The sequence below is a fragment of the Aliiroseovarius sediminilitoris genome (assembly GCF_900109955.1).
Taxonomy (GTDB): Bacteria; Pseudomonadota; Alphaproteobacteria; order Rhodobacterales; family Rhodobacteraceae; genus Aliiroseovarius; species Aliiroseovarius sediminilitoris.
Window position 1 is genome coordinate 228,440 of the sequence record NZ_FOJB01000001.1, and the last position, 114,124, is coordinate 342,563.

The 114,124-nt window shown below is 58.3% G+C and carries 111 protein-coding genes (1 of these 111 only partly in view); 56 read left to right on the forward strand and 55 right to left on the reverse strand.

The window, feature by feature from the left end; translation table 11 throughout:
- Positions 1–16 precede the first annotated feature (16 nt).
- The 4 genes from BMY55_RS16705 to BMY55_RS01095 all read left to right on the forward strand — a co-directional run bounded on the left by BMY55_RS16705 (position 17) and on the right by BMY55_RS01095 (position 3,265).
- Positions 17–496, forward strand: a complete 480-nt coding sequence (locus BMY55_RS16705) for a hypothetical protein (RefSeq protein ID WP_143064265.1) — start codon at positions 17–19, stop codon at positions 494–496.
- Positions 497–513: 17 nt separating this feature from the next.
- Entirely contained in the window at positions 514–1,251 is a 738-nt protein-coding gene (locus tag BMY55_RS01085) for a ribonuclease HII (RefSeq protein WP_407638986.1), read from the forward strand.
- 112 nt (positions 1,252–1,363) lie between these two features.
- Positions 1,364–2,464 carry a site-specific DNA-methyltransferase gene (locus BMY55_RS01090; RefSeq protein WP_091431906.1) on the forward strand — a complete coding sequence of 367 codons (1,101 nt, stop codon included), beginning with the start codon at positions 1,364–1,366 and terminating at the stop codon, positions 2,462–2,464.
- Positions 2,465–2,641: 177 nt separating this feature from the next.
- Complete coding sequence (locus BMY55_RS01095) at positions 2,642–3,265, forward strand: glutathione S-transferase (RefSeq protein WP_091427522.1); 624 nt, start codon at positions 2,642–2,644, stop codon at positions 3,263–3,265.
- On the opposite strand, the gene BMY55_RS01100 is transcribed toward BMY55_RS01095, so the two are convergent.
- Both BMY55_RS01100 and BMY55_RS01105 read right to left on the reverse strand, forming a co-directional pair.
- A complete protein-coding gene (locus BMY55_RS01100) occupies positions 3,262–4,401 on the reverse strand; it encodes an alkane 1-monooxygenase (RefSeq protein WP_091427523.1) in 1,140 nt (379 codons plus the stop codon). The two genes, BMY55_RS01095 and BMY55_RS01100, sit on opposite strands and share 4 nt — an antisense overlap.
- A 53-nt stretch (positions 4,402–4,454) precedes the next feature.
- Positions 4,455–5,495 (reverse strand): A/G-specific adenine glycosylase, encoded by a 1,041-nt coding sequence (locus tag BMY55_RS01105; protein WP_091427525.1) that lies wholly within the window; start codon positions 5,493–5,495, stop codon positions 4,455–4,457.
- A gap of 81 nt (positions 5,496–5,576) precedes the next feature.
- Between BMY55_RS01105 and BMY55_RS01110 the strand changes: the two genes are divergently transcribed.
- Complete coding sequence (locus tag BMY55_RS01110; protein WP_091427527.1) at positions 5,577–6,098, forward strand: DUF721 domain-containing protein; 522 nt, start codon at positions 5,577–5,579, stop codon at positions 6,096–6,098.
- Between the two features lie 8 nt (positions 6,099–6,106).
- Positions 6,107–6,766: a DsbA family protein gene (locus BMY55_RS01115; protein ID WP_091427528.1), complete on the forward strand. Its 660-nt coding sequence runs from the start codon at positions 6,107–6,109 to the stop codon at positions 6,764–6,766.
- 27 nt (positions 6,767–6,793) lie between these two features.
- Here the strand turns inward: BMY55_RS01115 and lpxK are convergent, their stop codons facing one another.
- From lpxK to BMY55_RS01130, 3 genes are all read right to left on the reverse strand, one after another.
- On the reverse strand, positions 6,794–7,789 hold the full coding sequence (lpxK, locus tag BMY55_RS01120) for a tetraacyldisaccharide 4'-kinase (protein WP_091427530.1): 996 nt from the start codon (positions 7,787–7,789) through the stop codon (positions 6,794–6,796).
- A 9-nt stretch (positions 7,790–7,798) separates the two neighbouring features.
- A complete protein-coding gene (locus BMY55_RS01125) occupies positions 7,799–9,073 on the reverse strand; it encodes a 3-deoxy-D-manno-octulosonic acid transferase (RefSeq protein WP_091427532.1) in 1,275 nt (424 codons plus the stop codon).
- 88 nt (positions 9,074–9,161) lie between these two features.
- A complete protein-coding gene (locus tag BMY55_RS01130) occupies positions 9,162–10,079 on the reverse strand; it encodes an alpha/beta hydrolase fold domain-containing protein (RefSeq protein ID WP_091427533.1) in 918 nt (305 codons plus the stop codon).
- 213 nt (positions 10,080–10,292) lie between these two features.
- Here BMY55_RS01130 and BMY55_RS01135 point away from each other — a divergent pair, with 213 nt between their 5' ends.
- From BMY55_RS01135 to BMY55_RS01175, 9 genes are all read left to right on the forward strand, one after another.
- The gene (locus BMY55_RS01135; protein ID WP_091427535.1) at positions 10,293–13,118 is read left to right on the forward strand and encodes a molybdopterin-dependent oxidoreductase; all 2,826 of its coding nucleotides are present in this window, start codon (positions 10,293–10,295) and stop codon (positions 13,116–13,118) included.
- The gene (locus BMY55_RS01140; protein WP_091427537.1) at positions 13,118–13,849 is read left to right on the forward strand and encodes a 4Fe-4S dicluster domain-containing protein; all 732 of its coding nucleotides are present in this window, start codon (positions 13,118–13,120) and stop codon (positions 13,847–13,849) included. The genes BMY55_RS01135 and BMY55_RS01140 overlap by 1 nt, the downstream gene beginning before the upstream one ends.
- Positions 13,850–13,861: 12 nt before the next feature.
- Positions 13,862–14,731, forward strand: a complete 870-nt coding sequence (locus BMY55_RS01145; RefSeq protein WP_091427539.1) for a dimethyl sulfoxide reductase anchor subunit family protein — start codon at positions 13,862–13,864, stop codon at positions 14,729–14,731.
- Positions 14,732–14,796: 65 nt separating this feature from the next.
- Complete coding sequence (locus BMY55_RS01150) at positions 14,797–15,408, forward strand: ribonuclease D (RefSeq protein ID WP_091427541.1); 612 nt, start codon at positions 14,797–14,799, stop codon at positions 15,406–15,408.
- A 78-nt stretch (positions 15,409–15,486) separates the two neighbouring features.
- Positions 15,487–16,110: an LPS export ABC transporter periplasmic protein LptC gene (locus BMY55_RS01155; RefSeq protein ID WP_091427544.1), complete on the forward strand. Its 624-nt coding sequence runs from the start codon at positions 15,487–15,489 to the stop codon at positions 16,108–16,110.
- Complete coding sequence (locus tag BMY55_RS01160; protein WP_091427545.1) at positions 16,110–16,604, forward strand: LptA/OstA family protein; 495 nt, start codon at positions 16,110–16,112, stop codon at positions 16,602–16,604. The genes BMY55_RS01155 and BMY55_RS01160 overlap by 1 nt, the downstream gene beginning before the upstream one ends.
- A complete protein-coding gene (gene lptB, locus BMY55_RS01165) occupies positions 16,604–17,365 on the forward strand; it encodes an LPS export ABC transporter ATP-binding protein (protein ID WP_091427547.1) in 762 nt (253 codons plus the stop codon). Before BMY55_RS01160 ends, lptB begins: the two co-directional genes overlap by 1 nt.
- 246 nt (positions 17,366–17,611) lie before the next feature.
- The gene (gene hpf, locus BMY55_RS01170) at positions 17,612–18,187 is read left to right on the forward strand and encodes a ribosome hibernation-promoting factor, HPF/YfiA family (RefSeq protein ID WP_091427549.1); all 576 of its coding nucleotides are present in this window, start codon (positions 17,612–17,614) and stop codon (positions 18,185–18,187) included.
- Between the two features lie 39 nt (positions 18,188–18,226).
- The gene (locus BMY55_RS01175; protein WP_091427551.1) at positions 18,227–18,691 is read left to right on the forward strand and encodes a PTS sugar transporter subunit IIA; all 465 of its coding nucleotides are present in this window, start codon (positions 18,227–18,229) and stop codon (positions 18,689–18,691) included.
- A 7-nt stretch (positions 18,692–18,698) separates the two neighbouring features.
- Here BMY55_RS01175 and BMY55_RS01180 read toward each other — a convergent pair whose 3' ends face one another.
- The 7 genes from BMY55_RS01180 to cysQ all read right to left on the reverse strand — a co-directional run bounded on the left by BMY55_RS01180 (position 18,699) and on the right by cysQ (position 26,651).
- Positions 18,699–20,117 carry a sulfotransferase family 2 domain-containing protein gene (locus BMY55_RS01180; protein ID WP_091427553.1) on the reverse strand — a complete coding sequence of 473 codons (1,419 nt, stop codon included), beginning with the start codon at positions 20,115–20,117 and terminating at the stop codon, positions 18,699–18,701.
- A 4-nt stretch (positions 20,118–20,121) separates the two neighbouring features.
- The gene (locus tag BMY55_RS01185; RefSeq protein ID WP_091427555.1) at positions 20,122–21,819 is read right to left on the reverse strand and encodes a DUF5927 domain-containing protein; all 1,698 of its coding nucleotides are present in this window, start codon (positions 21,817–21,819) and stop codon (positions 20,122–20,124) included.
- A complete protein-coding gene (locus tag BMY55_RS01190) occupies positions 21,816–22,826 on the reverse strand; it encodes a glycosyltransferase family 2 protein (RefSeq protein ID WP_091427558.1) in 1,011 nt (336 codons plus the stop codon). Before BMY55_RS01190 ends, BMY55_RS01185 begins: the two co-directional genes overlap by 4 nt.
- 40 nt (positions 22,827–22,866) lie before the next feature.
- The gene (locus BMY55_RS01195) at positions 22,867–23,904 is read right to left on the reverse strand and encodes a glycosyltransferase family 2 protein (RefSeq protein ID WP_322787708.1); all 1,038 of its coding nucleotides are present in this window, start codon (positions 23,902–23,904) and stop codon (positions 22,867–22,869) included.
- Positions 23,905–23,910: 6 nt separating this feature from the next.
- Entirely contained in the window at positions 23,911–24,807 is an 897-nt protein-coding gene (galU, locus tag BMY55_RS01200) for a UTP--glucose-1-phosphate uridylyltransferase GalU (protein ID WP_091427563.1), read from the reverse strand.
- A 239-nt stretch (positions 24,808–25,046) separates the two neighbouring features.
- Positions 25,047–25,850, reverse strand: a complete 804-nt coding sequence (locus BMY55_RS01205; RefSeq protein WP_091427566.1) for a 3-deoxy-manno-octulosonate cytidylyltransferase — start codon at positions 25,848–25,850, stop codon at positions 25,047–25,049.
- A gap of 3 nt (positions 25,851–25,853) precedes the next feature.
- A complete protein-coding gene (cysQ, locus tag BMY55_RS01210) occupies positions 25,854–26,651 on the reverse strand; it encodes a 3'(2'),5'-bisphosphate nucleotidase CysQ (protein WP_091427569.1) in 798 nt (265 codons plus the stop codon).
- 132 nt (positions 26,652–26,783) lie between these two features.
- On the opposite strand from cysQ, the gene BMY55_RS01215 reads away from it, so the two are divergent.
- On the forward strand, positions 26,784–27,605 hold the full coding sequence (locus tag BMY55_RS01215) for an ABC transporter permease (protein WP_091427572.1): 822 nt from the start codon (positions 26,784–26,786) through the stop codon (positions 27,603–27,605).
- On the opposite strand, the gene BMY55_RS01220 is transcribed toward BMY55_RS01215, so the two are convergent.
- On the reverse strand, positions 27,602–28,246 hold the full coding sequence (locus tag BMY55_RS01220) for an alpha-ketoglutarate-dependent dioxygenase AlkB family protein (protein ID WP_091427575.1): 645 nt from the start codon (positions 28,244–28,246) through the stop codon (positions 27,602–27,604). The genes BMY55_RS01215 and BMY55_RS01220 overlap by 4 nt on opposite strands.
- Positions 28,247–28,438: 192 nt before the next feature.
- Here BMY55_RS01220 and dnaK point away from each other — a divergent pair, with 192 nt between their 5' ends.
- From dnaK to radC, 3 genes are all read left to right on the forward strand, one after another.
- On the forward strand, positions 28,439–30,352 hold the full coding sequence (dnaK, locus tag BMY55_RS01225; RefSeq protein WP_091427578.1) for a molecular chaperone DnaK: 1,914 nt from the start codon (positions 28,439–28,441) through the stop codon (positions 30,350–30,352).
- Between the two features lie 63 nt (positions 30,353–30,415).
- Positions 30,416–31,558, forward strand: a complete 1,143-nt coding sequence (dnaJ, locus tag BMY55_RS01230; RefSeq protein WP_091427580.1) for a molecular chaperone DnaJ — start codon at positions 30,416–30,418, stop codon at positions 31,556–31,558.
- Between the two features lie 85 nt (positions 31,559–31,643).
- Complete coding sequence (gene radC, locus BMY55_RS01235) at positions 31,644–32,384, forward strand: RadC family protein (RefSeq protein ID WP_091431908.1); 741 nt, start codon at positions 31,644–31,646, stop codon at positions 32,382–32,384.
- A 2-nt stretch (positions 32,385–32,386) separates the two neighbouring features.
- Here radC and BMY55_RS01240 read toward each other — a convergent pair whose 3' ends face one another.
- Complete coding sequence (locus BMY55_RS01240; protein ID WP_091427582.1) at positions 32,387–33,946, reverse strand: phosphate ABC transporter substrate-binding/OmpA family protein; 1,560 nt, start codon at positions 33,944–33,946, stop codon at positions 32,387–32,389.
- 87 nt (positions 33,947–34,033) lie between these two features.
- Complete coding sequence (secA, locus tag BMY55_RS01245) at positions 34,034–36,706, reverse strand: preprotein translocase subunit SecA (protein WP_091427584.1); 2,673 nt, start codon at positions 36,704–36,706, stop codon at positions 34,034–34,036.
- A gap of 179 nt (positions 36,707–36,885) precedes the next feature.
- Between secA and BMY55_RS01250 the strand changes: the two genes are divergently transcribed.
- From BMY55_RS01250 to BMY55_RS16855, 4 genes are all read left to right on the forward strand, one after another.
- Positions 36,886–37,782: a peptidylprolyl isomerase gene (locus tag BMY55_RS01250; RefSeq protein WP_091427586.1), complete on the forward strand. Its 897-nt coding sequence runs from the start codon at positions 36,886–36,888 to the stop codon at positions 37,780–37,782.
- An 18-nt stretch (positions 37,783–37,800) separates the two neighbouring features.
- Entirely contained in the window at positions 37,801–39,102 is a 1,302-nt protein-coding gene (gene argJ, locus BMY55_RS01255; RefSeq protein ID WP_091427588.1) for a bifunctional glutamate N-acetyltransferase/amino-acid acetyltransferase ArgJ, read from the forward strand.
- 19 nt (positions 39,103–39,121) lie between these two features.
- Complete coding sequence (gene mutT, locus BMY55_RS01260) at positions 39,122–39,520, forward strand: 8-oxo-dGTP diphosphatase MutT (RefSeq protein ID WP_091427590.1); 399 nt, start codon at positions 39,122–39,124, stop codon at positions 39,518–39,520.
- 89 nt (positions 39,521–39,609) lie between these two features.
- Positions 39,610–39,750 (forward strand): hypothetical protein, encoded by a 141-nt coding sequence (locus BMY55_RS16855; RefSeq protein WP_091427591.1) that lies wholly within the window; start codon positions 39,610–39,612, stop codon positions 39,748–39,750.
- An 84-nt stretch (positions 39,751–39,834) separates the two neighbouring features.
- Here the strand turns inward: BMY55_RS16855 and infB are convergent, their stop codons facing one another.
- From infB to pip, 5 genes are all read right to left on the reverse strand, one after another.
- Positions 39,835–42,336, reverse strand: a complete 2,502-nt coding sequence (infB, locus tag BMY55_RS01270) for a translation initiation factor IF-2 (protein WP_091427593.1) — start codon at positions 42,334–42,336, stop codon at positions 39,835–39,837.
- Positions 42,333–42,971: an RNA-binding protein gene (locus BMY55_RS01275; RefSeq protein WP_091427594.1), complete on the reverse strand. Its 639-nt coding sequence runs from the start codon at positions 42,969–42,971 to the stop codon at positions 42,333–42,335. The genes infB and BMY55_RS01275 overlap by 4 nt, the downstream gene beginning before the upstream one ends.
- 22 nt (positions 42,972–42,993) lie before the next feature.
- The gene (gene nusA, locus BMY55_RS01280; RefSeq protein WP_091427596.1) at positions 42,994–44,610 is read right to left on the reverse strand and encodes a transcription termination factor NusA; all 1,617 of its coding nucleotides are present in this window, start codon (positions 44,608–44,610) and stop codon (positions 42,994–42,996) included.
- Between the two features lie 4 nt (positions 44,611–44,614).
- Positions 44,615–45,199: a ribosome maturation factor RimP gene (gene rimP, locus BMY55_RS01285; protein ID WP_091431911.1), complete on the reverse strand. Its 585-nt coding sequence runs from the start codon at positions 45,197–45,199 to the stop codon at positions 44,615–44,617.
- A gap of 133 nt (positions 45,200–45,332) precedes the next feature.
- A complete protein-coding gene (gene pip, locus BMY55_RS01290) occupies positions 45,333–46,322 on the reverse strand; it encodes a prolyl aminopeptidase (RefSeq protein WP_091427598.1) in 990 nt (329 codons plus the stop codon).
- A gap of 56 nt (positions 46,323–46,378) precedes the next feature.
- Here pip and ubiG point away from each other — a divergent pair, with 56 nt between their 5' ends.
- Positions 46,379–47,131 (forward strand): bifunctional 2-polyprenyl-6-hydroxyphenol methylase/3-demethylubiquinol 3-O-methyltransferase UbiG, encoded by a 753-nt coding sequence (ubiG, locus tag BMY55_RS01295; RefSeq protein ID WP_091427601.1) that lies wholly within the window; start codon positions 46,379–46,381, stop codon positions 47,129–47,131.
- A gap of 50 nt (positions 47,132–47,181) precedes the next feature.
- On the opposite strand, the gene BMY55_RS01300 is transcribed toward ubiG, so the two are convergent.
- The 4 genes from BMY55_RS01300 to BMY55_RS01315 are packed head-to-tail and all read right to left on the reverse strand — an operon-like array spanning position 47,182 to position 49,472.
- Positions 47,182–47,628, reverse strand: a complete 447-nt coding sequence (locus BMY55_RS01300) for a MarR family winged helix-turn-helix transcriptional regulator (RefSeq protein WP_091427603.1) — start codon at positions 47,626–47,628, stop codon at positions 47,182–47,184.
- Positions 47,628–48,446: a carbon-nitrogen hydrolase family protein gene (locus tag BMY55_RS01305; RefSeq protein ID WP_091427605.1), complete on the reverse strand. Its 819-nt coding sequence runs from the start codon at positions 48,444–48,446 to the stop codon at positions 47,628–47,630. The genes BMY55_RS01300 and BMY55_RS01305 overlap by 1 nt, the downstream gene beginning before the upstream one ends.
- Positions 48,447–48,449: 3 nt before the next feature.
- Entirely contained in the window at positions 48,450–48,707 is a 258-nt protein-coding gene (gene grxC / locus BMY55_RS01310; RefSeq protein ID WP_091427607.1) for a glutaredoxin 3, read from the reverse strand.
- Between the two features lie 48 nt (positions 48,708–48,755).
- The gene (locus BMY55_RS01315) at positions 48,756–49,472 is read right to left on the reverse strand and encodes a double zinc ribbon domain-containing protein (RefSeq protein ID WP_091427608.1); all 717 of its coding nucleotides are present in this window, start codon (positions 49,470–49,472) and stop codon (positions 48,756–48,758) included.
- 30 nt (positions 49,473–49,502) lie between these two features.
- Here BMY55_RS01315 and BMY55_RS01320 point away from each other — a divergent pair, with 30 nt between their 5' ends.
- Complete coding sequence (locus BMY55_RS01320; RefSeq protein WP_091427610.1) at positions 49,503–50,336, forward strand: methyltransferase domain-containing protein; 834 nt, start codon at positions 49,503–49,505, stop codon at positions 50,334–50,336.
- Between the two features lie 51 nt (positions 50,337–50,387).
- Positions 50,388–51,422, forward strand: a complete 1,035-nt coding sequence (gene hemH / locus BMY55_RS01325; protein WP_091427611.1) for a ferrochelatase — start codon at positions 50,388–50,390, stop codon at positions 51,420–51,422.
- Between the two features lie 3 nt (positions 51,423–51,425).
- On the opposite strand, the gene BMY55_RS01330 is transcribed toward hemH, so the two are convergent.
- On the reverse strand, positions 51,426–52,346 hold the full coding sequence (locus tag BMY55_RS01330) for a glycosyltransferase family protein (RefSeq protein ID WP_091427613.1): 921 nt from the start codon (positions 52,344–52,346) through the stop codon (positions 51,426–51,428).
- A gap of 97 nt (positions 52,347–52,443) precedes the next feature.
- Between BMY55_RS01330 and hslV the strand changes: the two genes are divergently transcribed.
- From hslV to BMY55_RS01345, 3 genes are read left to right on the forward strand one after another with little or no spacing between them, the layout of a single operon-like run.
- Positions 52,444–53,001 (forward strand): ATP-dependent protease subunit HslV, encoded by a 558-nt coding sequence (gene hslV, locus BMY55_RS01335; protein ID WP_091427615.1) that lies wholly within the window; start codon positions 52,444–52,446, stop codon positions 52,999–53,001.
- Positions 52,998–54,305, forward strand: a complete 1,308-nt coding sequence (gene hslU / locus BMY55_RS01340) for an ATP-dependent protease ATPase subunit HslU (RefSeq protein ID WP_091427616.1) — start codon at positions 52,998–53,000, stop codon at positions 54,303–54,305. The genes hslV and hslU overlap by 4 nt, the downstream gene beginning before the upstream one ends.
- A 57-nt stretch (positions 54,306–54,362) precedes the next feature.
- The gene (locus tag BMY55_RS01345; protein WP_143064266.1) at positions 54,363–55,457 is read left to right on the forward strand and encodes an alpha/beta hydrolase; all 1,095 of its coding nucleotides are present in this window, start codon (positions 54,363–54,365) and stop codon (positions 55,455–55,457) included.
- 3 nt (positions 55,458–55,460) lie between these two features.
- Here the strand turns inward: BMY55_RS01345 and BMY55_RS01350 are convergent, their stop codons facing one another.
- The 3 genes from BMY55_RS01350 to BMY55_RS01360 are packed head-to-tail and all read right to left on the reverse strand — an operon-like array spanning position 55,461 to position 57,750.
- On the reverse strand, positions 55,461–56,060 hold the full coding sequence (locus BMY55_RS01350; protein WP_091427619.1) for a Smr/MutS family protein: 600 nt from the start codon (positions 56,058–56,060) through the stop codon (positions 55,461–55,463).
- A gap of 2 nt (positions 56,061–56,062) precedes the next feature.
- Positions 56,063–57,091, reverse strand: a complete 1,029-nt coding sequence (gene mltA, locus BMY55_RS01355) for a murein transglycosylase A (RefSeq protein ID WP_407639072.1) — start codon at positions 57,089–57,091, stop codon at positions 56,063–56,065.
- Complete coding sequence (locus BMY55_RS01360) at positions 57,091–57,750, reverse strand: Tim44/TimA family putative adaptor protein (RefSeq protein ID WP_091427622.1); 660 nt, start codon at positions 57,748–57,750, stop codon at positions 57,091–57,093. The genes mltA and BMY55_RS01360 overlap by 1 nt, the downstream gene beginning before the upstream one ends.
- A 105-nt stretch (positions 57,751–57,855) precedes the next feature.
- Here BMY55_RS01360 and BMY55_RS01365 point away from each other — a divergent pair, with 105 nt between their 5' ends.
- Positions 57,856–58,365 (forward strand): FxsA family protein, encoded by a 510-nt coding sequence (locus tag BMY55_RS01365; protein ID WP_091427624.1) that lies wholly within the window; start codon positions 57,856–57,858, stop codon positions 58,363–58,365.
- Here BMY55_RS01365 and idi read toward each other — a convergent pair.
- Positions 58,345–58,866 (reverse strand): isopentenyl-diphosphate delta-isomerase, encoded by a 522-nt coding sequence (idi, locus tag BMY55_RS01370; RefSeq protein ID WP_091427626.1) that lies wholly within the window; start codon positions 58,864–58,866, stop codon positions 58,345–58,347. The genes BMY55_RS01365 and idi overlap by 21 nt on opposite strands.
- 103 nt (positions 58,867–58,969) lie before the next feature.
- On the opposite strand from idi, the gene secB reads away from it, so the two are divergent.
- On the forward strand, positions 58,970–59,461 hold the full coding sequence (secB, locus tag BMY55_RS01375; RefSeq protein WP_091427628.1) for a protein-export chaperone SecB: 492 nt from the start codon (positions 58,970–58,972) through the stop codon (positions 59,459–59,461).
- Between the two features lie 15 nt (positions 59,462–59,476).
- Here secB and dnaQ read toward each other — a convergent pair whose 3' ends face one another.
- From dnaQ to BMY55_RS01395, 4 genes are read right to left on the reverse strand one after another with little or no spacing between them, the layout of a single operon-like run.
- Entirely contained in the window at positions 59,477–60,208 is a 732-nt protein-coding gene (gene dnaQ / locus BMY55_RS01380) for a DNA polymerase III subunit epsilon (protein ID WP_091427630.1), read from the reverse strand.
- Positions 60,201–60,800, reverse strand: a complete 600-nt coding sequence (coaE, locus tag BMY55_RS01385; RefSeq protein ID WP_091427632.1) for a dephospho-CoA kinase — start codon at positions 60,798–60,800, stop codon at positions 60,201–60,203. Before coaE ends, dnaQ begins: the two co-directional genes overlap by 8 nt.
- Complete coding sequence (locus tag BMY55_RS01390; RefSeq protein WP_091427633.1) at positions 60,797–61,633, reverse strand: shikimate dehydrogenase; 837 nt, start codon at positions 61,631–61,633, stop codon at positions 60,797–60,799. Before BMY55_RS01390 ends, coaE begins: the two co-directional genes overlap by 4 nt.
- Positions 61,630–62,229 (reverse strand): Maf family nucleotide pyrophosphatase, encoded by a 600-nt coding sequence (locus tag BMY55_RS01395; protein WP_091427635.1) that lies wholly within the window; start codon positions 62,227–62,229, stop codon positions 61,630–61,632. The genes BMY55_RS01390 and BMY55_RS01395 overlap by 4 nt, the downstream gene beginning before the upstream one ends.
- Positions 62,230–62,625: 396 nt before the next feature.
- Here BMY55_RS01395 and BMY55_RS01400 point away from each other — a divergent pair, with 396 nt between their 5' ends.
- The 7 genes from BMY55_RS01400 to BMY55_RS01430 all read left to right on the forward strand — a co-directional run bounded on the left by BMY55_RS01400 (position 62,626) and on the right by BMY55_RS01430 (position 69,992).
- The gene (locus BMY55_RS01400; RefSeq protein ID WP_091431913.1) at positions 62,626–63,075 is read left to right on the forward strand and encodes a CopD family protein; all 450 of its coding nucleotides are present in this window, start codon (positions 62,626–62,628) and stop codon (positions 63,073–63,075) included.
- Positions 63,076–63,207: 132 nt separating this feature from the next.
- Positions 63,208–64,479, forward strand: a complete 1,272-nt coding sequence (rho, locus tag BMY55_RS01405; protein WP_091427636.1) for a transcription termination factor Rho — start codon at positions 63,208–63,210, stop codon at positions 64,477–64,479.
- Positions 64,480–64,507: 28 nt separating this feature from the next.
- Positions 64,508–65,797 carry a tRNA uridine-5-carboxymethylaminomethyl(34) synthesis GTPase MnmE gene (gene mnmE, locus BMY55_RS01410; protein ID WP_091427638.1) on the forward strand — a complete coding sequence of 430 codons (1,290 nt, stop codon included), beginning with the start codon at positions 64,508–64,510 and terminating at the stop codon, positions 65,795–65,797.
- A gap of 21 nt (positions 65,798–65,818) precedes the next feature.
- Complete coding sequence (gene mnmG, locus BMY55_RS01415) at positions 65,819–67,696, forward strand: tRNA uridine-5-carboxymethylaminomethyl(34) synthesis enzyme MnmG (RefSeq protein WP_091427640.1); 1,878 nt, start codon at positions 65,819–65,821, stop codon at positions 67,694–67,696.
- The gene (gene rsmG, locus BMY55_RS01420; RefSeq protein WP_091427641.1) at positions 67,693–68,313 is read left to right on the forward strand and encodes a 16S rRNA (guanine(527)-N(7))-methyltransferase RsmG; all 621 of its coding nucleotides are present in this window, start codon (positions 67,693–67,695) and stop codon (positions 68,311–68,313) included. Before mnmG ends, rsmG begins: the two co-directional genes overlap by 4 nt.
- Positions 68,306–69,109, forward strand: a complete 804-nt coding sequence (locus BMY55_RS01425; protein ID WP_091427643.1) for a ParA family protein — start codon at positions 68,306–68,308, stop codon at positions 69,107–69,109. Before rsmG ends, BMY55_RS01425 begins: the two co-directional genes overlap by 8 nt.
- Before the next feature lies 1 nt (position 69,110).
- A complete protein-coding gene (locus tag BMY55_RS01430; RefSeq protein WP_091427644.1) occupies positions 69,111–69,992 on the forward strand; it encodes a ParB/RepB/Spo0J family partition protein in 882 nt (293 codons plus the stop codon).
- Here the strand turns inward: BMY55_RS01430 and hemW are convergent.
- Genes hemW through rph form a run of 3 tightly spaced genes read right to left on the reverse strand, consistent with a single transcriptional unit; the run spans position 69,989 to position 72,457 of the window.
- Complete coding sequence (gene hemW, locus BMY55_RS01435; RefSeq protein WP_091427646.1) at positions 69,989–71,146, reverse strand: radical SAM family heme chaperone HemW; 1,158 nt, start codon at positions 71,144–71,146, stop codon at positions 69,989–69,991. The genes BMY55_RS01430 and hemW overlap by 4 nt on opposite strands.
- Positions 71,139–71,747, reverse strand: coding sequence for an RdgB/HAM1 family non-canonical purine NTP pyrophosphatase (rdgB, locus tag BMY55_RS01440; RefSeq protein ID WP_091427648.1), 609 nt, complete (start codon positions 71,745–71,747; stop codon positions 71,139–71,141). The genes hemW and rdgB overlap by 8 nt, the downstream gene beginning before the upstream one ends.
- Positions 71,747–72,457 (reverse strand): ribonuclease PH, encoded by a 711-nt coding sequence (gene rph / locus BMY55_RS01445; RefSeq protein ID WP_091431915.1) that lies wholly within the window; start codon positions 72,455–72,457, stop codon positions 71,747–71,749. Before rph ends, rdgB begins: the two co-directional genes overlap by 1 nt.
- A gap of 72 nt (positions 72,458–72,529) precedes the next feature.
- Here rph and hrcA point away from each other — a divergent pair, with 72 nt between their 5' ends.
- Positions 72,530–73,594, forward strand: a complete 1,065-nt coding sequence (gene hrcA / locus BMY55_RS01450; RefSeq protein ID WP_091427650.1) for a heat-inducible transcriptional repressor HrcA — start codon at positions 72,530–72,532, stop codon at positions 73,592–73,594.
- A gap of 10 nt (positions 73,595–73,604) precedes the next feature.
- Positions 73,605–74,168, forward strand: a complete 564-nt coding sequence (locus BMY55_RS01455) for a nucleotide exchange factor GrpE (protein WP_091427652.1) — start codon at positions 73,605–73,607, stop codon at positions 74,166–74,168.
- A gap of 52 nt (positions 74,169–74,220) precedes the next feature.
- Here the strand turns inward: BMY55_RS01455 and mutS are convergent, their stop codons facing one another.
- Both mutS and galE read right to left on the reverse strand, forming a co-directional pair.
- Complete coding sequence (gene mutS / locus BMY55_RS01460) at positions 74,221–76,839, reverse strand: DNA mismatch repair protein MutS (protein WP_091431917.1); 2,619 nt, start codon at positions 76,837–76,839, stop codon at positions 74,221–74,223.
- A 94-nt stretch (positions 76,840–76,933) separates the two neighbouring features.
- Positions 76,934–77,944 (reverse strand): UDP-glucose 4-epimerase GalE, encoded by a 1,011-nt coding sequence (galE, locus tag BMY55_RS01465; RefSeq protein WP_245744619.1) that lies wholly within the window; start codon positions 77,942–77,944, stop codon positions 76,934–76,936.
- A gap of 252 nt (positions 77,945–78,196) precedes the next feature.
- Here galE and BMY55_RS01470 point away from each other — a divergent pair, with 252 nt between their 5' ends.
- Positions 78,197–80,458 carry an NADP-dependent malic enzyme gene (locus BMY55_RS01470; RefSeq protein WP_091427655.1) on the forward strand — a complete coding sequence of 754 codons (2,262 nt, stop codon included), beginning with the start codon at positions 78,197–78,199 and terminating at the stop codon, positions 80,456–80,458.
- A 45-nt stretch (positions 80,459–80,503) separates the two neighbouring features.
- On the forward strand, positions 80,504–81,379 hold the full coding sequence (locus BMY55_RS01475; protein WP_091427657.1) for a COG3904 family protein: 876 nt from the start codon (positions 80,504–80,506) through the stop codon (positions 81,377–81,379).
- A 51-nt stretch (positions 81,380–81,430) separates the two neighbouring features.
- On the opposite strand, the gene BMY55_RS01480 is transcribed toward BMY55_RS01475, so the two are convergent.
- Both BMY55_RS01480 and BMY55_RS01485 read right to left on the reverse strand, forming a co-directional pair.
- On the reverse strand, positions 81,431–83,644 hold the full coding sequence (locus BMY55_RS01480) for an NADP-dependent isocitrate dehydrogenase (protein WP_091427659.1): 2,214 nt from the start codon (positions 83,642–83,644) through the stop codon (positions 81,431–81,433).
- Positions 83,645–83,825: 181 nt separating this feature from the next.
- Entirely contained in the window at positions 83,826–84,845 is a 1,020-nt protein-coding gene (locus BMY55_RS01485) for an isocitrate/isopropylmalate dehydrogenase family protein (RefSeq protein WP_091431919.1), read from the reverse strand.
- A 175-nt stretch (positions 84,846–85,020) separates the two neighbouring features.
- Between BMY55_RS01485 and BMY55_RS01490 the strand changes: the two genes are divergently transcribed.
- A complete protein-coding gene (locus tag BMY55_RS01490) occupies positions 85,021–85,908 on the forward strand; it encodes a ribokinase (protein WP_091427661.1) in 888 nt (295 codons plus the stop codon).
- On the opposite strand, the gene BMY55_RS01495 is transcribed toward BMY55_RS01490, so the two are convergent.
- Positions 85,905–86,192: an SCP2 sterol-binding domain-containing protein gene (locus BMY55_RS01495; protein WP_091427663.1), complete on the reverse strand. Its 288-nt coding sequence runs from the start codon at positions 86,190–86,192 to the stop codon at positions 85,905–85,907. The genes BMY55_RS01490 and BMY55_RS01495 overlap by 4 nt on opposite strands.
- A gap of 77 nt (positions 86,193–86,269) precedes the next feature.
- Entirely contained in the window at positions 86,270–87,493 is a 1,224-nt protein-coding gene (locus BMY55_RS01500; RefSeq protein ID WP_091427665.1) for an argininosuccinate synthase, read from the reverse strand.
- A 138-nt stretch (positions 87,494–87,631) separates the two neighbouring features.
- Between BMY55_RS01500 and ilvA the strand changes: the two genes are divergently transcribed.
- On the forward strand, positions 87,632–88,879 hold the full coding sequence (ilvA, locus tag BMY55_RS01505; protein WP_091427667.1) for a threonine ammonia-lyase IlvA: 1,248 nt from the start codon (positions 87,632–87,634) through the stop codon (positions 88,877–88,879).
- On the opposite strand, the gene BMY55_RS01510 is transcribed toward ilvA, so the two are convergent.
- Entirely contained in the window at positions 88,876–89,190 is a 315-nt protein-coding gene (locus BMY55_RS01510; RefSeq protein ID WP_091427669.1) for an Hpt domain-containing protein, read from the reverse strand. The genes ilvA and BMY55_RS01510 overlap by 4 nt on opposite strands.
- Before the next feature lie 150 nt (positions 89,191–89,340).
- On the opposite strand from BMY55_RS01510, the gene BMY55_RS01515 reads away from it, so the two are divergent.
- Positions 89,341–90,639: a PP2C family protein-serine/threonine phosphatase gene (locus BMY55_RS01515; protein ID WP_245744620.1), complete on the forward strand. Its 1,299-nt coding sequence runs from the start codon at positions 89,341–89,343 to the stop codon at positions 90,637–90,639.
- On the opposite strand, the gene BMY55_RS01520 is transcribed toward BMY55_RS01515, so the two are convergent.
- Entirely contained in the window at positions 90,618–91,061 is a 444-nt protein-coding gene (locus BMY55_RS01520; protein ID WP_091427672.1) for an NUDIX hydrolase, read from the reverse strand. The two genes, BMY55_RS01515 and BMY55_RS01520, sit on opposite strands and share 22 nt — an antisense overlap.
- Before the next feature lie 72 nt (positions 91,062–91,133).
- Here BMY55_RS01520 and hslO point away from each other — a divergent pair, with 72 nt between their 5' ends.
- From hslO to BMY55_RS01545, 5 genes are all read left to right on the forward strand, one after another.
- Positions 91,134–92,126: an Hsp33 family molecular chaperone HslO gene (gene hslO, locus BMY55_RS01525; protein WP_091427674.1), complete on the forward strand. Its 993-nt coding sequence runs from the start codon at positions 91,134–91,136 to the stop codon at positions 92,124–92,126.
- Positions 92,104–92,715 (forward strand): CoA pyrophosphatase, encoded by a 612-nt coding sequence (locus BMY55_RS01530; RefSeq protein ID WP_091427676.1) that lies wholly within the window; start codon positions 92,104–92,106, stop codon positions 92,713–92,715. The genes hslO and BMY55_RS01530 overlap by 23 nt, the downstream gene beginning before the upstream one ends.
- The gene (locus BMY55_RS01535; protein WP_091427678.1) at positions 92,712–93,857 is read left to right on the forward strand and encodes a CCA tRNA nucleotidyltransferase; all 1,146 of its coding nucleotides are present in this window, start codon (positions 92,712–92,714) and stop codon (positions 93,855–93,857) included. Before BMY55_RS01530 ends, BMY55_RS01535 begins: the two co-directional genes overlap by 4 nt.
- Complete coding sequence (locus BMY55_RS01540; protein ID WP_091427679.1) at positions 93,854–95,074, forward strand: class I SAM-dependent RNA methyltransferase; 1,221 nt, start codon at positions 93,854–93,856, stop codon at positions 95,072–95,074. The genes BMY55_RS01535 and BMY55_RS01540 overlap by 4 nt, the downstream gene beginning before the upstream one ends.
- 105 nt (positions 95,075–95,179) lie before the next feature.
- Positions 95,180–95,674, forward strand: coding sequence for a L,D-transpeptidase family protein (locus BMY55_RS01545; protein WP_091427680.1), 495 nt, complete (start codon positions 95,180–95,182; stop codon positions 95,672–95,674).
- 20 nt (positions 95,675–95,694) lie between these two features.
- Here BMY55_RS01545 and dalA read toward each other — a convergent pair whose 3' ends face one another.
- Entirely contained in the window at positions 95,695–96,189 is a 495-nt protein-coding gene (gene dalA, locus BMY55_RS01550; RefSeq protein WP_091427682.1) for a divisome-associated lipoprotein DalA, read from the reverse strand.
- 172 nt (positions 96,190–96,361) lie between these two features.
- On the opposite strand from dalA, the gene BMY55_RS01555 reads away from it, so the two are divergent.
- Positions 96,362–96,964: a L,D-transpeptidase gene (locus BMY55_RS01555; RefSeq protein ID WP_091427683.1), complete on the forward strand. Its 603-nt coding sequence runs from the start codon at positions 96,362–96,364 to the stop codon at positions 96,962–96,964.
- Between the two features lie 77 nt (positions 96,965–97,041).
- Here BMY55_RS01555 and trxA read toward each other — a convergent pair whose 3' ends face one another.
- The 8 genes from trxA to regB all read right to left on the reverse strand — a co-directional run bounded on the left by trxA (position 97,042) and on the right by regB (position 108,984).
- Entirely contained in the window at positions 97,042–97,362 is a 321-nt protein-coding gene (trxA, locus tag BMY55_RS01560; RefSeq protein WP_091427685.1) for a thioredoxin, read from the reverse strand.
- Between the two features lie 36 nt (positions 97,363–97,398).
- Complete coding sequence (gene addA / locus BMY55_RS01565) at positions 97,399–100,770, reverse strand: double-strand break repair helicase AddA (RefSeq protein ID WP_091427687.1); 3,372 nt, start codon at positions 100,768–100,770, stop codon at positions 97,399–97,401.
- The gene (gene addB / locus BMY55_RS01570) at positions 100,767–103,712 is read right to left on the reverse strand and encodes a double-strand break repair protein AddB (protein ID WP_091427688.1); all 2,946 of its coding nucleotides are present in this window, start codon (positions 103,710–103,712) and stop codon (positions 100,767–100,769) included. Before addB ends, addA begins: the two co-directional genes overlap by 4 nt.
- Complete coding sequence (locus BMY55_RS01575; protein WP_091427690.1) at positions 103,696–104,388, reverse strand: nucleotidyltransferase family protein; 693 nt, start codon at positions 104,386–104,388, stop codon at positions 103,696–103,698. Before BMY55_RS01575 ends, addB begins: the two co-directional genes overlap by 17 nt.
- A complete protein-coding gene (locus BMY55_RS01580; RefSeq protein WP_091427691.1) occupies positions 104,370–105,383 on the reverse strand; it encodes an aminoglycoside phosphotransferase family protein in 1,014 nt (337 codons plus the stop codon). Before BMY55_RS01580 ends, BMY55_RS01575 begins: the two co-directional genes overlap by 19 nt.
- Positions 105,380–105,877, reverse strand: coding sequence for a tRNA (adenosine(37)-N6)-threonylcarbamoyltransferase complex ATPase subunit type 1 TsaE (gene tsaE, locus BMY55_RS01585; RefSeq protein ID WP_091427693.1), 498 nt, complete (start codon positions 105,875–105,877; stop codon positions 105,380–105,382). The genes BMY55_RS01580 and tsaE overlap by 4 nt, the downstream gene beginning before the upstream one ends.
- A gap of 41 nt (positions 105,878–105,918) precedes the next feature.
- On the reverse strand, positions 105,919–107,502 hold the full coding sequence (locus BMY55_RS01590) for a PAS-domain containing protein (protein WP_091427697.1): 1,584 nt from the start codon (positions 107,500–107,502) through the stop codon (positions 105,919–105,921).
- Positions 107,503–107,601: 99 nt separating this feature from the next.
- Complete coding sequence (gene regB, locus BMY55_RS01595; RefSeq protein WP_091427700.1) at positions 107,602–108,984, reverse strand: sensor histidine kinase RegB; 1,383 nt, start codon at positions 108,982–108,984, stop codon at positions 107,602–107,604.
- Between the two features lie 137 nt (positions 108,985–109,121).
- Between regB and BMY55_RS01600 the strand changes: the two genes are divergently transcribed.
- From BMY55_RS01600 to BMY55_RS01610, 3 genes are all read left to right on the forward strand, one after another.
- On the forward strand, positions 109,122–109,751 hold the full coding sequence (locus tag BMY55_RS01600) for an SCO family protein (RefSeq protein ID WP_091427703.1): 630 nt from the start codon (positions 109,122–109,124) through the stop codon (positions 109,749–109,751).
- Positions 109,752–109,834: 83 nt separating this feature from the next.
- On the forward strand, positions 109,835–110,389 hold the full coding sequence (locus BMY55_RS01605; protein WP_091427707.1) for an ActR/PrrA/RegA family redox response regulator transcription factor: 555 nt from the start codon (positions 109,835–109,837) through the stop codon (positions 110,387–110,389).
- Positions 110,389–110,724, forward strand: a complete 336-nt coding sequence (locus BMY55_RS01610) for a hypothetical protein (RefSeq protein WP_091427710.1) — start codon at positions 110,389–110,391, stop codon at positions 110,722–110,724. The genes BMY55_RS01605 and BMY55_RS01610 overlap by 1 nt, the downstream gene beginning before the upstream one ends.
- A 123-nt stretch (positions 110,725–110,847) precedes the next feature.
- Here the strand turns inward: BMY55_RS01610 and BMY55_RS01615 are convergent, their stop codons facing one another.
- The gene (locus tag BMY55_RS01615) at positions 110,848–111,444 is read right to left on the reverse strand and encodes an HD domain-containing protein (protein WP_091431921.1); all 597 of its coding nucleotides are present in this window, start codon (positions 111,442–111,444) and stop codon (positions 110,848–110,850) included.
- A 137-nt stretch (positions 111,445–111,581) separates the two neighbouring features.
- Between BMY55_RS01615 and ahcY the strand changes: the two genes are divergently transcribed.
- Both ahcY and BMY55_RS01625 read left to right on the forward strand, forming a co-directional pair.
- Positions 111,582–112,973, forward strand: a complete 1,392-nt coding sequence (ahcY, locus tag BMY55_RS01620; RefSeq protein WP_091427713.1) for an adenosylhomocysteinase — start codon at positions 111,582–111,584, stop codon at positions 112,971–112,973.
- Positions 112,974–113,131: 158 nt separating this feature from the next.
- Positions 113,132–113,746: a hypothetical protein gene (locus BMY55_RS01625; RefSeq protein ID WP_143064267.1), complete on the forward strand. Its 615-nt coding sequence runs from the start codon at positions 113,132–113,134 to the stop codon at positions 113,744–113,746.
- Positions 113,747–113,813: 67 nt separating this feature from the next.
- On the opposite strand, the gene trpB is transcribed toward BMY55_RS01625, so the two are convergent.
- A protein-coding gene (gene trpB, locus BMY55_RS01630) for a tryptophan synthase subunit beta (protein ID WP_091427719.1) crosses the window boundary here: on the reverse strand, positions 113,814–114,124 show its end. It continues 898 nt past the right edge of the window; only the last 311 of its 1,209 coding nucleotides appear in the window; the start codon falls outside the window, past its right edge; it ends in the stop codon at positions 113,814–113,816.

The window sequence follows — 114,124 nt, forward strand, 5'->3', positions numbered from 1 at the left end:
GCCGAAAGGACACAAGATGAAACGCCATTTGACAACCTCGCCTTTGAAGCTCGCGCTTAGTGCCACACTTGCTTTGGCCTTATCGGTCGCCCCCGTTTCTGCTGACAATTACGGTTCGCGATCAGACAGCCAGGATGCGACAACGGTGATTGGAATATTGCTTGGTCTGGCAACTGTGGGTGCATTGCTATCCAGTCAGAAGAACTGGAAAGAGGACAAGGACAAACCCAGTCGTCCGCATAAACGTGTACGCCGCGTGCCGGATCATCTGCAACTGCCTGCCAATTGCTTGCGCACTTATCGAACGCAGCAGGGCAAACAGAAATTCTTTGCTCCGCGGTGCCTGAAGCGGAACTTCTCATATGCATCTGATCTTCCGCGCGCTTGTCGGGACACGATCGTCGCGCGCAACAAGAATGGCATTTATGTCGCTCGAAAAGTGTATCGCAGCGGATGCCTGAACAATCGCGGATACCGCACGAAGACCACCTATTAACCCAACATCGAGCAGCGGTGCGGCGTCCCCTAACCCATCGCACCGCCAAACTTGCGAGAGCTTCGGCTCTCGCTTTTTTTGCTTGCGGGCGGGCCAGCGATCGGCGACGCAGGGACATGACCAAGCTCGTTCCCGATTACACATTCGAAACAGCGGCGATGACGCGCGGCTTTGCGCGGATCGCCGGTGTGGACGAGGTCGGTCGCGGACCCTTGGCTGGGCCGGTCACGGCGGCGGCGGTCGTGCTGGACCCCTCAAACATTCCCGACGGGTTGAATGATTCCAAGGTTTTGACTTCCAAGAAGCGTGAAGGTCTGTTTGACATCATCCTCTCATGCGCTGACGTATCAATTGCCCACGCGACCGTGGACGAGATTGATGAACTGAACATCCTGCGCGCCAGCCATCTGGCGATGGAACGAGCGGTGGCAGGGCTGGCAACCCCGCCCGACCACGTGCTGATCGACGGCAACATGACACCGCGCGGTTTGACCCTGCCATCCGAGACCATCATCAAAGGCGATGCCCGGTCGGTGTCGATTTCCGCCGCCTCGATCATCGCCAAAATCACCCGCGACCGGATCATGGTGGATTTGGCGCAACAGTTTCCCGGCTATGGGTGGGAGACGAACGCGGGATACCCGTCAAAAAGCCACAGGTTGGCGCTTCAAAATCTTGGTGTGACCCCACACCATAGACGTTCGTTTAAGCCGGTGCACAATATCTTGTATCAACAAGAAAATGTAAGTGACTGATTCAAAAAAGAATTTGACGGCGAATCGCCTTTGACTCATGCTGACCACATCAAAACGAGCGCAAAAATGCGCCACCGATAAGCGCAAAATGCGCCGGGTACATGAGGCAGAAATGAAAACGAAAACCACAACAAAAGCGGCTGTCGATCTGCCGCTGAACCAGATTATTGACGGTGACTGCATCAAGGTGATGAACAGTCTGCCGGAAAACTCAGTCGATCTTATTTTTGCCGACCCGCCCTATAATTTGCAGTTAAAAGGCGATCTTCATCGACCCGACAACTCCAAGGTCGATGCGGTCGACGATGATTGGGACCAGTTCGACAGCTTCAAGGCCTATGACCAGTTCACCCGCGCCTGGCTGAAAGCCGCGCGCCGCATCCTGAAACCGGATGGTGCGATCTGGGTGATCGGTTCATATCACAACGTCTTTCGCATGGGCGCCGAGCTTCAGAACCAAGGCTATTGGATCCTGAATGATGTGGTCTGGCGCAAGTCGAATCCGATGCCGAATTTCCGCGGCAAGCGTTTCACCAATGCGCATGAAACGATGATCTGGGCTTCGAAATCCGAGGGCGCGAAATACACGTTCAACTATGAAGCGCTCAAGGCGTTGAACGAAGGCATTCAAATGCGGTCAGACTGGGTTCTGCCGATCTGCACCGGCCATGAGCGCCTGAAAGACGAAAACGGTGACAAGGCCCACCCGACCCAGAAACCGGAATCGCTTCTGCATCGTGTTCTGGTCGGATCGACCAATCCTGGCGACGTCATCCTTGATCCGTTCTTCGGCACCGGCACCACCGGGGCCGTGGCCAAGATGTTGGGCCGCGATTTCATCGGGATCGAGCGCGAAGAAGCCTATCGCAAAGTGGCTGAGAAACGTATTTCGAAAATCCGCAAGTTCGACAAAGAGGCGTTGATCACCACACCGTCAAAACGCGCCGAACCACGCGTGCCCTTCGGCCAACTGGTCGAACGCGGCATGTTGCGCCCCGGTGAGGTGCTGACCAGCCCCCGTGGCCAAACCGCCAAGGTGCGCGCCGATGGCACGCTGATCTCTGGCGACGCGCGCGGCTCGATCCACCAGGTCGGCGCGGCACTGGAAAGCGCGCCAAGCTGCAATGGTTGGACCTATTGGTTCTTCAAGCAAGACGGCAAGAACGTCCCGATTGACCTGCTGCGCCAGCAAATCCGCGCAGAGATGAACTAGCCTTCCCGATTTTTGCAGAACGCAGATACATGCGCCTGCAACACGGTGTACCGCCGGTGCCTGTGGTCTGTTCCATGGCACTTTAACTGACCCCACCCTGCAAAGGGTGGGGTTTTTTTTGATCTGCACAGGGTTGCCCACTTGCACCTCTTGTGTCGGATCAGGCAGGAATAGACCATGTTACCGATCCTTTATTCCTTCCGCCGTTGCCCCTATGCGATCCGCGCGCGGCTTGCGATTGCCAGCAGCGGTGTGCAAGTCGAACTGCGCGAGATCCTGTTGCGCGACAAGCCACAAGCGTTTCTCGACGCCTCACCCACGGCGACCGTGCCGTGTCTGGTGACGGCTAAGGGTGTGCTGGATGAAAGCTACGACATCATGCGCTGGGCCTTGGCGCAGAACGATCCCGAGGGGCTGTGCGACATGCCGGACGCCGGGTTTGACCTGATCGAATCATTTGACGGCCCGTTCAAACGCGCGCTTGATCTTACGAAATACGCCGTGCGCCACCCCGACAGCGACCCCGAGGTTACACGCGCCGAGGCCATGGCGATGCTGACCGGGCTTGAGGCGCAACTGGCCAATGGTTGGCTATATGGGCGCACCCCAACTCTGGCCGATTTCGCCACCCTGCCCTTCGTCCGTCAGTTCGCAATGATTGACAAGCCGCGCTTCGACACCCAGGCAACACCGCGCATTTCCGCATGGCTAGAGACGTTTTTGGCCAGCGACCGCCTTGCGGACGTCATGCAGAAATACCCTCCATGGCAGACCGGTGACACACCAACAGTCTTCCGCTAACGGACCCCCGGCGGCGGCAGGGTTCCGGCCTTGTAGGCGCTCCAATCCGTGATCTCGGGGTAATGCAGCTTGCGCCAGGCCCGCACACGCGGGTTCATCACGCGCCGCCACACCGGCGGGATCAATGCGGCGACGGTCATCACCGGATAGCCAAAGGGCAGTTGTGGCGCGTCACTGTCGGGATAGGTCTGCAACAACGGAAATCGCCGCGCGGGTTTATAGTGATGATCGGAATGGCGTTGCAGGTTGATCAACAGCCAATTCGACGCGCGGTGATCGGCGTTCCAGCTGTGATGCGGCATCACACTTTCATATTTTCCATCGCCCAGATGTTTGCGGGTCAGGCCGTAATGCTCGACATAATTGGTCAGCTCCAACTGCCAGATGGCGATGAAGCCCTGAAAGGCAAAAAGTGCCAGACCAAGCCAGCCGCCAATCAGCACAGCCAGAATACACGCCGTCAGTTGCAAGGCCCCATAGCGCCAAAACGGGTTCGACCCGTCCATGACCGACAAACCCCTGCGCGCCAGCATCGCTTTTTCCGCCTTCCATGCCGACACAGGCGTTTCATGCAGCACGCGCAGGAAATAGCGGTGAAAGCCTTCGTTGTATCGCGCCGTCACGGCATCGCGGGTGGTGCCGACATAGGGGTGATGAACCAACAGGTGTTCGGTGCGGAAATGGCTGTAGAGCACAGTGGCCAGCAACAGATCGGCCAACCACCGCTCCAACCGGTTGGATTGGTGCATCAGTTCATGGGCATACACGATCCCAACCGAGCCCGACAGAACGCCCACGCCGAAGAACACCAGGAATTTTTCAAGCAGCGACAGGTGGTCCGCGCCGGTGACATACCAGACCATCCCAAAGATCATCACGAACTGAATCGGAAACCAGATCAGCGTGATCAGTCGATACCAGAAAAGGTCTTTTTCAGCCGTGTTAGGGTCTGCATTGTCAGTGTATCGTCCGATCGCCGCGTCGAGAAGCGCGTAAAGCCACCATGTCCCCAAAGGCGGCAAAAGCACATACCACCCGCCCTTCACAGCCGCGATGCAGACCAAAATGGGCAACAAGAGCGAAACCCCGAAGGGTGCTGCATTTCGCACCCGGGATACTGTCGAAGCTGGAACCATGGCGATGTCCTTATCTGTTCCAATCAAATGTATAGCCCCAGCACCTGTGCGGCTCAATCCGGCAACGCGGCTTTCGCCACGTCAAAGGCCTTGCGCATCACGGTGGGCAGTTCGGTGGGTCGTATCTTCTGAAACTGGCCAACCGATGCCTGTGCGGCGTTGGAAACCGTGGCCAGGCGCAGCGACAGAATTAGATGAAAGTGCGTAAAGGTGTGGCGCACTTCGACACCCGGATCGCACCAATCTGCCTGCAAGGGCTCTGCTTCAATTGCCGTGTCGCCCCACGCAGCCCCCGGCCAGCCCAGCATCCCGCCCAGCAGTCCCTTTTCAGGGCGACGTTCGACCAGCCACGCCCCATCCGCGCGCCGCGCTAGATAGGCGATGCCGTATCGCGTGGGTTTGGGGGTTTTCGGTTTGCGGGCGGGCAGCGAGACCTGCACCCCTGCCCTGCGGGCGCGGCAATTTCTGATCCATGGGCAAATCCCGCAAGCGGGCGACTTGGGTGTGCAGATCGTGGCCCCCAGATCCATCACGGCTTGCGCATAATCACCGGGCCGCGCACTGGGCGTCAGGCTGGCGGCGCGCTGCTTCATTTCGGGCTTGGCGTCTGGCAGCGGCGTTTCGATCTGAAACACCCGCGCCATGACGCGTTCAACATTTCCGTCCACCACCGTTTCCGGCAGATCATAGGCGATCGCAGCAATCGCAGCTGACGTATAGGGGCCGACACCCGGCAAATCCTCAAGCGCCGAGCGGGTCCGGGGAAATCCGCCCATCTGCGTGACCACGCGCGCGCATTTCAGCAAGTTGCGTGCGCGGGCGTAGTATCCAAGCCCCGCCCATTCGCCCATGACACGGTCGTCTTCTGCGGTGGCCAGATCCTCGACCGTCGGCCACAAGTCCATGAATCGGGTGAAATAGTCTCTGACGGCCGCCACAGTTGTCTGTTGCAACATGATTTCGGACAGCCATACGGCATAGGGGTCCGGCACAACGCCGGCTGCTCGATCGAAGGGGCCGACACGCCAGGGCAGATCGCGGGCATGGCGGTCATACCAGGCCAAAAGGTCGGCGGGCTGTGGTGCGATACACAAGTGTTATTCCCTATCATTGCTTTGCACTGGCATAGCATCCTCAACCGCATAGAATAGGGGCAAAACCGGGATGTGCCAGACGTGAGTCAACCGAAGAACAAACAACGCCGCAGAAAGGGCTTTGAGCGGACATCAAGCCTGCTATCGACGCGCATTCGCAAGACGGGCGAAGCGCGTGGCTTTGCGGTAACGCGTGTGCTGACACATTGGGCCGAGATCGTCGGCGAAGACATTGCCGCCATCGCAAAACCTGTCGAGGTGTCTTATGCCCGGGGCGGCATGGGGGCGACCCTGACCGTGCTGACCACCGGCGCGCAGGCGCCGATGCTGGAAATGCAGAAAGAGCAACTGCGCGAAAAGGTCAACGCGGTCTATGGATATAACGCCATCGCGCGGGTAAGGATCACCCAGACCGCTCCGACTGGCTTTTCCGAAGGACAGGCGCAATTCACCCCGGCACCGAAAAAGGCACCGGTGATCGACGAGACAACCTGCACCCGCGCAGCCGAGGTGACGGAAGATGTCACTGACGCAGGCTTGCGCGAAGCGCTTGAAACGCTCGCACGTAATGTGCTGATGAAACAAAAACACGATAGAGGCTGACACTTATCATGATCCGATTCCACTCCTTCCTGCTTGCCGCAGTTCTGCTGATTGGCGGTGGTGCATATTATATGAGCCAGAACAACGGTTCGTTCCCCGGCGTTTCCATCGCCGAGGCGCAAGACGCAAACACCGAAATTGAACTGGCCCCTGATATGGTCATGGGGGACGAGAACGCGCCGCTGACGGTGATCGAATATGCATCCTTCACCTGCCCGCATTGCGCCAACTTCCATGAAAATGTCTTTAAGGATCTGAAGAAAAACTACATCGACACCGGCAAGATAAAATTCGTTTATCGCGAGGTATATTTTGACCGCTTTGGCCTGTGGGCGGCTATGATCGCCCGCTGCGGTGGGGAATCGCGGTATTTCGGCATGACAGATCTGCTCTACTCGGGACAGAAAGAGTGGATTGGCGATGGCGACCCCGGCAACATTCTGGATAACCTCCGCAAGATCGGCCGCACCGCCGGGATGAATGACGAACAGATGGATGCCTGCCTGCAAGACGAAGCAATGGTGCAAAGCATGGTGGCTGCATACCAGAAAAATGCCGCTGCGGACGAGATCAACTCGACTCCATCCTTTGTGATCGACGGCGAAACCTATCCCAACATGTCTTATGACGACTTCGCCAAGCTGATCGACGAAAAACTGGAAAGCTGACGGCGCGGGCTAGGGTTGATACAGGCTCTAGCCCAGCCCAATTCGCTTCAATTCGACATCAACTGTCGACCAGTCCGACAGCTTCAGCCGCACGGGCACGGTGAGCACCTGCCGTTTGAACGCGGCGGGCAGGCGCACCGCGTCCTTTTCGGTGGTGACAAGCTGGGCGCCCAGTGCCGTCGCTTCGATCTGTAGCCGTTTCATCAACGCATCGGTCAATGGCTGGTGATCCGCCAGCGACTCGGCTCTGACAAGATCTGCGCCCAGGTTCCTGACGGTGCCAAAGAACTTCTCGGGCAGGCCGATCCCGGCAAAGGCCAGCACCTTCATTCCCTGCCAGTCCATGCCGGTCTGAAGCGGCACAAGCTGACCCATGGCATGCGGGCAAGGGATTGCGTCTTTCCACTCTTGCAAAAACCGCTTCTGTGCCCCGTCGGGACCGATCGACAACAGCAGGTCAGCGCGGCGCAGTCCTGCCCAAACGGATTCACGCAGCGGACCGGCCGGGATGCAGCGCGCATTGCCGAAACCTTTCACTGCGTCGACCACAACAATCGACAGGGTTTTCTGAACAGACGGGTTCTGAAACCCATCGTCCATCAGGATCACATCGGCCCCGGCGGCTTCGGCAGCCTTCACACCCGCCGCCCGGTCGCGCGCGACCCAAACCTTGGTGAATGCGGCCATCAAAAGGGGTTCGTCGCCAACATCTGCGGCAGTGTAAGTTCGTTCTTCCACCAGAACTGGGCCTTCGACCGTGCCTTTGTGCCCGCGCGAGACGACGTGCACATCAAGACCGCGCACCATCAAACGCTGCGCCAGAGCAATCGTGGTCGGCGTCTTGCCTGTACCGCCTGCGTTGATATTGCCGATACAGATCACTGGAACTTGCGCACGATACCCATCCTTCAAAGCCACGCGCCGCGCGGTTGCTGCGGCATAGATCCAACCAAGCGGTGCAAGAATGCGCGCGCGCCAATCAGGTTGTGACGGTGATGTGAACCAGAACCGGGGTGTCTTCATTGCAACCCCCTAGGTGCGGCGCATTTCCAGCGCGTCGGTCAGCTTACCACGCAAGAGGTCGCTGACCTCGGCTCCGCTGGTGGTCACATCCCAAGCTGCCATCGCCATATTGGCAGCTTCCTCGGGGGACAACAAATGCTCGACCGCTTTGGTCAGGCTGTTTCCGTCACTGATCTTGGTCGCAGCCCCCGCGCGTTCAAGCCGTCGATAGGATTCGAAGAACCCATTCACGTTCGGGCCAAACAGGACGACTGACCCCAATGCAGCGGGCTGAAGGGGGTTCAGATCGGTACCCACGCCCATGCTTCCACCCGCATAGGTGATCGGCGCAAGGTGCATCCACAGACCGGACTCTCCTGCCTGATCTGCGATGAACACCTGGATATCCGGGGTGGGATCTTCGTCGCGCGACCGGCAGGCAACACCCCAGCCATCCGCCTCAAGCTCGGCGGCCAGTTCGGGGCCACGCTCTGCTTCGCGCGGCTCGATGATCAGCAAGAGCCGATGCGATTTGCGCACGAGTTGCTTGTGCGCGTCCAACAACGCTTGCTCCTCAATCTCACACACTCCGGAAGCAAGCCATACCGGGCGCGCCGCCAATGTCGCGGCGATCGCATCCCGTTCGGACATATTGCAGCTGGGAGGGACCACCTGAATCTGCAACGGACCCGATGTCACGATGCGATCCTTGGACGCACCGAACCTACGCAGTTCACGCGCTGCGGTGTCATTTTCCGCCATAATCGTGTCGAATCCATTCATCAACGACTTGATCGAGCCGGGCAACCAGCGCCATTGGCTTTGCACTTCTTTCGGGACATGTGCATTGACCCAATGTGCGGGAATCTTGCGGTCGAAAACGGCCGGCAGCAACGTCACATCCAGCTTGTCATCCATCCATAGCAGCACATCCGGCCGCCAGTGTTCCAGAAATGCCGTGACAGGCGCATTGGCCGAGTAGGGCGCATATTGATGGACAAAGCTGGACCCGTTCGGCGGGGTGCCATCATGGTGGGTCGTGGTAATCAGGATTGTCAGATCTTCGTGATCGGCCTGGAAATGCTGCACAAGCCCCAGAACCTTCTCTAACCCATCCGAGTTTTTCAGATGAATCCAGGCCAGCGCACCATCTGGTCGCCTGGCAAGCCCACGCCCCAACCGTTCCGCCCCACGCGTGGGGTGTTCCGTGCCGTCCTCGACACCGCGCCGCAAACGACGCTCAAGCCCCGCAGCGCCCTGCATGTTTTGCAGGCCCCGGAACAGTGAAATCCCAATGGGCGGCATTCTTACTGCACTTCCTCATTCCGCGATGCGTTGTCCGCTCGCATTATTATGACCTTAGATTATGGCATATTCGGCAATGAGGGAAGCGTCACTCGCGCCATTCGCCCGTTGCGAGCATCTTTGTTGCGGCGACGATACGATCGAAACTGGCGCGCGCACGCTGAACGCTGTGACGCGCGCGCAGATATCCATGCACCAACCCGGTCTCGTTGATCCAAACGGCCTGACCGCCTGCGGCTAGGATCGCGTCACGATAGTCGCGACCGTCATCCGCCAATGGATCACATTCGGCAGAGAAAATCACAGTTGGCGGCAGGCCCGTGAAATCCTTATCCGCAAGCGGTGTGGCGGTTGGGTCGTTTTGCGGCATTGCCCTGTCAAAACGCATCGATTGATAGAATTTCAAATCGTCCAATGTCAGCATCGGCGCCTGAGCATGATCACGATACGACCCGCGCATCATGTCGCCACCCAAACCCGGATAAATCAGAACTTGTCCGGAAAAATGCAGCGTCCCACGGCTTGCATGAGCCACTGCGGCCGCCAGGTTGCCGCCGGCACTGTCCCCGGCAAGAATATGCGATCCAGCCCAAGTTAGAGCCACATATTGCGTTGCGTCCCGAGCGTCCTGAAACGCTGCTGGATGCGGGTGTTCAGGGCAAAGGCGATAGTCGACGCTGACGACCCGAACACCAGAGCGCACGCATATCTCGGCGCAGACATCATCATGGCTGTCCAGCCCACCGACCACGAAACCCCCGCCATGAAAATAGATCAGGGTGACGCCATGGGATCCACATTCATAGATACGCAAAGGGATGGTTCCGACACGATCATCTCGTGCCGTCACACCTTCTGGATAGCCGGTGAAAAACGCACGGCACATACGGTTGTAGATTTCCCGCTGCGTGGCAACATCCGCAGAGATCATGTCCGGAGGATAATGGTCTTCCGTTCCGCGTATGAAAGCCCATGTTTCAGCGTCGATAAGCGTGTTGTAATCCATGGCTGGAAAGCTACGCTTCTGCATCTAAGCTGACAAGGAACCACTGGACGTTAATCGGGCCGCTGTCTGGCCATAAACCCATCGCGATCTGGACCTACCGGTGAGCTGGCCTGACTGTTTGGTTCTTGGAACTACAATTTGCGCGCAAACATCTTGTTTCGCCGCACCAAATTGTCTTCAACAAAAAGACCTTGCGACAGGGCGAACAGGTAAATGACGAAACCGGAACACCTTCAGATTGACACCTCGCCACCCGTATCGGACGAGTTGCGCAAGACGACGTGTTACATGTGCGCCTGCCGTTGCGGGATTAACGTGCATATGAAGGGCGGTCAGGTGGCCTATATCGAGGGCAATCGCGACCATCCTGTCAACAAAGGCGTTTTGTGCGGCAAGGGCTCGGCTGGGATCATGCAGCACTATGCCCCGTCACGACTGCGCGCGCCCCTGAAACGTGTGGGACGGCGCGGGTCAGGCGAGTTTGAGGAGATCACCTGGGACGAGGCGCTGGAGATTGCCGCCGGTTGGCTTGCCCCATTACGAGACACAGACCCGAAACGTATGGCGTTCTTCACCGGCCGCGATCAGAGTCAAAGTTTCACGTCTTGGTTCGCACAAGCCTATGGCACTCCGAATTACGCAGCGCATGGCGGGTTTTGTTCGGTCAACATGGCTGCGGCTGGCATCTATACGATAGGCGGCGCTTTTTGGGAGTTCGGGCAACCGGACTGGGACCGAACAAAGCTGTTCATGCTGTTTGGCGTGGCAGAAGATCACGATTCAAACCCGATCAAGATTGGTTTGGGGAAGCTGAAGGAACGTGGCGCACGGATCATCGGCGTGAACCCGATCCGGTCAGGTTATAACGCGATTGCGGATGACTGGGTGGGCATCACGCCGGGCACCGACGGGCTTTTCATTCTGGCGCTGGTCCACGAACTTTTGCGCGCGGGTAAGGTCGATCTTGCCTATCTGTCGCGCTATACCAACGCGGGCTTTATCGTCAATGAAGAGCCTAACTCACCAGAAAACGGCCTGTTCCTGCGTGGCGAGAATGGCAAGCCACAGGTTATGTGTCGTGCGACCGGAAAGTTGGCGGATTACGACACACCCGGCGTGATGCCCGATCTGGCGGCAAACTATCGACATGCCGGAATCTCGCACCGGCCCGTGTTCCAATTGCTGGCAGACCGCTATCTGTCCGACGTATATGCGCCCGACGCCGTGGCCCATCAGACCGGCATTCCCGCCGACCGTATCAGGTCGATCGCCGCGGAGCTGGCGCGGGTTGCCTTCGAGGAAGAGATCGTGCTGGACCAGCCGTGGACCGACTGGAAGGGCCAAAAGCATGACAAGATGATCGGACGGCCGGTCAGCTTCCATGCGATGCGCGGCATCTCGGCGCATTCCAATGGTTTTCAAACCTGTCGCGCGTTGCATATGCTGCAAATCCTGCTCGGCTCGGTCGAGGTGCCGGGCGGGTTCCGGTTCAAGCCGCCCTATCCCAAACCACCCGAAGCGCACCCGAAACCCCATGCGGGGGTCACGCCCGGCCAACCACTGGACGGACCCCATCTTGGTTATCCATTGGGGCCGGAGCATCTGCTGCTCGACAGTGAGGGCAACGCCAAGCGCATCGACAAGGCGTTCACATGGGAAAATCCGATGTCGGCACATGGGCTGATGCATATGGTGATTTCAAACGCCCATGCGGGCGACCCTTACAAGATCGACACGCTGTTCATGTATATGGCCAACATGGCGTGGAACTCGTCGATGAACTCGTCCGAGGTGATGGGAATGCTCACCGACACGGACGAAAACGGTGACTATGTGATCCCGCATATCATCTATTCCGATGCCTACAGTTCGGAAATGGTGGCCTATGCCGACCTGATCCTGCCCGACACGACCTATCTGGAGCGTCACGATTGTATCAGCCTGCTGGACCGTCCGATTTGCGAGGCGGACGGCGCGGCCGATGCGATCCGCTGGCCAGTGGTCGAGCCGGATCGTGATGTGCGTGGGTTCCAGACCGTGTTGATCCAACTGGGGGCCAAGCTGGGTTTGCCCGGTTTCGTCGCGAACGACGGCTCGCCGAAATTCAACGACTACGCCGATTATCTGGTGAATCACGAACGGCGTCCGGGCGTCGGCCCGCTGGCCGGATGGCGCGGAAAAGATGGCGAGGGCAGGGGGCGAGGAGAGCCTAATCCCGCCCAAATCGACCGATACATTGAAAATGGCGGCTTCTGGGTCGATCACATTCCCGAGGAAGCGCGGTTTTATAAACCGTGGAACAAGGCCTATCAGCAATGGGCGGTCGCCCGTGGCATATTCGATGCAGAGGCACCTTATGTGTTCAACCTCTATGTCGAACCGATGCGCAAGTTCCAACTGGCCGCCGAAGGGCATGGCGACATTCAACCACCCGACCATCTGCGCGCCCGCATCGCGCAGACGATGGACCCACTGCCGATCTGGTATCCTCCGTTTGAAGATGCGAATGTCGACCCGGATGAGTTCCCAATTCATGCCCTGACCCAGCGCCCGATGCATATGTATCATTCATGGGGATCGCAAAACGCATGGCTCAGACAGATCACAGGCAAGAATTTCCTCTATCTGCCGACCGATCTTTGGCAGAACCACGGGTTCGCGGACGGCGACTATGCCACCGTGACCTCGGCGCATGGGTCGATCACCGTGCCGGTCGCCCATCACGCGGCGTTGAACCCAAAGACGGTCTGGACCTGGAACGCCATAGGTAAACGCAAAGGCACCTGGGCCTTGGATAATGATGCGACGGAAGCGACGGAAGGGTTTCTGTTAAACCATCTGATTCACGAATTGCAGCCGCCGAAAGGCGATGGGCTTCGTTGGACCAATTCTGACCCGGTGACGGGGCAGGCGGCGTGGTTCGATCTGCGTGTGAAGATCGAGAAAACAGACCCTAAACCAGCGGAAAGCCAGCCGGCACATCCACCCATCACTTCGCCCGTTGGCAAAGGGCCAAATGTCGTGGCAAGGAAAATCTGATGACAGCTCTTCCAGAATCGACCGATAAGAAACTGGGTCTGGTGATCGACCTGGACACCTGCGTCGGATGCCACGGGTGCGTGACCGCATGCAAGGGCTGGAACACGCAAAACTATGGCGCGCCGCTGTCCGATACGGACCCTTACGGCGCGGACCCCGGCGGGACATTCCTGAACCGCGTGTTTTCCTATGAAGCGCAGGCCGAAGGTCGCACCGCACAGACCGTTCACATGCCACGATCCTGCCTGCATTGCGACGACGCGCCTTGCGTGACCGTCTGTCCGACCGGTGCCAGTTACAAGCGATCCGAGGACGGAATCGTGCTGGTCAACGAAGATCGCTGCATCGGCTGCGGCCTCTGCGCCTGGGCTTGTCCCTATGGCGCGCGCGAGCTGGATCGCGAGGCGGGCATCATGAAGAAATGCACCTTGTGCGTGGACCGGATATACAACGAGAACTTGCCTGAAGAAGACCGCGTGCCCGCCTGCGTGCGCACTTGTCCATCAGGCGCGCGACATTTCGGCGATCTTGGCGACCCGAACAGCGATGTGTCGAAGCTGGTGGCAGATCGCGGTGGCTATGACCTGATGCCGGATCTGGGCACGAAACCTGTGAACAAATACCTGCCGCCGCGCGCCAGGGACACCCTGAACACCGTCCCGCTGGACTCCGTCGCAGACGAGCCGAAGGGCTTTCTGGGTTGGCTTGACAAAGCGCTCGAAAAGCTCTGACGGAGGATACGGATGCACCCCGCCCCCAGCGTCATTATCTTCACCACCCTGTCCGGGCTTGGGTTCGGTCTGTTCTTTTGGCTGGGCCTTGGTGTGCCGGATGTCACTGGTGGGACCGCGTTCGCATTCTTCTTCATCGCCTATTCGCTGTCCTGCGCCGGGTTGTTGGCATCGACCTTCCACTTGGGCAACAAGAAGAACGCGGTCTATGCGCTTAGCCAATGGCGAACAAGTTGGCTGAGTCGCGAAGGTATCGCAGCGATCGTCACGCTTATCCTGTTCGCGCTGGTCGCCGTTCCGCGCATCTTCCTTGGCGCAGAGATGGCGATATCTGGCGCAATAGGGTCTATGTTGGCAGTGGTCACTGTTTTCACAACTTCGATGATTTATGCCCAGCTCAAGACTATTCCGCGCTGGAACCAGCCGCTGACTCCGGTGCTGTTCCTGCTGCATACGCTGGGCGGCGGGGCACTGTTGGCGGGTGAGGTGAAGATCGCAGGCTGGCTGCTACTTGCGCTGACACTTGTCTTGTTTGCCGCGTGGCAGGTCGGGGACAAGCGGGCGAACGCGCGTGGAACGACCGGTGATGCGACCGGGTTGGTTCATCTGGGGGAAGTTCGGTTGCTGGAAAGCGGCCACACCGCGCGAAACTATGTTGTGGACGAGATGGTATACCGCGTTGGCCGCAAACATGCCCGGAAGCTCAGATGGATCGCTCTGGTCTTGGCGGGTGCGCTGCCCGCCGCGATCCTTCTGCTGACACCCTCTGGGCATATCACCGCTTTTCTGGCGCTTGCCCTTCATCTTTTCGGCACGATCATCGGGCGCTGGCTGTTCTTCGCCGAAGCCGAGCATGTTGTGGGCCTATATCACGGCAAATGATCCCTTTTCATTGAACCCGATCCCCACTGCGCCTATCAGAGGGAAAACGGAGCATGAGGGCGGATATGGCCAACCATCTATACAAACGTGACCTTCCCGATGGGCTGGACCTTGGGCCGGTCGTTGCAATCGACTGCGAGACGATGGGCCTGAACCCACATCGCGACCGGCTGTGCGTGGTGCAGATGTCATCTGGCGATGGCGAGGCGCATCTGGTGCAGATCGAAAAGGGCCAGACCAGCGCGCCGAACCTGGAGCGGATGTTGACGGACCCGGATATCTTGAAGCTGTTTCACTTCGGCCGCTTCGATATCGCGGCACTGCTGAACGCGTTCGGCGTCGTCACCGCCCCGGTCTATTGCACCAAGATCGCGTCGAAACTGATCCGCACCTATACCGACCGCCACGGGTTGAAGAACCTGTTGGAGCAACTTCTGAAGATCGACATTTCCAAACAACAGCAGATGAGCGACTGGGGCGCGGAAGACCTGACCGCCGCGCAATTGGACTATGCTGCATCGGATGTGCTGTATCTGCACCGCCTGCGCGAAGAACTGAATCAGCGTCTGGACCGTGAAAGCCGGACCGAGATGGCACAGGCCTGTTTCGATTTCCTGCCAATGCGTGCGCAGCTGGATCTTGCCGGCTGGCCCGAGATTGACATTTTCGCGCACTAGAGCGGCCATCGCCTGCCCTGTCCTTGGATCGGGCCGGTTGGTGCCTAAATATGAACAAGACAGAACAGCCGAGGTCACATGCTCCGGTCCGACAACCGTTATTCGCGCTTTATCGCCTGGCTGAAGATACTTCTGCCGGTCAGCGCACTTGCGTTGTTGTCGACGATGTTCCTGATCTCGAAGTCCGTCGATCCGACCACATCGCTGACATATGCCCGCGTCAATCTGGAAGAATTGACCGGCGAACAGCGCATCGACAGCCCCCGGTTTTCCAGCGTGACCGAGGATGGCGCAGCGATCACGTTTTCCGCCAAAAGCGCGGTGCCTGACCCGGAGCAGACAAACATCTTCACCGCCGATGGGTTGGCGGCCCGGATCGAAACACCGGATGGCGGGGCTGTTGACATCAACGCCTCGAAAGCCGTGATCAATGGCAGCTCGAACATCGTTGACCTGTCGGGCGGCGTCACGTTGGTGACATCAACGAATTACCACATCGCAACCAGCGGGCTGTCGACCGCAATGGATGCAACATCGGCCAAGACCCTTGGCCCCGTTGAAGCGGATGGCCCGATGGGGCATTTGACCGCAGGACTGGCAGAGATCACCCGCGAAGGCGAGGGAAGCGACACCTATCTTCTTGTTTTCAAAGGGGGTGTAAAGCTGATATACGATCCCAAGACAGAGGGGACTTACAAGTGATGAGATCTGCACGCATCGCGGCCTGTTTGCTTGCGCTTGGTTTGCCGATCGCGGCCCATGCGCAGGCCCAGGTTGCCTTTGGCGGTCTGAAACATGACAGCACCCTTCCCGTCGAGATTTCAGCAGATCAGTTGCAGGTCGATCAATCGGACGGATCAGCCACATTCAGCGGAAATGTCCAGATCGGACAGGGCGACATGCGCCTGTCTGCGGGCAAGGTTAGGGTCGAATATGCAACCGGCGACGATGCAACCGGAGAGATATCGCGCCTGTTGGCCTCGGATGGTGTCACCCTGGTGAACGGTGCCGAAGCCGCCGAAGCGCGCGAGGCGGTTTACACGATTTCCAGCGGCGTGATCGTGATGACCGGTGGCGTGATCCTGACCCAAGGGCAAAACGCGCTGTCATCCGAAAAACTGACGGTGAACCTTCAGTCTGGCACCGGCACGATGGACGGACGGGTGAAATCAATCATTCAGACGGGCGCGGATTGATGTCAGACACACCTGATCTGACTGTCGAAAACGGCGACGCCGGTCTGCGGATCATCGGATTGCGCAAAAGCTATCGCAAAAAACCCGTCATCCGCGAAGTGAATCTGGAGCTGCACCGGGGCGAGGTTGTGGCGCTGCTAGGCCCGAACGGCTGCGGCAAGACGACCACGTTTTATGCCATCGCCGGGTTGATCACGCCCGAAGCCGGTCAGGTTCTGATTGACGGGCGTGACGTGACGCTTCTACCGATGTATCGCCGGGCGAAATACGGCATCGGCTATCTTCCACAAGAGATGTCGATTTTTCGCGGTATGTCGGTCGAGGATAACATCCTTTCGATTCTGGAAATCTCGACCCCTGACCGTCACAAGCGGCGGGAACGGCTGGAAGAATTGCTGAACGAGTTTTCCATCAGCCACCTGCGTCGCGCCCCAGCGCTGGCCCTGTCCGGCGGCGAACGACGGCGCGTCGAAATCGCGCGCCTGCTGGCATCGAATCCCAAGTATCTGTTGCTTGACGAACCCTTTGCCGGAGTCGATCCGATTGCCGTGGGCGAGATCAGGTCCTTGGTTCACGAGCTTAAGGATCGCGGGATCGGCGTGCTGATCACCGATCACAATGTGCGCGAAACGCTCGAAATCGTGGACCGCGCCTATATTCTGCATGACGGCCACGTTTTGATGAGCGGCACCACCGATGAGGTGATCCGGGATGAGAATGTTCGGCGTGTATATCTGGGGCAGAATTTCTCGATCAAATAGGGACGCCGGGGTCTGATGTGGTTGACAAGCCCCCTCGACTCGTCGCCAAATGATGACAATGCAAGACCACCTGATCCTTTGTTCCTGTCCCCCCGAGTTCGGGAAATGCATGGCGGATCGTCCAAATGAATTTGGACGGGTAAGGTTGTTCAAAGCACTCACAACACTATGTAATTTATATAGGAATTCGCCTTCCCTCGTCCGAGAAAGGCATTTTTGAGGCCTGCACTACCATAGGAGGTATGGATGCAATATCAAATCAGTGGCAAGCAAATCGACATCGGTGATGCCCTTCAGGTTCACGTCAAGGAGGAACTGGGTGGTGTCGTTCAAAAATACGCTGAACGCCCCACGCGGGCCCAAGTGATCTTTTCAAAAAGCGCCCATGAATATGTGTGTGAAACGATCGTGCATCTGTCCACCGGATTGACCGCCCAGGCAAAGGGGGTCGCCACCGAAATCTATGCAGCTTTCGACAATTGCGCCGAGAAAATGGAGAAGCAATTGCGCCGCTACAAGCGTCGATTGAAGGATCACCATAAGGATCGTGTGGACCCGGTTGAAGTTTTCGGCGGGTCCTCGTATATCCTCGCCTCAGAAGAAGGTCAGGACGAAGCAGACGACGCCTCACTCCAGCCCATGATCATCGCCGAGATGGAAACTCAGATTCCATCGCTTTCGGTCGGCGAAGCGGTCATGCAGATGGAGCTGGCACATGCGCCCGTTCTGGTTTTCCGCAACGAGAAAACCGAGGGGATGAATGTGGTCTATCGCCGTGAAGACGGTAATGTGGGCTGGATCGACCCTAAAAATGCAGTGTAAGCCTCCCACCTGACAGGTGGGTGGGGAAAGTTGTTGGCGATGGAACTTTCGAGCATCCTCAAGCCGTCGGCCGTAAAGGTCGTATCGACAGTGTCTTCCAAGAAGCGCCTGTTTCAGGACCTTGGCGACGTTGTGATGGAATGTTACGGCATCAACGGTGGCGAGGCGTTCACCGCACTTCAGCAACGCGAAACCCTGGGGCCCACCGGTGTGGGCCGCGGGGTGGCATTGCCTCATGCCCGCCTGCATGGGCTGGACAAGGTTGTCGGCTGCTTCATGCGGGTAGAGAAGCCGTTTGATTTCGGCGCCGTGGACAAACAACCCGTTGATCTGGTCTTCGCCTTGTTCGCGCCGGAAGATTCTGGTGTCGACCACCTGAAAGCCCTTGCCTTGGTATCGCGCACCATGCGGGATGCCTCGATCTGCACCAAGCTGCGCGCCAATACCGAGGCCGCAACCCTTCATGCGTTGCTGACCGAAAGCCTGTCGAACAAAGCGGCGTGATCGCGGATCAGTCCGACGCGCCCCAGGACCGAAATCCAAACATCATATAATCACGTTGATACGCTTTGCGCACAGCGGTCTCGATCTCGTCTGAATAGACCTGATCCAAGGAAAACGGCGCATCGGGTGACGCAGCGGGCAGGGTGGGCGCGGCACCGGCTTGCACCTCGGCCAGTAAATGACCAAGCGCGGCGGCAAGCTGATCCTCCCGCAAGATGTGATCGGGCAGGGCAAACCCCGCAAACCCATTGACGGTTGCCGCTTGTGATGCCCAGCGCGGATCGACATTGATACCTGTCTGACCACCAAGCGACTCTGCAACAAACGCGATGAACCGCGCAAACGCGTCTTGGTGATCGGTCAGCGTCCAAGGCGCGTCAGGGCTGGTGGGCAACGCCACTCCATGATTATGCCGCAAGGCGTGCTTCAGATCCCAATCCGGGTCATTTTCTTGAAAAGCCACAAGGTCGCAAAACACCGAATGCAACCGCGCCACCGGGTGCCGTAAAACGGTGAAGCTGCGATGCGCCTTGTGCCGCCGCTTCCACTGCCGCAGGGCCTTTTGCGAGAAATCCCGGAGCAAGGGGCCAGCGGCCTCCATCCAGCCTGTGACCTGATCTGACGGCCCCCCTGCAATCGGCAGAAACACCAACTGCAATTCATCTGACGCCAGATATGTTTTCAAGGCGGGCGGGCGACCGGGCTCAAAACTCGGCGACTTGTGAAGATCAAATATATCAATTCGGGCGACCGTTGACGCCAAAAGCTCGAAGTTCTGCACCTTGTCCGAGAGGGGTTCGGGATTCTGTTTCTTGAAGGTGCTGGCGAATTGCGTGATCTCGGTCTGTTCGCCCAGATATTTCGCCAAGCCGTTGATAACGCTTAGACTTTGCGCTTCTTCATAGTCGATGTAGAACGCCACCTGACCAGAGCGTTGTAGACGATCCTTGATCTTCAACTGAAAGCTCTTGAATCGATAAAACAGCTTCTCGAATTCGTCCGGGATGAAACGCGCCGGTTGCTTGCGGGCATCGCTCTGGTCGCTCAACTGCCATTGGTCAGTCGCCATCGCGATTCTGCGGGACACATAGGCGTCGACGGGGTTTCGGGTCAGCACGATCTTGGCGCAGCGCGGATCGTCGATCAGCGCATTGAATACACGCGGGTCATGGTCGTGAAAGAAGCGAAAACCCGGCAGACCGTCTGTTTCGGACTTCATTCGCTCCAACAGCAGCATCGGGTCCGCATCCCGCATCGCCACGGTGATGTCAAACAGCACTTCTGTCTTTGGCGTCACCATGAAATACGGGTTGAACGCCTCGCCATAACATTTGAGGCCGGGAAACTGATCCAGATTGCTTTCCAGAAAGTTTGAACCGGTGCGCATCTCGGCGAAAATGATGAAACAATCAAACGGGCCGGTCATAAGATCACTTCACCAGATAGGGTTTGCGCTGAATGCGGGTGGTGGGCACAAGGTCATGCCCAGCCGGGAAATCACCCATCAGATAGGGATGCATCCCCTGATTCTTCAAATCCTGCAAAAATTGCCCAAAGCCGCGAAGAGGCTTCATTTTTGGCATGCTCTGCAAAGCTCCGGTTTTCCGCGGGCCAATGTCATCCACCACGCTTTGCAGAGGCTCTGATGGATTCAGCACGAAATCGGCCAGCGACCAGATTTGCGTGCGCGCCCGCGCATAGCTGGATCGCAGCGCAGTCAGGTGTTCGCTTTCAATCTTTTGCAAGCGCGCCGCCTCGCACCGGATGTCCGAAAAGTTGCGGTTTGAATGAAACAGTGGCACCGCCCAGGCCCCGGATACGACATAAACGCGTGCGTTCGGGTCTTTGGCCATAACCCAGGACAGGTCTTGATTGTCCTTTGGTCCGTACTGAAAGCACTGGCGCTCGCCTCGCGTGTTCCATATCAGATTGGTCAGAAAGGCTTTGGGGTTATAGTCTCGCAGGCTGGCAGAATCGGTGAGCGCGCCGAAGAAGACCTGCGCACCGCCCGCAAAATGTGCTTTATCTTCGGCAAACAGGTGGCCGTGAACACGGGCGCTGATGGTATCGGCCAACCATTGGTCAAACCCTTCGAACAGTTCGGAAAACCCTTCCAGAACGGTATAGCGCGCGGCGGTTATGTTACCTTCATGCCCGGCCCGTGGAAAACGGCTTGGCATATAAAGGCCAGGCCGTCCCTTCGTGCGCCTTTCGATGGCCTTGGTAAAGATTCGGTCGATCTTGCCGGGGTTGGGTTCGGCGCCGGTGAGGACGATCTTCTGTTCGGATAAAAAGCTGTCATACAACTTGTCTGCGTATCTCCACGCCTTGCGGGCAACAAAGCAATCGGACCGTCGCAACAGTTGCAGATGGTCATCATGAAACACGTGTGGCTTCCCCTGAAAATCAAACTTTGACAGAGTCAGCGACCGGCTCTCGATCCGGGTCGAATGACGGCGGGTCAGGGTCTGATAATAGCTTTCATCAGGGATCCAGACGCGCCTGAAATATCGGTCATAGGCAGGTCGATGCGGATCGTTCAGGATCGCCGTCAGGGTGGCCCGCGTCAAACACCACCACTGGCTGCCCAGATGCGGCACTATCCCATCCGGGATGGGGCGTTTGATCCTGAGCCTGCGCTGAATGCTGACGTATCGGTCGAACAGGCGGCGGTGTCGTTTCCACGAAAACGGAAACCGAAGCGTGAACCGTTCGATGTCCAGCCCGCCGATGGTCCACGGCACATCTTCGGTCGTGACGCTTTCGATAAAGTCGGTTTGCGGACGGTTGCTCAGATAAGACCGCATCTCGGAAACGGGGCGCAACGGCAGACAGCTACCAGATGCCAGCAGGACGTGTTTCACGTCGGGAAATGTCTCTAACATGGCTTCAGCGGCCGTCTGACTGGCCGCGACCAAGGACCATGTGCCCCATTCGCAGTGACGGCGTTTGCAGAACCGGACGTTGTCCAAATCACCCAACGCGGCAGTGAAATTTGCGAAGTCGTCACGCGACACAAAGGCATCGACATGCACGACGACGGGGCAGTCATGCGTCGCCCAATGGCGCACCAACTGCTCGGCGCGATCAAGCGCGTCGTGCACCAGCATGACGATGCCAAGGCTCATGCCCAGTTTCCTTTCGACATCAGGCCCAGCATCTCAAGCTGGCGCCAGTTCAGATACTTCTCGCTCCAGTCGCACCACAGGTCGGTATCCTCGTTGGTGCCATCGTGATAGGCGCGGTATTCGTGACTGTTGGCATAGTGTTGCCCGCGCTTCAGTTCTTCCACCGACTTATCCTTGAATGTGTCCAGGAATTTGGCGTGCAGCAAGCAGCCCGAGGCTTTCTCACCGCCCCATTGATCATAGACAAGGTTCAGGCCCCGCGGCAAAAGCGCGTGGGTTGAACTGACATAGGTGTAGTTTCTGTTCCATTTCACCAGCGGAATCTTGTTCAGGGCGGGGGCCTTCTCGGGCTTGTCCCGAAAAAAGGCGCGGGCGCGGGGGCCGCCTTGTATCCACAGGTTTCCATATTTGGGATTCCTGGTAATGGTGTAGTTGCCGCTGTCAAACCAGTCCGCAACCTCGAACGGGTTTTGCCCGGAGACATAACTGAGACTGTGCATCGGACCTTTGGGATACATGTCCAGAAGCATGACGCCAAATGATCTGACACCCGAATTGTCCAACCAGTCGGTCAGCGCCCGGATCGGACGCGTGTCGCAAAAGGGATAGATCAGGAATTCATCAGGATCGACCACTAGCGACCAATGCCCATGGGCATATTTGCGTTGCAGCCATCCGGTCCAGTTCACGCCGAAATTGGCGTTCTTGTAGCTGGCGTCTGTGGACCACAACGAGACATCGGGCTGGTCTGCCAAATACGTGGGGCCGCCATCCTCCGATCCATTATCGACAAAGAAGAAATGGTTCACGCCAAGGTCGCGATAGTAGTTGAGGAAGAATGGAAGCCGGATACATTCATTGCGGATCGTCGAAAAGCACAGAATATCGTTTGGCGCGATAGCCTCGGTTCGATTGGCAATCTCGGTCAGTTCGCGCCGTTTGCGAAATGCCCGGATCTGGCATTGCTTGCGTTTCAGTCGCAGTCGGTATGATGTCCAGACGCCCAAGATCTTCCCCGTATCAAACTGGTATTACGCTATCACTTGTTTAGGCCCAGCCGCCATTGGAAATAAGCCCCATTTCCATCAGCGGACGCCAGCCTTGATAGGCCACCGACTGGTCGTGCCACAGATCGGGTGCGGATGAGAGCCAGTCGTAATAGGCATCGAAATCTTCGGGCTGTCCGAAATGCTCCTGCCGCATCTTCTCCTCGCGTGACCGGGTCACGACGTCCGGCAGGAACTTTGTGTGCAAAAGCGCGCCTGACAAACGATCGTCGCCCGAAATGCACGCAGGTCCGTCCCAAGCGTGATTCAGGCGCGGCGGCAGCGCCGAATGGGTCGAGTTCAGATAGGCGAAGCGTCTATTCCAGTGCACAAGCGGCAACTTGTTCAGGGTCGGGGCGCGGGCGGGGTGGTCGGCAAAGAAAGCTCGATCACGCGGCCCGCCCTGCACCCACAGATTCTGCGCGGGGAATTGCCGCTGCGCCCGATAAGGAGCGGCATCGAAATACTGCAATATCTCGGTTGGATCCTGACCCGGCGTGTATGTCGCTTGGTCCAGCGGCCCCTTCGGATACATATCCAGCATCAACGCGCCCATCGCGGTAGCATTCGTTTGCGCCAGACGTGCGGTCAGATCGGACAGGGTCCGGGTATCGCTGTGAGGATAGACCAACAGCTCGTCCACATCGACGGTCAGGCACCAGTGACGATTCCCAAAACGAAACTGAAGCCATGTGGTCCAATCGACCCCGAAGCGCGACGCCTTGTAGCTGTCATGGGTACGCCACAAAGACACGTCGGGTTGGTCCGCAAGAAAGCCTTCGGACGCATCGTCGCTGTTGTTCAGAACGAACAGAAAATGCCCGACACCCAAGGTACGGTAATGGGTCAGGAAATGCGGCAACCGCGTGTATTCGTTGCGCGCTGTAGAAAAGGCCAGCACATGGTCGGGATCGATCCGGTCCGTGCGATCCACCACCGATTCAAGGTCGTGGCGCGACCGGACGGATCGCCAGATCAAACGGCGGCGCTTCCACCGCATCCGATAGGCTGACCACAGATCCCGTCCGTCCTCTCGCACAGGGGATTACTCGGCAGCCTTTTGCTGTGTAACGATATCATGGAGATAGTCGGAAAACTCTTCCCGAAGCTCTTCACGCGCCATGCCAAAGGCAACAGTCGCTTGCAAAAAACCCGCTTTGGATCCGCAATCGAACCGCTGGCCACGGAACCGATACCCAAACACATCGCGCCCCCGCTTGATTTCCGAGGCGATGGCGTCGGTCAGTTGAATTTCCCCCCCTGCGCCGCTTTTCATCTTGTTCAGACTGCGCAGAACATCAGGCGTCAGGATATAGCGGCCAATCACTGCCAGGTTCGACGGCGCGTTTTCGATGGCTGGTTTTTCGACCATGCCCTTGACCGACACCATGGTGCCCATGTCCTGCTTCACGTCAAGGACGCCATAGGCGCTGGCCTTCTCGGCGGGCACCTCCATGGCGGCCACCATGCAACCCCCTGTTTCGCGATAGGCTTCAACCATCTGTTGCAGACAGGGTTTTTCGGCGGCGATCACGTCATCAGGCAGGATGACCGCGAATGGTTCGTTGCCGATAAGACGGCGGGCGCACCAGACCGCATGTCCCAGCCCCAACGCCTTGTGCTGGCGTATATAGGCGATCGCGCCGCTTTCCATATTGGTGTCTTTCAGGATTTCCAACAGGGCGTCTTTGCCCTTTTTCCGCAATTCCTGCTCCAGAATGGGTGAATTGTCGAAATAGTCCTCAAGCGCGCCTTTGCCGCGTGATGTCACAAAAAGAAATTCCTTGATCCCCGCCGCGCGCGCTTCGTCGATTGCGTATTGGATCAACGGGCGATCGACCAGCGTCATGATCTCTTTCGGAATCGATTTTGTGGCGGGCAGGAAACGCGTTCCCAACCCTGCGACCGGGAAAATGGCCTTGGTGACCTTTTTGTGCGTCATAAAACACCTCTGTCTTGACCGATCCGTCTGAATATACGTCCGATGGGCCAACAAATAAATTACCTGTGCAGGCTTAAACTATATACCGAACACCAATGGGCGAAAAATCTGACAACTTCATGGCAATTGTTCACGATATTGGGTCAATCAGCGGCTTTTCTCAAGGTAATTCCATTTTTCGGCGAAAAGGTGCGGTCGATTGCCCGCTGCGTATGCGAAGCGTCGGCAATGGCGTCGACCTAGGCCATGCCAAGCTCGCCCAGGATGCGTTCGATTCTCGTGACATCTTCGGGGTTGTTCAATTCCCAGAACTGTTGCCCGCGCGCGTCGACTTCGACACATTGCACGGGGTGATCCCTTTCCAGAAAGCGTAACTGCTCCAATCCTTCCAACTGTTCCAGCGGTCCGGGCGTCCAGCGCGCATAGGCTGCCAAGGCGGCGGGGCGATAGGCATAGACGCCCACATGGTGAAACACCGGGGTCACGGTGTGATCGTCCCATGCGCCGTCTGCGACGTGCGGGATCACCTCTTTCGAAAAATAGAGCGCTTTGCCCTCGGCCCCGAACACCGCCGTTGTCGCCCCAACCCGCCCGGCGCGGCGGTCGTCAAGAAAGCCACCAAGGGCCCGGCCATCACATCGCAGAACCGGTGTCGCCATCTCGGCAATCGGGTGGGCGTTCAACGCAGCAATCAGATCCTCGACAAACCAGGGCGGCGTCAGCGGGGCATCGCCTTGCAGGTTCACCACAATATCAAAGGCACCGCCCAACGCATCCAACGCTTCGGCACAACGCTCGGTGCCATTTCGACAGGTCGCAGATGTCATGACAACTTCGGCTCCGAAGCCTTCAGCCTCGGTGCGGATACGGTGATCATCTGTCGCAATGACAACGCGGTCCACACCGCCTACTGCCTGCGCCGCATCCCAACTGCGCTGGATCAGAGACTTTTCTTGCCCGGTCGCACCGCGCAGTGGCACCAGTGCCTTACCTGGATAACGGACCGAGGCGTAGCGCGCCGGGATGACGATCAGAACACTCATCCATCAGGCTTTCTTCAGGTCGACCCCTGGGGCGTAGGCAATGAAAAACGGGTTGGCATAATCCGGCTTGCCATAGGTCAGCGGCGCATGGTCGTCAAAGCGCACCACATCTCCACCCGCGCCTTTCAGCACCGCATGTCCTGCGGCGGTGTCCCATTCCATCGTGCGGCCGACACGGGGATAGATGTCCGCTTCGCCCGTTGCCACCAGACAGAATTTCAGCGAACTGCCCGCCGACCGCATGTCCTTGACGGCATATTTTCCGATGTAATCATCCGTGGCCTGATCACGGTGCGACTTTGAGGCCACGACCATCAGCGCCGCATTATCCGGCGACGTGACAGAAATCGGGGACAGGGGCCCAACCGCGCCCCTATCGAAAGGGCCTTGTTCCTCGACACTGCTGCCATCGGCGCGGGTGAAGAACATTCGACCTTTTGCGGGGGCATAGACGACACCGCGAACGGGTGTGCCGTCCTCCACATAGGCGATGTTGACGGTGAAATCCCCGCGCCGGTGAATGAATTCCTTGGTGCCGTCCAAAGGATCAACGATCAAAAACGCGTCGGCCTGCTGCCCGTGGCTATCGGCTTGCTCTTCCGTCACCAACAACACGTCTGGAAAGGCGTCTCGCAAACCCGCCGAGATCACGGCGTCAGCCGCTTCGTCGGCAGCCGTCACCGGGCTGTCATCAGACTTCGACCGGACATCAAAATCATCCGAATTGTAGATCTCCATTATCACATCACCAGCCGCAAGCGCCAGTTTGCGCATAACGCTTTCCAAACGGTCAAAATCCAAGGTCTTGCTCCTTACCCGCCAAGCTGTGCGGCCCGGTTGATTACATAATTTCGCCCACTTATGATGATTGAGTAAAGGAACGGCAAGAATTCCCTGCGAGAATCCCCCCATTGCGGGCAAAAAGGCAGCGCCATGTTTGAAGTGAAAGTGAACAGAACCCGGTTGGAGGCTGCGGCCTCAATGGTGTCGGTGATCTATCACGCGACGGTCTATGACCTTCGAAAGTCACACCCAAATGCGATAGTCGGCCTGCTGATCAATATCCTTCAATCGCTTCTGATGGTCGCGATTTTCTTCGTGATGATAAGCGTGTTCGGCCTGAGGACAAGCGCCATTCGCGGGGATTTCCTGCTCTACATCATGTCGGGCATTTTCATCTTCATGACGAACATCAAAACCATGAAATCGGTGGCAACTGCGGCAGGCGCGACATCAACCATGATGCTGCATGGACCGATGAACACGCTCGTATCCATCACCGCAGCCGCCCTGGGGGCACTTTACCTGCAGACCCTGTCCATCGTCGTGGTGCTTACGATTTACAGCCTGGCGTTCAAGCCGGTTGAAATATACGATCCGGGCGGGGCATTCATGATGCTGTTGCTCGGCTGGTTCAACGGCGTTTCAGTCGGCATCGTTTTCATGGCCCTGAAACCATGGTTCCCGCGATTCACGCAGGTCGCCACAACGCTTTACATGCGGGTGAACATGTTTGCATCAGGCAAGATGTTTGTCGCGAACACTTTGCCGTTTTTCATGCTGGCCCTGTTTTCGTGGAACCCGCTGTTTCATATTATTGATCAGGCACGCGGCTATGCCTTCATCAATTATGTTCCGCATTACACAAGCTGGCAGTATGCACTGATCGTGTCGATCGTGTTGGCCTTTCTTGGCCTGCTGGGCGACAGCTACGGCCGCAGGTATGTGTCGGCCAGTTGGGAAGCCCGGCGTTAAACCTCATCAGATGCGGTTGGTGCGATCTCGACCACACGAAGCGTCAGGTTGATCCGCCCACGGTCACGCAGAAGGTCGGAAGACCCAAAGCGCAAACGATCAATCCCGTGATAGGCCAGCCGCGAAGGACCGTCCAGCACCAGAACGTCACCGGAGCCAAGCCAAGCGGACTGCGTCGATCCCTGCCGCTTGATCCCGCCAATCCGAAACAGCGCATCATCGCCAAGGCTGATCGACACGACCGGAAACGAGAAATCACCTTCGTCCCGGTCCTGATGCAGCCCCATCCGCGCACCATCGCCGTAATAGTTGACCAAACAACAGTCGGGCAGCCGATCCGCGCCTGACACAGCACGCCAGACCTCAAGCGCAAGGTCGGGGATTTCGGGCCAAGGCGCACCTGTCGGGTGGCGCGGCTCATAACGATAACCCCGCCGGTCCGACACCCAGCCCAGACGTCCCGCCGATGTCATCCGCACAGACATCTGCTTGCCCCACCGCGTTTCGGGGTGGAAAAAAGGTGCAACAGACACCACATCGCGCAGTGCAGAAACAAGCGCTTCCTGTGTTGGGCGATCCAGCATCCCCTTGAAAAGCCTCGCCCCTGCCAGATCCATCGGGGGAATGTCGTGCGCAATCATAGGCAAAACCCTGAAAATGACTCGTTTTTTGGCCCTTTGCGGCCCCTTGAACGCTTGCAGGCCCCATTTCCCCTACTTATATACGCCCAGACGCCGGACTGGGGTACGCCCATTCGGTCAGAAATCTGGGATCAGGGGCCGATGCTTTGCAAGGTCGGCTCCCACAACATCGCCTAAGAGAGGATTTTGAGCATGGCTAAAGTCATCGGTATCGACCTCGGCACCACCAACTCTTGTGTTGCCATCATGGACGGCTCGCAACCGCGGGTCATTGAAAACGCAGAAGGCGCACGCACGACGCCTTCGATCGTCGCCTTCAAGGACGACGAACGCCTTGTTGGTCAGTCGGCAAAACGTCAGGCTGTCACCAACCCCGACAACACCGTCTTTGCAGTGAAGCGCCTGATCGGTCGCAACATGCAAGACCCGGCTGTCGAGAAAGACAAGAAGCTTGTCCCTTACGCCATCGTAGATGGTGGCAATGGTGACGCATGGGTTGAAGCTGCCGGGCAGAAATATTCGCCCTCGCAAATCTCGGCCTTCATTCTGGGCAAGATGAAAGAGACGGCAGAAAGCTATTTGGGTGAGGAAGTCACTCAGGCCGTGATCACCGTGCCCGCCTATTTCAATGACGCCCAGCGTCAGGCCACCAAAGACGCCGGCAAGATCGCTGGCCTTGAAGTGTTGCGCATCATCAACGAACCGACGGCTGCTGCACTGGCCTATGGCCTGGACAAGTCGGAAACCCACACCATCGCGGTTTATGACCTTGGCGGCGGCACGTTCGACGTGACCATTCTGGAAATCGACGACGGCCTCTTTGAAGTGAAATCCACCAACGGCGACACGTTCCTTGGCGGTGAAGACTTCGACATGCGCATCGTTCAGTATCTGGTCGATGAGTTCAAAAAGGAAAACCAGGTCGATCTGTCGAAAGACAAGATGGCCTTGCAACGCCTGAAAGAAGCCGCCGAAAAAGCCAAGATCGAGCTGTCCAGCTCGTCGCAGACCGAGATCAACCAGCCCTTCATCTCGATGGGGTCGGATGGCTCGCCCTTGCACATGGTCATGAAGCTGACCCGCGCCAAGCTGGAAAGCCTTGTGTCGGACCTGATCAAACGCTCGATGAAGCCCTGCCAGGCTGCGCTGAAAGACGCTGGTCTGTCGAAAGACGACATCGACGAGGTGGTTCTGGTCGGTGGTATGACCCGTATGCCGAAGGTCATCGAAGAAGTGTCGAAATTCTTCGGCAAGGAACCCCACAAAGGTGTGAACCCGGACGAGGTTGTGGCCATGGGTGCCGCCATTCAGGCCGGTGTTCTGCAAGGCGACGTGAAAGACGTTGTGCTTCTGGACGTGACCCCGCTGTCGCTGGGCATCGAAACGCTGGGTGGTGTGTTCACACGCCTGATCGACCGCAACACGACGATCCCGACCAAGAAGTCGCAGATCTTCTCGACCGCGGAAGACAACCAGAACGCCGTGACGCTGCGCGTGTTCCAGGGTGAGCGTGAAATGGCCGCCGATAACAAGATCCTTGGCCAGTTCAATCTGGAAGACATCCCGCCCGCACCGCGTGGCATGCCGCAGATCGAAGTGACCTTCGACATCGACGCCAACGGCATCGTGGAAGTGGGCGCCAAGGACAAAGGCACGGGCAAAGAGCAGAAGATCACCATTCAAGCCTCGGGCGGTCTGTCGGATGACGACATCGAAGCCATGGTGAAAGACGCCGAAGCCAATGCCGAGGCCGATAAGGAGCGCAAAGAGCTTGTCGAAGCCAAGAACCAGGCCGAAAGCCTGATCCATTCGACCGAAAAGGCGATGGAAGAGCATAACGACAAGGTCGACCCGACCACGATCGAAGCGATCGAGCTGGCCATTGCCGCGCTGAAGGATGTGATGGAAGAAGACAATGCCGACAAGATCAAGTCGGGCATCCAGAACGTCACCGAAGCGGCCATGAAGCTGGGTGAAGCGATCTATAAGTCGCAACAAGAAGAAGCGGCTGGCGAAGAGCCCGAAGACGCCGATGGCCCTTCGGCGGTGGATGACGACATTGTCGACGCCGACTTCGAAGACCTTGACGACGAAAACAAGCGTTAAGTCTGAATAGGTAACGGGCGGGGCTGCCCTTGCAGCCCTGCCCCCTCCCAAAGGGAGATTTCCATGTCAAAGCGTGATTATTACGAAGTTCTCGGAGTGTCGAAGGGCGCGTCTGCGGAGGAGCTGAAAAAGGCTTACCGCAAGAAGGCAAAAGAGCTTCACCCTGATCGCAACTCGGACAACCCTGATGCCGAAGCCCAGTTCAAAGAGGCGAACGAGGCTTATGACGTGCTGAAGGATGCCGACAAGAAAGCGGCCTATGACCGGTTTGGGCATGCTGCCTTTGATGGCGGCATGGGCGGCCGTCCCGGTGGCGGGCACCATGGCGGCAATGGCGATTTCGCCAGTGCGTTTTCCGATGTGTTCGACGACCTGTTCGGTGACTTCATGGGCGGCGGTCGTGGCGGCGGCGCGCGCGCGCAACGAGGGTCTGATCTGCGCTATAACCTGCGTGTGACGCTGGAAGAAGCGTTCGCAGGGCTACAAAAGACCATCAACGTGCCGACATCCGTGTCCTGCGACGAATGCAGTGGCACAGGGGCCGAAGCGGGGGCCGAACCAACCGTTTGTCCGACCTGTTCGGGCATGGGAAAAGTGCGTGCCCAGCAAGGGTTCTTTACCGTCGAACGCACCTGCCCAACCTGTCAGGGCACCGGGCAGATGATCCAGAACCCCTGCAAAAGCTGCGGTGGCGCGGGCCGCAAGCACAAGGAACGCTCACTGTCGGTCAACATCCCGGCAGGGGTGGAAACCGGCACGCGGATCCGTTTGTCTGGCGAAGGCGAAGCCGGATTGCGCGGTGGTCCGACGGGGGATCTGTATATCTTCATCGACGTGGCCGAGCACCCGATCTTCGACCGCGAAGGCCCGCATCTTCATTGTCGCGTGCCAGTCTCGATGGCCTCTGCGGCGCTGGGCGGCGATATCGAAGTGCCGACCATCGACGGCGGCCGGTCGCGGGTGAAAATCCCGGCGGGCAGCCAATCGGGGCGGCAGATGCGTCTGCGGTCAAAAGGTATGCCGGGCCTGCGGGGCGGGCCGCGTGGCGATATGTATATCGAACTTGCGGTGGAAACGCCGGTGAACCTGACCGCGAAGCAAAAAGAGCTGTTGCGCGATTTCGAAAAACTGTCGGAAGAGAACAATCCCGAAAGCTCATCCTTCTTCACCAAGGTGAAGAGTTTTTGGGACAGTATGAAAGGCTAACAACCATGCGTTGTTAACCTTTCATTCACCACTTTTGGTGCAGTCTGCTCTCATGACCGAGAGCAGACAATTCCAGTTCGATGAAATGCCACAGGCGCTGTTTGACGCAGACGAAGCGCCTGTTCTTCCGGTGGCGGTCAAGGACGGCAAACTGCCATCCTATATCAAGGACCACCGCAAACGCCTGCGCGATCGGTTCATGGATGGCGGGGCGCAGGCAATGCCGGATTACGAAATGTTAGAGCTTGTGCTGTTCCGCGCCATTCCGCGACGGGATGTGAAGCCGCTGGCGCGCTGTCTGCTGGACACATTCGGCGATTTCAACCGCGTGGTGACGGCGCCCGTGCAGCGCCTGCGCGATGTGCCGGGGATTGGTGACGCTGTGATCACCGAATTGAAGATCGTGGAAGCCGCAGCGCAGCGCATGGCGCGCAGCCGTGTCATTCAGCGGCATGTGATTTCATCCTGGGATGCGGTGCTGGATTATTGCCACACGACCATGGCGCATCGCGACACTGAACAGTTCCGGGTGCTGTTTCTTGATCGTAAAAACGTTCTGATCGCGGACGAGGCGCAGGGGCAGGGCACCGTGGATCATGTGCCGGTCTATCCGCGCGAGGTGGTCAAACGGGCGCTGGAACTGAATGCCTCGGCAATCATCCTTGTGCACAACCACCCTTCAGGCGACCCCACGCCATCTGATAGCGATATTCAGATGACACAGCAGGTGAACGACGCGGCAACCGCGCTGGGTCTGACACTGCATGACCATCTGATCATCGGCAAATCGACAGAGCTTAGCTTTCGCGGGTCGGGGTATCTATAAGATCAGTCAACCCAGATTTCGACCCGACGGTTGACGCGGCGCCCCCATGCGCTGTCGTCACAGGCCATGGGCATCGCTTCACCAAACGCATCGACCTGAAGATCAACCCGGGTATCGTCGAAAGCCTCTAGCTGCGCCAAGACCTGCTTGCGCACGGCCGTGGCGCGTTTGCGGGCCAGATCAAGGTTTTGCGCCGCCGCGCCCTGTCCATCAGAGAACCCGACAAACACCATCTGACGCCCATCAAAACGCCCACTTTCCAAAGCCTTAGCCAGCAGCGCGACGTTGGAACGGGAAGGCGCATCCAACCGGGTTGAACCCCCTTGGAAGCGGAAGCTGATCGACAAGCGGTCCTTGCCGTCGAACATATCCACCATGCGCTTCAACTCGGGCAGGGCCACTTCGTCACCGGCTGCTGAAACGGCGTTGGCCATACGATCCCCCTGATCCTGTATCGGAATACGCGTCAGCGCCTGATCGACAAACCCGGCCCGGCGCGTCACGAACTGCGCGCTGTCGGTGCGAAGATAAGACAGAAACTCGCGCCCCAGAAGCGGCAGACGCCGCTCGGGCAGATACAGATACATTGGCATGGTCAGCGGATAATCTTCCGACTTGATCGACCGGGCCGATGCCTGCACGCGGAAGCCACAGGTGCCGGACAGTTGAACAACCTCGCCATTGCCGGGGCGCATGAAGGACGTGATCGCGATGCCGAACGGATCACGCGCGATGGCATCATTCAACGCTTTGGTCGACGGATGGAAGCGCACCCGATCCGACAGGCTGACACCGCTTGCGGCGATGACTTGTTGCATGAAGGCAGGGCCAAAGCCTTCTTCGATATCCATCAGATAGGGCGTGATGGGGGCGTCTTCGCCGCCAAGCTCGCTCCAATTCCTGATCTTGCCGGCATAGATGGCCGCCAGTTGCGCAATGGACAGTTTGGTAACTGGATTACCCGGTGACACAACCGGCACCAGCGCATCCAGCGCGATCACCCGGCTTTGCCGCGCAATCCGCAGATCGCCCAACCCAGCCTCGCGCGCCATGCTGCGTTCACGGGTCGACGCCTGCCGCATCGACAGAACCATATCAGCCTGCTGCCCCAACAGATCTGCAAACCCTTCGGCGCTCGAGGTCAGCTTGATCGTTATGCGAGCCTGTTCCTGCCCGGAAACCCCATCATAGAGCGTGTAGAGCGTGCCGATCCCCAACACTTCTTCACGTTTGAGCGCATACCCTTCGCGCAGTGCGAAGCCTTCGACCAGGGCAGGAAACAACACCTCGCCCATCGCATAAGCTCCTGAAATGGTCAGTTCCGCCACAAACGGTCCAAGGTTTGGGCAACCCGGTCCCTCGCAGGTGACGCCGGAACTGTCGACGGTCAGGATGCCAAACTCGGTATCCACCCGGTAGAACTCGCCATCGAAGGTCAGAAGGGTGCCGGTCAGCTCGATCTCGCCATCCCGAGAGGTCAGCGTTACATCGCCAGCGACAGCGGCCTGACCAGTTGCCAGCATCACATAGGCCATCGCGACGACCGCGCGCAAAATGTTCATGGCGCCCCCCAACCCGTGCAAATCCCTTGCGCAATCATCCGAATTGGCGTGCGGGATTTCAACCACTGATGTTGTCAGCGCGACCGATCATGCCAATCGACCGTGACAATGTTTGAACTTCTTTCCTGATCCGCAAGGGCAGGGATCGTTGCGTGACGGGTTGCCCCATGTCGCCGGGTTGGTTTCGTCAAACCCGTCCTTCGTATCCTGAGCTTCATCCGCAGCCTGCGCCAACGCCTTCTGCTGCTGGACCATCTGCTGCATCATCGCCTGCTGTTCTTCCTCGGACATCGGGCGAATCTGGGCCAGTTTCTTGGTCACATCGGCACGCAGACCATCCAGCAGGCTTTCGAACAACTGGAACGCTTCATTCTTGTATTCGTTCAGCGGATCACGTTGGGCATAGCCGCGGAACCCGACGACCGAGCGCAGGTGATCCAGCGTCAGAAGATGATCGCGCCACTTGCTGTCGATCGTTTGCAGCACCAGTTGCTTTTCGATGGACCGCATGGTTTCTGGCCCGAAATCTGCGGCTTTCTTGGCCATGAAGGCGTCCGATGCATCGTAAAGCCGTTCGCGAATGCTGTCATCGTCCACGCCTTCCTCGGCGGCCCAGTCAATTACCGGGGCTTCGAAGCCCAGATTCTCGATCACCGCCGCTTGCAAACCCTGGGTATCCCACTGATCCGCATAGGATTTTGGTGGCATATGAACGTCAACCAGATCGTCAATCACCTGATGGCGCATGTCACCCACGATCTCGGACAGGTCTTCGGCTTCCATGATTTCCAGACGCTGACCAAAGATCGCTTTCCGCTGATCATTCATCACGTCGTCAAACTTCAGCAGTTGTTTACGAATGTCGAAGTTGCGGCCTTCGACCTTGGCTTGCGCACGCTCCAGTGACTTGTTCACCCACGGGTGAATGATCGCCTCGCCTTCTTTCATGCCAAGGGTGGACAACACCTTTTCCAACCGCTCGGATCCGAAAATGCGCATCAGGTCATCTTCCAGCGACAGAAAGAACGATGATCGACCCGGGTCGCCCTGACGGCCGGAACGGCCGCGCAACTGGTTGTCGATCCGGCGGCTTTCGTGACGTTCGGTGGCCAGAACGAACAGGCCACCGGCTTCTTTCACGGCTTGTTCATCCGCCTTGTGGGCGGCTTCAATCTCGGCGCGGATTTCGTCGGGGTTGCCATCAGGGTTGGCGGCAATCGCCTCCATCACCTTGAACTCAACGTTTCCGCCCAGCTTGATGTCGGTCCCCCGACCGGCCATATTCGTGGCGATTGTCACGGCGCCCAGCTTACCTGCGTCTGCAACGATCTGCGCTTCACGCTCGTGTTGGCGCGCGTTCAGAACGTCATGCTTGATGCCCGCTTCAGTCAAAAGCTGCGACAGCGTTTCCGATTTCTCAATCGAGGTGGTGCCGACCAGGATCGGCTGCCCTTTTTCGTTGGCGGTGCGGATTTCCTCGACCACTGCGCCATATTTCTCGCCCGTGGTACGATAGACGGCATCGTGCTCGTCCACCCGCGCAATGGGTCGGTTGGTCGGGATCTCTACCACACCCAAGCCATAGATTTCGTCGAATTCATCGGCTTCGGTCAGGGCCGTGCCGGTCATGCCGGACAACTTGTTGTATAAGCGAAAATAGTTCTGGAACGTCACAGATGCCAAGGTCACGTTTTCTGGCTGTGTCTTGCAGCCTTCCTTGGCTTCAATCGCCTGGTGCAGGCCTTCAGACATGCGGCGACCGGCCATCATGCGTCCTGTAAATTCGTCGATCAGCACAACTTCACCGTCGCGCACAATATAGTCCTTGTCGCGCTGGAACAGCTTGTGCGCCCGCAAGCCCTGGTTGACGTGGTGAACGATGGTCGTGCTTTCCGGGTCGTAAAGCGACTGACCTTCAGGCAGCAGGCCGCGCGCATGCAGCACCTCTTCCAGAAACTCGTTGCCTTCCTCGGTAAAAGTGGCGCCACGGTTCTTTTCGTCAATGGTATAATGCTCTTCAGTCAGCTCTGGGATCAGCGCGTCGATGGTCACATAAAGCTCTGAGCGATCTTCGGACGGACCAGAGATGATCAGGGGCGTGCGCGCCTCGTCAATCAGGATCGAGTCAACCTCATCCACGATCGCAAAATTATGACCGCGCTGATACATATCTTTCAGTTCGGATTTCATATTGTCGCGCAGATAGTCGAACCCAAGCTCATTGTTGGTCGCATAGGTCACGTCACAGGCATAGGCGGCGCGTTTTTCGTCATCTGCCTGATGCGGATAGACAACGCCGGTTGTCAGCCCCAACGCGCCATAAACCTTGCCCATCCAATCCGCGTCACGCCTGGCCAGATAGTCGTTCACCGTAACGATATGGACACCGTCGCCCGACAGCGCGTTCAGATAGGCGGGGAAGGTTGCGACAAGGGTTTTCCCTTCGCCGGTCTTCATTTCTGCAATGTTTCCACGGTGCAGGAAAATCCCGCCGATCAACTGCGTATCAAATGCCCGCAAGCCCAGCGCGCGTTTCGCAGCCTCTCGGCAGTTCGCGAAGGCTTCGGGCAGGATCGCATCCAGCTTTTCGCCGTCTGCGATGCGTTTTTTGAACTCTTCGGTCTTGGCGATGATGCCGTCATCCGTCAGGGCGGCAAATTCATCCTCAAGCGCGTTGATTTGTTCGACGATCGGGCGGGTCGTTTTGATCATTCGGTCATTGGGGGTGCCAAAGACCTTGCGCGCGATTTTTCCAAGCATATTTTCTTGCCTCAATGCGGTTCTGACGCTGGTGTGACCAGAGGGAACTTGCCCGTCCCTGCATGGCCCCCTATCTAGGGGCTCAAGAACCAGCGCTCTCAAGCCTTCAAGCGATGTAAGCGCCGGGTGTAAAACTGTCAATGTTGCCGGGGAAACCGGCCTGATTTGAGGATAAAAACATGTTGAAACGCAACGCTCTTCTTTTGAGCTCCGCCTTGTCGGTCTGGCTGGCGCTACCACTGAGTGCCCAAGATACCGGCACGACCGAGGCACAAACGGACATGCCAGAGGTCGAAATGATCGAGCTGACAGGCGACACGGTGATTGCCACCGTCAACGGTGAAGACATCACCATGGCGCATCTGGTTGCTGCGCGGGCCAGCCTTCCCGAGCAGTTTCAGCAATTGCCCGATGATGTGCTGCTGCCGGGCATTGTCGAACAATTGATCCAGCAGGCGGTTTTGGGGCAAGCCATGGGCGAACTGAGCAACCGCGCCGAGATTCGTCTGGAGAACCAGCGTCGTGAACTGGCTGCCAATGAAAAGGTAGAAGAAGTAATCTCGGGTGCCGTGACCGATGAGGCTTTGCAGGCGGCATATGATACGGAATATGCCAATGCCGAACCGACACAGGAATTCAGTGCCGCTCATATCTTGGTCGAAACCGAAGACAAGGCGAAAGAACTGATCGAGGAACTGGACGGCGGGGCGGATTTTGCCGAGCTGGCGAAAGAAAACTCCACCGGCCCCTCGGGTCCAAATGGTGGCGATTTGGGCTGGTTTACTGCCGGTATGATGGTCAAGCCATTTGAAGATGCAGTGATGGGCTTGGAAGCTGGTGCCATTTCGGCCCCTGTCCAAACGCAGTTTGGCTGGCATGTGATCAAGCTGAATGAAACCCGGATGAAAGGCGCGCCGACGCTGGACGAAGTGCGCGACGAACTAAGCGCCAAAGTCGAGAACGACGCTGTCGAAGCTGCGCTGAAGGCGCTGCTGGATGCCGCAAAAATTGACCGCATCGCGCTTGAGGGGATCGACCCGGCCGCGTTGCGTGATATGACGCTTCTGGACAAGTAAACCAAAAAGGGTGTGGGCATGGGAAAGAATGCCAAGATCAAGAAGCTGAAAAAGAAGCTGCGGAAGTTGAAAGCGCGACTTGTCGCCGCACAGACCCATACCCATGCCATCGCACCGCTGGCGCCAAAAACCTTCCCCGACCTGCCGGTGATAGCAGGCGCGCGGTTCGCGGCGGCCAAGGCGGGGATCAAATATGCAGATCGGCTGGACGTCATGCTGGCCGAACTGCAACCCGGCACCTCCATCGCTGGCGTCTTTACCAGGTCGGCAACGCGGTCTGCCCCCGTGTTGGATTGTCAGGCCAAATTGGGGTCCGACACTTCCGAGGGTGCCGCGATTCTGGTCAATGCCGGAAACTCGAACGCGTTTACGGGTGCCGCCGGTGACGGGTCGGTTGACGCCATCACATCCGAGGTGGCCAGGGCGCTGTCGATTCCGAAAAACAGGGTCTATACTGCCTCAACTGGCGTGATTGGCGAGCCTTTGCCCCATGATCGCATTGTCGCACGGATTGATGAGATGGCAGGCACGTTGGTGCCAGACGGGCTGGAACAAGCCGCACAAGCCATTCGCACCACCGATACCTTCGCCAAAGGTGCCAAGGCCGAGGTCAAGATGGGGGATCGCACCGTCCATATTGCCGGGATCGGCAAAGGGTCAGGTATGATCGCACCTGACATGGCAACCATGCTGGTGTTCATCTTTACCGACGCCAAAGTTGCGCAGGACGACCTGCAATCCATGCTGTCGGAGCTGACTGAAACGAGCTTCAACAGCATCACGGTGGACAGTGACACCTCCACATCTGACACGCTTCTTTTGGCGGCCACCGGCGCTTCGGGCGTCGAGGTCAAGAAAGGCAACCAGGCATTCCGCACCGCTTTGCATGGGGTCATGCTGGATCTGGCACATCAGGTCGTGCGCGATGGCGAGGGGGCAACCAAATTCGTCGAGGTGCGCGTCACCGGCGCGAGATCCGACACTGATGCTCGCACTCACGCACTGGCGATCGCAAATTCCCCGCTGGTGAAAACCGCAATTGCGGGCGAAGACCCGAACTGGGGTCGCGTGGTCATGGCGATCGGAAAATCCGGTGCCTATGCCGAACGCGACAAGCTGTCGATCCGGTTCGGGGATGTTCTGGTGGCCGAAGATGGCTGGGTTTCACCGCAGTATCGCGAGGAAGATGGCGCGGACTATATGAAACGGGACGAGCTTGTCATTGCCGTCGATCTGGGTGTTGGTGACGGCACTTCATCTGTCTGGACCTGCGATCTGACCCATGGATACATTCAAATCAACGCTGACTATCGATCATAACGCGGGTTAGGGGCGTGGAATGAAGGTTGTTCTTGTCTCGGCCGTGGCGCTGATCGACCGCGATGGTCGGGTGTTGCTGGCGCAACGACCCGAAGGCAAATCCATGGCGGGGCTGTGGGAGTTTCCCGGCGGCAAGGTTGAGCCCGGCGAGACGCCCGAGCACGCACTGATCCGTGAACTCAAGGAAGAGCTTGATATCGACACCTGGGCCTCTTGCCTTGCGCCGCTGACTTTTGCCAGCCACAGCTATGAGGACTTTCACCTTTTGATGCCGGTCTTTGCGTGTCGAAAATGGGAAGGCCAGCCAAAACCGCAAGAAGGTCAATTGCTTAGCTGGGCGCGTATAGACAAACTTCGAGACTATCCCATGCCACCAGCCGACCTTCCGCTAATCCCCATTTTGCGTGACTGGCTGTAAACCGCGCACATCTTGGCGAGAATATGTTCAAACACAAAATACCTGCTATGGTTGCACCGAATCGTTGTCTATGAATTGGGAGAATTCTGATGTTGCGGACGATTGTGCTTGGAAGTTGCGTAATGGTGCAGGGTCAGTATGTCCGGGATCTTTCAGACGGACGTATCGTCGTTCGGGTCGAAGATCGCTTGTTTTCGGGTCGCCCGGTTGACCAGCGCAAGGCAGCTTAACCCATCACCGGTATTGATTGCCTGTTGGCGAACGAATAAGGGGACGGTCAGACCGTCCCCTTTTTTGCATCCCGGCGCTGGGTGTTAATCCAGCGAGCGTTCGACTTCTTCACGTTCGAAGATCTCGATCACGTCATTGGGTCGGATGTCGTCATAATTCTCGAACGCCATCCCGCATTCCTGACCTGACTGCACCTCTTTCACTTCGTCCTTGAAGCGTTTCAGTGTTTTCAACGTGCCTTCGTGGATCACCACGTTGTCCCGCAGCAAGCGCACACCAGCCGAGCGGCGCGCGACGCCTTCGGTGACAAGACAGCCGGCAACCTTGCCAACGCCTGACACTTTGAAGACTTCACGAATCTCGGCATAGCCGATGAAGTTTTCACGCACTTCGGCGGACAACAGACCCGACGCCGCCGCTTTCACATCATCCACCAGATCATAGATGATCGAGTAATAGCGGATCTCGACGCCCTTCTGGTTGGCCGAATTACGCGCCGATGCGTTCGCACGGACGTTGAAACCAATCACAGGCGCACCCGACGCTTCGGCCAGACCGATGTCGGATTCCGTGATCGCGCCAACACCATAGTGCAGCACGCGTACGCGCACTTCGTCGTTGCCGATTTTCTCCATCGCCTGAACGATGGCTTCGGCGGACCCTTGAACGTCGGCTTTGACCAGAATGGGCAGCTCGGCGACATCTTCGTCGGCCTTCGCCTTTGCCATCATCTGCTCCAGCGTGGTCGCGGCACCTGCTGCTGCACGCTTGTCCTTGGCGGCCTGCTCGCGATATTCAGCGATTTCGCGGGCCTGCGCTTCGGTATCCACAACGTTCAGAACATCGCCCGCTTCGGGTGTGCCGTTCAGGCCAAGCACCTCTACCGGGACAGAAGGCCCGGCTTCCGACACACGATCACCCTGATCGTTCACCAGCGCACGGACCTTGCCGTATTGTTCGCCCACAACGAAGATGTCACCCTGTTTCAGCGTACCGTTCTGCACCAGAACGGTGGCCACAGGTCCGCGACCCACGTCAAGCTGCGCTTCGATCACAGCACCGGATGCGGCACGGTTCGGGTTGGCTTTCAGCTCAAGTATCTCGGCCTGAAGCGCGATGGCTTCCAGCAGTTCATCCAGCCCCTGACCGGTGATGGCCGACACCTCGACATCCTGCACGTCGCCCGACATCTTTTCGACAATCACTTCATGTTGCAAAAGCTCGGCGCGCACCTGATCGGGGTTTGCCGCGGGTTTGTCACATTTGTTGATGGCGACGATCATCGGCACTTTGGCCGCCTTGGCGTGGTTGATCGCTTCGATGGTCTGCGGCATCACCGCATCATCGGCAGCCACAACCAGAACCACGATATCCGTGACCTGCGCCCCACGGGCACGCATCGACGTAAACGCCGCGTGGCCGGGCGTATCAAGGAAGGACAGCACCGCGCCGCTATCGGTTCTGACCTGATAGGCCCCGATATGCTGGGTGATCCCGCCTGCTTCACCCGCCGTCACCTTTGCGTTCCGAATCGCATCCAGAAGCGAGGTTTTACCGTGGTCAACGTGACCCATGATGGTGATGACCGGCGGACGATCGACAAGGTCTTCTTCCTTGTCTTCGACCTGATCAATCACATCCTCAACATCGGCATCCGACACGCGTACGACCTTGTGGCCAAACTCCTCGATAATCAGTTCGGCGGTGTCTGCATCAATGGATTGGTTCTGCGTGACCATCATGCCCATGTTCATCAGCGACTTGACGACATCCGCCACGCGCTCGGCCATGCGAACGGCAAGCTCGGACACCACGATGGCTTCCGGCAGCTGCACGTCACGAATGATCTTTTCGCGATCGACCTGTTCGCCCATCGCTTTCTGACGCGCGCGTTCCTGCTTGCGGCGCATCGAGGCGACCGAGCGGTGACGATCGCCACCACCGCGCAGGGCCTGGTTCAGCGTCAGCTTGCCTGAACGACGGCCATCGTCGCGCGCCGCACCTTTGGTGTTGCGGTTCTGACGATCCGCGGCTCCGCCACGGTCATCTTTCTTGCGCGGGCCTGATGCTGCTTTCCCGGCGCCACGCTGTTCAGCAGCTTGGGCGGCGGCAGGATCAGCGGCAGGCGCCGGTTGCTTGACACTCTTCTTGGCTTCTTCGGCATCGCGCTTCTTGCGATCTTCCTCTTCAGCCTTCGCTTTCAGGGCTTCTTCGCGTTCACGCTCTTCGCGTTCTTTGGCCTCAGTCTCTTCGCGGCGGCGATTGCGTTCTTCCTCGCGCGCCTTTTCCTCGGCGGCGCGGGCTTCGGCTTCTTCCGTCTCGCGGGCCTTGGCGGCCTGCAAGGCTTTCATCCGGCGCTCCAGCTCGGCATCCGAAATGCCGGCGGGGCGTTTCTTTGGATCGCCCGCCGCAGGAGAGGTCGCACCAGCACCCGAAGCCGCACCCGGCTTGGGCACGACAACGCGCTTGCGTTTCGTTTCGACCACGACGTTCTTCGTCCGCCCGTGGCTAAAGCTTTGCTTTACCTGACCGGGGCGTGATCCGCCGCGCAGTCCCAGGGTTTTTTTGCCGTCATTATCGCTCATCTGGTCTTCGTACCTTTCCGGTGACCGTTGCCACCGTCGCTATCTTGCACGCGCATCGCTTGTAGTTTCTTGGCTTCCTCTACAACACGGGATGCCAAACCACCAGACGCAAGCGCGCCATGTATCACATTTTCACGCCCGAAGGCCATTCCCAGCTCATCCGCCGTCAGGCAGGTAAAGAACCGGTCGCGGCCGGGCGGTGGGCGGAGCTTCGACTTGCCCCTCTCGGACCCATCCGACGCCTGGATCAAGACCGCCGCTTGCTCCTTAACAAGCCAGTCTTTCACCTTTTCAAACCCGGCGACCGCACCCCCCGCTTTCCGCGCAAGGCTGATCAGGTGGACCACGCGTGCCGCCAGCGCCTTTTCAAGCATCGGCAGCAAATCACCGGGCACGGTCACTTGCTGTTTGGCCGCGCGGGAAAACAATCCCTTGGTGGCGGCCTTTGTCAGCGCAGCACGGTCAGCAGACACCCAAATCCCACGACCGGGCAGTTTGCCAAGCAGGTCCGGCACAATCGACCCATCCGGCCCGACGACAAATCGGATCAACCCGGCCTTGGGCTGGGTTTCTCCGGTCGCGATACAGCGCCGTTCCGGCTCTTCCGGCCCCTTGTTTTGACCACCGCGCGTCATGCGCCGCCCCCGAGGCCTGAGATCAGGCCTCGGCCTCCTCGGTTGCGTCGTCTTCGTCGGCTTCCTCTTCGGTCACGAGATCGGCGGGATCGACCCAACCCAACAGGATGCGGGCCGTCATCACCATGTCTTGCGCCTGTTCCAGCGTGATGCCGAATTTTTCAAGCGAACCATCGTCCTTTGTCCGCTCGCCATCAACCGTGGTCCAGCCACCGGCCAGTTCCCAGTCGGCGCAGGTGGCAAAGTCTTCGAGCGATTTCACGCCATCTTCGGCCAGCGCTTCGATCATCTGCGGGGTCAGGCCTTCGAAGGCAATCAGGCTGTCTTCGACGCCCAGCGCGCGGGCGTTTTCCAGCGCCTTGGCATTCTGTGCTTCCAGATAGTCGCGGGCGCGGGCTTGAAGCTCTTCTGCCGTCGCGGCGTCGACACCGTCGATCACCAGCAACTCGTCAAGCTCCACATAAGCAACCTCTTCGAGGTTTGCAAATCCCTCGGACACAAGAAGCTGTGCGAAGAATTCGTCCAGATCCAGCGTGTCCATGAACAGCTTGGTGCGTTCGGCGAACTCGGCCTGACGACGTTCGCTTTCCTCGGCCTCGGTCATGATGTCGATGTCCAGACCCGTCAACTGCGAGGCCAGACGCACGTTCTGACCGCGACGGCCAATGGCCAGCGACAATTGCTCGTCAGGCACGACAACTTCGATCTTGCCGGCTTCTTCGTCCAGAACAACCTTCGAAACCTCAGCAGGCTGAAGCGCGTTCACAAGGAAGGTCGGCTGATCTTCGTTCCACGGAATGATGTCGATTTTCTCGCCCTGAAGCTCGTTCACCACGGCCTGAACGCGCGAACCACGCATACCCACACAGGCACCCACGGGATCAATCGAGCCATCATACGAGATCACGGCGATCTTCGCGCGCGAACCGGGGTCACGGGCTACCGCCTTGATCTCGATGATACCGTCATAGATTTCGGGAACTTCCATCTTGAACAGCTCGGCCATGAATTCAGGGGCAGTGCGGCTCAGGAAAATCTGCGGGCCACGGGCTTCGCGGCGCACATCCTTGATGTAGCAGCGGATGCGATCATTCGGGCGATAGGCTTCGCGGCCGATCTTCTCGTTCCGGCGCAGGATGGCTTCGCCAGTGCCCACGTCAACGATGACATTGCCATATTCTTCGCGTTTGACCTGACCATTGATGATCGTGCCGGCGCGGTCCTTGAATTCTTCATACTGGCGATCCCGCTCGGCTTCGCGGACCTTCTGCAAGATCACCTGCTTGGCGGATTGGGCGGCAATTCGACCCATTTCAACCGGCGGCACTTCTTCCACGAATGTGTCACCAACCTTGGGGTCGTCCATGTATTGCCTGGCCTGATCGACGGTGAACTCGGCCTGATAATTCTCAAGCTCGTCATCCTCGACCACGGTGCGCACGCGGGTGAAAGTGGCGCGGCCCGTCTTGCGGTCGATTGCCACGCGAATGTCCATTTCCGCGCCATACCGCGACTTGGCGGCGCGTGCCAGACTTTCTTCCATCGCTTCGATCACCAGCGCCGGGTCGATCATCTTTTCGCGCGCGACAGCCTCGGCGGTCTGGAGCAGCTCCAACTGGTTTGCAGAAGTAATTGCCATGGGTTCAGTCCTCCTCGGAACCGGTGATTTCTTGAATTTCGTCAAATTGCGTTTCGTCGATCTGACCCGTGTCTTTACGCTGGTTCAGAACTTGGCGAATAAGGTCATCTGTCAGGACCAGCTTGGCCTCTGACAGCCAATCAAAATCAAGCCCAATGGTGACTGTTTCGCCTTTATTCTCGATCTCGATCAGCACGTCATTGCCATCGACACCCGCCAATTCGCCCTTGAAGCGCTTGCGGCCGTCGATCAGCTCGGATGTTTCGATCTTGGCAATGTAACCGCTCCAGTCCGCGAAATCTTTCAGGCGGGTCAGGGGGCGGTCAATGCCGGGCGAGCCGACTTCAAGCGTATAGTTATCGTCAATCGGGTCCTCGACATCCAGAACCGCGCTGACGGCGGTCGAAATCTCGGCGCACTGGTCGACTTCGATCCCACCATCGGGGCGTTCGGCCATGATCTGCAATGTGGGCGTATTGCCGCCCATCAGGCGCAGACGCACAAGTTCAAACCCCATCCCTTCGATCACGGGCTGGACGATCTCGGCAAGACGCCGGTCTATGGCTGCTTTGGCAACAAGGTTGCTCACACGCATCTCCAAAACAAAAAAACGGGCCAGCGGGCCCGTCGGAATTTCCGGTGGAGCTTCGGGGGTGGAGGCCGAAGCGCCGCTGTTGAAAGGGGATATAGGTCAGTTATCGGCGGGATGCAAGCCGAGTCTGCTACGCCCCCAACGTATCGCGCTGCCGGGCCAGTTTTTCCATCGTGCGGATCAACTCGTCGGCGATGCCGCGCTCGGACAGTGCATGGCCCGCCATATGGATCATCCGCAGGTCAGAAGATGGCCAGCGTTGGTGCAGCCGATAAGCGGTTGTGGGGGGGCAAATCATGTCGTGGCGACCCTGCACGATGGTGCCGGGAATATGAGCAATCTTCGGCATATCCCGCAGAATCTGGCCATCCGTCTCAAGAAACGCGCCATGGGTGAAATAGTGGTTTTCCAGCCGCGCAAAGGCGCGGGCGTAATCCGCCGGGCTGTCAATCATCGTCCCAGTGTTGTTGATCGAGGCCAGCGCATTTTCCCACCCGGTCCAAGCCTTGGCAAAGCGCGCCTCTTCGCCCGGATTGCCGGAAAACAGGCGCCGGTTATAAGCGGCGATCATGTCGTGGCGCTCGTCCTCGGGAATCAGGCTTTCGAAACGTTCCCACAATTCGGGCCAGAACCGGCCCGCCCCACCGCCATAAAACCAGGTCAATTCCGTCTGCGTGGCCAGAAAGACACCGCGCAGAACCAGCCACGCCACACGGGACGGGTGCGTTTGCGCATAGATCAGCGCCAGCGTCGCCCCCCAACTGCCGCCGAACACGACCCAGCGATCAACGCCAAGGGTCAGCCGGATATGTTCGATGTCCTGCACCAGATGCCATGTGGTGTTGGCCTCGATACTGGCATGGGGGCGCGAGCGCCCGCAGCCGCGCTGATCAAACAGGATAATACGGTAATCATCAGGATCGAAGAACCGGCGCATCGCGGGTGACGACCCACCCCCCGGCCCGCCATGGAACACCACGACGGGGATGCCATGCGGATTTCCGCTTTGCTCGACATAGATGCGATGCCCATCACCCACATCCAACATGCGCCGATCAAACGGGTCGATCGGGGGATGAAGCCTTGCAGTGGCGTTGTTTTTTCCCGCGGCCTTGTCCATATGTCATCTATATATTGGCCGGGCCGCGCCCGCTATCAGAAAGAAAGACGCACGAGATGAGCACTGACGCCCAGACTACCGTTGACCCTGCCGAAGTTGCCAAGTTCGAAGCCATGGCCGCCGAGTGGTGGGATCCGACCGGCAAGTTCAAGCCATTGCACATGATGAACCCTGTGCGTCTGGATTATATCACCAACCAGATTGCCGCAGAGTTCGGGCGTGATCTGGTCGAGGTTGAACCGCTCAAGGGTCTGCGCCTGCTGGACATCGGTTGTGGTGGCGGGTTGCTGTCCGAACCCATGGCGCGGCTGGGGGCCGAGGTTGTCGGTGCAGACGCGGCGGCAGGCAACATTCCGGTTGCACAGGTTCATGCCGAACAGATGGGTCTCGACATTGATTATCGCCACACCACCGCCGAAGCCTTGGCCGACGCAGGTGAACAGTTCGACGTGGTTCTGAATATGGAGGTGGTGGAACACGTCGCCGACCCGCTGGCCTATCTGACCGCCTGTCAGAGACTGTTGAAGCCCGGCGGGCTGATGGTGGCCTCGACCATCAATCGCAATCCGAAAAGTTTCATGGTCGCCATTGTGGGGGCCGAACATGTCATGCGTTGGTTGCCCAAGGGCACGCATGAATGGTCGAAATTCATCACCCCGGAGGAGCTGGCCGATCTGATCGTCAAGGCAGGCCTGACCGAGGTTGACCGCAAGGGCATGGTGTTCAATCCGCTGAGGTGGAGCTGGTCAATCTCGGACCGCGATCTGTCGGTGAACTACGCGATGACCAGCGTGAAGTCGACAAACTAGCGCGGCGGTCAAAATCTGCACCATCAGGTCGGTCGCAAATTCAACGAACCTCACTCCATATCGCTCAGAATCTGGCGCATCTCGCGCAAGACAGGCAGAACGTTGCGCACCTTGTCCGGACCGATTTTCGTGACCATGTTGCCGATGATCGGTGTGATTGCCTGCAACGCCGCGTCGCGCGCTGCCCGACCAGAGGGTGAGATCGTCACGAACTTGCGCCGCGCATCGTCCCAATCCGGCCGGATATGCACGTGTCCGGCCCATTCGAGCTTGTTCAGCGTGTTGGTCATGGCGCCCCGCGTCACGTGAAACGCCTTCGCCAATTGCGCCGGGCTTTTTTCGTCGTTCAGGCGGGCCAAATGATTCAGCACGGAAAAATGGCTCAGCTCCATCCCTTTCGGCAACGCCTTGGACAAGCGGTTGCGCGCCAGTTGATCGGCCATGAACATTTCACTGAACAGGGCGACCGAAAGGGTATCAACCGAGCTTTCTGACATCAGGGGCCTTCAATTTCGCGATCATGGTCAAGCGACGGCACGCGTCGGCGCGACCTTCCCACGTCCGCAAGGTCAAGATCAACCATTGTGATGCCCGGCGTGTCCCCGCCATCTGCCAATACCTCGCCCCAGGGCGAGACAACCAGCGAGTGCCCGTGTGTGGCACGCGTCGGCCCGTTCTGCCCGCATTGCGCAGGGGCCAGAACAAACACTCCGTTTTCAATTGCACGGGCGCGCAACAGGCTTTCCCAATGCGCCTTGCCCGTCACGGGCGAAAAGGCGGCGGGCGTGGTGATGATCGTTGCGCCCGCTTTGGCGAGTTTACGATAGAGGTGCGGAAAGCGCATGTCATAGCAGATCGTCATACCGAGCTTGCCGAACGGGGTGTCCGCCACAACCGCTTTGCCGCCCGGACGATAGGCCGCGCTTTCGCGATAGGACTCGGTCTCGTCGATCTCGACATCGAACATGTGGATCTTGTCATAGCGGGCGGCGATCTTGCCTTCTGGCGTAATCAGGAAGGACCGGTTGGCAAACCGCCCGTCAGCGTCACCGGTCTTGAGCGCCAGCGACCCGATCAGCAGCCAGACGTCCAGCGCGGCAGCATCCGCCTGTATCGCGCTTAGGAACGGGTCGTCGGCTTCGTGGTGCAACACCGCTTGTTGGTGGCGGCGACTGACCGACAGGATATTACTGACCTCAGGGGTCAAAATGAACGTAGCCCCAGCCTCGGCGGCGTCACGGACCATGCGGCGCACGGTCTTCAGGTTGGCTTCGGGGTCTTCACCTGCGGTAAACTGGATCAGTGCCGTTTTCATACTCTAATCCGCCAGTAAAAGGTCAAGCTTGCCACCGCGCTCCAAGGCGGCCAGATCGTCGTACCCACCAACATGGGTGTCGCCGATGAAGATCTGCGGCACCGTGTGACGCCCGTTCGCACGCTGCATCATTTCCTGCCGCTTGTCCGGGCTCATCACCACGTCGATCTCGTCAAACGACACGCCCTTGCTGTTCAAAAGACGCTTTGCGGCGTGACAATACCCACAAAGCTGCGAGGAATAGATGGTGACAGGCTGCATGAAAGGCTCCGCGTCGTGACAGGCCAAGGTGGCCAGAACGTCCGAAACCTATGCGCCCCGCGTCACGCGGGCAAGGGCCAGCACATTTACGTGATCCGCACCGGCCGCAAGACAGGCCCGTGTGGCGGCATCGAAACTGGCGCCCGAGGTCATCACATCATCCACGAGCAACACGCGACGTCCTTCAAGCGAGCCGCTCTTCTTTGGGCGAGGGCGAATTGCCCCCCGCATGTTTTCGAAGCGTGTATCGACATCCATGCCATCATGGGGGCGTGTTCGCTTTGGCCGCTGCAAGGCATCAGGTATATGCGCGAGGCCTGACGTCTTTGCCAGAAACCGGGCAAGCTCGGCCGATTGGTTATACCGTCGGCGCAGCAGACGCGACCAGTGGATCGGCATCGGCACGATCAGGGTTTCGCGGCAAATCAATGGGGCGGCGGCACGGGCCAGCCAGGGGGCGGCGGCGCGGGCAAGCTCTGGCCGGTCGCCATGTTTAAGCGCCAGAACCAGCCGTCGAGCGTTACCGTCGTATATCATCGCGGCCCGACCCTGTTTCCAGGGCCGTTTCACGGTGAGGCAGGCATCGCAATGGATCGGCGTTCCTTCATCTTCTCCGGGCAAAGGGTCGCCACAAAGGTCGCAGGCAAGCCCCTCGATAAACGGGGTCTCGCGCCAGCACGCGCCGCAGAGTGCGAAATCCGCGTCTGTCGGCGCATCACAACTGATGCATTGCGGGGGATACAGAACGCCAAGCACCGATTGCATTTTCTTGCCTTCCTTCTATGGTCCGCGTCCATGACACAGACCGACCCAAACACGCCCCCGCGCCTGACCGATCGCACGCAGCTGGCCCGCAATCGCCGTCGCGCCGCGCCTGACGGGCTGTTTCTGCAAACCCTTGCCGCAGGCGAGGTGAAGGATCGCCTGACAGAGGTTAACAGAACGTTTACCAAGCCCGCCGTCGTTACAGGTTTCGCCGATATCTGGGCGCACGCGTTCCCAAAGGCGAAAATCGTTGCGGATGACGACACGCTTAACCTTGAGGTCGGCGCACATGATCTGGTGATTCACGGGCTGTCTCTGCACTGGGCGAATGATCCGGTTGGGCAATTGATACAGGCAAAGCGGGCGTTGGTGCCGGACGGGCTGTTCGTCGGTGTGCTGTTCGGTGGTCAAACCCTGGCCGAGTTGCGCGCCGTTCTGGCCGAGATCGAGATCGAGATGACCGGCGGCTTGTCGCCTCGCATCCTGCCGATGGGAGAGATCCGCGACCTTGGCGCGCTGTTGCAGCGGGCGGGCTTCGCGTTGCCGGTGGCTGACAGCGATCTGCGCGAAGTCTCTTATGAAAACGCCACTGCGCTGATCCGCGATCTACGCTTGATGGGCGAACGAAATGCGCTGGATCAGAGACTGAATACGCCGCTCTCCCGCGCGTTTCTGTCCGCTGTGAATAACCGCTATGCCAAACATTTCCCAGCGGGCGGTGGCCGCATCACCGCGAGCTTCGATCTGGTGTTTTTGACCGGCTGGGCACCCGATGACAGCCAGCCCAAACCCCTGCGTCCCGGATCCGCTGCGGCGCGCCTGGCTGAAGCGTTGGGCACGGATGAGACCAAATTGTCCGATTGACACCATTCCCCCAGCCCGCGATTGATCCAAGGTGCGAAACGGAGCGTAGATATGACCATGAAAAAGCCAGCCGACCACCCCTCATTGCCCGCCCGCAAGGTTGGCGTTCTGTTCGCCAATCTGGGCACACCAGATGGCTATGACTACTGGTCCATGCGCCGCTATCTGAACGAGTTTCTGTCCGACAAGCGGGTGATCGACTATCCCGCGTGGAAGTGGCAGCCCATTTTGCAAGGCATCATCCTGACCAAGCGGCCTTTTTCATCGGGCGAAGCGTACAAGTCGATCTGGAACGAGGATCTGGGTGAAAGCCCCTTGATGACAATCACCAAGCAGCAAGTCACCAAGCTACGCGAAGGGTTGGAAAAGCGCTTTGGTGCGGAAATAGTCACAGATTTCTGTATGCGCTACGGCAACCCATCCACCAAATCCAAGGTGCGGGACATGGTCGCGGCTGGCTGTGATCGCATCTTGTTCTTTCCGCTTTATCCACAATATGCGGGGGCAACGATGGGCACCGCGAACGACCAGTTTTTCCGCGCCCTGATGGACGAGCCATGGCAACCTGCCAGCCGCACCATAGAACCCTATTTCGACGACCCGGCCTATATCGACGCGCTGGCCCGGTCGGTCGAACGCGGCTATACGGCGATAAAGAAGAAGCCCGATCTGCTGGTCGTATCCTACCACGGAATGCCCGAACGCTATTTGCAGCAAGGTGATCCGTATCACTGCCAATGCCAGAAAAGCACCCGCCTGTTGAAAGAGCGGTTGGGTTGGGGCGACGACGACATCACCACCACTTTCCAGTCGGTTTTTGGGCCTGAGGAGTGGCTGAAGCCTTACACGGTAAAAGAGGTCGCGCGCCTGGCCGAGAGCGGCAAGAAGAACATCGCCGTGATCGCGCCCGCGTTTTCGGCCGATTGCATAGAAACACTTGAGGAAATTCAGGAAGAGATTCAGGAGGCCTTTGTCGAGGCAGGCGGCGAAAGTTTCACCTATATCCCCTGCCTGAACGATGACGACGCCCACATCGCAGCGCTGCTGGGTGTGGCTGAACGCAATCTGGCAGGCTGGCTTGAATAGTGTCTAATCCACCTGCCAACCGCGTTTTCGCAAGGTGCGCAAGATCTGACCCTCGCAATCCTCTGCATCGGCGCGGATCGCGTTCAGCATCGTGAACCAGTAAAGATAGCGATCGAACTCCGGTGCCATGGTCTGGACCGCATCGAACGCTTCTTGCGCGCCCAAATCATGCACATTGGCGGCGATATGGTGGAAATCTATCCGTCCAAACAGCACGGTGGGCTTGGCAAAGAAGTATCCAAACAATGCGGCGGATGAATTTTGTGATACGACAAACCGGCATGCGGTCAGCGCCTGCTTCATCTCTCCGGTCGTGACAGCCAAGTTGGACTGACGCGCGCGTAGTGTTTCAAGAGCCTCGTTTTCAGCTTGAGTGTAAGCCTCGGACGGATGTAGCCCGACCAGCACGGGTATGTCGGGGAACCGGGTCGCAACCTGCTCAACCATCTCGATTGGGCTGACGGCCTGAAAGCTACGATGGCTCAGCAGCCGGCCCTGCAATGGCACATATATGGGACCATCTTTGGTCACATGTGACGCAGCCCCCTGGAACAACCATCTGCGCCACTTGTCTGCCCAGGCTTTTGCCGTGTCGGGGTCGACCTCGGACGGATCGAACACCTTTTTTGAAACCTCGAACTCCCACCGTTTGGACGAGGCTTCGATCCGCCAGAACGGATAAAAATAGCTGCGCCGCATGGTCAGCGCGTTGGCGTGCAGCGGATCATCCATCAGAAACAGGGAATAGCCGTTGCGGGCGGCAGACGCCAAACGCTCCAAGTCACTATTCTTGCGATACTCGACCCGAAACCCGCGCTTCTCCAGCACCAATGCAATCTTGTTCACAAAGTTGAACTTGCCCTGCCGCGCGCGCTGTAACGGCTCGGGGTCAAGATAGACGCGTAGGATTTTTGCGACCGGCATGTCTGCACGCTAGCCCCCGATCCTGACAAGAACAAGCCGGGGTGCTTGTCTGGCCAGCCACCCACGTCCATATAGGGTGAAGATTAACGGAGGCGACATGGCAGATACGGATTTTCCCGGATGGCACGGCACTACAATCATTGGTGTGCGCAGGGGCGGTAAAGTGGTGATAGCAGGCGACGGACAGGTCAGCCTTGGTCAAACGGTCATCAAGGGAACGGCGCGCAAGGTGCGCAAGCTGTCACCCGGCGGGTTTGACGTGGTGGCGGGGTTCGCCGGGTCCACCGCAGATGCTTTCACCCTGCTGGAGCGTCTGGAAAAGAAGCTGGAAGCAACACCGGGGCAGTTGGCGCGCGCATCTGTTGAGTTGGCGAAAGACTGGCGGACGGACAAATATCTGCAAAAGCTCGAAGCCATGCTGATCGTCACCGACGGTAAAGAGCTTTTGGTGATCACCGGCGCGGGCGACGTGCTGGAACCCGAACATGACGTGGCCGCAATTGGGTCGGGCGGCAACTTCGCGCTCGCCGCCGCACGGGGCCTGATGGAAACCGATCTGGATGCGGAAGGTGTGGCGCGTAAGGCGATGGCGATTGCCGCAGACATCTGTGTTTACACCAACGGCAACCTTACAGTCGAGGAGATCGGCGCATGACCGACCTGACCCCCCGCGAAATCGTCAGCGAACTGGATCGCTATATCATCGGGCAAAAAGACGCCAAGCGCGCGGTGGCCGTGGCGCTGCGCAATCGTTGGCGGCGCAAGCAGCTGACCGACGATTTGCGCGACGAAGTATATCCCAAGAACATCCTGATGATCGGTCCCACCGGCGTCGGCAAGACCGAGATCAGCCGCCGGCTGGCCAAGCTCGCCCGCGCGCCGTTTATCAAGGTTGAAGCAACAAAGTTCACCGAGGTCGGATATGTCGGACGTGATGTCGAACAGATCGTGCGCGATCTGGTGGACGCCGCGATCATGCAAACGCGCGAGCACATGCGCGAGGATGTGAAAGCCCGCGCCGAAGCCGCTGCGGAAGAGCGGGTGATCGAAGCCATCGCCGGCACCGATGCCCGCGACAGCACGCGAGAGATGTTTCGCAAGAAGCTGCACTCGGGCGAGCTGGACGACCACGAGGTCGAATTGGAGATCGCCGACAGTTCAAACCCTATGCAAATGCTCGATGTGCCCGGCCAGCCGGGGCAGGGTATGGGTATGCTGAACCTTGGTGACATGTTTGGCAAAGCCTTCGGTCAGCGCACGGTGAAAAAGAAAATGACGGTGCGTGACAGTTATGACATTCTGATCTCGGACGAGGCCGACAAGCTGCTGGACGATGAAACCGTGACCCGTGCTGCGCTGGAATCTGTCGAACAGAACGGTATCGTTTTTCTGGACGAGATCGACAAGGTTTGCGCCCGCGCCGATGCACGAGGCGCCGATGTCAGCCGCGAGGGCGTGCAACGCGATCTGTTGCCCCTGATCGAAGGCACAACGGTGTCGACCAAGCATGGACCGGTGAAAACCGACCATATCCTGTTCATCGCCTCGGGCGCATTTCACGTGGCCAAGCCATCGGACCTTTTGCCAGAGCTTCAAGGCCGCCTGCCCATTCGGGTCGAGCTGCGTGCGCTGACGGAAGAGGATTTCGTGCGCATTCTGACCGAAACCGACAATGCGCTGACGCGGCAATATACGGCGCTGATGAACACAGAACAGGTGACGGTTGAATTCACGGAAAACGGCATCGCCGCACTGGCGCGGATTGCGGCAGAGGTCAATCAAAGCGTTGAAAATATCGGCGCGCGGCGGCTTTACACTGTACTTGAGCGTGTGTTCGAGGAGCTGAGCTTTACCGCCCCGGATCGGGCGGGCGACAAGATCGTCGTCGACAAGGCTTTCGTGGATCAGAACCTCGGCGAATTGATGACCGCCACAGATGTGAGCCGCTACATGCTTTGATGTCTATGCAGACGCCAAATCCTCGGGTATCCAATAGCGGAACCCGGGGAGCGACGCGTGCGTATTGTTCATCACCTTGTCCTTATCTTGATGCTTGCCTCCTGCGCGCCGCGCGGGAAAATCACTTTGTTCCAGGGGGCGGCCGACACCGGCGACCTGCAACGTATCTATGTGGGCACCACGCGCGAGATGGACGCCCAGGGCTTTCCAAGCGGCGGTCGCAGTCGCGAGTTGATTTTCGGGCAATACAACGTCTCGGTCCCGCCCGAGCGCGAGCCGGGCAGCATCGAATGGCCACGGCGCAAGACACCTGATCCGGCCAGGCACTTCCTGCTGGACAGTTTCCTGCCCCTGACGACAGAGGGCGATTTCCGCACCGCGCTTCGCGGCGAGCTTGCTCATCGGCGGGCCGAACAGCGCACAGCGATCATTTTCGTGCATGGCTTCAACAACAATTTCGCAGAAGGCCTGTATCGGTTTGCGCAGATATCCGAGGATTTGGATCTGCCATTCCTTCCGGTTCATTACTCTTGGCCCAGCGCTGGGCATCCGCTGGGGTATGGGTATGACCGCGATTCGATGTTGATCGCGCGCGACGGGCTTGAGGCAACGATCCGCGCGGTTGCCGCATCCGGTGCGGACGAGATTCTGTTGGTTGGGCATTCAATGGGTGCGCTGCTGGCCATGGAGACCATGCGCCAGATGACCATTGCCGACGGTCAAAACGGATTGCGTAAAATCAGTGGCGTCATCCTGATATCGCCCGACATCGATATTGACGTTTTCCGCGCGCAGGCCGACCGGATCGGTGAACTGCCGCAGCCGTTTTATATCTTTACCTCGACCCGTGACATCGCGCTGCGCCTGTCTGCCGGCCTGACAGGACAAACCGCGCGTTTGGGCAACACAACCGACGTTCAGAAGCTGGCCGAACTTGACGTGACGATGGTTGATATTTCGGCGTTCAGCGATGGCAAGATCGACCACGCGACCGCCTTGGCTTCGCCATCCTTCTTGCGCCTGCTACAGCGCGTGCCAGACCTTGGCACGGCATATGGCGGCGATCCGTCAACGCGCGTTGGGCTTATTCCTGGCACGGTTCTGGTGGTTCAGAACGCAACGCGGCTGATCGTTACGCCCATCACGCAATAGCGGTTAGCGTCGTCGGCGCAGATAGACGTAATACGCCCCTTGCCCACCGTGTTTCAGATGCGCTTCGGATATTTGAAGCACATATTGTTTCAGCGGCATGGTGTTCAGCCAATGTGGCACCTGATGGCGCAACACACCATGGCGTACGGGAATCGGCCCGCCATCGTCGCGATGCTTCCCTTTCCCGGTGATCACCAGAACCAACCGTCGATCGGCAGCAGCAGCATCTAGGATGAACCGCACCAGCACGGGATGGGCCTGCGCAATGGTCATGCCATGCAGATCAATCCGCGCTTCTGGCGACAGACGCCCCTTTTTCATCTTGCCGAAAATCTTGCGATCCATCGACACCGGCTGGCTGGCGACACTGTTGGACAGAGACGGGGCAAGATCATGGGGCTGGGCGTTTGGCTGGGCGCGCTGCCCAATCTGAAACGCCGGAGGTCTGGATTTTGGATGCGGCTTCCGTGACGCTGGCGCGGGCTTTGTGGTGGGAAGCTCGGTCAGCGGGCGGGTCGCCGCGTGCATCCGCTCGGTGCTGTCCGTCACCTTTTTCCACAACGCCCTGTCCTCGGCGCTCAGATGTCTGGGGCGGCGGGCCATTCCTATTCCTCGGGCAGGATGGCAAAGGCGCGCTGGATCGGCAGCAGAACCACCATGCGGCCTTCATCGCGAATCTGTCCTGCCAGACGCCCCGCGCGCTCACCCGTGCCCCAGAATATGTCTGCACGCTGTGCGCCTTTGACCCGAGACCCGGTATCCTGCGCGACCATGAGGCGACTAAAAGGCTCTTTGCCTTTCTTCTCTAACCAGACAGGCGCGCCCAATGCGGTATATTCGGGATCCACCGCCACCGATCGATGCGCCGTGATCGAACGGTTCATCGCTCCTAGCGGTCCGCGATCTGTCGCCACTTTCCCGATCACACGGAAGAACACATAGGACGGGTTGGACAACAGAAGTTCACGCCCCGCCTCGGGATTGCGTTTCACCCAATTCTGAATGACCTGTTGCGAGACCTGATGTTCGTTATAGACACCCTGTCGGACCAATTCATTGCCTAACGACATGAGGTTGTGCCCGTTCGACCCCCCATACCCCAACCGAATGGTGCCCCCTTCGGCCAGTCGAATGCGTCCAGAGCCCTGAATTTGCAGAAACTGAAGCTCAACCGGGTCTTCGACCCAGGCGATCTCTAGCCCGCGACCCTCAAGCGCGCCGCCCTCCTCGATCTCGCGCCGCGACAGCCAGACATCGCCCGATGTCAGTTCTGGCGGCTTTCGATACACCGGATAGCGATAGCGCGGCGATTGCGTGCGCGATCCGCGGATCTCGGGTTCATAATATGCGGTGAACAACGGGTCGTTTCCGTCGCGGATCAGGACGGGGCGAAAGAAAAGTTCGAAGAAGGTTTTGCCATCATCCTGTTGGGCGGCAAGGGCGCAGATGGGTCGCCATTGCGGATCATCCAGGTCGTGACAGGTGTCCAGGAACACTCCCAGCGCCTCTTGATGGTTGTCGCGGTCCCAACCATCAAGATCATCAAAAGAAAGAATTGTGATGTCGGCGTCATCCAGATCCGCCGATGCGGGCGTGCCCAAAAGGGCCAGCGCAAGTGCCAGCCCCCGAAACATCATCCACCTGTGGCGACAAGCTGCCAGTTCGGGTTGTCAGACCCCATGACCCGCGCAAAGGTCCAGACGTCTTTCTGGCGTTTCACTTCGTTGGGGTTGCCTTCGATAATGTCGCCGCCCTTGTCGCGCACGACCGAAGTCAGTTCGCCGATAAACCGCACAGACACTTCGCCTTCGTTTGTGTCGGGGTTGAATTCAGCGTCGACAAGTTTCAGCTCTCGCAGACCAACGAAATTGGCGTCGACCGACAGGCCTTTCTTTTCACGCGCCTCTATGACCGAGGCGAAGGTCTCGTACACATCGTCGGCCAGGAAGGGCTTGATCTGGGCCAGATCTCCGGCTTCGAACCCCATCAGGATCATCTCGTACGCACCACGCGCACCGCCCAGAAATTCGCTGACGTTGAACGACGGTTCGGCACCCTTCATCGCGGCCAGTGCTTGCGCGGCCGAACTGCCTTCGGGAACGTGGTCGGTGATGTCGCTGTCGGGACCGCCTTGGATCACTTCAAGCTGGTCACGGCCAAGGCGGCGATCGTCGTTTCGCGTCACCACGGGCTTTTCGAATCCTTCACGCGTCCCAAGCACATCGCGCAGGCGTAAAATCAGAAACAGGGCAATTCCGGCAAGCACCAGAAGCTGGATCAGGGATGAGCTCATTTATACCTCTTTTCAAGCGCGATATGGAAACGCGTCAACCGGAGACATATGTAGGTGCTGAGCGGGGCCAAGTCCACCGTTCGAAACGAAAAGGAGGCCTGCCTTATGTGGCTTTTTGCGCTGTTCATCGCCGTTCCACTGATCGAGATCGCCCTGTTCATTCAGGTTGGGGGGGCAATCGGCCTGTGGCCAACGCTTGCGATCGTTATTTTGACTGCTGTTGTTGGCACCCAGTTGATGCGCGCGCAAGGGGCTTTGGCGCTGTCACAACTGCGTGAAAGTTTTGGTCAACTGAACGATCCGACCGAACCATTGGCCCATGGCGCGATGATCCTGTTCTCTGGTGCGCTTCTGCTGACGCCCGGTTTCTTTACCGACGTCGTGGGGTTTGCGCTGCTGATCCCTGCTGTGCGCCGCGCGGTTTACAACTGGGCGCGATCGCGCATTCAGGTTCGGACCTTCACAATGGGGCAAGACGGTCCACAACAAGGCCCACGACGTCCACATCACCCCGAGGATGACGTGATTGACGGCGATTTCACCGATGTGACGCCAGAAAAGAAACGCCCGACACATCCGGGCGTGGAGGGCCCCTCAGGCTGGACCAAACACTGAGCTTGCGTGTCTGGACATGTAAATTTTCAGCCAGGGCGTGAAGGCATCAGGCGTCGCGGCGATCTTCTGTTCCAGTGTCGCCCGGTCAAGCCACTGCACCGCTTGTACTTCTGACGGATTCAGCGTGATGCCCGGTGTTTCATCGGTGTGGATAACGAACATGTCGACGACCTCGTGTTCGATCAGCCCGCCGCCAACGTCGGCGCGATATTCCAGCCGCTCGACCCATTTGGGGTGAACCCCCGTGATCCCCAGTTCTTCCTCCAGCCGCCGGATGGCACAATCTCGCGGGTCTTCGTTCCAATGGGGGTGGGTGCAACAAGTGTTCGCCCATTTGTTCGGCGTATGATATTTGCCCGCCGCACGCTGCTGGATCAATACCTTGTCCGCGTGAAACAAAAACACCGACACGGCCTTGTGTTTCATGCCTTCGACATGGGCGTGCAGCTTTTCAACCGGGGTAAGGGTGCCGTCTATCCAGGCGGGGATCATATCAGTCATAGCGCCCAGATACCGCCAAACCGAGCGCGGTAAAACCCTTTGTTGAGGGTGCCGGGGCAAGGTGATAAGCACATGCCAACAGTTTTTCCCGAAGGAGAAGATCATGGCCGAGGAAGCCAAAGCACAAACCCCCCCCGTTCAGCCCAAGATGCAGGTTCTTGGCCAGTTCATCCGCGACCTCTCGTTTGAAAACATTCTGGCCCAGAAGGGCGTGCAGGGCGAAGTTCAGCCCGACATCAATGTTGAAGTCGCGCTGGATGCCAAGAAGCGTCCGGCGGACAACCAGTTCGAAGTGATCTCGAAATACACAATCGGGTCGAAAAACAAGAACGGCGGCGAGCAGTTGTTCCTGATGGAGCTGGAATATGCCGGCATCTTTCAGGTCGAAAACGTGCCGGAAGATCAGATGCACCCGTTCCTGATGATCGAATGCCCGCGCATGTTGTTCCCCTTCGTGCGTCGCATCGTTGCCGACGTGACCCGCGATGGCGGCTTCCCATCTCTGAACCTGGATACCGTTGATTTCCTTGCGCTGTATCGCCACGAGATCGAACGACGTGTGGCTGCCGAACAGGGCGGTGCAAAGGTCAACTGATCCGGACCATCTAACCTAGCGATAGGTTTTCCAGACAGCGCCGTCGCCCAGCTTTTCCACGAAAGCATCATGGGCGACGGCTTCTTCTTTTGTAATCTTTGATGATAGGGGCGTCGGGCGTTGTGTCGCGCGCCATGCGCCAGCGGCGCCCGGCCCTGCCGAGGCATCCTGATCAGGGGCCAGCACAAGATCAGGCTGCCGACCGCCGATCAGTTCCAGATACACCTCGGCCAGAATTTCACTGTCCAACAGCGCGCCGTGCAGGGTTCGGGATGAATTGTCGATGCCGAACCGGCGACACAGCGCATCCAGCGACGCCGGCGCACCAGGAAACTTCTTGCGCGCGATGACCAGCGTGTCGGTGGCCTGTTCCCATGGGATCGCGGGCAGATCCATCCATTTCAGCTCGGCATTCAGGAACTTCATGTCAAAGCTGGCATTGTGGATGACCAACCGGGCGTCGCCAATGAAATCGAGGAAAGCCTGACCGACCGTTTTGAATACCGGTTTATCTTTCAACGTCACCTCGCCCGCCTGCGCCGCGCGGGGGGTCAGAAGCAAATCAGGCCCGATCCCGTGGACGCCAAACGCCTCGTCCGGCATGTCCCGCTCCGGGTTGATATATTGGTGAAAGGTCTTACCGGTTGGCATGTGGTTATAAAGCTCAAGACACCCGATTTCGACGATCCGGTCGCCGCCATCCGGGTCAAACCCCGTGGTTTCCGTATCCAGCACAATCTCACGCATGGGACAAACGCTCCTTCACCTGGGCGACCACCGCTTTCACGGCGGCGCGCGCGTCTTCCAGTGTGTCCGTCGGGATCACCACATCCGCGCGCTTTCGTTTTTCAGCATCCGGCATCTGTTTTGCAAGGATTGCTTTGAACTGTTCCTCGGTCATGGTGCTGCGCGCCAGAACCCGCTCCCGCTGCACATCAACTGGAGCCGAGGCAGCAACGACAAGGTCCACCTGCGCATCCGTGCCGGTTTCGAAAAGCAGGGGAATATCAAGCACCACAATCGGAGCTTCGGCATTGGCAATGAAGTCGGCCCGATCCTCTGCGACCAGCGGATGGACCACGGCTTCGATCCGTTTCAGTGCCGCTGAATCCCTGCCGATCCAGTCTTTCAACACACCCCTGTCCACTGCCCCGGCAACGATTGCCTCTGGGCAGATCGCGCGCAGTGGTTCAACCGCCGCCCCGCCGGGGGCATAGATACGGTGAACCGCCGCATCGGCATCCCAAACGGGCACGCCTTCTTGCGCAAACATGGCCGCGGTTGTGGATTTTCCCATGCCAATCGACCCGGTCAGACCAATGATGAACGGGTCGTTCATGGACCAAGCACCGCATTGCGCAGCGCATCATCGACCACCGGGCGTAGTCCGAACCAGCGTTCAAACCCCGGAACCGCCTGATGTAAAAGCATTCCAAGCCCGTCTACGGTGGCGCATCCGGCTTTCTCTGCCTCCTCCAGAAAATGTGTGCGCAGCGGCGTATAGACCAGATCAGTGACCACAGCTTTGGGGTTGAACCCATCCAAGGGCACGCGGAAATCGGGTTTCCCCACCATACCAAGTGACGTGGTGTTCACAGCCGTCGTCGCTTCATCGAGCATATTGCCGGCTTGCAACCAGTCGAACACCTTGATCCGATTTCCAAACTCGGCCCGAAGTGCGTCGGACCGGGCGCGGGTGCGATTGGCCAGACGGATCTCGGGCACACCGACCTCGATCAGCGACGCGATAACGGCACGGGCAGCGCCACCGGCGCCAAACACGGCTGCCGGGCCCGTTTCCGGAGCCCAATCGGGCGCACCTTGGCGCAAATTTTCGGTAAATCCGTAACCGTCTGTATTATCAGCGTAAATCTTTCCGTCCGGGCGGAAGATCAGTGTATTGGCCGCCCCGATCAACGCGGCACGATCGGTCACAGTATCGGCCATGTTCAGCGCCGTTTCCTTGTGCGGTATCGTCACGTTCACACCGACAAACCCCGCCTTTGGAAGCGTGCGAATGACTTGCGCAAAATCTTCGTTACTGACACGCATTGGAATATAAAACCCTGGTATCAAATTCGTCCGCAGCCAATGCCCATGCAAGCGGGGCGACAATGAATGCTCAATCGGGTCACCAATCACGCCAGCCAATGGGATACGTCGTTCACTCATATTTCAAGATCTCCTCGCAAGATCAGGTATGACAGCAGCTCTGTCAGCGGCAAACCCAGAACATTAAAATAGTCGCCATCCACTTTGGCAAACAGGCGAACGCCCTCTTCTTCCAGCTTGTAAGCCCCGACGGCGTGGCGAATACTGTTCCAATTGCGGGTGACATAACTGTCAATGTAGTCGCGCGACAGCTCTCGCATTCGCAGTCGCACAACACCCACATGTCGCCAGACCGCTTTGCCGTCCTGATACAGAACGGCTGCTGACAACAAGCGATGGGTCTGACCCGACATCATGGCCAGTTGCGCTTTCGCTTCCACTTCGTCCCGTGGTTTAGACAGAACCTCGCCCCCAAGTTCGGCAATTTGATCGCATCCAAGAACCAGACGACCCGGATTCTTCTCGCTGATTTTGCGCGCCTTGAATTCGGCCAGCGCGTCGGCAACGTCACGTGGGCTTGCGCCCTCTGCTTCCAATGACGCGCGGATGGTTTCTTCGTCGATTCGGGCGGGCTGCACGTCGATTTCAACCTCGGCGTTGCGAAGCAATTGCGCCCGAATGTCCGAAGCCGATGCCAGGATCAGGGAAGTGGCCATGTGATAACCCTGTGGAAAAACTCTGTTTGTTCCGGTGTTCGGAAGTTCGGATAACACGTCCCTTACGACACAACTGGATAACTCACCTCTTTCCTAGGACAGTTTTCGGGATTGCTCCACTGGGGAAAGTGGTTTTCGCGAAGGTGAGGTTTTTCGCCCACCCTATCTTTTTATCCTATCGGTTGTCCTCAGCGTGTTATCGAGATTACCGCGATATAATAATGTGTTACACTGTTATTCCCACAAACCAATTTCCTGTTATCCACCTGTTTATAAAAGCAGGGACAACTCAATAATCCCCATTACTCACAACCCCTACATAAACATCATCTTTCTTTCTTCTTCTTTATTAATTTAAGAAGGGCGGGCCGGGTCAAGTAAACAGGGGTGCAAAGAATGGGCGAATTTCTGGCCGATATTTATCCATGGACGAAATCGCTTCACATTATGTCGGTGATTGCATGGATGGCCGGGCTTTTCTATCTGCCACGCCTGTTTGTGTATCATACCGAGGTCGTCGGTTCAGGCAACGAAACGGATGACCTGTTTCAGACCATGGAGCGTCGTCTGCTCAAGGCGATCATGAACCCGTCGATGATAAGCACCTGGCTGTTTGGTCTGCTTCTGGTGTTGACCCCCGGCATTGTCGATTGGTCAATGATCTGGCCATGGGTCAAGGGTCTGTCGGTTATCCTGATGACGTGGTTTCACATGTGGCTTGGCGGGCGGCGAATGGATTTCGTCGCCGGGACCAACACGCTGACCGGTCGGCGCTATCGGTTGATGAACGAGTTTCCGACCGTTCTGATGCTGGTCATCGTCTTCTCGGTTGTTCTGAAGTTCTGAGATCGTTGACTCACATAGCAATCCGCCGTATGTGACGTTCAACGCGGGCCGTCCGGCCACGCATGTTTCCCATTCCTACTTTGACCGCACTGCCGCGCGCATGCTGTCCTGAGGCAATCCCAGAGTATTCCCATGTCCGATAACCGTCTGAACCTTGCAGAGCTGAAAGCCAAAAGCCCGAAAGAGCTTGTCGATATGGCTGAAGAGCTTGAAATCGAAAACGCCTCCACGATGCGTAAGGGCGAGATGATGTTCTCGATCCTGAAAGAACTGGCCGATGATGAGTGGATCATCGGCGGCGACGGCGTGTTGGAGGTGGTCCAGGACGGGTTTGGTTTCCTGCGTTCGCCGGAAGCGAACTATCTGTCTGGGCCAGACGATATCTATGTCTCGCCAGATATGATTCGGCAATATTCGCTGCGCACCGGTGATACGATTGAAGGCATCATTCAGGCACCGGGCGAAAATGAAAACTACTTTGCCATCACATCGGTCGAGAAGATCAATTTCGGAGACCCCGAACTGGCCAAACACAAGGTGGCATTTGACAACCTGACACCGCTTTACCCAGACGAACGTCTGAAGATGGAGATCGAAGATCCCACCATCAAGGACCGGTCGGCCCGGATCATCGACCTTGTGTCCCCGATCGGAAAGGGTCAGCGGGCACTGATTGTTGCCCCGCCCCGGACCGGTAAAACCGTGCTGCTGCAAAACATTGCCCATTCGATCGCGACCAACCATCCCGAATGCTATCTGATCGTTCTTCTGATTGATGAGCGCCCGGAAGAGGTGACGGACATGCAACGGTCTGTGAAGGGCGAGGTCGTGTCTTCGACATTTGACGAACCCGCAACCCGTCACGTTGCCGTTGCTGAAATGGTGATCGAGAAGGCGAAGCGGCTGGTTGAACACAAACGCGATGTGGTGATCTTGCTTGATTCGATCACACGGCTGGGTCGTGCATTCAACACGACCGTCCCGTCGTCCGGTAAGGTTCTGACCGGTGGTGTGGATGCCAACGCGCTGCAACGCCCAAAGCGGTTCTTCGGTGCGGCCCGGAATATCGAGGAAGGTGGATCGCTGACCATCATCTCCACCGCGCTGATCGACACCGGCTCGCGGATGGACGAGGTGATCTTTGAAGAATTCAAAGGCACCGGCAACTCCGAGATTGTTCTGGATCGCAAGGTCGCCGACAAGCGCGTGTATCCGGCCATCGACATCCTGAAATCCGGCACCCGGAAAGAAGAGCTGTTGGTGGACGCAAAAGATTTGCAGAAAAGCTATGTTTTGCGGCGGATTCTGAACCCGATGGGCACCACAGACGCGATTGAATTCCTGATCTCGAAATTGAAGCAAACCAAGACGAACAGTGAGTTCTTCGATTCTATGAACACGTAACTTATTGTTATAAAACAATGGGTTAATTATGGATACGATCTATTCTCTTGCCAGTGCCCGGGGTAAATCGGGTGTCGCCGTGGTCCGGATTTCCGGGCCACATGCGTTTTTGGCTGCGCAAGGCATGGCGGGCGGTCTGCCGGCGATCCGCAAGGCAGGATTGCGCAATCTGAAGACAGCAGATGGGCGCGTTCTGGACGAAGCTATTGTGCTGTGTTTCGATGATGGGGCCAGCTTCACGGGCGAGCCTGTGGTCGAGTTTCAGCTTCATGGCTCCACCGCTGTTGTGCGTGCAGTGCTTGATGAACTGTCAAGCTTCCCCGACCTTCGCCTGGCTGAACCAGGCGAGTTTACCCGACGCGCGCTGGAGAACGAACGTCTGGATCTGGCGCAAGTCGAAGGTCTCGCCGATCTTCTGGATGCGGAAACAGAAGCCCAGCGGCGGCAGGCCTTCAACATCCTGTCCGGCGCGTTGGGGGGGCTGGCAGAAGCCTGGCGCCGCGACCTGATCCGGGCAGCGGCGCTACTGGAAGCGACGATTGATTTTGCTGACGAAGATGTGCCGGTTGATGTGTCACCCGAAGTCGAGGCGCTTTTGGATGGCGTTCTGACGACGCTCCGATCCGAGACCGCCGGCACCCGTATTGCCGAGCGCATCCGCGATGGGTTCGAGGTCGCGATTGTGGGTGCGCCAAATGCGGGGAAATCGACCTTGCTGAATGCGCTTGCCGGACGGGACGCCGCAATCACTTCCGAGGTGGCTGGCACCACGCGTGACGTGATCGAAGTTCAAATGGAGCTTGCAGGTCTTCCGGTGACGGTTCTGGATACGGCTGGCTTGCGCGAAGCTCAAGATGCTGTTGAAGCGATTGGCGTCGAACGGGCGCTTACGCGCGCGAAAGCCGCCGATCTGCGAGTGTTTCTGAAATCCGACATGGATGAGACCATGCCGTTGACGCCCGGAGCCGAGGATATCGTCGTGTATGGGAAGGCCGATCTGCGGAGTTCAAATGAGCTGGCAGTCTCTGGCCTGACCGGCAAGGGCGTTGATAAGCTTGTTGCCCGAATCGCATATTTGTTGGAAGACCGGGTCAAAGGGGCGGGTATCGCGACGCGTGCGCGGCACAGGGTTGCAATGGAACGCGCGCTGGCTGCTTTGGACGACGCTCGAATTGAGCTAGGACACGGTCCAGATCGGGCCGAGTTTGCGGCGGAAGAAATTCGCACCGCCATTCGCGCCCTTGATAGTTTGGTGGGCCGTATCGATGTAGAGCATCTGTTGGATGAAATCTTTGCAAGCTTTTGTCTTGGGAAGTAACGGCGCGAATTTGGACATGGAGTGTTTCACGTGAAACATCTGGATTACGATGTGATCGTTGTTGGCGGAGGTCACGCAGGCGCAGATGCGGCACACGCGTCTGCCCGCCTCGGTGCGCGCACCGCATTGATTACACTTCGCAAAAGCGACCTGGGCGTCATGTCTTGCAATCCCGCCATCGGCGGGCTTGGAAAAGGTCATTTGGTGCGAGAAATTGACGCGATGGACGGGCTGATGGGGCGTGTCGCCGACCGGGCGGGCATTCAGTTTCGCCTGCTGAACCGGCGTAAAGGGCCAGCAGTGCAAGGCCCGCGCGCGCAGGCCGACCGCAAACTGTACCGCGCCGCGATGCAGGCCGAGATTTCGAGGACGCCAAATCTGGTGGTCATCGAAGGCGAAGCGACTGATCTGGTGATGGATGGTCAGCGGGTCGCTGGCGTGGTCTTGCAGGATGGCAGCACGCTAGGATCGCACGCGGTCATCCTGACCACAGGCACCTTTCTGCGCGGCATCATCCATGTAGGGGATCAGCAAAGTGAGGGTGGCCGTATGGGGGATCGACCTTCGGTCAGGCTGGCCGAACGGATCGACGGTTTTGGCCTGCCGCTCGGGCGACTCAAGACCGGGACGCCGCCACGGCTGGACGGGCGCACCATCAACTGGGATATTCTGGACAGCCAACCGGGGGACGACGACCCGGTGGTGTTTTCATTTTTGAACAACAAACCCGACGCCCGGCAGATTTCTTGTGGAATCACGCATACCAATACCCAAACCCATGATATAATTCGTGAAAATCTAAAACGCTCCGCGATGTATGGCGGCCATATCGAAGGGGTAGGCCCACGATACTGCCCCTCAATCGAAGACAAGATCGTCCGGTTTGCTGACAAGGATTCGCATCAGATTTTTCTTGAGCCTGAGGGGCTGGACGATCACACCGTTTATCCTAACGGCATCAGCACATCCTTGCCGGTCGAGGTGCAGGTGGCCTATGTCCGCTCAATCATCGGGCTTGAGAAAGCTGAGATATTACAGCCGGGCTATGCGATTGAATACGACTATGTCGACCCACGATCTTTGACAGAGACGTTGCGGCTTCGCGATGTGCCAGGCTTGTATTTGGCGGGACAAATAAACGGGACAACCGGATACGAAGAAGCCGCCGCCCAAGGTCTGATCGCTGGTCTGAATGCGGCGCTGACCGCCCTGGATCGGGAGCCGGTCGTCTTTTCGCGCGCGAACTCGTATATGGGCGTAATGGTCGATGACCTGATCACCCGTGGTGTGACGGAACCATACCGCATGTTTACGTCGCGGGCAGAATACCGTCTGTCATTGCGAGCGGACAATGCTGACCAGCGCCTGACGCCACTTGCAATTTCACTTGGTTGCGCGGGCGAGCTGCGCCAGAAAGCCTTTGAAAACAAGGCTAAGGGCCTTTCACGGGCAAAAGAGGCGCTGACGGAACGGGCGTTTACACCGCAAGATCTTGAAAAACTGGGAATGACAGTGCGCAAGGACGGCACAAAGCGCACCGCGTTCGAGCTTTTGGCATTCCCGACCGTGGATTATGCGATGATCACGCAACTGGACCCATCGCTTGCAGACATACCGGATGATATCCAAACGCAGATTTCGCGGGACGCCATGTATGCGAATTACATCGAGCGTCAGGCACGCGATGTGGAGGCGTTGCAGCGTGACGAAGCACACCGCATCCCCGATGATTTTCTGTATGAGGACCTCGAAGGGCTTTCGAATGAATTGGCCAGCAAACTAACGCTTGCGCGCCCCAGAACGCTTGCCCAAGCGAGCCGCGTCGAGGGGATGACACCTGCCGCGCTGACCTTGATATTGGCCAGATTGCGTCGCGCAGGCCGAAAGCGGTCGGCATGACGGATCAGAGCGCGCTTGCGGGGCTTGATGTTTCACGTGAAACAATGGATCGGTTGAAGACCTATGCGGCCCTGCTGGAAAAATGGAATCCCGCGATAAATCTTGTCGCCCCGTCAACGCTGTCATCCTTGTGGACCCGCCACTTTCAGGATTCCGCGCAGATATTCGATTTGTCGCCGAAAGAAGTGGGGAAGTGGTGCGATATGGGCGCGGGCGGAGGTTTTCCGGGGCTGATTGTTGCCATTTTGGCCCATGAACGCGATCCTGACCGAAACACGATCTGCATCGAAAGCGATATGCGCAAGGCCACGTTTCTGCGAACGGTCGTGCGCGAAACCGGTGTTAAGGCTTCCATAATCTCTGAACGAATCGAGGCGGTTGCGCCATCAGGGGCGGATGTGGTGTCAGCCCGGGCGTTGGCGTCGCTGGCCGAACTTTTGGGCTATGCGGATCGGCACTTGAAGCCGGGCGGGGTGGGGGTTTTCCTGAAAGGGGAAAATTACCGCGCTGAGGTCGAAGAAGCGCTTGAAAAATGGCAGTTTGAACTTGATACATATCCCAGCAAGACCAACCCGAACGCCGTTGTTTTGAAAATCGGAGATCTAGAACGTGCCTGATATTATCAATGGCCATGGCCCGAAGATCATCGCGATCACAAATCAAAAAGGCGGTGTGGGCAAAACAACGACCACAATCAACCTGGGTGCCGCGCTGGCCGAGACAGGAAGCAAAGTGCTTTTGATCGACCTTGATCCGCAAGGAAATGCCTCAACTGGACTAGGTGTTGAGGTCGCGGATCGGAAGCTCACAACATATGACCTATTGCTGGAAGAGGCGCTGTTGACGGACGTCCTGCAAGAGACCGATGTCGAGAACCTGTTTATCGCGCCTGCAACCACTGATTTGTCCTCGGCGGATATTGAGCTGGTGTCGAATGAAAAACGCAGCCACCTGTTACATGACGCGGTGCGCGCGACGGGTTTAAGCCAGCTGGGTCTGGACTATATCCTGATTGACTGTCCGCCGTCGCTCAACCTTCTGACGGTCAATGCGCTGGTGGCCGCAGACAGCGTTCTGATCCCATTGCAAAGTGAATTTTTTGCGCTGGAAGGTCTTTCACAACTGATGCTGACCATTCGTGAGGTGCGCCAGACGGCCAATTCCAACCTCCGGATCGAGGGGATCGTGCTGACCATGTTCGACACTCGAAACAACCTGTCCCGCCAGGTAGAGGCAGATGCCCGCGACAATCTGGGAGAGCTTGTGTTCGACACCATGATCCCGCGCAATGTTCGGGTCAGCGAAGCGCCGTCTTTCGCGTTGCCGGTTCTGATGTATGATCCCATGTCGAAGGGCAGTCAGGCTTATCGCGATTTGGCATCCGAACTGTCCATACGCAACAGAAGAGGCTGAGATGAGCAGGAACCAAAAACAACGTGGTCTGGGTCGCGGTCTGTCTGCGCTGATGGCCGATGTCACAACCGAAGAAACGCCAAGCACGCAATCCCCGCGGCGCGCCGATCTTGTTGTGCCGGTGGAGAAAATTACGCCCAACCCAGAACAGCCCCGGCGTCAGTTCACTGAAGAGCAGCTGAATGATTTGGCCGCATCCATCCGCGAAAAGGGCGTGATCCAGCCTTTGATCGTCCGCCCCAAGCCTGGTGCGGACGGCGAGTACGAGATCGTCGCCGGCGAGCGGCGCTGGCGGGCGTCGCAAATGGCGCAACTTCACGAACTACCTGTTATCGTTAGAGAATATAGCGATACCGAGGCGTTGGAAGTCGCGATCATTGAAAACATCCAGCGCGCAGACCTGAACGCCATTGAAGAGGCCGCGGGCTATCGTGACCTGATGAATCGGTTTGGCCATACGCAAGAAAAAGTCTCGGAAGCGCTTGGTAAAAGCCGCAGCCACATCGCGAACCTGCTGCGGTTGCTGAACCTGCCTGACGAAGTGCAGGATTTTGTGAGAGATGGGAAGCTAAGCGCCGGACATGCACGCACCTTGGTAACGGCAGACAACCCGGTTGAATTGGCACGCCAGATCATCGCAAAGGGTTTGTCGGTGCGAGCCGCCGAGGCTCTGGCGAAATCACCGAAGCCAAACGCATCGAGACCACCGCGCCAAAAGGCCGAGAAAGATGCGGACACCCGTGCGCTTGAGGGTGACTTGTCCGCCGCCCTGGGAATGAACGTTCAGATTGATCACGCAGCAGGTGGGGAGAGCGGAACCGTTTCGGTGCGTTACGCCTCGCTAGACGATCTGGATACGCTGTGCGGAAAACTGTCGTCCTAGCCGGGAATCAATTCGCGAAGAATACCATTCAATACCGGGAGGCCCTTGTTGGTTGCCAGCAAGCTGTGGCCTTTGACGCGGATCAAGCCAAGATCGCTTAACTCGTTGATCTTGTTTGAATCTAACGTGAAGCCGAGTTGCCTATCAAGGCGATGAAGGTCTAAACCTTCCGTGGTGCGAAGCCCCATCAATAAAAACTCGGTGATCTGTTCATCGCGGGGCAGGGTGGCGCGCTGGCTTTCGCCCTGACCCGACGTTGCCGCCGACAACCATCTTGCCGGGGCCAGCGCCGTTTCAGTGGCAAACCGCGCGCCGCCCAAAGTCAGTCGTCCATGCGCACCGGGACCGATACCCACCCAATCCCCAGATCGCCAGTAAATGCGATTGTGCTGGCTTTCCTGTCCTGGCTTGGCGTGGTTCGATACTTCGTAGGCGGGCAGTCCGGCGGCGTCACACAGCGATTGCGTCAGGAAATACATGTCGGTTGCCAGATCTTCTTCGGGCAATCCGCGCAGTTTTCCCGCCTCAAATCGCGCGCCAAAAGCTGTTCCCGGCTCGACGGTCAGTTGATACAGGGACAGGTGATCGGGGCCGTAATCCAGAGCTTCCTCAAGCTCGGCTTGCCAGGCGGACAGCGTCTGATCCTGTCGCGCATAGATCAGGTCGAAACTGACCCGGTCAAACAGCGATTTCGCCAAGGTTAGAGCCTTTTTTGCCTCGTTGACCGAATGCAGCCTTCCCAGCCGCTTCAGATCCGGATCGTTCAGCGCCTGAATACCAATGGAGATCCGATTGACGCCCACTGCTCTGTAACCTGCGAAATTCTGCGCTTCGATCGAGCCGGGGTTGGCTTCCAACGTGATCTCAATGTCGTTGGCGAAGGTCCAGTGTTGCGCGGCACGCTCAATAATCGCGCCGACCGTTGCGGGGGCCATCAGGCTTGGGGTGCCGCCACCAAAATAAATCGAGCCGAGCACACGATCCGGCGTTTCGGATGCATAGCGGTCGATTTCTGCGACATAAGCCTCAAGCCAGGCATCGTGGTCAATTGATGCGACGACGTGGCTGTTGAAATCGCAATAGGGGCATTTGGATTGGCAGAAGGGCCAGTGGACGTAAAGCCCGAAGCCACCGATCTGCCAATTCTCAAGCAAAGGCGCCCCGCACCAGTTTGGCGAAAGCGTCGGCGCGGTGACTCATCTGATGCTTTTTTGCGGGGGCCATTTCGCCGAACGTGATGTCATGGCCATCCGGGATGAAGATCGGATCGTATCCAAAACCCTTATCACCGCGCATGGGCCAAGTGAGCGATCCATCAACCCTGCCTTCGAAGACCTCGTCATGTCCATCAGGCCAGGCCAGACAAAGGGTGCAGCAAAACTGCGCTTTGCGTGGGTGAGGCGCGTTTTTCTCGTCCAGCAGCGCCCATGTCTTTTCCATTGCCGCCGGGAAATCACGGCCATTGGGGGTTTCGGCCCAATCTGCGGTATAAACGCCAGGCGCGCCGTCCAGTGCATCCACCATGATGCCACTGTCATCGGACAGCGCGGGCAGGCCAGAGGCGTTTGCGGCGAAATGCGCCTTGATCCGGGCGTTCCCGACGAAGGTGTCTTCGGTTTCCTCGGGTTCTTCCAAGCCAAGAGCGCCCGCAGACGTCACCGCGACCCCGAAAGGCTCTAACAAAGCAGAAATCTCGCGCAACTTTCCGTCGTTATGGGTCGCGATGACCAATTCCGTGCCCGTGAACTTGCGCATTAGCCCGTTGCCTCCAGCTGAGCGGCCACAAGCTCGGATACGCCTTTGTCGGCAAGATCCATCAGTTCGTTCATCTGATCGCGCGTGAAGGTGGATCCTTCGGCGGACATCTGCACCTCGATCAGCTTCGGACCGCACAACACGAAATTGCCATCCACGCCGGCTTCTGAATCTTCGGGGTAATCCAGATCAAGCACCGGCTGACCGGCATAGACACCACACGACACGGCGGCCACTGGATCCATCAGCGGGTCGGTGGTGATGTCTTTGGCCTTCAGCAGCTTGTTCACCGCCAGACGCAGGGCCACCCAACCACCGGTGATCGCCGCACAACGCGTGCCACCATCGGCTTGAATGACATCGCAATCCACGGTGATCTGGCGTTCACCAAGCGCCACAAGGTCTATGCCAGCACGCAGCGACCGCCCGATCAGGCGTTGAATTTCAACAGTGCGCCCGCCTTGCTTGCCCGACGCAGCCTCGCGGCGCATCCGAGACCCGGTGGAGCGGGGCAACATCCCATATTCTGCCGTCAGCCAACCCTTGCCGGAATTGCGCAAAAATGGCGGCACGCGTTCTTCAAGCGAGGCGGTGCACAACACATGCGTGTCGCCCACTTTGATCATACAAGACCCCTCTGCATGCTTTGTTACTTCGGTCTCAATTGAAATCGGGCGCATTTGATCTAGATTCCGACCTGACGGGCGCATGGGCTTCCCCCTTTGTTTCATGTTCAAAGGCGTGATACCCATGGCTCTGGCGAAAAGGCAAGGCGATTGCGTATGGAAGACCGTCATGAACTGATGAATGACATGAACGCCCGCTCGCGCGAGGTGTTTCGAAGTGTCGTTGAAAGCTACTTGAGCACGGGCACGCCTGTGGGGTCACGCACGCTGACCCGGTCGCTGACGGAAAAGGTCAGTGCCGCAACCATCCGCAATGTGATGCAGGACTTGGAATTTATGGGTTTGCTGGACAGCCCGCATGTTTCAGCCGGGCGCATTCCGACCGAGCTTGGCTTGCGCATGTTTGTCGACGGGCTGTTGGAGGTTTCCAATCTGGATCAGGGGGATCGTCAGAAGATAGATGAAACCGTCGGTAAAACAGATAACAATATCAACACGATGATGGATCGTGTGGGGTCTGCGCTGTCGGGGATCACCGCCGGGGCCAGCCTGGTGCTGACCCCGAAGCACGAAGCGCCGATCAAACATATCGAGTTTGTGTCTTTGGGTGCGGACCGGGCTTTGGTGGTTCTTGTGTTCGCCGATGGTCGCGTGGAAAACCGTGTGTTCACGCCGCCCGCCGGGCAAACGCCAGCGTCGATGCGCGAGGCTGCGAACTTCCTGAATGCGCTGGCCGAGGGCCGCACAATTTCAGAACTTCAAACCATCGTGACCCGTGAGATCAAGAAGCGGCGGCAGGAGCTGGACGTTCTTACACAGGATCTGGTCGAAAGCGGTGCGGCGTTGTGGGAAAACGAAGGCCAGCCTTACGAGCGGTTGATCGTGCGCGGACGGTCGAATCTGTTGGCGGAAGATGCGGAAGCCGCCGATCTTGAGAAGATCAAAACGCTGTTTGACGACCTTGAACGCAAGCGTGATATCGCGGAATTCCTTGAATTGGCCGATCAAGGCGAGGGTGTGCGCATTTTTATTGGGTCCGAGAACAAACTTTTCTCACTTTCGGGTTCCTCTTTGGTGGTTTCCCCATATATGAACGCTGATCGAAAGATCATTGGTGCGGTCGGGGTCATCGGGCCCACGCGATTGAACTATGGGCGGATCGTGCCCATCGTCGATTACACCGCGCAATTGATCGGCAAGATGATCTCGGATCGAAGGTAAAGGCGAAGAGATGGCTGACGCAAAGAACGACGCAGTAGAGAACTTGGAAACGGCAATCGAAGAGCTGATGACCGAGGAAGTAGAGATTGATTTGACCGAGGAAGAGCCGGTCGATGAATTGGCCGCCTTGCGCGCCGAACGGGATGAATTCAAGGATCGGTTCATGCGGGCGCTGGCGGATGCCGAAAACACGCGCAAACGTGGCGAGCGTGACCGCCGCGAGGCCGAGCAATACGGCGGGTCAAAGCTGGCACGCGATATGCTGCCGGTTTATGACAACATGAAACGTGCGCTGGAAGCTGCGGAAGATGCGGGCGACGGTGCGAAAGCGCTGGTCGAAGGTGTCGAACTGACAATGCGGTCGCTTCTGAACATCTTCGAGAAGCACGGGATCCGTCTTTTGTCGCCCGAGATTGGCGACAGGTTCGACCCCGAAGTGCACGAGGCGATGTTCGAAGCCCCCGCGCCCGGTTCCAAGGCCGGCGATATTATTCAGGTAATGGGCGAAGGCTTCATGCTGCATGATCGGCTGCTACGGCCCGCGCAGGTGGGCGTTTCGTCAACTCCGAAGTAAATTACCCAGAATACAGAATTGAAGAAACGCCCCGAACCTGGGGCGTTTTTCGTCAGGTTTCCAGCTTTTCCCGAAGCTGATACAGAAGGTTCAGCGCCTCGATCGGGCTTAAGCTGTCGGGCTGAATATCGGCCAGAGCCTGCTCGATCTCTGACGGGCCGCTTGCGGCGGTCTGCTTCGGGGCGGGCATGGCGGCGAACAGCGGAAGGTCATCTATCAAGGCCTTTTGCCCGGTGCCTTCACGCTCGCCTTTTTCCAGCGCTTCCAGAACCGTGTTGGCGCGGGCAATCACGCTGTCGGGCAGTCCCGCCAGCTTGGCGACTTGAACCCCATAGGAGCGGTCCGCCGCGCCTTTGTGCACTTCGTGCAGAAAGATGACGTCGCCTTCCCATTCCTTCACGGCAATCGTGGCGTTTTCCACACCGTCCAGCTTGGCGGCAAGCTGTGTCATTTCGTGATAATGCGTGGCGAACAGGGCGCGACACTGGTTTACATCGTGCAAGTGCTCAAGTGTGGCCCAGGCAATCGACAACCCGTCATAGGTCGCGGTGCCGCGTCCGATTTCATCCAGGATCACCAATGCCCGGTCGTTTGCTTGGTTCAAGATCGCAGCGGTTTCGACCATTTCAACCATGAAGGTGGACCGGCCCCGCGCCAGATCATCCGACGCCCCCACGCGGCTGAACAATTGTGACACAATGCCGATATGGGCAGACTTCGCAGGCACATAACTGCCGCTTTGCGCCAGCAGGGCGATCAATGCGTTCTGCCGCAGAAAGGTTGATTTACCGGCCATGTTGGGACCGGTCAGCAGCCAGATATCGGCATCGCGCTCTCCGTTGGACAAACGACAATCATTGGCGACAAATGGATCACCCGACCGCTTCAACGCAGCTTCGACCACGGGGTGACGCCCGGCCTGCACGTCGAAAACGCGACTTTCATCTACTGTCGGGGCGGTCCAGTTTTCGGATCGGGCGAGCGTTGCAAAACCTGCGGCCACATCCAGTTCAGCCAAGGCGCGGGCGGTGTTCGCAATCTCGGCGGCCTGGGTCAAAACTTCCGCAACCAAGGTGGAATAGAGACGCTTTTCGATCTCCAATGCCCGATTGCCCGCATTCAAAATCTTGGTTTCCATATCGCTGAGCGCAACCGTAGTAAACCGCACCGCATTGGCCGTGGTCTGGCGGTGGATGTAGTGTTCTGACAGCGGAGCGCCAAGCATCTTCTGCGCGTGGGTGGCGGTTGTCTCGATGAAATAACCCAACACGTTGTTGTGTTTGATTTTCAGGCTGCTGATGCCGGTATGGTCCGCATATTGGGCTTGCATACCGGCGATCACGCCGCGCCCCTCGTCGCGAAGCTGGCGCGCTTCGTCCAGATCAGCGTCATAGCCCGGTGCGATAAACCCGCCATCGCGGGCCAGAAGGGGCGGCTCGGCAACCAGCGCCTCACCCAGCAGATGCTTCAGGGCGTCATGCCCGGTCAACGCGCTTGCGGCGTCGGAAAGATTGTCGGGCAAATCCCGATCAGAAAGCATTGTGGCGATGTCTTCCGCCGCGGCGATCCCGCTGCGAATGGCTGTCAGATCGCGCGGGCCGCCACGATCCAGACCAAGGCGCGACAAGGCGCGGTCGATGTCGGGCACTTTGCGCAGCGCAGCCCGGACATCTTCGGTCAACCGGGACGCCTCTTTGAAAAACGTCACGCCATCCAGCCGCGCACGGATTTCCGCCAGATCGCAAGAGGGGCTGGACAGTCGCCGTTCGAGCAACCGCCCACCACCCGCCGTCGCGGTCCGGTCGATCACGGACAGCAGCGACCCGTCCCGCCCACCGGACAAGCTGTGGGTCAGCTCCAGATTGCGCCGGGTGGCGGCGTCGATTTGCATCGTGCCATGTGCCATTTCGCGCACCGGCGGGCGCAGCAGCGGCAGCTTCCCTTTCTGGGTAATGTCGAGGTATTCGACGATGGCACCCATCGCGCCCATTTCGGCACGAGAGAATGTGCCAAAGGCGTCCAGCGACCCGACTTTGAACAGATCCAGCAGGCGCTTTTCCCCGCTGGCGCTGTCAAATGCTGCGCGTCCTAAATCGGTGCCGTCTGCGCCGGACTCAGAGACTAATTCACCCAATTCCGCGCTGAGATCGTCGCAGACCACCAATTCGCGCGGCGCTAAGCGCGCCAGTTCGGGGGACAGCCGCGTTCGATTGGATGGCATTACGCGAAACGCCCCGGTCGAGATATCGACCCACGCCAGCGCGGCGTCATCGCGCACTTCGTTATAGGCAGCCAGGAAGTTGTGGCGGCGGGCGTCCAGCAGACTTTCCTCGGTCAAGGTGCCGGGTGTGACCAGCCGAACGACGTCGCGCCTCACCACGGATTTCGATCCGCGCTTCTTGGCTTCGGCGGGGTCCTCCATCTGTTCGCAAACGGCGACCCGAAACCCTTTGCGGATCAGTGTCAGCAGATAGCCTTCGGCGGAATGAACAGGCACACCGCACATCGGGATGTCGTCACCCAGATGTTTACCCCGCTTGGTCAGGGCGATGTCCAGTGCGGCGGCGGCGGCAACGGCGTCGTCGAAGAACAGTTCGTAAAAATCGCCCATGCGATAGAACAAAAGGGCGTCGGGATAGCCATTCTTGATCTCAAGAAATTGCGCCATCATCGGCGTCACTTTGGCCGTCTTGTCGCTCACCTTCGGTCCCCCGTGTTCCGGTTTGCGCCAGACTATGGCCTTCACTTCCCGGACGAAAGGGGCATCAGGTGTTTTTGCGGCGCGAGACCCAGTTCCAGCTTGAGGCGCACATCTCATCCAGACCCAATTCCGCCTTGAAACCCAGGGTTTGCTCGGCCAGCTGCGTATCACCATAGACGCAAGCGACATCCCCGGCGCGGCGCGGGGCTATGCGGTAACGCAGTGTACGACCGGCGGCGCGCTCGTAGGCGCGCAGAACGTCCAGCACGGAATAACCGGTGCCGGTGCCAAGGTTCACCACATGGCCCGCGCCCGATGCCAGCAGCGCATCCAGCGACTGCACATGGCCGCGCGCCAGGTCCATCACATGGATATAGTCGCGAACACCGGTGCCGTCGGGCGTGTCATAGTCGTCGCCCCAGATCGAAAGCTGTTCCAGTTCGCCGGTGGCGACCTTTGCAATATAGGGCACCAGGTTGTTCGGAATGTCGTTGGGATCTTCGCCAATTAACCCGGTTTCATGCGCGCCGACCGGGTTGAAGTATCGAAGAACGCCAAACGCCCAGCGGTCATCCGATGCGGCAATCTGTTCCAGCGATTGTTCGCAGACCAGCTTCGTGAAGCCATAGGGGTTGTTGAAGCTGCGCGGCGCGGTCTCGTCGACCGGAAGGCGGGCAGGCTCACCATACACCGTCGCTGACGACGAAAAGACCAACGAGAATAATTCGGCCCGCTGCATTGCGCCCAGCAGGGAATAAAGCCCAACAATGTTCGTGTTCAGATAGTCCAGCGGCTTGTCAACGCTTTCCCCCACAGCCTTCAGCGCGGCGAAATGGATGACGGCCTGTATAGCGTGTTCGGAAAAGATGCGGTCCAGCAACGCGCCGTCCAAAACGTCGCCGACCACATGTTCGACGGGTGCGCCGGTGATGATCTCAAGCCGGTCAATCACGTCTTGGCGCGCGTTCGAGAAATTGTCGAGGATGACGGCCTCATACCCTGCGGCCTTCAGGGCGACATATGTGTGCGACCCGATGAACCCGGCGCCGCCTGTCAGCAGAATCTTTTGAACCACGTGAAACCTCTTGTCCGTTGAAGCAGGTATAGGCTGGCTGCAAGAAAAAGGCACGCGGGAACCGAAGTGGTGAGGATGGGGGGCCAAGATGGCGCTAACATTCGGGTTATTGCTGGCCAACTCTTCATTGGTTTCTATAAATTGCAACAATCTGGCGTCAAACGACATAAAATTGCTTGGATAGCGGTTGAGGCCACCGCTCACCCCTTGTATGGGTTGGGCGTTCCAACCACTTCAAAAAGGCCGTAATTCATGCCCAAAGCCAAGATCACGTCGGAAGAGGCGCTTGCCTTCCATTTGGACCCCATGCCGGGCAAATTCGAAGTCACCCCCTCGGTCCCCATGACGACCCAGCGCGATCTGTCTTTGGCCTATAGCCCCGGTGTGGCCGTGCCATGCGAAGCCATCGCGGCCGATCCTCAGACGGCTTATGACTATACGAACAAAGGCAACCTTGTCGCGGTGATTTCGAATGGGACGGCGGTTCTGGGGCTGGGCAATCTTGGTGCCTTGGCGTCAAAACCTGTGATGGAAGGCAAGGCGGTGCTGTTCAAGCGGTTCGCCGACGTGAACTCGATCGATATCGAGCTGGATACCGAAGATCCCGAGGCCTTCATCGACGCGGTCAAACTCATGGGGCCGACTTTTGGCGGCATCAATCTTGAAGATATCAAGGCACCGGAATGCTTCATCATCGAGCAACGATTGAAAGAGGATATGGACATTCCGGTCTTTCACGATGACCAACACGGCACGGCGGTGATCTGTGCGGCGGGGTTGATGAACGCGCTGCATCTGTCCGGCAAGAAGATCGAGGATTGCCGGATCGTTCTGAACGGCGCGGGTGCCGCCGGGATTGCCTGCATTGAACTGATCAAGGCCATGGGCGCCAAGCATGACAATTGCATCGTTTGTGACACAAAAGGCGTCATCTATCAGGGTCGCAAGGATGGCATGAACCAATGGAAATCCGCCCACGCCGCCAATACCGACCTGCGCACGCTGGAAGAGGCGATGAAGGGCGCGGATGTGTTTTTGGGCGTGTCGGTCAAGGGGGCGGTGACGCAGGGCATGGTCGCCTCGATGGCCGACAACCCGGTGATATTCGCGATGGCCAACCCGGACCCGGAGATCACGCCCGAAGAAGCGCATGAGGTGCGCAATGATGCCATTGTCGCCACCGGACGGTCGGACTATCCCAACCAGGTGAACAACGTGTTGGGTTTTCCCTATCTGTTTCGTGGGGCGCTGGACATCAACGCCCGCGCGATCAATGACGAGATGAAGATCGCCTGCGCCCGTGCGCTTGCCGAACTGGCGCGCGAGGATGTGCCGGACGAGGTCGCGATGGCTTACGGCAAGAAGCTGACTTTCGGGCGCGATTACATCATCCCGACGCCCTTTGATCCGCGCTTGATTTATGTTGTGCCGCCGGCTGTGGCGCGGGCCGGGATGGTCACGGGCGTTGCGCGTCGTCCGATCATCGACATGGATGGCTATGAACAAAGCCTGAAGGCACGGATGGATCCGACCGCCTCGATCCTGCGCGGGATCACGGCGCGGGCGCGTAAGAATCAGGCTACGATGATCTTTGCCGAAGGTGATACGCCGCAGGTGTTGCGGGCTGCGGTTCAGTACCAGCGCAATGGCTATGGTCGTGCCCTTGTGGTTGGTCGCGAAGAGGATGTGAAAGCCAAGCTGGAAGCTGAAGGGCTGGGCGATGCGGTGCGCGAGCTGCACGTGGTGAACGCGGCGAACACAGATCAAATGCCTCAATACAAAGAGTTCTTGTATGAGCGGCTGCAACGCAATGGTTTTGATCGCCACGACATCAACCGGTTGGCGGCTCGCGACCGGCATGTCTTTGCGGGACTGATGCTGGCGCATGGGCATGGGGACGGGCTGATCACCGGGGCGACGCGCAAATCGGCCTATATTCTGGACCGGATCAACCATGTCTTTGACGCCCGCGCGACGGACGGAGCCGTAGGTGTCACCGCCTTGCTGCACAAAGGGCGGATCGTCCTGATTGCCGATACGCTGGTGCATGAATGGCCCGAGACCGAGGACCTGGCCAATATCGCCGTGCGCGCCGCGGCCGTCGCGCGCGGTCTTGGGCTTGAGCCGCGGGTGGCCTTTGTCAGCTTCTCGACCTTTGGCTATCCCAAGTCCGAGCGGGCCGAGAAAATGCACGAAGCCCCCGCCATTCTGGAAGCGCGCGGGGTCGATTTTGAGTTTGATGGCGAAATGACCGTCGATGTCGCCCTGAACGCAGACGTGATGGCGCATTACCCGTTCTGTCGTCTGTCGGGTCCCGCCAACGTGCTGGTGGTGCCCGCGCGGCATTCGGCGTCAATCTCGGTCAAGATGATGCAGGAGTTGGCGGGTGCGACAGTGATTGGCCCGATCCTGTCGGGCATTGATCAACCGATCCAGATTTGCTCGACCAATTCCACCTCGAACGACATTCTGAACATGGCGGTCTTGGCGGCGGCGCGGTTGGGCGAGAGATAACCTCAGCCGTTTGACCGGAATTGTCTCATGCCTTTATCGTGGGGCATGGGATATGTTAAAACTCATTGGCGTGGACAGCAGCCCCTGAACCGCTCGTTCTGGGTCAATGGTGTTCTGTTGCGCCTGGGTGCCTACGGTGGTCTTGCGTTGTTGACCTGGGCGCAGCCCTTACCCAAAATCTTCCTGTTTGCCGCAGTCGCGGCCGATTTGATCGTGATGATCTGGCAGTCTGTCGGTTACTTTCGTGCGGCAGAGCACAACCTGTCAGGGTCCAGTTCGATGCTGCCGTTGTGGGGCGGAATGGTCGCGTTGATCGTGGCGGTCGCGGTCATGCTGTCACAGTGGTGGGGTCTGGTGCTGGCCGCCAATGCGCCGCCAGCGGAAGAACTTTATTCCGTCAAAATGGAACGGATGCGCGCCGCGCAATATGTGCTGACCGTGGATGATGCCCGCAGCGCGGTGACGTTTAAGGGCGATCTGACACATGGGGTCACGAAGCGGATGGCGGCGATTCTGGCGGAAAACGCCGGGCCTTCTACCGTTTATCTGGACAGTTCAGGCGGCAATATCTTTGAGGCACGCGGGCTGGCAAAGCTGATCACTTCAGCCAGGCTAGACACACATGTCGAAGAAAATTGTAGCTCGGCCTGCACAATCGTGTTTATCGCCGGGGCAACGCGAACCGCTGATCCAGATGCGCAGCTGGGCTTTCATGGCTATGCGCTGATGGACGCGGCAAAGCTGCCCCAGTTCGACATCGCAGAAGAACAAGAGCGTGACCGGTTGTTCTTCGTGCAGCAGGGGGTCAGCGATGAATTCGCCGCGCGCATCTATAACAGCCCGAACCGATCCATCTGGTTTCCCGCGCGTGATGAATTGCTCCGCGCCAATGTGTTGACCCAGGAATCCCAGCGCAAATAAGAACACCCCGCCAAGATATGACGGAGTGTTCTGGCTTTGCAGCGCAGAAGGTTAACCGATGATGGCGTTCAGCGTGGCGCTGGGCCGCATCACTTTCGCCTTTTTCTCAACGCTCGGGTGGTAATAGCCACCGATATCGGCGGCCGGACCCTGAACCGCAGCAAGCTCGGTCAAAATTGCCTGTTCGCCGTCGGCCAAAGCTTTTGCGATGGGGGCAAACTCCGCCGCGATTTCAGCATCGTCGGTTTGCGCCGCCAGCGCCTCGGCCCAGTAGCGGGCAAACCAATAGTGGCTGTCGCGGTTGTCCGGCTCGCCCACCTTGCGCGACGGCGAGCGGTTGTTGTCCAGAATGCCCTGTGTGGCATCTTCGGCTGCACGACCCAGAACACCCGCCTTGGCGTTGCCTTTCGCATCGGCCAGGAAGTTCAGGCTTTCGCCCAGTGCGCAGAATTCACCCATTGAATCCCAACGCAGATGGTTTTCTTCGACCAGTTGCTGAACGTGTTTGGGGGCAGATCCGCCCGCACCGGTTTCAAACAGCCCGCCGCCCTGCATCAGCTTCACGATCGACAGCATCTTGGCCGAGGTGCCAAGCTCCAAAATCGGGAACAGGTCGGTCAGATAGTCACGCAGAACGTTGCCTGTGATGGCGATCGAATCCTTGCCCGCGGTGATGGTTTCCAGCGATTGGCGGGTCGCTTCGCGCGGTGCCATGATCTGGAACTTATCGGCGACCCCGGCTGTTTTCAGCGCGGGTTCGACGTATTTGATCAGCTCGGCGTCATGGGCGCGGTTTGCATCCAGCCAGAAGATCGATTCAGACCCGGTCAGGCGTTGGCGGTCCATCGCAAGCTCGATCCAGTTTTCAATCGGCGCTTTCTTGACGGTGCAGGCGCGCCAGATATCTCCGGCTTCGACATTGTGCGAATGCAGGGTGTCACCGTTGGCCAGAACAATGCGAATGATGCCGTCTGCGGGGGCTTCGAAGGTTGTGGGGTGCGAGCCATATTCTTCGGCTTTCTGCGCCATTAGACCCACATTTGCGACGGCGCCGGCGGTGGTGACATCCAACTTTCCGTTCTCTTTGAAAAAGTTGATCGCTTCGTCATAGACGGTTGCATAACACCGGTCAGGGATCACGCAGTTGGTGTCGCCCTTTTTGCCTGCCGCGTCCCAGCCCTTGCCGCCTGCGCGGATCACGGCGGGCATCGAGGCGTCGATGATCACGTCCGATGGCACATGCAGGTTGGTGATGCCCTTGTCCGAATCGACCATATACATCGCTGGCCGTTCAGCAGTTACAGCCTTAATCGCGGCCATGATTTCGGCATCGTTTTCGACGCGTTCCAGCAAGTCGCCCATACCGGAGTTCGGGTTGACGCCCAGCGCCTCCAACCTACCGCCAAACTTGTCGAACACGGGTGCAAGCCAGGCCTTAACGGCGTGACCAAAGATAATCGGGTCCGAGACCTTCATCATCGTCGCTTTCATGTGAAGCGAGAACATGGTGCCATCTTTTTTGGTGTCTGCAATGGCGTCGGCAAGGAATGAACCCAGCGCGCGGGCCGACATGAACGTGGCGTCTGCAATTGTGCCTTCGTCCAGCGTCCAGCCGTCTTTCAGAACGGTAACGCTTCCGTCTTTGCCAACAAATTCGATCTTTGCATCACCGGCTTGCGTCGCGGTGATGGTCGCGGACTTCTCGTTCGCATAGAAATCATTGCCGGGCATGGACGAGACCTTGGTCTTGCTGTCTGACGACCAGTCACCCATCGAATGCGGGTTTTTCTGGGCGAAGTTCTTTACGGCCTTGGCTGCGCGACGGTCGGAATTGCCTTCGCGCAGAACCGGGTTCACCGCCGAACCCTTGATTGCGTCGTAACGGGCGCGGATGGCTTTCTCTTCGTCGGTCCTGGGTTCTTCGGGATAGTCTGGCAGTTTGTAGCCCTGCGCCTGAAGCTCTTCCACCGCGGCCACAAGTTGCGGCACCGACGCCGAGATGTTGGGCAGCTTGATGACGTTGGCATCAGGCGTTTTCACCAGCTTGCCAAGCTCGGCCAGATCGTCGGGTTGGCGTTGATCTTCGGTCAGGTTTTCCGGGAAAGTCGCGATGATGCGCGCGGCAAGCGAAATGTCTTTGGTGCCAACAGTCACACCCGCTGCGGACGCAAAACGCTTGATGATTGGCAGAAACGAAGCGCTGGCCAGCTCGGGCGCTTCGTCTACAATGGTATACAGAATGTCAGGTTGCGATGTATCGGTCATGTCAGGACACCTCATTTTTCGCGGAGAGTTTCACCGAAGGGCCAACGCCCCAACCGGTGAAAGGTGAAATTTCCCCACCCACATACACAAGATTGATGCAGAAAAAAAGGGTGGGGCGCTAACAGTTGCCACAAATGGGATCGAAGATCAGACCACGCGCCCATTTGCGTGATTGGAAACGCTACAGCCGGTCCATGATCGCGTCGGCAATCGACATGGTATTGCCGGTGCCACCCAGATCTGGGGTGACGCGGTCTTTGGCTTGAACAGTCTCTATCACAGCCTTTTTCAGGCGGCCCGCTTCGTCGTTCAGGCCAACATGTTCCAGCATCAGGCCCGCCGCCATCAGGAAGGCGCAGGGGTTGGCTTTCTGCTGACCGGCAATGTCGGGGGCGGAGCCGTGGACGGCCTCGAAAATCGCGGCGTCTTTACCGATATTGGCTCCGGGGGCCAGCCCCAACCCGCCAACCAGACCGGCGGCCAGGTCGGACAGGATGTCGCCGAACAGGTTGGTGGTGACGATCACGTCAAACGCTTCGGGATACATCACCATCTGCATGGCGCAGGCATCCACGATGCGCTCGTCGCAATCCACGCGTCCTTCGTATTCTTTCGCGACCTCGCGTGCCTCTTCCAGAAACATACCCGACAGCAGCTTCAGGATATTGGCCTTGTGCACGATCGAGACTTTCTTGCGCCCGTTGGCGACGGCATAGTCGAACGCAGCGCGTGTGATCCGGCGCGCTTCTTGCTTGGTGTTATAACCGGTGGAATAGACTTTACCTTGTGGGTCGCCATCATGCTCCATGTATCCTTCGTCGGCGATGTAATAGCCTTCAAGGTTCTCGCGGAAGATCACCATATCGATATTGTCATACCGCCCATCGGTCTTGATCGTCTTGGTGGGGCGCACGTTGGCGAACAGCTCGAACTCCTGACGCAGTTGCAGGTTGATCGACTTGAAGCCACCGCCGACCGGAGTGGTCAATGGGCCTTTCAGCGCCAGTTTGGTGCGGTGGATGCTGTCGATGGTTGCTTGCGGCAGCGGGTCGCCGGACGCATCAATGCCGGCCATACCTGCTTGCTGCACGTCCCACTCAAACGGCTTGCCCATATGGTCAAGGATGGCAGTGACGGCTTGTGTGATTTCGGGGCCGATACCGTCGCCGGGAATCAGGGTTGCTTGGATCTTGGTGGTCATGGTTATCTCCAGGCTTTTTGCGCGTTCCCTGCTCACTTAAACGGTATACAATGGAATACAAGCAGAAAGTCAAATTCACCACCTCGAATAAATCGGGGGTAATCGCAGTCCAGCCTAGCTTTCCCTTGTGATAACTGTCCAGCGCAATAGGCTACCCACAAAACGGGAGGGCACCTTGGCAATCTATAATCTGGGATCCATCAATATCGACCATTTTTACGAGGTGGACCACCTGCCGATGCCGGGCGAGACACTTGCGTCGTCGGGTTATCGTGTGGGGCTGGGCGGCAAGGGCGCGAACCAGTCCATCGCCGCCGCGCTTGCGGGTGCGCCCGTGCACCATATCGGTGCCATTGGAGAGGAAGGCGGATGGTGCAAGACCCGCTTGTCCAACGCGGGTGTTGATACTGATCTCGTCGCCACGGTCCCCACAGCCACAGGGCACGCCAATATCTGTATTGATACGGCTGGGGAGAACTTGATCATTCTCTATTCCGGCGCAAATGCACATATATCAGACACTCAAATCGGTGAAGCGTTGGGCCAGGCTGTGCCGGACGACTATCTTGTTCTGCAAAACGAAACCTGCCTGACATACGAGGCCGCCCTGATCGCGCGCGCGTGTGGCGTATTCGTTGTTTACTCTGCCGCACCCTTCGATGCATCTCGCGCAATCCAGATGCTGCCCGTCGTCGACCTTCTTGTGGTGAACGAGGTTGAGGCCGAACAACTGTCGAGCGCGCTGGGCGTTGAGGTCGATGATATTGAGGTGCCCAACCTGCTAATCACGCGGGGAGCGAATGGCGCTGTCTGGCGGGTTGGTGCAACGGGCGAACACATCTATGCGGACGCGTTCAAGGTCGATCCGGTAGATACAACCGGTGCCGGCGATTGCTTTGTCGGAAATACGGTCGCTGCGCTGGATCATGGGATGACCATCCCTGACGCGATCCGGTTTGGCGCGGCGGCGTCGGCCATTCAGGTCACGCGCCACGGCACGGCGGACGCGATGCCAAACCGGGCCGAGGTTGTTGCGTTCCTGGCAGAAAGAGGCTCTGATTAACCTCTCAGCAATTGGCCCAGACGCATCGCAATCGAGACATCGCCAGACACTTTGATCTTGCCCATAGCAAAGGCGCTGATCGGGTTCAGCTTGCCTGCCATGAGCTTTTCAAGATTATCACGCGTCATCGAAATTGTGCAGGCTGTGTCCGTATCGTCGCGTGACACCGCACCGTCGCGCAATATGATGACACCATCGTCACCGCAATCCAGCTTGAGGCTTTCGTCGAACGGCCGCTTCTTCAGGCCGCGTTCAATCTTTTCGGCAATCGGGGTCAATGGCATCCGGGTCTCCAAGCAAATAAACGCCCCCGCTTGATACGAGGGCGTTCAGTTTCGGTCCACGGTGACGTGGCGCGAGGTTACTTGAAGCGGCGGTTACGCATCGCGATCAGCTTCAGACGCAGCGCATTCAGTTGGATGAAACCTGCCGCGTCTTTCTGGTCATACGCGCCCATGTCTTCCTCGAAGGTCACATGCTCTTCGGAATAAAGCGAATGATCAGACCAGCGACCCACAACGCGGGCCAACCCCTTGTAAAGCTTCATGCGCACCGTGCCGGTCACGTGATCCTGGCTGGCGTCGATGGCAGCTTGCAGCATTTCGCGCTCGGGGCTGAACCAGTATCCATTGTAAATCAGCTCGGCATATTTCGGCATCAGTTCGTCTTTCAGATGCATCGCGCCTCGGTCCATCGTGATCGATTCAATCCCGCGATGGGCGTCCAGCAGGATGGTGCCGCCGGGGGTTTCATAAATCCCGCGCGACTTCATCCCGACATAACGGCCTTCAACCAGATCAAGACGGCCGATGCCATGCTTGCGGCCATATTCGTTCAGTTCGGTCAGGACGGTTGCGGGGGACATGTCCACGCCGTTGATCGACACTGCGTCGCCCTTCTCGAACCCAATTTCGATGAATTCGGGTGTGTCAGGGGCATCTTCTGGATGCACGGAGCGCTGATAGACATAATCAGGTGCGTCCTCGGCGGGATCTTCCAGCACTTTGCCCTCGGACGAGGTGTGCAGAAGGTTCGCGTCAACCGAGAACGGGGCCTCGCCACGTTTGTCTTTGGCCACCGGGATCTGGTGCTGCTCGGCAAATTCCAGAAGACGTGTGCGCGAGCCAAGATCCCACTCACGCCACGGGGCGATTACTTTGATTTCCGGGTTCAGCGCATAGGCCGCCAGCTCAAAGCGCACCTGATCGTTGCCCTTGCCCGTGGCACCGTGGCTGACGGCATCCGCGCCGTGCTCTTCCGCGATCTCAACCAAGCGTTTGGAGATCAGCGGGCGCGCGATGGATGTCCCCAGAAGATACAGACCTTCATACTGCGCGTTGGCGCGGAACATGGGAAACACATAGTCGCGCACGAACTCTTCACGCAGGTCTTCGATGTGGATGTTTTCCGGCTTGATGCCCAGCATCTCGGCCTTCTTGCGTGCCGGCTCCAGCTCTTCGCCCTGACCAAGATCAGCGGTGAAGGTAATCACTTCGCAACCATACTCGGTTTGCAGCCATTTCAGGATGATCGAGGTATCAAGACCTCCGGAATAGGCCAGGACAACTTTCTTGGGCGCGGGCATTGTTTTCTCCTACGTATCGTCTGCGCGCAGTTACCTGTTTTTATTGGTAAGAGCAAGGAGCCTTCCCACAAGCGCGGTGGAGGTATGAACCGTCAGCAAGGGCTTGAACCATTCTGATTTTCAGGTGAAGGCTGTGCCATGACCAAATTCACAGACAAAGCACACAGCGCCGAACATCTGATGCGCACGCTGTTTCCCGCAACACCCTTGCTGCGCAACGATCACCTGTCCGAGATGTATGAAGCTGATATCTGGCTGAAACGCGAGGATCTAAGCCCGGTGCGCAGCTACAAGATCCGGGGTGCGCTGAACGCGATGGCCAAGGTGCGATCGCGCAGCCCAAAGACCAGCGTATTTGTGTGCGCTTCGGCTGGAAATCACGCGCAGGGCGTGGCGTATGTTTGTCGTCATTTCGATGTGAAGGGCGTGATCTTCATGCCGGTCACGACACCGCAGCAGAAGATTGACAAGACGCGCATTTTTGGCGGCGACAACGTTGAAATCCGCCTTGTTGGTGACTATTTCGACGACACGCTGGCCGAGGCGACGCAGTTCTGTTCTGACGCTGGCGGGCATTTCCTGTCGCCCTTTGACGACCTTGATGTGATCGAAGGGCAGGCAAGCGTCGCGGCCGAAATTGTCGAGCAATTGAGCAGCCCGCCAGACATGGTCGTGTTGCCGGTCGGTGGCGGGGGGCTTTCGGCGGGCGTGAGTCGATATTTTCGCGATGTTTCATCGCAAACAGATATCAGGTTTGTTGAGCCCGCCGGGGCCGCAAGTTTGACCGCAGCTCTGGACGTCGGGGCACCGGTCAAACTGGACCGGGTTAACAATTTCGTCGACGGGGCGGCGGTGGCGCAAATCGGACAGCTTACCTTTGACGCGCTGAAAGCCACGCCTGCCGATCACGTTCTGACGGTGCCCGAGGATCGCATCTGTTCGACAATCCTTCAGATGTTGAACGTCGAAGGTGTGGTTCTGGAACCCGCTGGCGCCTTGTCAATTGATGCGCTGAAAGACCTGCGCGCCGAGGTGAAAGGCAGAACCGTAGTCTGCGTGACGTCCGGCGGCAATTTCGATTTCGAACGTTTGCCGGAAGTGAAAGAACGCAGTCAGCGATATGCGGGGGTAAAAAAATATTTCCTTTTGCGACTTCCCCAACGGCCAGGCGCGCTGAGAGACTTTCTTCAAGCGCTCGGGCCAGAGGACGATATCGCACGGTTTGAATACATGAAGAAAAGCGCACGCAACTTCGGGTCGGTTCTGATTGGCATCGAAACCAGCCGATCCGAAAATTTCGAAACGCTATATGCCCGGCTGGACGCGGGCGGTTTTGTCTATTCCGACATCACGAACGATGAAACCATCGCCGAGTTCGTGGTCTAATCACCGCTCAAAAACGCCTGCTTTGATGCGTCATAGGTTTGGAAAACGGGCGCCAGAGGAACGGCGTCATAGTTTCCGGCTGCCGCTTCCCGCTCGCCTTCGCCACACAGTTTTGACAGTTGATCAAACCCCAGATTCAAAGACGAGCTTTTCAGAAAATGCATGTCCTGTTCAAACAGATCCGGTTTCGGTGCGGATTTCAGACGGCATATCACCTCCTCCACTTCTTCCAGAAACAGAACGGCGACTTCGGCGAAGTCGTCTTCCCCGATTTCGGCTTTCAGCTCATTCACGCGAGTCCAATTGATCATTACGGCCTCCTTCTACGCTCCGGCAGTTTAGCCGCAGGCGGTTAACAAGCCGTAAGCCGCGAAGATCACGTAAAATTTTCGCTTTAAATGACTGTTAAACGACAGGCGCTAACCATTTCTGACAAAGCGAATCCTATCCGGGACATAAGTGTGAGCGCCGCAAATGCATATTTAGGTTGTGACGAGCCAACCCCAGCTGCGCCACCTGTTCAGGTGGTTGAAAATCCGGTCCGCCGGATTCTGGTGGTCGATGACAGCCGGGCGCAGCGCCGCATATTGACGTCTTCCCTGACCCGACAAGGCTATGACGTGACCGAAGCCGGAACGGGTGACGAGGCGTTGGACATCCTTGGGCGTGAGCATTTCGACCTGATTCTCAGCGATTGGATGATGCCGGGGATGGATGGGCTTGAGCTGTGCGCGGCGTTTCGCCAGCTGCCGCTTGCGGGCTATGTCTATTTCATTCTGCTGACGTCAAAAACCGACAAGGGCGCCGTCGCGCAGGGGCTGGACGTCGGGGCGGATGACTTTCTTGCAAAACCTGTCAACCCGGACGAGTTGCGCGCGCGTATCAATGCTGGTGGCCGCATCCTGTCGATGGAACGGGAGTTGCAGGATAAGAACCGGCTTGTCACCTCGACCCTTGATGAAATTCAGGCGCTTTATGACTCGCTTGACCGTGACCTTGTTGAGGCGCGGAAGATGCAGCAATCTTTGGTGCGTGAAAAATATCGCGATTTTGGCGCGGCCGAGGTGTCATTGATGCTGAAACCTTGCGGCCATGTGGGTGGCGATCTTGTCGGTTTTTTTGAGGCCGGCCCCGACACGCTTGCGTTCTACTCCATCGACGTGTCCGGGCATGGGATCGCTTCCGCATTGCTGACCGCGCGACTGGCGTCGTATTTCTCGGACGGGTCGCCAACACACAATATCGCGCTTGAGCGAGGGCCGAGCGGCGATTATCGCTGCCGCCCGCCCGAGATTGTTGCAGACGAGCTAAACAAGCTCTTGCTGAACGATCTGCGGTCCGAGCACTATTTTACGATGCTGTTCGGATATCTCGACCTGACAACCGGTGCGGTCGAGATGTCACAGTGCGGCCACCCAAATGCGGTGCGGTTGTCGACGCAGAACCGGGTGAGGTTTTTCGGGGAAGGTGGGATGCCGATTGGTCTGATCACAGATGCTCAGTTCGACCGACAACAGCTATCGCTCTTACCCGGTGAGCGGTTGATCTTCTATTCCGACGGCTTTACCGAATGCACCGACAATTCCGGCGCCATGCTGGATGAGGCTGGGTTGGCGAATATTCTTAGAAAAAACAGCGCGTTGACGAACGAGGCCCTGTTCGATGCGTTGGTCTGGGATCTCGATGCCTTTTCAGGGGGGCAGGATCTGGGGGATGATTTATCTTGCGTGATGGTCACTTACCGACCTGACCGCAGGTGATGGCGGACAAAATGGCGATCACCCTGGTTGCAGAGGATGCGTAAGGCCGTATCGAAATCGGTCCAAATGGCCTGATGATCTGGCTCCAGCGGCGCGCCGACCTGCCGGATCGGGCGGGCCGCGAAGATGTGACAAATTTTTTCCGCCCACAGGTCGTATTCTGGCATAAAGCTGAACCGGCGATACGCCCCCAGCCGTTTTGGCGCGGCGATCTTCCATCCCGTCTCCTCCATCACCTCGCGGTGCAGCGCCACAATCCCCGTTTCGCCGGGATCAATCCCGCCGCCGGGAAGCTGGAATTCGTTGAACGGCTCGGCCTGATGGGTGATCAGCATGTCGTGACCATGAACGAGAATGGCATAGGCGCCAGGCCGCAGCACGTATTTGCGCCCATGTTCCCGCTGTTTGCCAAATCTGCGCATCTGCCCTTTTCCCTTCGGTTGCCGACACCATATAGACGCGGTATGCCAAGCTGAACGCTGATAGGAAACCCCATGACTCTTGGAACCCAAATCGCCTGGGATGACACCATCCTGCCCTTCCAATTGGATCGCAGCGACATTCGCGGGCGGGTGTTGCGGCTGGACGGCACATTGGACACCATTCTATCGCAGCACAACTACCCCCCGGCGATCGAGGCATTGGTTGCCGAAGCCGCCATGCTCACCGCGCTAATTGGGCAGACCATCAAGATGCAGTGGAAACTGTCGCTGCAAGTGCGTGGTGACGGTCCGGCCCGGCTGATTGCCACCGATTATTATGCGCCTGAAAAAGAAGGCGATCCTGCCACGATCCGCGCCTATGCCAGCTTCGACGAAGACCGGTTGGAACCAAACGCGCCGGGTTTTCCGCAGGTTGGCAAGGGGTATCTTGCCGTTCTGATCCATCAGGGCAGCGAACAGAAACCCTATACCGGGATGACGCCGATTGCCGGCCAATCGCTGTCGGATTGCGCGCAAGCCTATTTTGCCCAGTCCGAGCAGTTGCCGACGCGGTTTCACTTGACCTTCGGGAAGTCGACCTGGACGGGCGGCACTGAAAGCTGGCGGGCAGGCGGGGTCATGTTGCAGCACATGCCCAAGGCTTCGCCGCAGGTGACGGGCGAAGGTGGCTCGGGTGAGGGTGGATTGTTGTCCGCGCAGGATCTGCTTTCGGATGATGATGCCGAGAACTGGAACCGTGCCAATATTCTGCTCAGTTCGGTGGAAGAATTGGAACTGGTCGGACCGTCCGTTCAGCCCACCGATCTGCTGGTGCGCCTGTTCCACGAAGAAGCGCCGCGCGTGTTTGACCCGCAAGCCGTCAGCTTCGGCTGTCCTTGTTCGGAAGATCGGGTGCGCGAAAGCCTGTCAATCTACTCCGCCCGCGATATTGGTCACATGACCACGGATGACGGACGTGTCACCGCAGATTGCCAGTTCTGTGGCGCGCATTACGATCTTGATCCGACCACACTGGGCAAAGATGCGGTTGATCCGGGTGACTGATGTGTTGGACAATATCCGGACGGCGGTTGCCCGAGCGGGCGCGGGCAGTTCGGATTTTGATCTGACCCCCGACATAGATCTGCCGGGCAATCGAAAGCTTCGCCCCGCAGGTGTGTTGGTTCCGTTGATCGAGGAGAGGGGCGAGCTACAGCTTATCCTGACCAAACGATCTTCGGCGCTGAAGCATCATCCCGGCCAGATTGCCTTTCCGGGCGGCAAGGTTGATCCGGGCGATGCGGATGTCATTGCCGCGGCGTTGCGGGAGGCGCATGAGGAGATCGGACTGCCGCCGACACAGGTCGAGCTTATTGGACAGATGCCGCCACATGAAACAGTAACCGGATTTTCCGTCACCGCAGTGATCGGTTTCATCTCTCAGCCGTTCGATATCGTTGCCGAAATTGGCGAGGTCGAGGAAGTTTTCGCTGTTCCGTTCAAACATGTCTCTAACCTTGCCAATTATGCTCATCAGGGGCGGATGTGGCAGGGCCGGATGCGCCTGTATGAAACGGTTCCCTTCGGGCCTTATTATATCTGGGGGGCGACAGCACGGATGTTGCGCGCCCTTGCTGAAAGGCTGCCGCAATGACCCGCGTTACAGGTGACTGGATCAATACACCTGCCGCTCAGGCAGTCTGCGAGATGATCGCGAACGCGGGTCATCAGGTGTATTTTGTGGGCGGGTGCGTGCGCAATGACCTTTTGGGAGCAGCTATTTCAGACCTGGATCTGTCCACCGACGCGCGACCAGACCAGGTGGTAAAAATCGCCGAGGATGCCGGGTTGCGCGCAGTGCCGACAGGCATTGACCATGGCACTGTCACCGTGGTGGCCGAGGGGCAGGGGCTGGAGGTTACGACCTTTCGCAAGGATGTCGAAACGGACGGTCGGCGCGCCGTGGTTGCCTTTTCCGACAGGCTTGAGGATGACGCGCATCGGCGCGATTTCACGATGAACGCGCTCTATGCAAAGCCAGACGGTTGGATCGTTGATCCGCTGGGCGGTCTGACGGATCTAGCCGCGCGCCGCGTGCGCTTCATTGATGATCCCGGCGACCGTATCCGCGAAGATTACTTGCGGATATTGCGCTTCTTTCGCTTCCACGCCTGGTATGGCGATCCGTCCGGCGGGATGGATGGTGACGCCTTGGCCGGAATTGCCGCGAACTTGGCTGGGTTAGAGACGCTTTCACGGGAGCGTGTCGGTGTCGAGATGTTGAAACTGCTGGCGGCACCGGACCCATCGGCAGCGGTTGGCACGATGGCACAGGTCGGCGTTCTGGGCGCGGTTCTGCCCGGTGTGGATGCACGCATTTTGCCGGTTCTGATTCATCTGGAAGGCCAGCGCGCGCCTGACCCGCTGCGTCGACTCGCCGTGTTGGGCGGTGTGGACGTTGCCGACCGCCTTCGACTGTCCAAGCGTGATCGCAAAAGGCTTGAGTTGCTGCGGAACGCGATGGGGTCGACGGAAGGGGCAGGAGAGCTTGCCTATCGTCACGGGGCAGACCTTGCCGCGGGCATGATGCTTCTGCGCGCGGCGCAGATGGGCGCGGATATCAACACAGAGGTCTGGGCCGAGATCGAAAAGGGCGCGAAAGCTGTATTCCCCGTTCGACCTGCTGATTTGCTTCCGACATATTCAGGCCCCGCGCTGGGCGATGAATTGCGGCGCCTGGAAAGCCTTTGGATCGCATCGGGCTTCACGCTGCAACGAGAGGACCTGTTGTCGTGACCCAAACCTATGTGATCGAGCGATTGGGCCATCTGGGTGACGGTATTGCGCCCGGTCCGGTTTTCGCACCCCGTTGCCTGCCCGGAGAAGAGATCTCGGGCGAGGTTGCGGACGGGCGCATTGCTGCGCCGCGGATCGTGACGCCATCGCCTGATCGGGTCAAAGCGCCCTGTCCGCATTACAACGCGTGTGGGGGCTGCGCATTGTTGCACGCCTCTGATCAGTTTGTCGCTGACTGGAAGGTGGAGGTGGTCAAAACCGCACTGGCCGCACATGGCCTGACGCCAGATTTTCGACCAATCAGAACTTCGCCTGCTCGTTCGCGCCGCCGGGTTGTTCTGTCTGCAAGGCGGGGCAAGAAAGGCGCGATTGTCGGGTTTCACGGGCGCCGGTCGGACACGATCACCGAAATTTCCAGATGCCAGCTTGTTCACCCCGACATACTGGCCGCCCTTCCGGCCATGGGCGAATTGACCAAACTGGGCGTGTCGCGCAAAGGAGAGTTGTCACTAAATGTTGTGCAATCCGCAGCTGGGCTGGATGTGTCGGTCGCGGACGGAAAGCCGCTTGATCGTGCGTTAGAGACTGATTTGGCCCAAACCCTTCACGCCTATGGATTTGCGCGACTGAGTTGGAATGGCGAGGTGATTGCCACCGAAACGCCACCCGTGCAGATGTTCGGCATCGCAGCGGTCGTGCCGCCGGCCGGCGCATTTCTTCAAGCCACGCGTGAGGGAGAAGAGGCCCTGCTGAATGCGGTGCGCGAGATTGTCGGCGGCACACAATCCGTGATCGACCTGTTTGCCGGATGTGGAACTTTCGCGCTTCCCTTGGCGCAATCCGCAGATGTTCATGCGGTCGAAGGCCACGCTGCTATGACGGATGCCCTTTCCCTTGGGTGGCGCCAGACGCAGGGGTTGCGCCATGTCTCGACCGAAGTGCGCGACTTGTTTCGCAATCCGCTGATCGCCGAGGATCTGGCGCGCTTTGACGCCGCGGTCATTGATCCGCCCCGCGCTGGCGCCGAGGCGCAGATTGAACAGCTTGCAGTGTCCGACATCAAACGGATTGCCATGGTGTCCTGCAACGCGCAAACTTTTGCGCGCGATGCAAAGACCTTGGTGAACGCCGGATACCGCCTTGACTGGGTTCAGGTCATCGATCAGTTCCGTTGGTCCACCCATACCGAGCAAGTCGCGAGTTTCACCAAGGCGTAAAACACCCGGGAATCGCCGATAGGGTGATCTGACGTCAATTTTTCTTGTGTTGTAGTCTATCTGATCTACCATAATCGAAAAAATGCGAGCAGCGTGGGACACCAAATGAGAGCCGTATTAACGATACTTGCCGTCCTGTCTTTGGTCTTTGTCGCCTCCTGCGGCACCAAGCAATATGCATATGATGGGCCGGAAGTGACGCAGATCATCGTCAACAAGGGTGACCGAAAGCTGTATCTGATGCATGGGACCGAGATTTTGAAATCCTATCGGATCGAACTTGGATTCGCCCCGGAAGGCCGAAAGAAATACGAAGGTGATGGCAAAACACCCGAAGGGCGCTATGTCATTGATCGGCGTAATCCGAAAAGCGCCTTCTATCTGTCAATCGGCGTGTCCTATCCCAATCGCCAAGACGTGGAACAGGCCCGCGCCGCCGGACGCAAACCGGGCGGCGAGATTTTCATCCATGGCGGCAGGCGCCCGCAAGACCCTAAACGGGACGATTGGACGGCTGGCTGTATCTCGGTGAAGGATCACGAAATCCGCGAAATCTTTACGATGGTTCGCTTGGGAACTGTGATTGATATCAACCCGTAAGGCGGGGCAGGATGGGTGGATTAACCGCCCATCTCCATCACCCACCAGATTTTGCCATTCCGTTCTTGCAGCCATGCAAAACCAAGATCGCGGGCGTTCGGATCAAGGATGATCCGTCGGGTGTCTGGTTGACTCATCCAGGCCGACAGGGTCTGAAGCTCGGTCTCGAACGTTTCCGAGATGTTTTCACCCAAATAAGTGCCGGTGTATCCAGCGCGGCGAGCGCGATCAATGGGCGAGGATCCGTCCGATCCAAAATGCCAGGGTCGGTTCTGCACCGACATGTCACGGGCATGTGTCAACGCAGCGGCATTCAGTTGTGAATTCAGCTTAACCGGTTGTGCGCCAGCGGCCTGGCGCAGTTGGTTGATGCTGTCCAACATCCGATATTGAACCTTCGACGTCTGTCCAGACGAGATCCGGTATATTTTGACCCCACCACCGGTGCCTTCGCTTGTCGGAGCACACGCAGAAAGGGCGAATATTGCGGCAACAGCCATCAAGAACACGCGCATAGTCAGTCTCTCATCCAAGAAAATCGTTGTATTCGCGCCTGTCTATCGTGAGTATTGGCAAGTAGCAAATGACGGCTTTGCGAGAATAGGCCGATAACACCCGATTGAATTGCGACTGATGCGCAAGCGCAATATAAACCATGCAAACATGCGAGTTTTTTGGAGATGAGCAATGCAGAAGAAACCTGAGGCCCAGTTGGGCAGGCGTGCATTTCTTGGGGGAACGATTGCCGTCGCAAGCGGGTTGGCAACGCCTGCGCTTGCACAGTTCGAGAATACAACCCAGGGCGAACGCGACCTGACAGAGGTTGTTAAACGAAATATCTCCAGCTTCCGCTCGTTGCGGTGGGAGCCTTATTTTGACAATACGCGCAAAGGCGCAATTCTGGTCGATATCAGCTCGCGTTGTTTGCATTATTGGTCCGAGGATCAAGCGATCTATCGCCTGTTCCCGACCTCGGTGCCGATGTCCGAAGACCTGACGCGTCGCGGTCGCACCAGCATTATTCGCAAGGTCGAGGGGCCGTCTTGGGCCCCGACACCTGCAATGCGAAAGCGCAATCCCGAATGGCCGTCCTTCGTGGGTCCGGGGCCGGATAACCCGCTGGGCACCCATGCACTGTATCTAAGTTGGCAATATTATCGCATCCACGGCACACAAGACACGCGCAAGATCGGACGCCAGTCGTCGAACGGGTGTATCGGGCTTTACAACGAGCATATCGCAGAGTTGTTTGGTTACGCCAAGAATGGCACGCAGGTACTGTTGATCTGAGCATTGTGTTGACGAGACAAAGAAAAAGCCCCGCTGAATTGGCGGGGCTTTTTCTGTTTCAGGTCAGGTTATGAGAATCAGACGCTCTCATCGATCCATGATTGAAGTGCGGCTTTTGGTGCGGCGCCAACCTTGTTCGATACAACCTGACCGTCTTTGAACATGAACAAAGCAGGAATGCCGCGAACACCCATTTGGGCGGGCGAATTCGGGTTCTCGTCCACATTGACCTTCACGATCTTGATTTTGCCCTCATACTCGGTCGACAGTTCTTCCAGTGCAGGGCCGATCTGCTTGCAGGGGCCACACCATTCGGCCCAGAAATCCACGATCACGGGAAGGTCTGACTGGCGAACTTCTTGCTCGAATGTGGCATCGGTGACAGCTACAGTTGCCATGTTGTATTCTCCTGATAACTATATGTTGTGGTGAACCTAGGTAGGCAGGCGGGTTGCGTCAAGATGGCTGAAGGCCGCATCCACCAAAGCATTATCGAAACGCATCAATTCACAGCTTTGTGTCCACAAGATCGCGGTGCGCACATGGCGGTCGGGGTAGATCTGGCTTAGCACAGCCCGGTATGCGCCCAGCTGCACAAGCAATCCGCCTGGCGTGTCTTCGGGCGTCGCGGGCACGATACGGTTGGTTTTGAAATCAACTGCAACTACTTCTTCGTCGGATATGATCAGTCGATCAATCACCCCGTGCAGAACACGCCCCGAGAATTGCGACAAACTGGCCGTGACGGGTACTTCGGCCAGATCAGTGCTTGCAAAGATCGGGGTCAGTGCGGGGGTGGTCAGAACGCGCGTGGCTTCCTCCAGCAGCGCGGACTGCTCGGCGTCCGACGCGCGATCTTCTCCCGCTCCAAGCAGGAAGCGTGCCGTTTCCTTCCACTTGGCCTGTGGAATCTGCGGCAGGTGTTCCAGTAACAGATGTATCTGCCGACCGCGTTTCTTGGCGTCACCGCTGGTGCCAAAATGATCCTCGCCGGGAAGCGCCTTTGCACCCCCCAGATCAGAAGGTGAGATGGGTTTGTCGGCCAGCGCGGGCGCTTCCACCCGCGAAGTCAGCCATTTGGGCAGGTCGGGTTGATCGTTCCCGCTTTCGGCGTGTTCATGTAGCTGCGGCGCGGGCCAATTCCCGACGGCAAGCCGCTTGCCCGGCCCGGTTGGAAAATCGCAATCGACAGCCGCCGCCTTGTTCATTGCACCCTCGCAAATGCGATACCAGACATCGGACTCGGATTTGCCGAGAGCGCCCGCCGCCGCCAAAATCAACCAATGTTCTGCCCGTGTCATCGCGACATAAAGCAGCCTTGTTCGCTCTTCGGTTTCGGCGTCTTTGATGTCGCGCGCCACCGCCTCAATCGTTTCGGTGCGATCCTCTTGCTTGGGTGAAAAGAACGCCTGCCCATCCGGAAGTTTTGCCACGGGGGGCATCGACGATGCCTTCTGTTGAGCCAGATCAGGCAAAATCACAATCGGCGCCTCCAGGCCCTTTGAGCCGTGAATGGTCATCACCCGAACCTGGCGCCCCACCGAATCCATCTGACGCTTGATCGTCACATCATCGGTTTGCAGCCAGGTCAGGAACCCGGTCAGGCTGGGCGTGCCTGACCGTTCATACCCGATGGCCTGCGCTAGCAAGGCGTCGATCCCGTCCTCCGCCTCTTGCCCCAACCGCGCCAGAAACTTCTGACGACCGCCATGGCGGGTCAAAGCGCGTTCAAGCAACTCATAGGGTCGTAGGAAGTCAGCGGAATTGCGCAAATCCCGCAACACTCGCATCGTGTCGGGATATTGGCCTGCCTTGTCAGACAGCGCACGCCACAAGAATTTACCTTTGCTGCGCGGGTGCGCCAAACGAAACAGATCGTCCTCGGACCAGCCGAACAGAGGTGAGCGTAGGATGGCGGCCAGCGACAGATCGTCTTCTGGCGTCGCCAGGAACGACAGAAGCGCGGTCAGATCCTTGACCGCCAGTTCGGCGCCGATCTTTAACTGATCCGCCCCGGCAATCGGTATGGCGCGGGTCTTGCAGGCACGGATGATTTCATGGAACAGTTCTTTGCGCGACCGGACAAGCACCAGAATATCACCGGCGTGAACCGGGCGGTGTTCGCCCTTTTCCGCGGGAATAGTCTCGGTTTTGATCATGCGATCAATATCGTCGGCAATGTGTTCGGCCAGTTGCACCCGGTGATCTTGCGGTGACGGGGCATCGACCGGATCATGCCAATCGCGATCCTCGTCATGGTTGACGGGTTCGATTGCAGGCCACAGATCGACTCGACCGGGCAAGTCGCGGAAAAACGCCCGGTGCAGGAAATCGCCACCCAACCCGCCGCGCGCCGTCAACGCGAAATCGACGAATTCCAAAATGGCGCGGGATGACCGGAATGAGTATTCCAGCGGCATCTGCACCATGTTTCGCCCAATCTGGGAAAGGCGGTCGGCAAACGTGGCGCGCATCCGATCAAAAGCGGCAGGCTCGGCCCCTTGGAAGGAATAGATGGATTGCTTCGGGTCGCCGACCACGAAGATTGTGCGGTCCACATCGTCTCGCGCGCCAAAGCCGCTGGTGAACTCGCGCGCGAGATTGTCAATGATGCGCCATTGTGCGGGGCTGGTGTCCTGAGCCTCGTCCACCAGAATATGGTCGATCCCACCATCCAGTCGGAACAGGACCCAGGACGCAATCGCCGGATCGGTCAGGATCGCGCCTGCTTTCAGGATCAGATCGTCGAAATCCAGCCACCCCCGCTCCAACTTCGCGTCTTCGTAAAGGCGCACGAAGTGATGAGCAAATCCGTGCAATGCGGTTGTGCGCCTGACGTTCGAGAGGGCGAGCCGTGCCAGATACGCATCTTCGACCCGCTGCATGAAATCGTCCAGTTGCGGCATGATGGTTGCACAATCACCGGCGCGCATCGCTTTGGTTGGAAAAGACCCTATCTTAGCGGAATATGGTGGCTTTTGATTAATCATGAACCGGGCACACTGGTTCAGAACATCGAAGGACGGGGCGGACAGATCGACGGCTGCCAGATAATCTGCACCCTTTTGTTCGGTGGCGCTTCCGGTTGCCAGAATATCCCGAAGTGTGACCAGCATATGCAGATCACCAGGTTTGAAAAGCGCATTCAGTATGGAATGCTCATCCAGTGCGGGCGATATGCCGAACCATCCGGCTATCTCGGCTTCGGTTGGCTGATCAATGAACAAAGTGCGATTGCCGGTGATTTCGGCGGTCAGCTGCGCCATGTCTTCGCCGGTGAAATGCTGCGATAGGGCGACCACATGCGGTGCAAGCGGTCCTTCGCTCATCCGGTCCAGCAGTTCGGCACGCAGCTCTTTGGCGGTGCGGTCGTCCATTTCTGTGAATTGCGGCGAGACACCGGCCTCCATCGGAAAACGGCGCAGCAAAGACGCGGCGTAGGCGTGGATGGTCTGGATTTTCAGCCCGCCGGGTGTTTCGATCGCGCGGGCGAAAAGTTGGCGCGCCAGTGATAGATCGCGCGTGCCCTCCAACCCCAGATCGTGCAGGGCGGTGGCGAGGGCGTCGTCATCCTTCATCGCCCATTCACCCAGCCGTTTGAACAGACGGTTCTGCATCTCGCTGGCAGCGGCCTTGGTATAGGTCAGGCACAGGATGTTCTGCGGCGAGACGCCATCCAGCAACAACCGCGCCACCCGGTCGGTCAGGACCCGCGTCTTGCCCGACCCGGCATTGGCCGACAACCAGGTGGAGTTGCGCGGGTCCGCGGCCCGGATCTGACTGAGCGTCGCGTCGTCAAATGTCATTGCCCCACCCCTATCGTTACCGGCTCATCGCTGTCATCCCATTCCCCGAACCGGGCGAGGTGATCATAGTCGCCATCAAATCGCTGTTTGTGCACAGCGCGTCGGGCGGTAAACCCCTGCTTCGGTCTATGATAGGCTTGGATCAGGGTCAGAAGTTCGTCTTGGACCACGTCGATGTCCCGCGCGGAAAGCGGCACGGGCTTCGTCTCCTGCGGGGTCAGCCCGATATAGGCAACACTTGCGACGAGGGCGGCGGATATGTCTCTGAACCCGCCCAACTTCGCAATTACGGCTTCCAGCAGCAGTTGCTTGTCGTAATGCGTCTGCATTTTGTCGGTGGGCGGCTGCCCGGATTTATAGTCGTAGATCTCAAGCTGCCCGTCATGTCGTTGATCGATCCGGTCCGCCTTGGCGCGCAGGGTGAAGCCAATATCGTCGAACGTGACCTCGCCCCAAACCTCGTTGGCAAGATTGTCCGCATTGGCGCGCCGCACTCGTTCTTCGTTCACGAACCAATCCGCGACACGCCCGATCCGGGCCTGCCAAAGAATGCGTGTAGCGGGCCAAGGCACGTGGTCTTCCATAACCTCGCGGGCGATGTTCATGAGGCGCGCGGTTTCGGCCTCGTGATCGGCGCATGGCGGGGCTTCTGCAACGAAGCGTTCGAAGACACGGTGCAGAACCGTGCCGCGAATACGCGCGTCAGCAGTTTGGCGCACCGGGTCCAGCGGTCGGAGGTGCAGCACCTTGTCGGCATAAACCGCATAAGGATCACGGATCAGCTTTGTCACACCCGTCACCGAGAGCGCTGTCGGGCGGGCCGACACCGGGGGGGCGGGCGATGGGCGCGGGGCGGGAGAGACCAGCACCGTGGGGGTGTCTAACTGGCCCGCCAGTTTTGACCAGTCCGCCCCACGCGACCGCATGTCCTTCAGCGCTTGCTCTCCGGCCTCTGACATACCGCCCATCAGGTTGCACAACCGATTCAGCCAGCGCGACGGAATGGTCTCGCTGTCCTCATCGCGGGTGGAGCGGGTCAGAAACACCTCGCGCGTCGCTATGGCTTGTTGGAAATCATGTGCAGACAGGCCAATGCGGCGTTCCGGCAATAACAACCCGGCATCCAATCGCATTTTTCGGTTCAGCCACGGATCAGGGCCGGGAAGTTCCGGCCATGTTCCGTCGTTCAATCCGGCCAGAATGACGCGATCCGCGCCTTGAACGCGGGCTTCCAATGTGCCCCAGAACATCACACCGGGATGTGGTGTGATTGGGTCGCGCACAACACCGGCGTTCAGAACCGACGCAAACAGATCGCGATAGGCAGAAGCGGATAGCTTGCCCCCATACTCTGCATTTCCAGCAAGGTCAGAGACTGTTTCGAGCGCTTTCTGCCCCGCGGATTGCTCCCAAAGCTCCCCCGTTCCATCCGGGGCGCAGCCACGGGCTATACGCTCGGTCAGATCAACATGCTGGTTGATAAGGGTCGTTAGTGAATGCTCACCTGCTTGCATCTGGTTCAGAAACGTCTGGCCGACCCAGCTGGCCCACACGTTCCGCGCGGGTTCGTCCGGGAACCTGGCAGCCCAATCCGTCAACGCGTCGATGTTGGGCGGCGCGTAACGGCCTCGCAGCACGTCCAGCTCAAGGTCACGGGTCCAGCGCAGATGATTACCCCGCGTGCCTGCGGTGCTGTGGGTCAGCGGGTGTTTCAATAGCGCCAGCAACGTCTCGCCGGTGGTCTCTTCACACAGAAGCTGTGCGCTTTGGCGCAACAGCCGCCCCGGCGCTGACAGTGCAAGCGGACGCCCGGCGCTGTCATCGGGAACGATCCGCCAGCGGTCCAGCGCGGCCGCCACCTGTCGGGTCAGGTTCCGATCCGGGGTGATCAGGGCAACCGATGCGCCATCTTCCACTGACCGACGCAACACGACGGCGATGGCCAGCGCCTCGTCGCGTGGGGTGCGGGTTTCAATCAAGGTCAGGTTCTGGGTTGCAGCTTTGATGCCTTGAAACGCCTTGCCCTCGACCTGCCATTGATCTGTCACCGGCGCGGGACGCAGGGCGAGTGATACCAACCGATTGCGATTGGGTTCTGGTGGTTCGTCTTGGGTCCAGCGCGGCACATCGGATGGTGTCAGACCAACCCGTTTCAGAAAGCTGGCGAAGCGGTATTGCGGGTGATCCTGCGCCGAGAAATCATTGTCTAACTCTGCCCAGGTCTGGTTCGGCATGTCATAGTCGAACCCCGGCAGGATCACCGCGCCCTGCGGGAGGCGCGCCGCCGCATCCATCAACAATGCGGTGGCCCCGCGCGAGCCGGTCGATCCGGCGATCAACATCGGGTGTTCCGGCGGTTGAGTGTGCCATTTTGCGATGGTCGCTTCGACAACCATGCGCTGGCGGGTTTCGACATCTGGAACATCCAGCGTTTCGTGATTGAAATAGTGTTCGACAAGCGAAATAAACTTCAGACTTCTGGCCCAATGTTCAGACATCTCGCCGACGTCAAGCGAATGCAGGTCCCGCGGGTGGACGCCCTCGCTGTGCATTTCGTCCATCAGATCGGCAAGGCTGTCGGCAAGATCGAAGGCCGCAGCTTTGGGGGCAAGATCTGGTTCGCGCTCTAAGAGCGCTGCGATCAACTGGCGCAACTCCAGCCGTCGCCGAAGTGGGGCCACCGGCAATGGCACCTCGTGCAGCGCCGGATCGCGAGCCAGATCGGTGATCAGGCGGATGCGAGGCAGAAACAGGGGTTGCCCGTCAAACAAGGCGCGGACACGGGCTTGCATCCGGCTTGTGTTCACGAACACCTCCATGCGCGCCAAGGCGTCCGGATTGGACGGCGCGACGCGATCCAGAATACCAGTGACCAGAGCTTGCGGGAAATCGACGCCTGGTGGTGTGCCGAAAATGCGCGGGGTGTCAGATGGGTCGAACATTTGCATCCTTCAGCATGGTTTCGGCAAGTGTGATCCCTTCGGGATGGCCAACATCGCACCAGCGCCCTTGATGTTCGAGCCCGAAAACGCGTCCACCTGCCAGCAACCGGTCCCATACGACGTTGAGCGAGAATACATCGTCCCCAACCGCTGCGACGGGTTCGGTTTTGATGATCTGGCAGCCGGTAAAGGTCAGCCCCGCACCGCGACGAAGCAATCCGTCCTCGGCCATCAGGAAATCCCCCTGACCTGTGTGGCCGACGGCGTTCTGTGGCGCGACGAGCATCAACAACGCGTCCATTCGACCGGGGTCCCAAGTCTTGAGCAAAGGCGGAATTGGGTTCGGTCCCGTCCAGACCGCATCAGAGTTCAGAGTGACGATACTTTCGCTTTTCAGCGACGATAGAGCCTTTTTCAACCCTCCCCCGGTTTCAAGCAGTTGGCTGTCTTCGTGCGAGAACCGGATATCCCGGAGATCAAGATGATCGACGATCTGGTCGCCCAGATGGTGCAGGTTGATGATTATATTCCTGATTGGGCTGTCATCGACAAGCGCGAGCGCATGGTCGATCAACGGTTTGCCCGCCACCGGAATCATCGGCTTGGGAATTGTCTGGGTCAGCGCGCCCATGCGCGTGCCGCGACCGGCTGCAAAGATCATGGCGGTGTCTGGCATGGAGTCCTCAGGATTTGCAGGAAGGCCCGGGTTGGCGGTTCAAGAAGCGGGGTCAACGTCGCCGACAGGTTTGCAAGCGACGGATGTGACAGATCGGTTTGCAAATGTGCCCAAACGCGCGGGATCAGATCGACGTAATGGGGTTTGTTCATCACCCGAGACAAGCGGGCGAAGATACCCAGGATGCGCAGATTGCGTTGGGCCGAGATCAGTGCGGCTTCGGCCCGGAACGATGGTTCGTCATAGCCTTTGATCTGGCAGAACAACGTGATCAGGTGATCGGCAAGTTCGGGCGACACGTCGCGCCGTGCGTCCCGGATCAGCGACATCAGATCATAGGCTGGATGGGTTTGCACCGCGTCCTGGAAATCCAACAGGCCGACGCGCGCAACCCCTGTGCGCTTGGGCAGCCATATCAGGTTCTCGGCATGAAAATCGCGCAGGGATACGCAGGTGAACTCGCCCAGTTGGGCCAGAAGCTCGCGCAGCAAGTCTTTGGCGTGACGCGCATCGTCGCCGGGTTCGGTGGGCAGCGTTGTCTGGTAATGTAGAAACGCCAGATCAGTGGCCTGCGCCATTTCGTTTGGCCCATATTTCGGCAGCGACTGGTTGGGATGGGCGTGCAGATGGCAGATCACGTGAAGGGCGGCTTCGTAGAGATGTTGCTCACGCGCTGCATCATTTGTGATCACATTCGCAAAAAGAGCATCCCCAAGATCTTCTAGCAGCAGAAAGCCAGCCTCCAGATCATGTGCAAATATCTCGGGCGCCGACAGGCCGGATTGTGTCAGGTAGTCGGCAACCATTATAAACGGTGCGGATGAACCGGTGCGATCCGGCGGTGCGTCCATCAAGATGGCCGTTTGATGTGTATCTGGGTGCGTTAGTCTCTGATATGTTCGTGCAGAGGCATCGCCCGCGATGGGTTCCAAGGTGGCGGATTGCCAGCCGGCATCAATCAGGAACTGCGACCTTTGATTTGCGCGGTTACTCATGACGGCAATGCGCCCAGAACGCGGTCTTGCCAGATGTGTTTGGGGCCTGTGAATGTGATCACACGATGATCTTCGCGACCCGGATCTGCGCTGGTATCGAATGACATAAGCAGGGCGCGTTCCGGCCAAAGGTCGCCCAGACGATCCGGCCATTCGACAAGGCAGATGGCGTCGTCAAAGGCTTGCGTAAGCCCCAGCTCCTCGATCTCGTCAGGATGGGACAGGCGGTAAAGATCCGCGTGCCAGATCTCGGATGGGTCGACGTCATAGGTCTGAACCAGCGTGAATGTTGGCGAGGGAACATCTTCCACGCGACATGTTCTGGCTTGCAGCGCCTGGATCAACGATCGGGCAAAATGCGTTTTCCCGGCACCGATCCCGCCTTCCAGCAAGATTACATCGCCGCTGCGTAGATAAGCCGACAGGTTTTCCGCAAATTGCCGGGTGTGATCCGGTGAGGGGAAAAGACCCTGATGAGAAAACGCCTGCGACATGGCAGGAGTTTTATCCCTCTGTCAGGGTGACGCAAGCCCGATCACGCACCGGCGGTCAGGAACTTCTCGGCAGACGCGACGGGTTGGGCTTCGGTCGCTGCAAATCCGAAGCGCACCATCGTGGCGCCGCGCATCATCGGAGCGACCGAGCAAGTCAGCATTCGGCCATCTGACTGCATCACCGAGGTGTCCCAGGGTTCCCGCTCGCCGTTTGTGGCAACAAACTCTTTAAGGTTCTGCCAAAGCGGCGTGTCGTCACAGGCCTTGCGCCACGTCTTGATGGCGTCCCCAAGATTGACGTCGCCCAGACTGACCGACGGATCGTCCTGCCATAATATGCTGTAGGCCTTGTTTGACATCGTCAGCACGCCGCCCGCGTTGAAGATTGCAATGGCATCGTCAATGCCATCCAGTGCGGCCTGCCCCATCTCAAGCTCGGTCCGAAAACGGCGGGTCAGTGATATTTCCGCACTGATATCTTCAAACAGAAACGCAACAGCGCCGTCAGGATGGGGTCGCCCGGTAACACGATAGGTCTGCCCGGTGGGAAGTGCCCATGTTTCTTCATAGGTTCCGTTCACTGCCGCGGCTTCCAGATCGGACATCTGTTGCCGCCATGACATGTAGTCTTTCGGTTCTGGCATCATGCGTTTTTCGCGCAACCGGTCCAGAAAGCTGGACAGGGTCGGCCGACCGACAAGGAAATCCACCGGCAATGCGACCAAATCTGTCAGTGCAGGATTGAACAGGGTCAATTGCCGCTTACGGTCAAAAATAGCAAGGCCAATGGGAAGATGCGCGAAGGTCTTGGTCAGTGTCGTGATGAACTCGTTGCGTGAGGTTTCTGCCTGAACAATCCGATCAGCCGGAACAGCAGTAAAGAGTCTATCATTGCCTAAAACGGCGTCATGCAGGTCAAACCAGTGCCGCGTTTGGTCATCCGGAAGCTGGATCGCAACCCGACCGGGCTGTGTCAGGTCCTTCACCTCCTTCAGCTGTCCCTGCTGAAATATCTTCAACGGTGGCCATGCCGCAAGATCGCCGGTGTCGTTCATCTTTTCGGCCAGATCCAGATAGGATTTGTTGGCCCAGGTGATCGCGCCGCCTTCGTCTTCGCGCCACACCATCAGCGGCAGATGCTCGGACGTGGCGCGCAGGCTTTCAAGTTCGTGCTGCATAGCGTCGAAGCTCAGCCGGTCCATCGCTTTGGAGGTGGTGTGGCTTTCGCTGTCAATAAGTTCGATCCGCGCCAAACCACTGCGCCATTCCGCGACAATCCGGTTGCTTCCATCCGAGGAGGTCAGGGTCAGCGTGCCCAGATCGGCCAATTCGCCCATGTGTTTCGTCAGATCGGGAAAGCGATTTTGAAGCAATTGTGCAAACCGCTGCCAATCCGTGTCAGGACCGTCGGGCCGACCGGCCAACAACATCTGACGCGCCGCTGGCGTCGCGTCGCACAGCGTTTCGTCGTCGAACAGAAACACCATCTGGTCATCCGCTGCATCGGCGTCGTCGCGCAGGCTTTTTCGCCGTCGCGCTTCAACCCAAGACAGGGCAAGCAGCGCTATGAACGCGGCCAGAAATGCGGCAAGGACAACCCCGATTGTAAGCAGTGTGTTAATCATATGCGCACCTCTCTGCCGCTGCGCACCCGTTGCGCCGCGCTGGTCGTGAGGCCACCCTACTCACGGGTTGGTTAATGAAGGTTTAATCGCGGTGCTCGGTCAGCCGAACGGGATGTTTTCACCCAGCCCACCTTCGACTGGTTTGCGTTCGATCCCTCCAGTGGTGCGAGGCCAGACGACCTGCGCAATGGCACCTGACTTTTCGCGCGGGTGCGGCCGGCCGGTATAGGGTTCGGTTCCGTTGGCAAAGCTCAGCCTGGCGCCGGTCCGTTCCAAAAGGGTTTTTGCGATGAACAGACCCAACCCCATCCCCTTGTATTCGCGGCGCCGTCCCTTGTCCTGCGCGGGTTTCTTGCCGCGAATGAACGGATCGCCGATCCAGCCGATCACTTGGGGCGAGTAGCCGCGCCCGTCATCAATGATCCGAAGCTTGATCTCAGTCCGGGTCCAGTCGATCTCGATCCAGACCGTCGTTGTCGCAAAATCGACAGCGTTCTGGATCAGGTTCCGCAGACCATGGATGATCTCGGGGCGGCGCGCGACGACAGGCTCATCGGTCGGGTCGTTGAGGTGCGACACGACCGAGATTTCAAGCGCTTTACCGCGATCTGCGTGGGGCTCGGCGGCTTCTTCCACCAATGTGACAAGAGGCACGCTTTTCATCAGCATGTCATCCTTACCCGCCCGGCCCATCGACTGAAGAATATCGCGGCAGCGGTCAGCCTGCTGACCTATCAGGGCCGCGTCTTCGCGCAGATCGGTCTGATCGTCCAGTTCATCGACAAGTTCGGATGCGACCAACTTGATCGTGGCCAAGGGGGTGCCAAGCTCGTGCGCGGCAGCGGCCACCACGCCGCCAAGATCGGTCAGCTTCTGTTCGCGCGACAGGGCCATTTGGGTTGCCAGAAGCGCCTCGGACATTGACCGCATTTCGGACGAAATTCGGCGGGTATAGAGACCAACAAAGCCAATGGATGTCACCACTGCCACCCAGATGCCGAACACGAACAGATCGGGCATCAGAACCGCCACACCGTCCTGGGTTTGCAGGGAGATGTTGAAATCCGCGACCGCCGTCGTAGCCGCTATCGCGACGCTGCCCACAATGACGGTGGCACGGGTGGACAGCGCGGTCGCGGCGACGGTGACGGGGGCCACGATCAGCACCATGAACGGGTTGTGAAGTCCGCCGGTCAGGAAGACCATGAAGGCCAGTTGAAGCGTGTCGAACAGAAGCATCCCGGTCGCGTCCCGCTCGTTCAGGCGTGCGTTCTTGGGAAACACGGCCAGCGAAACAAGATTGGCGATCACCGCCAGCCCGATGGCCACCGCCGCCAATCCCAGCGGGATTTGCAGCGAGAACACATAGATCGACACGGCAATCGCGGCGACCTGGCCGAAAACAGCGGCCCAACGCAGCACAACCAGCGTGCGTAACCGCACCCAGCGACCCGGCAGGATATCCGCGTCCGCCTGAAACATCCGATGGTTAAGAGGCCCCGTGCTGTTCTCGCTCATGTGATCCATCGCTTGCTGGTCTTGGGTTGTGTCATTCTGACCCCTTGTTAGTCCTGCGCAAAAAGCGGATCAATGTCGACACGTTATCAAGGAGTAAGCCGATGATGCGTCCATATGCAATTACCGGGGCCGTAGCCGTCGCAGCTTTGCTTGGGGCGACCTGGTATGTCACCACCGGCGAAACCGACAAGTTTGCGCAGTGCCGGGCCGGGGCGGTTGGGACTGGGGCGGCTTCCATCGGGGGACCGTTCGAGCTGACCGATGAAACCGGCAAGCCGGTGACAGACAAGGATGTGATCACAAAGCCCACCCTGGTCTATTTCGGATATACGTTTTGCCCGGATGTCTGCCCGCTGGACAGTGCGCGTAATGCCGACGCGATGCGCCTTTTGCAGGATCGCGGCTATGACATTCAGTCCGTGTTCATCTCGATCGACCCGGACCGTGACACGCCCGAGCAACTGGCGGATTTCACCAACTATATGCACGAGGATATGATCGGATTGACTGGCACGCCAGAGCAGGTGAAGGCCGCAAGTCAAGCCTACAAAACCTATTATCGCAAGCAAGAGCCGGAAGAGGGTCAGGAAGAGTATTACCTGATGGACCACTCGACCTTCACATACCTGATGTTCCCGGACAAAGGGTTTGCCGATTTCTTCAAACGCGACGAAACGCCCGAGCAATTGGCCGACCGTGCGGGATGTTTCATTGACGCCTCAGACAAATAGCCGGTTTCGGCGCGTTGAATTTGACCTTACGGTGCGAAATGCATAGGTAAAGTTGAATAAGACGCGAACCGGAGGTTGGTCCGATGACAGCACAGGAACTAGACGCGATCGGCGAGGACGCATCCCTGCTGCTTGTGGATGATGACGAACCTTTTTTGCGTCGTTTGGCGCGTGCGATGGAAAAACGCGGATTTGCACCGGAAACGGCTGGATCCGTTGCTGCGGGCAAGGCGATTGCCACGGCCCGTCCGCCTGCCTATGCCGTTGTTGATTTGCGGCTTGAGGATGGCAACGGACTGGATGTCGTTGAAACCATTCGCGAAAAACGACCCGATGCCCGCATCGTGGTCCTGACGGGCTATGGCGCGATTGCCACGGCGGTGTCGGCGGTCAAGATTGGCGCGAATGATTACCTGTCAAAACCCGCTGATGCGAATGACGTGATGAATGCGTTGCTGGCCAAGTCGGATGCCATGCCGCCGCCGCCGGAAAACCCGATGTCGGCCGATCGTGTGCGATGGGAGCATATTCAGCGGGTTTATGAGCTTTGTGATCGCAACGTGTCGGAAACCGCGCGGCGTCTGAACATGCACCGCCGCACCTTGCAGCGAATTCTGGCCAAGCGTAGCCCCAAGTGATGCGTTTGCTGATCCTTCTTGCGACATTGTCGGGCCTGACGGCCTGTATTGCGCCGACACCGACATCGACGCGCAGCGCGGTGGTCGTTCGCCCGGATGCCGCAGGGCTTCAGGTCGATCCGGTGAACAAGCGCATAGATTTTGGGCGGTCGCCCAAAGGTGTCGTGCCTGCCATGGACCGCGAACTGGGCCGCCATGCGGTGCTGCCACTGGATGGCTGCCCCGCAGGCGTTGTGCAGCAGTTGCAGTGGGATGATCTGGTTCTGACCTTCACACGGGAGCGGTTCGTCGGTTGGCGTGACGCGAGCGGGCGTCAGGGGCAAACCTGCGCCTAGGCGATATCGAACCGCTTGCGCGTCGAATTCTGACCGATGCAGCTGTGGATCCTTCACGAATGATCGGGTTCAGAAGGTCACACGTGGCCTGTGCGTCTGCGGCGTGGGCTTCTGGTGTCGAGATCATGTCATCTGCCCCAACAGTGCAAGGTGTCGGTCTGTGAAATCTTTGCGCACATTGGCGGGTGCGCGCAGCACTATCGTCAGTCCGTCGATCTGTTTTGGGTCCGGCGTTCCGAAAAACTTGTTGGCTTCTTCGACAGCAAAGCCCGCGATCTGGGTGGCTTCCAGCCAAGCCGAGATCCGATCCGCCTGCTTGATCGCCCTTTTGATGGTGTCGGGCAGCTTGGCGGGCAGACCGAACTTTATGTGAATGGCCGCCATTAACCGGTCATCCATCTCGCCATAGGCCGGACCGACTGCCGATTTAACCGGCGAGATCATGTCGCCAATCACATATTCCGGCGCATCATGCAGAAGCGCCGCCAACCGCCATTTCACAGGCGCGGTGGGGTTCATGCGGGAATAGAGCGTTTCGACCAGCAGTGAATGTTCGGCCACGGAATAGGGGAAATCGCCAAAGGTCTGTCCGTTCCAGCGCGCGACGAAAGCCAGACCGTGGGCGATATCCTCGATCTCGATATCCATCGGGGTCGGGTCCAGCAGATCCAGACGACGACCGGACAGCATGCGTTGCCATGCGCGGGGCTGTTTGGGCATTGTGGCGGTCTCCTCGCGTGTTTCGAGGCGCACTTTGGTGTTTTTGGACCGCGAGTCAATCAGGCTTGATTGCCAGCCCGTCCATAGGATGTTACGGCACCTGCAAAACGTATTGGGTTCTGTATCGGAGAAACACCGTGACCAAAGACTACATAGTAAAAGACATCAGCCTTGCCGAATTTGGCCGCAAGGAACTGGATATTGCAGAAACCGAGATGCCGGGCCTGATGGCACTGCGCGACGAATATGGTGAGAGCAAACCATTGAAGGGCGCGCGCATTGTCGGGTCGTTGCACATGACCATCCAAACCGCTGTTCTGATCGAAACGCTCGTTGCGCTGGGCGCTGATGTGCGCTGGGCGTCGTGCAACATCTTCTCGACCCAGGATCACGCTGCTGCGGCGATAGCGGCGGGGGGGACGCCTGTCTTTGCGATCAAGGGCCAGTCGCTGGAAGAGCATTGGGATTATCTGGACCGCTCGTTCATGTTCCCCGACGGCCCGAATCTGATTCTGGATGATGGCGGTGACGCGACACTTTATATCTTGCTGGGCGCACGCGTCGAAAACGGCGAGACAGACCTGATCGAAACGCCCACCTCGGAAGAGGAAGTGGCGGTTTTCGCCCAGATCAAGAAGCGTATGAAGGCCACCCCGGGCTGGTTCACCAAGATGCGTGGCCAGATCAAAGGCGTGTCCGAGGAAACCACCACGGGCGTTCACCGTTTGTATGATCTGGTGAAGCAAGGCCAGTTGCCGTTCCCCGCGATCAACGTGAACGATTCCGTCACCAAGTCGAAATTCGACAACAAATACGGCTGTAAGGAATCGCTGGTCGACGGTATCCGCCGCGCCACCGACACGATGATGGCGGGTAAGGTTGCTGTTGTTTGTGGTTACGGTGACGTTGGCAAGGGCTCTGCCGCGTCGTTGCGTGGCGCTGGCGCCCGCGTGAAAGTGACCGAAATCGACCCTATCTGTGCGCTGCAAGCCGCGATGGACGGGTTCGAGGTTGTGACGCTGGAAGACGCGGTGGCTGACGCCGACATCTTCATCACCACCACCGGCAACAAGGACGTGATCCGCATCGAGCATATGCGCGCGATGAAGGACATGGCCATCGTTGGCAATATCGGCCACTTCGACAATGAAATTCAGGTGGCAAGCCTGAAGAACCACAAGTGGACCAACATCAAGGAACAGGTGGACATGATCGAGATGCCGTCAGGCAACCGTCTGATCCTTCTGTCCGAGGGGCGTTTGCTGAACCTCGGCAACGCCACTGGCCACCCGTCCTTCGTGATGTCGGCCAGCTTTACCAACCAGGTGTTGGCGCAGATCGAGCTGTGGACCAAGGGTGACGACTACGGGAACGACGTCTATATCCTGCCCAAGCATCTGGACGAGAAAGTCGCCCGCCTGCATCTGGATCGGATCGGTGTGAAACTGTCCACGCTGAGCAGCGAGCAGGCGTCCTATATTGGCGTCACACCCGAAGGGCCGTTCAAGCCCGAGCATTATCGGTATTGATTGATAGCCGTCGCGCGAAGCGGCGGAAATTCGCAAGCCTCAAGTGTGCGTTCCGGCAACAAACTGCCGGTTCAAAACGGCTGCGCCGTCGCCGGGAACCAAGGCCGTCCTGCTTCGTTGTGCCTGTATCCATATCCAGCAATGAAAGGAGATATGATATGACACTCAAGTATTTCTGGATGAGCACGGCGGTTGCAACGATGATCGCCGGTGGTGCCTTGGCGCAGGACACGGCCACCCCCGAAACGGGCGTGGCAAGCGGGGGTGCGGACACTGCGGTGATCGCACCAAAGTTCATGAGCCTTGAGGAAATGACTGTTGGCGACATGATCGGCACATTCGTCTATGACCCGGAGGGCGAACGGATCAGCGAGATCGACTATGTGATCTCGGGGGCTGGTGGCCCTGAAGTCGTGCTGGGTATCGGGGGGTTCCTCGGTCTCGGTGAATACACCGTCGCCCTGCCGCTGACCGATTTCAAACTCGGTGAGGACGGCTTATCGCTGCGGCTTGATACGGACAAGGAAACGTTGAAGACCTATCCGGAATTCGACGAATCCATGGCCGAGAACCTGCCAGCGGAAACGTCCATCGGCACATTGTTGACCCAGGCCGGTGATAGCAGCTCCATGACAACCGAAGAAGGTGCCGCAGAGTCAGATGCCGCGACCGATGAACCGGCCACGGATGATGCCACGCAGACAGAAGAAGGTGACATGACCGATGAGGGCACTACGGAAGGTGAGACCACCGAAGAGACCACAACTCAATAGTGCAGATGTCACTCTCAAACTTGGCGGATAACCTGAATGCGCCGCCCTTCGGGGCGGCGCTTTTGATTTACAGGTTGTCACCAAACCCGAAGGTCTCGGTGACATAGTCAATATCCTTGTCGCCCCGCCCTGACAGGTTGATCAGGATCGACTTGCCGGGGTTCTTCGGTGCTTCGCGCATTGCGAAGGCAACGGCGTGTGCGCTTTCCAGGGCCGGGATGATCCCCTCATGACGGCTGAGCGCATAGAAAGCCGCCAGAGCCTCTTTGTCGTCAGCGGAGGTATAGTTCGCTTTGCCGGTGCGATACAGATGCGCATGCTCTGGTCCGACACCGGGATAGTCCAGACCAGAGGCGACTGTGTGGACCGGTGCTGGAT

Coding starts and splice junctions, on each gene's coding strand:
- BMY55_RS01430 (WP_091427644.1), top strand. CDS start 69,111: ATGAGCAGGAACCAAAAACAACGTGGTCTGGGTCGCGGTCTGTCTGCG.
- BMY55_RS01605 (WP_091427707.1), top strand. CDS start 109,835: ATGACAGCACAGGAACTAGACGCGATCGGCGAGGACGCATCCCTGCTG.
- BMY55_RS01320 (WP_091427610.1), top strand. CDS start 49,503: ATGACACAGACCGACCCAAACACGCCCCCGCGCCTGACCGATCGCACG.
- BMY55_RS01125 (WP_091427532.1), bottom strand. CDS start 9,073: ATGCCGCCCATTGGGATTTCACTGTTCCGGGGCCTGCAAAACATGCAG.
- BMY55_RS01115 (WP_091427528.1), top strand. CDS start 6,107: ATGATCCGATTCCACTCCTTCCTGCTTGCCGCAGTTCTGCTGATTGGC.
- BMY55_RS01510 (WP_091427669.1), bottom strand. CDS start 89,190: ATGATCAATTGGACTCGCGTGAATGAGCTGAAAGCCGAAATCGGGGAA.
- BMY55_RS01250 (WP_091427586.1), top strand. CDS start 36,886: ATGTTGAAACGCAACGCTCTTCTTTTGAGCTCCGCCTTGTCGGTCTGG.
- hpf (WP_091427549.1), top strand. CDS start 17,612: ATGCAATATCAAATCAGTGGCAAGCAAATCGACATCGGTGATGCCCTT.
- radC (WP_091431908.1), top strand. CDS start 31,644: ATGCCACAGGCGCTGTTTGACGCAGACGAAGCGCCTGTTCTTCCGGTG.
- BMY55_RS01555 (WP_091427683.1), top strand. CDS start 96,362: ATGCAGAAGAAACCTGAGGCCCAGTTGGGCAGGCGTGCATTTCTTGGG.
- mutS (WP_091431917.1), bottom strand. CDS start 76,839: ATGATGGCGCAATTTCTTGAGATCAAGAATGGCTATCCCGACGCCCTT.
- BMY55_RS01480 (WP_091427659.1), bottom strand. CDS start 83,644: ATGACCGATACATCGCAACCTGACATTCTGTATACCATTGTAGACGAA.
- BMY55_RS01615 (WP_091431921.1), bottom strand. CDS start 111,444: ATGCCCAAACAGCCCCGCGCATGGCAACGCATGCTGTCCGGTCGTCGT.
- rdgB (WP_091427648.1), bottom strand. CDS start 71,747: ATGCGCAAGTTCACGGGCACGGAATTGGTCATCGCGACCCATAACGAC.
- BMY55_RS01535 (WP_091427678.1), top strand. CDS start 92,712: ATGACCCGCGTTACAGGTGACTGGATCAATACACCTGCCGCTCAGGCA.
- grxC (WP_091427607.1), bottom strand. CDS start 48,707: ATGCAGCCTGTCACCATCTATTCCTCGCAGCTTTGTGGGTATTGTCAC.
- hslU (WP_091427616.1), top strand. CDS start 52,998: ATGACCGACCTGACCCCCCGCGAAATCGTCAGCGAACTGGATCGCTAT.
- BMY55_RS16855 (WP_091427591.1), top strand. CDS start 39,610: ATGTTGCGGACGATTGTGCTTGGAAGTTGCGTAATGGTGCAGGGTCAG.
- lpxK (WP_091427530.1), bottom strand. CDS start 7,789: ATGAAGACACCCCGGTTCTGGTTCACATCACCGTCACAACCTGATTGG.
- BMY55_RS01495 (WP_091427663.1), bottom strand. CDS start 86,192: ATGCCATTGACCCCGATTGCCGAAAAGATTGAACGCGGCCTGAAGAAG.
- infB (WP_091427593.1), bottom strand. CDS start 42,336: ATGAGCGATAATGACGGCAAAAAAACCCTGGGACTGCGCGGCGGATCA.
- coaE (WP_091427632.1), bottom strand. CDS start 60,800: ATGAACGACCCGTTCATCATTGGTCTGACCGGGTCGATTGGCATGGGA.
- dnaK (WP_091427578.1), top strand. CDS start 28,439: ATGGCTAAAGTCATCGGTATCGACCTCGGCACCACCAACTCTTGTGTT.
- hrcA (WP_091427650.1), top strand. CDS start 72,530: ATGGAAGACCGTCATGAACTGATGAATGACATGAACGCCCGCTCGCGC.
- pip (WP_091427598.1), bottom strand. CDS start 46,322: ATGGACAAGGCCGCGGGAAAAAACAACGCCACTGCAAGGCTTCATCCC.
- argJ (WP_091427588.1), top strand. CDS start 37,801: ATGGGAAAGAATGCCAAGATCAAGAAGCTGAAAAAGAAGCTGCGGAAG.
- BMY55_RS01470 (WP_091427655.1), top strand. CDS start 78,197: ATGCCCAAAGCCAAGATCACGTCGGAAGAGGCGCTTGCCTTCCATTTG.
- mltA (WP_407639072.1), bottom strand. CDS start 57,091: ATGTTTCGGGGGCTGGCACTTGCGCTGGCCCTTTTGGGCACGCCCGCA.
- dalA (WP_091427682.1), bottom strand. CDS start 96,189: ATGCGCGTGTTCTTGATGGCTGTTGCCGCAATATTCGCCCTTTCTGCG.
- dnaQ (WP_091427630.1), bottom strand. CDS start 60,208: ATGCGTGAGATTGTGCTGGATACGGAAACCACGGGGTTTGACCCGGAT.
- BMY55_RS01520 (WP_091427672.1), bottom strand. CDS start 91,061: ATGCGCAGATTTGGCAAACAGCGGGAACATGGGCGCAAATACGTGCTG.
- BMY55_RS01130 (WP_091427533.1), bottom strand. CDS start 10,079: ATGGATTACAACACGCTTATCGACGCTGAAACATGGGCTTTCATACGC.
- BMY55_RS01300 (WP_091427603.1), bottom strand. CDS start 47,628: ATGTCAGAAAGCTCGGTTGATACCCTTTCGGTCGCCCTGTTCAGTGAA.
- ubiG (WP_091427601.1), top strand. CDS start 46,379: ATGAGCACTGACGCCCAGACTACCGTTGACCCTGCCGAAGTTGCCAAG.
- BMY55_RS01400 (WP_091431913.1), top strand. CDS start 62,626: ATGGGCGAATTTCTGGCCGATATTTATCCATGGACGAAATCGCTTCAC.
- BMY55_RS01180 (WP_091427553.1), bottom strand. CDS start 20,117: ATGACCGGCCCGTTTGATTGTTTCATCATTTTCGCCGAGATGCGCACC.
- dnaJ (WP_091427580.1), top strand. CDS start 30,416: ATGTCAAAGCGTGATTATTACGAAGTTCTCGGAGTGTCGAAGGGCGCG.
- rho (WP_091427636.1), top strand. CDS start 63,208: ATGTCCGATAACCGTCTGAACCTTGCAGAGCTGAAAGCCAAAAGCCCG.
- BMY55_RS01100 (WP_091427523.1), bottom strand. CDS start 4,401: ATGGTTCCAGCTTCGACAGTATCCCGGGTGCGAAATGCAGCACCCTTC.
- mutT (WP_091427590.1), top strand. CDS start 39,122: ATGAAGGTTGTTCTTGTCTCGGCCGTGGCGCTGATCGACCGCGATGGT.
- BMY55_RS01575 (WP_091427690.1), bottom strand. CDS start 104,388: ATGCCAGACACCGCCATGATCTTTGCAGCCGGTCGCGGCACGCGCATG.
- BMY55_RS01175 (WP_091427551.1), top strand. CDS start 18,227: ATGGAACTTTCGAGCATCCTCAAGCCGTCGGCCGTAAAGGTCGTATCG.
- BMY55_RS01205 (WP_091427566.1), bottom strand. CDS start 25,850: ATGAGTGTTCTGATCGTCATCCCGGCGCGCTACGCCTCGGTCCGTTAT.
- galU (WP_091427563.1), bottom strand. CDS start 24,807: ATGACGCACAAAAAGGTCACCAAGGCCATTTTCCCGGTCGCAGGGTTG.
- BMY55_RS01140 (WP_091427537.1), top strand. CDS start 13,118: ATGACAGCTCTTCCAGAATCGACCGATAAGAAACTGGGTCTGGTGATC.
- BMY55_RS01485 (WP_091431919.1), bottom strand. CDS start 84,845: ATGACCACCAAGATCCAAGCAACCCTGATTCCCGGCGACGGTATCGGC.
- BMY55_RS01275 (WP_091427594.1), bottom strand. CDS start 42,971: ATGACGCGCGGTGGTCAAAACAAGGGGCCGGAAGAGCCGGAACGGCGC.
- hemH (WP_091427611.1), top strand. CDS start 50,388: ATGACCATGAAAAAGCCAGCCGACCACCCCTCATTGCCCGCCCGCAAG.
- rph (WP_091431915.1), bottom strand. CDS start 72,457: ATGCGCCCGTCAGGTCGGAATCTAGATCAAATGCGCCCGATTTCAATT.
- BMY55_RS01155 (WP_091427544.1), top strand. CDS start 15,487: ATGCTCCGGTCCGACAACCGTTATTCGCGCTTTATCGCCTGGCTGAAG.
- secB (WP_091427628.1), top strand. CDS start 58,970: ATGGCCGAGGAAGCCAAAGCACAAACCCCCCCCGTTCAGCCCAAGATG.
- BMY55_RS01095 (WP_091427522.1), top strand. CDS start 2,642: ATGTTACCGATCCTTTATTCCTTCCGCCGTTGCCCCTATGCGATCCGC.
- BMY55_RS01360 (WP_091427622.1), bottom strand. CDS start 57,750: ATGAGCTCATCCCTGATCCAGCTTCTGGTGCTTGCCGGAATTGCCCTG.
- BMY55_RS01500 (WP_091427665.1), bottom strand. CDS start 87,493: ATGCCCGCGCCCAAGAAAGTTGTCCTGGCCTATTCCGGAGGTCTTGAT.
- addB (WP_091427688.1), bottom strand. CDS start 103,712: ATGTTCGACCCATCTGACACCCCGCGCATTTTCGGCACACCACCAGGC.
- nusA (WP_091427596.1), bottom strand. CDS start 44,610: ATGGCAATTACTTCTGCAAACCAGTTGGAGCTGCTCCAGACCGCCGAG.
- BMY55_RS16705 (WP_143064265.1), top strand. CDS start 17: ATGAAACGCCATTTGACAACCTCGCCTTTGAAGCTCGCGCTTAGTGCC.
- BMY55_RS01330 (WP_091427613.1), bottom strand. CDS start 52,346: ATGCCGGTCGCAAAAATCCTACGCGTCTATCTTGACCCCGAGCCGTTA.
- BMY55_RS01600 (WP_091427703.1), top strand. CDS start 109,122: ATGATGCGTCCATATGCAATTACCGGGGCCGTAGCCGTCGCAGCTTTG.
- BMY55_RS01365 (WP_091427624.1), top strand. CDS start 57,856: ATGTGGCTTTTTGCGCTGTTCATCGCCGTTCCACTGATCGAGATCGCC.
- BMY55_RS01610 (WP_091427710.1), top strand. CDS start 110,389: ATGCGTTTGCTGATCCTTCTTGCGACATTGTCGGGCCTGACGGCCTGT.
- regB (WP_091427700.1), bottom strand. CDS start 108,984: ATGTTTCAGGCGGACGCGGATATCCTGCCGGGTCGCTGGGTGCGGTTA.
- rsmG (WP_091427641.1), top strand. CDS start 67,693: ATGACGGATCAGAGCGCGCTTGCGGGGCTTGATGTTTCACGTGAAACA.
- BMY55_RS01145 (WP_091427539.1), top strand. CDS start 13,862: ATGCACCCCGCCCCCAGCGTCATTATCTTCACCACCCTGTCCGGGCTT.
- BMY55_RS01590 (WP_091427697.1), bottom strand. CDS start 107,502: ATGATTAACACACTGCTTACAATCGGGGTTGTCCTTGCCGCATTTCTG.
- hslV (WP_091427615.1), top strand. CDS start 52,444: ATGGCAGATACGGATTTTCCCGGATGGCACGGCACTACAATCATTGGT.
- addA (WP_091427687.1), bottom strand. CDS start 100,770: ATGACATTTGACGACGCGACGCTCAGTCAGATCCGGGCCGCGGACCCG.
- BMY55_RS01160 (WP_091427545.1), top strand. CDS start 16,110: ATGAGATCTGCACGCATCGCGGCCTGTTTGCTTGCGCTTGGTTTGCCG.
- BMY55_RS01215 (WP_091427572.1), top strand. CDS start 26,784: ATGTTTGAAGTGAAAGTGAACAGAACCCGGTTGGAGGCTGCGGCCTCA.
- lptB (WP_091427547.1), top strand. CDS start 16,604: ATGTCAGACACACCTGATCTGACTGTCGAAAACGGCGACGCCGGTCTG.
- BMY55_RS01455 (WP_091427652.1), top strand. CDS start 73,605: ATGGCTGACGCAAAGAACGACGCAGTAGAGAACTTGGAAACGGCAATC.
- trxA (WP_091427685.1), bottom strand. CDS start 97,362: ATGGCAACTGTAGCTGTCACCGATGCCACATTCGAGCAAGAAGTTCGC.
- BMY55_RS01315 (WP_091427608.1), bottom strand. CDS start 49,472: ATGCAATCGGTGCTTGGCGTTCTGTATCCCCCGCAATGCATCAGTTGT.
- BMY55_RS01390 (WP_091427633.1), bottom strand. CDS start 61,633: ATGAGTGAACGACGTATCCCATTGGCTGGCGTGATTGGTGACCCGATT.
- mnmE (WP_091427638.1), top strand. CDS start 64,508: ATGGATACGATCTATTCTCTTGCCAGTGCCCGGGGTAAATCGGGTGTC.
- BMY55_RS01625 (WP_143064267.1), top strand. CDS start 113,132: ATGACACTCAAGTATTTCTGGATGAGCACGGCGGTTGCAACGATGATC.
- BMY55_RS01090 (WP_091431906.1), top strand. CDS start 1,364: ATGAAAACGAAAACCACAACAAAAGCGGCTGTCGATCTGCCGCTGAAC.
- BMY55_RS01580 (WP_091427691.1), bottom strand. CDS start 105,383: ATGAGTAACCGCGCAAATCAAAGGTCGCAGTTCCTGATTGATGCCGGC.
- BMY55_RS01150 (WP_091427541.1), top strand. CDS start 14,797: ATGGCCAACCATCTATACAAACGTGACCTTCCCGATGGGCTGGACCTT.
- BMY55_RS01475 (WP_091427657.1), top strand. CDS start 80,504: ATGGGATATGTTAAAACTCATTGGCGTGGACAGCAGCCCCTGAACCGC.
- secA (WP_091427584.1), bottom strand. CDS start 36,706: ATGCTTGGAAAAATCGCGCGCAAGGTCTTTGGCACCCCCAATGACCGA.
- BMY55_RS01220 (WP_091427575.1), bottom strand. CDS start 28,246: ATGATTGCGCACGACATTCCCCCGATGGATCTGGCAGGGGCGAGGCTT.
- BMY55_RS01305 (WP_091427605.1), bottom strand. CDS start 48,446: ATGAAAACGGCACTGATCCAGTTTACCGCAGGTGAAGACCCCGAAGCC.
- BMY55_RS01240 (WP_091427582.1), bottom strand. CDS start 33,946: ATGAACATTTTGCGCGCGGTCGTCGCGATGGCCTATGTGATGCTGGCA.
- BMY55_RS01545 (WP_091427680.1), top strand. CDS start 95,180: ATGAGAGCCGTATTAACGATACTTGCCGTCCTGTCTTTGGTCTTTGTC.
- idi (WP_091427626.1), bottom strand. CDS start 58,866: ATGACTGATATGATCCCCGCCTGGATAGACGGCACCCTTACCCCGGTT.
- BMY55_RS01185 (WP_091427555.1), bottom strand. CDS start 21,819: ATGAGCCTTGGCATCGTCATGCTGGTGCACGACGCGCTTGATCGCGCC.
- hslO (WP_091427674.1), top strand. CDS start 91,134: ATGACTCTTGGAACCCAAATCGCCTGGGATGACACCATCCTGCCCTTC.
- BMY55_RS01395 (WP_091427635.1), bottom strand. CDS start 62,229: ATGGCCACTTCCCTGATCCTGGCATCGGCTTCGGACATTCGGGCGCAA.
- tsaE (WP_091427693.1), bottom strand. CDS start 105,877: ATGTCGCAGGCGTTTTCTCATCAGGGTCTTTTCCCCTCACCGGATCAC.
- BMY55_RS01135 (WP_091427535.1), top strand. CDS start 10,293: ATGACGAAACCGGAACACCTTCAGATTGACACCTCGCCACCCGTATCG.
- BMY55_RS01530 (WP_091427676.1), top strand. CDS start 92,104: ATGCGGTTGATCCGGGTGACTGATGTGTTGGACAATATCCGGACGGCG.
- BMY55_RS01350 (WP_091427619.1), bottom strand. CDS start 56,060: ATGGCCCGCCGCCCCAGACATCTGAGCGCCGAGGACAGGGCGTTGTGG.
- ilvA (WP_091427667.1), top strand. CDS start 87,632: ATGACCAAATTCACAGACAAAGCACACAGCGCCGAACATCTGATGCGC.